Below are 103,992 nucleotides of genomic sequence, written 5' to 3'. Positions count from 1 at the left end.
ATGCCTGCACCGGCTGCGGCGTCCACATGCACGGCCCGGTCGAGCGCGACCACGCTTTCAAGGGGCTGTCCTTCATCCATCCCGAGCGCTTCCAGGAAGACGGCTGGTCGCCGCCGGGCTTCACCGCCTTTGTCTCTTCGATCATCGAGTCCGGTGTCGATCCGAGCCGCATGGACGGCATAAGGTCACAGCTGAAGTCGATCGGGCTCGAACCTTATGATTGCCTCAATCCAGGACTGATGGACTATATCGCCACCTGGACGGCCAAGAGATCCGGCGCGTTGCCGGCCTAGTAGCCGCTCGACTATCATCGATCGAGCCGGGCGACGCCGCCCGGCTCTTTCACATTTGGAACAACGATGCACGCACCTGCTATTCTCGTCGATGCCGACGCTTGCCCGGTGAAGGCCGAGGTCGAAAAAGTCGCCGAGCGGCACGGCATCGTCGTCACCTTCGTCTCCAATGGCGGCTTGCGTCCGTCGCGCGATCCGATGATCCGCAATGTCGTCGTCTCCAAGGGCGCCGATGCCGCCGACGACTGGATCGTCGAAAATGCCCGGTCCAATGACATTGTGGTGACCGCCGATATCCCGCTTGCCGCGCGCGCGGTGGCGCTTGGCGCCCACGTACTTGGTCCGACCGGACGCCCGTTTACGCCCGAAACGATCGGCATGGCGGTGGCAATGCGCGATCTCAAGCAGCATCTGCGCGAGACCGGCGAAAGCAAGGGCTACAATTCGAGCTTCGCGCCGCAGGATCGCTCGCGGTTCCTAGGCGAGCTTGACCGCATCTTGCGGCGAGCGCTGAAATCCGCCTCAGCGGACTGAAGGCCATGGCGACCGGTAGCCCGACCAAGATGCCCATGCGACGCCACACGCCGTTCGCGGTGTCGTCCTGCATTGGCGCGGCAGCCTTTGGCGCGGCGCTGATCTGGCGCGCGCCGCTTGCCTATTGGATCGGCGCCAATGTGTTCTTTGCCGCCTATCTCGTTCTTGTCATCGCCCACATGCCGCGGCTTACCGGCAGCTATCTGCGCAAGAATGCAGGCGACACGGACCTGCCGGTACTGGCCATCTTCGCGGTCACGCTGATTGTCGTCGCTATTGCCATCATTTCGTTGTTTCAATTGATCAACAGAGAGAAGAGCGCGGACACCGTCGAGCTAACGGTGGCGCTGCTGTCTATCCCGCTTGGCTGGTTGACCATCCATGCCATGGCCGCACTTCACTACGCGCATATCTACTGGTTGGATGGCGATGCGATGGATGGCGACACAAAAAAGAAAATTCCAGTCGGCGGCCTCGACTTCCCGGGCGGCAAGCGGCCGGAAGGCTCGGATTTCCTCTATTTCGCCACGGTGATCGGCATGACGGCGCAAACCGCCGACACCAACATCACGACCTCGCAAATGCGCCGTGTCGTGCTTGTGCACTCGATCCTGTCGTTCTTCTTCAACACGGTCATCGTGGCAGCCGCGGTCAACCTCGCCGTCAGCCTCGGCAGTCCGTAATAAATCCGTGATCGGGTGAAACATCGCTTAGGCTGGCGACGTATTGGGAGGAGAAGAGATCTGACGAGGCCGCGACGAACGCGCGGCCGGAGGGAACAACAAATGGAATCGCTTGCCAGAAACCAAGCCGCCGGAGCAGATACCGCCGCGCCGAGTGATGCGACGCTGATCTATCGCCAGTCGCGCTGGACGCGGCTGACGCATTGGCTGTGGGCGATCGCGCTGTTCTTCATGCTGCTTTCCGGCCTGCAGATCTTCAACGCCCGCCCGCAGCTCTATATCGGCAAGGAGTCGGGTTTTGGCTACAACAACACCGTCTTCGCCATTGGCGCCGAGAATACGGCGACTGGCCCGCGCGGCTATACCGAAATCTTCGGCAAGCGCTTCGATACCACTGGTGTGCTCGGCTGGTCGGGTCCGGCCGGCCAGGAGACCTCCCGCGCCTTCCCGTCCTGGGCGACGATCCCTTCCTATTACGATCTCGGCACCGCGCGCGTCGTTCATTTCTTCTTCGCCTGGGTGCTGACCACCACGCTGCTGGTCTGGCTGGTCGCCAGCCTGATCAACGGCCATTTGCGCCGCGATCTTGCCCCGCGCCTCGATGATTTCAGGCGCCTGCCGCGAGACATTGTCGAGCACGCCAAGCTCAGGTTCCATCACACGCGCGACTACAACACGCTGCAGAAGATGGCCTATGGCGGCGTGCTGCTCGTGCTGCTGCCGCTGATGATCATCACCGGCCTTGCCATGTCGCCGAGCATGGATTCGGTGCTGCCGTTCCTGAATGATCTGCTCGGCGGCCGGCAGACGGCGCGCACCATTCATTTCACGGTGATGCTGCTGCTCGTCGCCTTCTTCATTATCCACATCCTGATGATCCTGGCCGCCGGCCCGATCAACGAGCTGCGCTCCATCATCACCGGGTGGTACCGAACCGACCCGCCGGCGTCTGGCGACAAAGCGCCAGAGAGGAGTGCCTGACATGGCGAAATTCGAGATCAGCCCCAAGCTACAGATAAGCCGAAGAAAGTTCCTGACCTCGGCCAGCCTCGGCCTTTCCGGCATCATGCTGTCGGGCTGCGACGCCTTCGACAGCCAGCTGGGCGTCGGCGACAGCCTGCGCAGCTTCCTCGAAAGCGCCAATGGCCTGACCTGGCGGGCGCAGCGACTGCTTGCCGGCGCTGACGCGCTGGCGCCGGAGTTCACCGAGGCCGACATTCGCCAGCTACAGCGGCCGAACGGTGTCACCGCACCGGACGACGATTTCTACAAGGGCCTGCTCGCCAGCGATTTCGCCGACTGGCGGCTGGAGGTTTCAGGCCTGGTCGAAAAACCGCTGTCGCTGAGCCGCGAGCAGCTGATGAACATGCCGAGCCGCACCCAGATCACCCGTCACGACTGCGTCGAAGGCTGGAGCTGCATTGCCAAATGGACAGGCACGCCGCTGTCGCTGGTGCTCGATCAGGCAGTGGTCAAGCCGCAGGCGCGCTACGTCATGTTCCACTGCCTCGATACGATCGACCGCAGCCTTGCCGGCGACATCAAATATTACGGCTCGATCGACCTGGTCGATGCCCGCCATCCGCAGACGATCCTTGCCTATGGCCTCAACGGCAAGCCATTGCCGGTCGAGAACGGCGCGCCGCTGCGCGTCCGCGTCGAGCGCCAGCTCGGCTACAAGATGCCGAAATACCTCTACAAGATCGAACTGGTCGACGGCTTCGCCAATCTCGGCGGCGGCAGAGGCGGCTATTGGGAGGACAATGGCTACGACTGGTACGGCGGCATCTGACCGAAACCTGACCCAAGCTTCATCTAACTGTCGTCGTCGCTGTCGTCGCCGTCGCTGCGCAGGGCCGGATTCAGGTCAGGATTATCGTCAGGGGTGACAAGCTTGCCCAGCCCGTGCGGTCCCTGGTAGTTGCCGTGGGTATCGAAGTTGGGGTTGCCCTGATTGTCGAATTGCGGCGTCGGATCGATCGATTGGTCGTAACGGCGCGGGCGCGGCTTCGGATAGTAATTATCGGAATGATGGCGATGCGAATTGCCGTTGTCGAGAATGGCGCCTACCACGCCGCCGACGATAATGGCTGCGGCGACGTCGCCAGCAGAGGGATTGCGGTCGGGGCCGGCGACTGCGAATTCGGCCGAGCAACCATTGTCGACCCAGATGCCGCCGCCGTCATAGCCCCAGCTTCTACCGTATACGCAACGCGCCTTCGAAAGCCTGGAGGTCAACTGCACGCCGCGGCGCGTATCGACCCCGCAATAGGAATAGCGGTAATCGGCGCTGGAGCAGACCACGCGTTTTGCCCCCGCAGCCTGCGCTGCCGCCGGCAGCAGCGAAAGCTTCGCCGGATTGCCCAGGATGCAAACCAGGAACATCATCGAACCGGTAACCGTCATCCGTGTCGACATCGCAACTCTCCATCAGGGTCCGCTATCGACAGAATGGCACCTCTGTGTAAATCTGACAACCGGACGGGCTCAGCGAGGTTATATTAATGCGCGCTAAGATGATCGCCACAACTATACTTGCCCTTTCTGCCTGGTTGGCTTTGTCGCTGCTGCCGGCCCGGGCGGACGACAGCCTCAAGCGCATCATCGACCAGAAGGCACTGACGATCGGCGTGGCGCTCAACCCGCCATGGATCCTCAAGAAGGCCGACGGGAAGTTGGCCGGCTATGATGTCGACCTGACCAGTGCGCTGGCGTCTGATCTCGGCGTCGACCTGAAGCTGGTCGAGGTGCCCTGGAACGACCTCAAGACAAGACTGCTCAAGGGTGATTTCGACATGATCGCGGCTGGCTACGCCAGCACGCCGGAACGCGCACGCGAGGTGGTGTTCTCCAACCAGACCGGCACCGCCGATATCCGCATGGTTGCGACGATCGCCAGCCTTGGGAAAAGGCCGGGAAAGGCAGTGGCGGCGCCGGGATACAAGATCGCCGTGCTGTCCAATTCCACCGATGAAGCCGCCGCGAAGGAAGCTTTTCCCAAGGCGACCATCCTGTCTTTCGACAATACCTCAGATGTTTTCGCCGCGATCATCGGCGGCGACGCACAGGCGATGGTCGCGACGTCGCCGACGCCGCAGATGGCCGCCAGGCTCTATGACGCGAAGTTGACGATGGTGGGCGGCCCGCTGTTGCGGACGCCGGAAGCGTTTGCGATGCGCCCGGACGATGTCCGCCTCATCCAATACGTCAACAACTGGATCGGCGCGCGTACCGCCGACGGCACCATAGGCGGCGTGCGCCGCTACTGGTTCGGCAGCTTCAAATGGATGTCGCGCTTCGAGACAGCTAAGTCCGAGCCCGCCAAGCAATAGGGTCGCGACCTGTTATGCAACCTTGTCGATCAGCGGCTTCAGCGCTGGATGGATTTCCGGCGAGGCGTGCTTGATCAGCGTCAGCAGCGCGCGCTCGTTCTCCTGCAGCGGCCGGTCGCCTATGTGTTCAGCGAGCCATTTGGCCTCGCCGGCATCGACCGTCTCGGCGCAGCGGGCCAGAGCCTCGGCTGCCTTGTTCTTGGACTCCCACTCGGCTTCGATATCGCCGGGTGAGCGATAGGCTTCCATGATGCCGGACAGGCCGCCCGATACCATGCGGCTGAAGAACCCGCCGATCTCCGGATCGGCCTGCTCGAAGAACGAATCCCGGCGCAGCGCCACGTCGCGCACCGGCGGTTCGTAGCCGGCCGAACACATGACGAAATTGGCGATCGCCTTGACGAACAGATCGTTCCAGGACGGATCGTTGTCGCCCGCCGCTGTCCGCTCGTTGATCTCGAACAGCACCTCGGCCTCGGCGCGGCTGATGGCGATGTTGCCATCGCCGCCATAGGCGTAAAGGATGCGGCGCAACAGCTCGACCTCGGCCTTGGCAATCGACCCAGGGATAAGCCTGCCGCCGGTCGCAAGCGGCCCCTTGCCGTCCACGACCGCATGAGCGACCTGCTCCAGCGCATAGCTGGAAAGCGTGCTCGGCGATGATTTGGCAACTTCCAGCACATGCACCAGCAACTCGAGTTCGGTTCGGCTGTCGACGATGCCGTCGCGCGAAATCGTCCGGATCAGCCAGTCGGCATTGTCCTGCGAAACATAGCCCGCCGGCTTTTCCTGGTGGACGATGAAATCGGTGACGGCCTCGACGAAAAACTCGAGCCATTCCGCGCATTTGTCCCTCGCCGTCGCGTCGAGCGCAAACAACGCCTCGGCCTCGCCGCGCGTTACCACGCCGTCGCCGAACACTTCGCCGCGCAGCATGACCACGTCTTCCGCTGTGATCCGATTTTTCGAGGTCAGCCTGGCCACCGGCGCGCTCATGATCAATTCGCCCATTTTGTTCCCCGCCCGCCGCCGGTAATTGCCGGCCCTTATGCGGTATATCGGCAAGGTCTTGAGAAACCGGCAAGCGGCGTGGTTAGCGAAGGCTTGCCTGTAAAGAAGGCCGCAGAAGACTTGGCGTAAAAATGTCGCCGGCAGGTGACAAGGTGTCGTCCACGGGCTATGGATGACGAGTCGAGGGCTCCTGACCGAGTCCTACCTGTTTGTGGGAGAGAGCAGCGAGAGCTGCCGCCGAAGGGGAAATCGCCCGAAATCTCTCAGGCAAAAGAACCGTAGACGGGAAAGACACTCTGGAAAGTCGGGGCTTGCCCCCGCGCCGAAGGTGTAAGCGCTGCCGACAGAGTTACGGGGCGCGAGTCTCTCAGGCTTCAGACAGAGGGGCACGGACTGGTCGCCATTCGCGGCCGCTTGCGTGCGACTCTGGAGATGACATGACGGGCGACGATACCAAACACCTTCCCCTCGAAGATCTGCACATGGCAGCTGGTGCGCGCTTTGGCGCCTTCGCCGGCTGGTCGATGCCGCTGACCTATCCGGCCGGCGTGATGAAGGAGCACCTGCACAGCCGTGAGCATGCCGGCCTGTTCGACATCTCGCACATGAAGCTGTTCGAAATCAGCGGTACGGGGGCAGCAGCGCTTCTGAACCGCGCCTGCCCGTTCGATGCCGGCGCACTTGAGGTTTCCCAGTCCAAATACACGTTCTTCCTCAATGAGGCGGCCGGCATTCTGGACGATCTGATCGTCACCAGGCTCGGCGCCGAGCGCTTCATGATGGTCGCCAATGCCGGCAACGCCGCCGCCGACGAAAAGCATCTGCGCGCACTGGCCAAAAATTTCGATGCAGAGGGCGATTTCGATGTAAAAGTGGATGCGCTCGACCGCGTCTTCCTGGCCATACAGGGCCCCGAGGCGTGGGCTGCCCTTTCCCGCGCCGGCATCGAGACCGGTTCGCTGGTGTTCATGCACGGCATCGAGCCGCGCGAAAAATGGTTCATGAGCCGGTCCGGCTATACCGGCGAAGACGGCTTCGAGATCGGCCTGCCGGAAGCGGATGCAAGAAACCTCGTCGCCAGGCTGCTCGAGGACGAGCGGGTGATGTGGGTCGGCCTTGCCGCCCGCGACAGCCTGCGGCTCGAAGCCGGACTGTGCCTGCACGGGCTGGACATCACGCCGGAGATCGATCCGGCCAGCGCCGGGCTGATGTGGGCCATCCCCAAGGAGGTTCGCGCCTCTGGCGCCTTCATCGGCGCCGATGCGCTGCGCGCCATCCTGGAGCGTGGTCCGGCGCAAAAACGCGTCGGCCTGAAGCCGGAAGGCCGCCAGCCGGTGCGCGCCGGTGCTGCCCTTTTCGATGCTGACGGCAACCCTGCCGGCCATGTCACCTCAGGCGGCTTCGGCCCCTCGGCCGGTCATCCGGTCGCCATGGGCTACGTCCAGACGCCGCTTGCCAAATCCGGCGCAAAACTGTTCGCCGATGTCCGCGGGACGAAAATCCCGGTCGACATCCACCCCTTGCCCTTCACGCCCCATCGCTACCGCAAAGGATGATTCAATGGCAAAGACCTATTTCACCGAAGATCACGAATGGCTGCGCGTCGAGGGCGGCATCGCCACGGTCGGCATCACCGATTACGCGCAGCAGCAGCTCGGCGATCTCGTCTTCGTCGAACTGCCGGAGCCGGGGAAGAAGCTGGCCAAGGGCGACACCGCCGTGGTGGTCGAATCGGTCAAGGCCGCATCGGACGTCTACGCGCCGGTCGACGGCGAGATCACCGAGGCCAACACCTCGCTGTCATCGGATCCTTCACTCGTCAATTCGGCGGCAACCGGCGACGGCTGGTTGTGGAAGATGAAGCTGGCCAATGAGCGCCAACTCGACGGACTCCTCGATGAAGCCGCTTACAAAGCCCATATTGGTTGATAGCAGGACCAGGAAGATGACCGCAGCACCCTACCCCTTCTCGGCTCGCCATATCGGCCCGGGCCTCCATGACGTCAGAGCCATGCTGGCGGCGATCGGCGTTCCTTCGGTCGAGACCCTGATCAGCCAGGCAGTGCCGAAGTCGATCCGGCTCGACCGGCCGCTGGCCCTGCCCGCGCCCGCAAGCGAAGCGGAAGCGCTGGCCGAGCTCGCGGCGACGATGGCAAAGAACACGGTGCAGAAGAGCTTCATCGGTGCCGGGTATCATGGCGTCCACGTGCCGCCGGTGATCCAGCGCAACCTGTTCGAGAACCCGGCCTGGTATACGGCTTACACGCCTTACCAAGCCGAGATCAGTCAGGGCCGGCTGGAGATGCTGTTCAACTTCCAGACACTGGTGACGGAACTGACCGGCCTGCCGGTGGCATCGGCCTCGCTGCTCGACGAGGCGACGGCGGTGGCCGAAGCGGTTGGCATCGCGCTGCGCCATCATCGCGACAAGCGCACCAAGGTGGCACTGGCCGGCACGCCGCACCCGCAGACGCTGGACGTCGTGCGCACCCGCGCCGAGCCGCTCGGCATCGAGGTCGACGGCGAGGTGATCGACGACAACACCGCCGCCCTGCTGGTCTCCTGGCCCGATACATTCGGCGTCTACGGCGACCACAAGGCAGCGATCGACAGGGCCCGTGCTGCCGGCGCGCTGGTCGTCTTCATCGCCGACCCGCTTGGCCTGACGCTGACCGATGCGCCGGCCAGGCTTGGCGCCGACATCGCCGTCGGCCCGATGCAGCGTTTTGGCGTGCCGATGGGCTTTGGCGGGCCGCACGCCGCCTATTGCGCCGTCTCCGACAGGCTGACGCGGCTGATGCCCGGCCGGCTCGTTGGCCAGTCGACGGATAGCAAGGGCCGTCCTGGTTATCGCCTCGCTTTGCAGACACGCGAACAGCATATCCGCCGCGACAAGGCGACGTCCAACATCTGCACCGCACAGGCGCTGCTCGCCAATATGGCGACGGCCTACGCGATCTGGCATGGCCCTGCCGGGCTGCAGGCGATTGCCGGCCGCGTCCACACGCTGGCCAACCGCCTGGCTGCCGGCCTCAAGGCAGCGGGCGTTTCGGTGGTCGGCGACAGCCATTTCGACACGGTGACCGTGAAAGTGAAGGGCAGAGCCGGCGGGATTGCCGCCGCCGCAGAAAAGACCGGCCGGCTGCTGCGCGTCATCGACGCCGACCATGTCGGCATCAGCTTCGACGAGACCTCCACCGAGGCCGATCTGGAGGCGATCGCAGCACTTTTCGGCGCCAAGGCCGGCGTTGCCGCCGGCAGTTCCATGCCAGGAAAACCGCGCGGCAAGGAGTTTCTCACCCAGCCCGTCTTCCGCGAAAACCACTCGGAAACCGACATGATGCGCTTCCTGCGCCGGCTGGCCGACAAGGACCTGGCGCTCGACCGCGCCATGATCCCGCTCGGCTCCTGCACCATGAAGCTCAACGCCGCCGCCGAAATGATGCCGGTGAGCTGGCCTGATGTCGCCAACCTGCATCCCTTCGCCCCGGCCAACCATTCGACAGGCTATCGCGCCATGATCGACGAGCTGGAAGGCTGGCTGGCCGAGATCACCGGCTTCGACGCGGTGACCCTGCAGCCCAATGCCGGCAGCCAGGGCGAATATGCCGGGCTGCTCGCCATTCGCGGCTATCATCTGTCGCGCGGCGAAGGCCATCGCACCATCTGCCTGATCCCGTCCTCGGCGCATGGCACCAATCCGGCAAGTGCGGCCATGGCTGGCATGAGCGTCGTCGTCGTGCGCTGCACCGAGGACGGCAATATCGACATGGCCGACCTGCAGGCCAAGGCGGCCGAGCATGCGCACAACCTCGCGGCGCTGATGTTCACCTACCCTTCGACGCATGGCGTCTTCGAGGAAGGCGCGCGCGACCTTTGTGCCCTCGTCCACAGCCATGGCGGCCAGGTCTATTTCGACGGCGCCAATCTCAACGCGCTGGTCGGCCTCGCCCGTCCCGGCGATATCGGCGCCGATGTCTGCCACATGAACCTGCACAAGACCTTCTGCATCCCGCATGGCGGCGGCGGCCCCGGTGTCGGCCCGATCGGCGTCAAGGCGCATCTGGAGCCATATCTGCCCGGCCACGTCACCGAAGGCTCGGCCCATGCCGTGGCGGCGGCACCGTTCGGCAGTGCCTCCATCCTGCCGATCACCTGGATGTATATTCGTATGATGGGCGCTTCCGGCCTGAAGCAGGCGACCGAGACGGCGATCATCTCCGCCAACTATGTGGCGACGCGGCTCGGCGAGCATTTCCCCCTGCTTTACAAAGGGCGCAACGGACGCGTTGCGCATGAATGCATCCTCGACACCCGCGCGCTCAAAGACAGCGCCGGCATCAGCGTCGACGATATCGCCAAGCGGCTGATCGACTATGGTTTCCATGCACCGACCATGTCGTTCCCGGTGGCCGGCACACTGATGGTGGAGCCGACCGAGTCCGAGCCCAAGCGCGAGCTGGATCGCTTCTGCGAGGCGATGATCGCCATAGCCGGCGAGGCAGCCAAGGTGGCGAAGGGCGAATGGCCGTTGGCCGACAATCCTCTAGTCAATGCGCCGCACACCGCCGCCGAGGCGTTGGCCGGCCAGTGGACCCATCCCTATTCGCGCCTGGAGGCGGCCTACCCCGCCGGCGATGCCGACACGGCGGCAAAATACTGGCCGCCGGTGTCGCGCATCGACAATGTCGCCGGCGACCGCAACCTTGTCTGCTCCTGCCCGCCGCTGTCGGAATATCTGGGTGCGGCGGAATAGATCATGATCCCGAAAAGTGGAATCCGGTTTTCGGACAAGATCATGGGTCTAACAAGAAGATAGAAACCTCAATCAGGCAGAACGCAAGGCCGGCCCGTCGGCCTTGCTCGCCCGGTCCCGGACGACGACGCGATTTCGCCCGGCGCGCTTTGCCGCATAGAGTGCTGCATCGGCTTCGGCCAGCACATCGTCGAGACCGGTGCCGTTTGTTCCGCCAAAGCCGATGCCGCCGCTGACTGTGCTTCGCAACGGACCGAGCTGGGTGGCCACGACTTCCGTGCCGAAGGCGACGCTGATCTTGCTCGCAATGTCATAGGCCTTCTCTTCCGTCATCCGCGACATGACGAGCACGAATTCCTCGCCGCCCAACCGGAAGGCGTCGACGCCGGTCCGGGCGTATTTCCTGATGATGGCGGCAAAGCGGCACAGAACCTGGTCGCCGACCGGGTGACCAAATACGTCGTTCGTCCTCTTGAAATGGTCGAGGTCGAACATGGCAACGGACATGAACGGACCGAAGACCCGCTCGCCGTAGAGTGCCGTCAACGCCCGCCGATTCATCAGCCCGGTCAATGGATCGGTCATCGTCTCGGCCTTCAATTCGATCTGCGCCTGCAAATGATGCAGGGAGAGCGTCAATGCGCCGAGCCCGGTCATGCAGGCGACGGCCACGACGGAATTCACCCGCTCGGCCCAATTGTCCGGTGCTACACCGAGCACCCATTGGCCCGTGACCAGCAGGACCGCGCCGCAAAGTCCGAACGACAGCGCACAGACGCCGCTCAGGAACGAGACGACCAGCAATATCCGGCGATCGTGACCACCCTCAATCCAGAACATCGCCCCGATGAGCGAGAGCAGCGCCGTTACCGTCGCGTAGGTGACAATAAAGCCGACACCATCAAACCCGAGATACGTCGCGCCCGCGCAAACAGCCATCGCAACCAAGGTCGGCAAGATGGCGCGCCTGTAGTCGCCTGTGCCGAGATATTGCATAGCCGACAGGCAGATGATCAGGAAGCCGAGGCTGAGAAGCACAAGCACGATCTGGCAAAGCCAGGCGCTTGGATCCCTGGTGTAATGCCAGAACAACACGACATGTGCGACCAGCACGAGAATGCCGCAGGCCACCGTCAGCACAAAGCGTGCCTTTGGCGCGGTGAACCAGATCGCAAACATGGTGATGCTAAGGCACGTGCCCGACAGCGCCGCCGCGAGCAGGAGCGAACTGTAATCCAACATGCTTAAGCGACAGCCTCTTGAAGGTTCCACTGCATTCTAGGTCAGCGACAGTTCGCGGATATCGTTTTTCAGCCAACCTTGCGGCGTAACCTTCGGACAAGGTTTACAAAGCGTCGATGCTCCACCCTCGACCCCATTTCCGCCGCTTGGCTGTCGAATGGTTTTGCAGTAAGAGGCCCTATCCTCGAACGTAACAGGAACCTCCGTCGCCTGCCCACAAAAAGCGTGGCAGTATCGGGTGGTGATTCGCAGCATCGGAATCCAGGACCGGCATGGACGACAACAACGATCTTTTCGCCAAATTGGACAAGCAGCCGCAACCGGCTCGCGCCGCCGCGCGCCCGGCCGACCCGCTGGTGCAGGCGGCGAAGCGGCCGGCGCCCCGCGACGCCAGCGAGAGCTACAGTGCCGCCGATATCGAAGTGCTGGAGGGGCTGGAGCCGGTGCGCCGCCGCCCGGGCATGTACATTGGCGGCACCGACGACAAGGCGATGCACCATCTGTTCGCCGAGGTCATCGACAATTCGATGGACGAGGCGGTCGCCGGCCATGCGACCTTCATCGATGTCGAGCTTTCCGCCGACGGATACCTGTCCGTCACAGACAACGGCCGCGGCATTCCGGTCGATCCGCACCCGAAATTCAAGAAGCCGGCGCTCGAACTCATCATGACGACGCTGCATTCAGGCGGCAAGTTCGACAGCAAGGTTTACGAGACGTCCGGCGGCCTGCACGGTGTCGGCGTTTCCGTGGTCAACGCGCTGTCCGACCATCTCGAGGTCGAGGTGGCGCTGGGAAGGAAACTTTATCGGCAAAAGTTCTCGCGCGGCATTCCTGTGACCGGCCTGGAGCAGCTCGGCGAGGTGCACAACCGCCGCGGCACGAAGATCCGCTTCCATCCAGACGAGCAGATTTTCGGCAAGGGCGCTGCTTTCGAGCCGGCGCGGCTCTACCGCATGGCGCGGTCAAAGGCCTATCTGTTCGGCGGTGTCGAAATCCGCTGGACCTGCGATCCGTCGCTGATCAGGGAAAAGGACACGACGCCGGCCAAGGCAGAATTCCATTTTCCGGGCGGCCTCAAGGATTATCTGAAAGCCTCGCTCGGCGACGAATTCCAGGTCACCCGCGAAATGTTCGCCGGCAAGAGCGAGAAGCAGGGCGGTCACGGTTCGCTCGAATGGGCGGTGACCTGGTTCGGCGGCGACGGTTTTATCAATTCCTATTGCAATACCATCCCGACCGCGGAGGGCGGCACGCATGAGGCCGGCTTCCGTAACGTCCTGACGCGCGGCTTGCGCGCTTATGCCGACCTGGTCGGCAACAAGCGCGCCTCGATCGTCACTTCCGAGGATGTGATGATCTCGGCGGCGGGCATGCTGTCGGTGTTCATCCGCGAACCGGAATTCGTCGGCCAGACCAAGGACAGGTTGGCGACGATCGAGGCGATCCGCATCGTCGAAAGCGCTATCCGCGACCCGTTCGACCATTGGCTGGCCGACAATCCGCAGGAAGCTTCGAAACTGCTCGAATGGGTGATCGCGCGCGCCGACGAGCGGGTGCGCCGCCGCCAGGAAAAGGAAGTGTCGCGCAAGAGTGCGGTGCGCAAGCTGCGCCTGCCCGGCAAGCTCGCCGACTGCACGCAGAATGCCGCCGCCGGTGCCGAGCTGTTCATCGTCGAGGGCGATTCGGCCGGCGGTTCGGCAAAGCAGGCGCGCGACCGCGCCAGCCAGGCGGTGCTGCCCCTGCGCGGCAAGATCCTCAACGTCGCCAGCGCCGGCAACGACAAGCTTGCCGCCAACCAGCAGATATCCGACCTCATCCAGGCGCTTGGCTGCGGCACGCGCTCGAGATACCGCGACGAGGACCTGCGTTACGACCGGGTCATCATCATGACAGATGCCGACGTCGACGGCGCCCATATCGCCTCGCTGCTGATCACCTTTTTCTACCAGGAGATGCCAAGCCTGGTCCGCGGCGGCCATCTCTATCTGGCGGTGCCGCCGCTTTATTCGATCCGGCAAGGCGGCAAGGTCGCCTATGCCCGCAACGACGCGCACAAGGACGAACTCCTGCGCACCGAATTCACCGGGCGCGGCAAGGTCGAAATCGGCCGCTTCAAGGGGCTGGGCGAAATGATGGCCGCCCAGCTCAAGGAAACCACCATGGACCCGAAAAAGCGCACGCTGCTGCGGGTCGACGTTATCGATGCCGAGGCGGCGACCAAGGATGCGGTCGACGCATTGATGGGGACCAAGCCCGAGGCCCGTTTCCGGTTCATCCAGGAACGCGCGGAATTCGCCGAGACGGAAGTGCTGGATATCTGAGCTCCCGCCGCTAGCTTGGCCTTCTGAGCTGGAGACGAGCACTTGACCTGGGCGCGGCTGAAGGACGATATCGGCACGCGGATCGCTGGCCTGACGCGGCCGACGCGCTCGGACTGGATCTTTGCCCTGCGCACCGTTTCGGCCGGCCTCATCGCACTCTTGGCCGCCTATGCGCTGAAGCTCGACCACCCGCAATGGGCGATGATGACGGTGTTCATCGTCGCACAGCCGGTCGCCGGCATGGTGCTGGCGAAGGGGTTTTATCGTCTCCTCGGCACGCTTGCCGGCGCGCTGGCTGCGATCGGCATTACCACTGTTTTCGATGCCAACCCGTGGTTGCTGGTTACCGTTCTTGCCGTCTGGATCGGCATCTGCTCGCTGGTCTCGTCGCTGCTCCGCAATCCGGAAGCCTATGGCGCGGCGCTTGCCGGCTACACCGCGATGATCATCGGCCTGCCGGCTTTCGGCCAGCCGCACCTCGTCATCGATCTCGCCGTGGCGCGCTGCGCGGAAATCGTGCTTGGCATCATTTGCGCCGCGCTGAGCAGCCGGCTGATCCTGCCGAAACTGGCCGCCGACGCCATCATCTCAAGACTGAAACGCAGCATTCTCGACCTGGCGGCCTATGCGGACGGCGCTTTTTCCGGCGGCGATGCGGAAAAGCTTGCCGGGCTGCACCGCAAGCTGATCGGCGACGTCCAGACGCTCGGCGAGATGCGCACCTACGCAAGGCTGGAGGGGCCGAGCCTCGCCACCCGCGCCTATCCGGTCCGGCGTACCATCGGCCAGCTTCTGTCGGCCCTGTCAGCGGCGCGTGCGCTGCATGCCCACGCCGCGCCGAAGAATGCAGCCCTCATCCCCGTTCGCGCCGAGTTGCAGGCCGTTGTCGGCGAACTGGTAGCCAAGCCGGGCGCACTGGACGATACGGCGCCCTGGGTGGCGCGGCTCGACGCAATCGCCGGCAAGGCACGGCAGATGCCTGGCATCGCGGCCGGGCAAGACATTGACTGGGCTGGCACTGTCACCCGCCTAACCATTGCCGCCGACTTCGCCGAGGCTATGCAGCAAGTGCTGCGCGGCCTGGATGCACTCCGCTCTCCCCCGTCTCGTGCCAGTCGCGAACGGCGGCAGCCGGCGCTGGTGGTGCACCGCGATTATCGTGCGGCATCGCACAATGCCGTGCGCGCCGCTATCGCCACACTCCTGGTCGCCGGCTTCTGGCTGGCGACGAAATGGTCGGACGCGACGGGCACGGTCATTCTGGTCGCGGTCGTCTCCAGCCTGTTCGCCGCTCGCCCCGATCCGATCCGGTCGGCATGGAACTTCTTCGAGGGCACGTTGCTCGCCCTGCCCTTTGCGTTTCTCATCGGCCAGTTGGCGCTTCCGGCTTTGCCAGGCTTCGGATGGTTCATGGTCTTTGTCGTGCCGATCCTGGTGCCAGCGGCACTGGCCATGGCCAATCCGCGCTACGTCGGCGTGGCAACGGCCTTTGCGATCAATTTCCTCGCCTTCCTCAGCCCACATCAGGTCATGACCTACGATCCGGAGCCGTTCTTCGCCAATTCGGCAGCGGTCCTTGTCGGCATTCTTCTGGCGATCGGCGTCTTCGCCGTCGTGCTGCCCGCCGACCCCTGGGTTACAGTCAACCGCATCCTGCAAACCATGCGCGAAGATCTTGCACGCCTTTGCCTGCACGACCGCCTGCCGCGGCGATCGGCCTTCGAAAGCCTTGCCTACGACCGGATCAACCAGTTGATGCCACTGCTGCAGAACGCCGGCAAGAAAGGCGACGCGGTTCTCGGCGGCGGCATAGCTGCGGTTACCGTCGGCCTCGAAATCCTACGGCTGCGCAACGCGCAGCAAAGTTCCGCGATCCCGCCTGAAACAGCACTTTCCATCGCCAATTTCCTGCGCGGTCTGGCACGCGAGCTGCTGTTCAGGCGGCCCGGCGAGCCGCAGACGGCGACCGTCGCAGTCGCCAGGCAGTATGCAGCAGGCATCGCGGAGCGCAGCGTCGCGGCCGAAATGCTGCAGATCGCCGCTTCGCTGCGCATCATTGCCGCCGCGATCGAGGATTTTCCGGATTTTTTCGCGAAGGACCGGGTTTAGGCAGCAGCGATCGCCAGCGCGTGCCCGCGTGCGTTCTCGCGCAGCGCGTCGAGATGGATCGATTTGACCAGCCCGGCGAGATCGCCTTCTGCGGACTGTCCGCCCAATTCCTTCAGCATCAGCCAGCTGACTTCCTGGACGCCGGCGAGGCGTTTGCCATTGGCGACCTCGCGCCAGACCTTCAGCGCGCGCAGAATGATGGCGTGGGTGGCGGCGGCAAGCCCGGCGCTGCGGAACAGTGCCTGCAACGCTATGTCATGCCCGCCGGCCAGCAGTGCTCTCACCCGTTGTTCGGACTGTTGGCTGAGCGCGACCAGCGCCGAACCAAAGAAGTCGACCTTGCCGTGCGCAATGGTGCGGACGACGAAGCTTGCGGTCAGGTCGCCGCGCAGGCGCAGATGTTCGACAAGTGCGGTATGTTCCTCTGTCCGCGTGCCTTCGATCAGCGTCACCGAAGCCTTGATGCAAGCATCGCGCGTGACGCGCTCGGCCCTGGCGGCGCCCATCAGCGCCAGCACCAGCGGCGACCCCTTGAGCATCTCCCCGAGCTTGACCAGCAGCGTATGCCGGCAATCGGCGGGCAGCCGGGTGTCGGCGATCAGCGCCTCGCGCACCAGAGGCAGATGGCCGTGCCGCTCGGCCATGCGGCGAAAGCTGACGGATGCGATGTCGGCGCCGCTGTTGGCGAGCAGCGTGGCGCAGGCTTCCGGCTCGCCGATCTCGGCGATCGCCGCCGCAACCGACATCGAGACGCGTGGCCGGTCGGCGATCACCTTCTGCGTCGCCTTCTGGCCGCCGGCAACCCGATCGATCAGGTCGGCATCGGTGAGCAGCGGCGAGCGCGCCAGCACCAAGGCTGCGACTTCCGGCTGGTCCGAGGCCAGCGCGCTGACGATCTGCGGCGGCGCATGATGGCTCATGGAAAGCGCGTCGGCGATCGCCGCCCGCACCTTCGACGATACGTCATCGAGCAGCAACGTCAGCGCCGCCTCGGCAGCGCAGCGGTCCTCGAAAGGCAGCTCCGAGTCGACATAGGCGCGAGCCAGCGCGCTTGCCGCCGCAGCACGCTCCGACACCTTCGCCGTATGGATCCATTTCAGGAAATGCGAAACGACCATGTCGCCTGCTTACGCCCCTTGCCAGAACGCTTCTGACCCTGGCGGAGACCGTAGGCACAAATGGTTTACGAACGGTTCACCATGTTCGTTAACTGGCTTGCGAGCCCGGTATGCAACGCCTATCAACCCTTAAGCAGCGGAGGAGATCGACAATGGCCGGACTTTACCTTGAGGAGTTCGTTCTCGGCCATGTGTTCAAGCACACGCTGCGCAAGACCGTGACCGAAAGCGACAATATGCTGTTTTCGGTGATGACGCTGAACCCGCAGCCGCTGCACATCGACTTCGACTTCGCGGCGAAGAGCGAATGGGGCAAGCCGCTGGTCAATTCGCTGTTCACGCTTGGCCTGATGATCGGCATCTCGGTCAATGACATCACCGTCGGCACCACCATCGCCAATCTCGGCATGAAGGAGACAGTGTTTCCGCACCCCGTCTTCCATGGCGACACCATTCGCGTCGAGACCACGGTGGTTTCGGTGCGCGATTCCAGGTCGAAACCGGACCGCGGTATCGTCGAGTTCGAGCACCGCGCCTATAACCAGAACGATGTGCTGGTTGCCAAATGCACGAGGCAAGCCATGATGATGAAAAAGGCATAGCCGATGCGTTCTCTGCTCTTCGTTCCTGGCGATTCGGAAAAGAAGCTGGAGAAGGGCTTTGGCGTAGGAGCCGACGTGGTCATCGTCGACCTCGAGGATTCGATTGCCGCGCAGAACAAGGGGTTGGCGCGCGACACAGCGGCGCGTTTTATCGCCGAGCACAGGCACCGGACCAGCTCCGCGATCTATGTGCGCGTCAACGATCTTTCGACCGGACTGACCGACGACGATCTGGCGGCGCTCGTGCCGGTGAAACCAGACGGCATCATGCTGCCTAAGTCGAACAGCGGACTGGATGTCCAGCATCTCTCGGCCAAGCTCAGGGTGCACGAAGCCGAAGGCGGCCTGCCGGATGGCGCGATAAGGATCCTGCCGATCATCACCGAAACGGCCGCAGGCGTCTTGGCCGCAGCGACCTACGCCCGTGCAAGCGCGCGGCTTGTCGGCGTCACCTGGGGGGCGGAAGATCTGTCGGCGGCGATTGGCGCGCGCGCGACGCGCGACGCGAATGGCCGCTACACGGATGTGTTCCGCCTCGCCCGCACCATGACCATGCTTGCCGCAAGTGCCGCGGAAGTCGCGGCAATCGACACCGTCTTTCCGGATTTTCGCGACATGGCCGGCTTCGAGGCCGAATGCGCCGAGGCCGAGCGCGACGGTTTCACCGGCAAGATGGCGATCCATCCGGCGCAGGTACCGGTCATCAACGCCGCCTTCACGCCTTCGGCGCAAGCGGTGAAAAGCGCCCTGGCGATCGTCGAGGCGTTCGAGGCGGCAGGAAATCCCGGCGTCGTTGGCATGGATGGCAAGATGTACGACCGGCCGCATCTCAAGCTCGCAGAGCGGCTCCTGGCGCGAGCCAAGGCATCGGAGGTTGATCCTTAGGGGGTCTGTTCCGCGCCGAAATTATCCCACCCACGGCCCTGAATAGTCGGCATAGAGCTTTGCCGGATCGGGCCGCGGTCGTTCCGGTGCTGGCCCCTGGTAGGAGCCGATATGGACGAAGCCGACGACCCGCTCATGCGGCGCCAGGCCGAGGATCGCCCTGCCCTCGGGCACGTCGGAATACCAGTTGCTGATCATGTTGGTGCCGTAGCCCAGCGCATTGGCGGCAAGCATCAGGTTCATCGCCGCCATGCCGCCGGACAGGAACATCTCCCATTGCGGGATCTTTGGATTTTCCCTAGGGATAGAAATCACGCCGATGACCAGCGGTGCCCGCGAAAAGCGCGCCAATTCCTGGTTGCGCCGGCCTTCCGGCAGCGGCCCTTCGCGCTGTTCGGCAAGTTCTGCCAGCTTCTTGCCGATCTCGATACGGGCCTCGCCGCGATAAAGGATGAAACGCCAAGGCTCCAGCCGGCCATGGTCCGGCACCCGCGAGGCGGCGGCGATCATCGTCGCGATCTCCGCATCGCCCGGTGCCGGTTCTTTCAAATCCGGGATCGGCGCGGAATTTCGGGTCAGCAGAAGATCGATGATCGGCGACGCCATGGGCGCAAGTCTCCTGGAATTTGAGCTGAAGCGCACCATCGGGACATCGGGCGGCTTGGGCATTGGCGCGGCGCGCCGGACAAAGAGCCCTGTAGCAGAAGCCGACCGGACTCTTAAGCCTTGAAATTGCCACCGCCTTGGGCTTCAACGCAAGGCATGTTTGAGGGGACATTGCGTCTTTTCCTGATATGGCTCGCTGCCGCACTGTTGATGGTGCCGGTTTCGCTTGCCGTCGCCCAGGATGTGGACGGCCTCGGCGAGCTGAAGCTTCCCGGAATTTCGGGCTATGCGCCTCCGAAAAGCGAGACATCGCTGGCATTGGGCAGCAGCGGGGCGATCACGCTGTCGGCGCAATTGACCGACAAGGGCGCCGACATCACGCGCGGCATCGTCTGGCGCGTCTTCAAACCCGAATCGGCCAGCGACGGCAAGCTGCCGATGGTCGCCTCCTCTCATGGCGGCACCGCCATATTCCAGCTCGAGCCGGGTTCGTATCTGGTCCACGCCTCCTACGGGCGGGCCGGCGCCACCAAGCGCATCACCGTCGGCAAGGAAGCCAAGCGCGAGAGCCTCGTGCTCGATGCCGGCGGCCTCAAGCTCGATGCCGTGCTGTCCGGCGGGGTACGCATACCGCCGAAGAAGCTGCGCTTCTCGATCTATGAGAGCCACGCCGCGGCCGATGGCGATCGCGCCCTGATCATACCCGATGTCGAGCCGAACAGCGTCGTGCGGCTCAATGCCGGCACCTACCACGTCGTGTCGACCTATGGCGCGGTGAACGCGGTCATCCGCTCCGACATCCGCGTCGAGGCCGGCAAGCTGACCGAAGCGACCGTCGAGCACCGTGCCGCCGAAATGACCATGAAGCTGGTGCGCGAACCAGGCGGCGAGGCGATCGCCGACACCTCCTGGTCCCTGCTCAACGAATCCGGCGATCCGATCAAGGAAACTGTCGGCGCCTTTGCCTCGATGGTGCTGGCCGAGGGCGACTACACCATCATCGCCAAGAACCGCGACCGCATCTACCAGAAGGATTTTACGGTGGTGGCTGGGCACAACCAGGACATCGAGGTTCTGGCCACCGAGGCTTCGGCCATCGATTCCGAGGAAGGCGCCGACTGAGGCGCGCCCCTCTAAGCTGCCTTGCGCATGCGTCGCGCCAGCGCGTCGCCGACGCGCACGTCGATCGATTTGCCAGATAGGCGCGCGGCGTGACAGGCATATAAAATATAAAAATGGCGGTGGATCGCTCCACCGCCATTCGTTGCTGGTCGGCTGGTTCAGGCCGCGCGGCGCTTGCGGTCGGGTGTCACCGCCTCATCGGCAAGCAGCTTCACGGCGGCTGCGAGGCCGAGCGATTCCTGGTCGCGCGAACCGAGACGACGGATATTGACCGCTTCTTCCTCGGCCTCGCGCTTGCCACAGACGAGGATGACCGGGACCTTGGCCAGCGAATGCTCGCGGACCTTGTAGTTGATCTTCTCGTTGCGCAGATCGGCTTCGGCGATCAGCCCCGCCGCCTTCAGCTGTGCAACGACCTTTTGGGCGTAATCGTCGGCATCGGAAGTGATCGTCGCCACCACCACCTGCAGCGGCGCGAACCAGAGCGGGAAATGGCCGGAATAATTCTCGATCAGGATGCCGAGAAAACGCTCCATCGAGCCGCAGATGGCGCGATGCACCATCACCGGCTGCTTCTTTTCCGAATCCGAGCCGATGTAGAAGGCGCCGAACCGTTCCGGCAGGTTGAAATCAACCTGCGTGGTGCCGCATTGCCAGTCGCGGCCGATGGCGTCCTTCAGCACATATTCGAACTTCGGCCCGTAGAACGTGCCCTCACCCGGATTGACGCCCGTCTTGATCCGGTTGCCCGACCGCGCCGCGATCTTGTCGAGCACGTCCTGCAGCACGCCCTCAGCATGATCCCACATCGCGTCGGTGCCGACCCGTTTTTCGGGGCGGGTCGCCAGCTTGACGGTGATTTCGTCGAAGCCAAAATCGGCATAGGTCGAGAGGATCAGATCGTTGATCTTGATGCACTCGTCGGCGAGCTGTTCCTCGGTGCAGAAGATGTGCGCATCGTCCTGGGTAAAGCCGCGCACGCGCATCAGCCCGTGCAGCGCGCCGGACGGCTCATAGCGATGCACATTGCCGAATTCCGCAAGTTTTACCGGCAGATCGCGGTAGGATTTCAGCCCGTGCTTGAAGATTTGGACGTGACCGGGGCAGTTCATCGGCTTCAGCGCAAACACCCGGTCGTCGTCGGTGTCGTCGCCAGCAACCGTCACCTTGAACATGTTGTCCCGGTACCAGCCCCAGTGGCCTGACGTCTCCCACAGGCTCTTGTCGAGCACCTGCGGCGCGTTGACCTCCTGATAGCCCTGCTCGTCGAGGCGGCGACGCATGTAATTGACCAGGTTCTGGAACATCCTCCAGCCCTTGGCGTGCCAGAACACGACCCCGGGGCCCTCCTCCTGGAAGTGGAACAGGTCCATCTCACGGCCGAGCTTCCTGTGGTCGCGCTTCTCGGCCTCCTCCAGCATCGTCTGATACGCTTCGAGCTGCGCCTGGTCGGCCCAGGCCGTGCCGTAGATGCGGGTCAGCATCGGGTTGTTGCTGTCGCCGCGCCAATAGGCGCCGGCGACCTTCATCAGCTTGAAGGCGCTGCCGATCTGGCCAGTCGAGGCCATATGCGGGCCGCGGCAAAGGTCGAACCAGTCGCCCTGTGCATAGATCTTGAGATCCTGATCCTCGGAGATGGCGTCGATCAGCTCGAGCTTGTAGCGCTCGCCCTTGTCGGCAAAGATCCTTTTCGCCTTCTCACGCGACCACACCTCTTTGGTGAACGGCTTGTTGCGCGCAATGATCTCGCGCATCTTCTTCTCGATCACCGGGAAATCGTCGGGCGTGAACGGCTCGTTGCGGGCAAAATCGTAGTAGAATCCGTTTTCGATCACCGGCCCGATGGTCACCTGCGTTCCCGGCCAAAGTTCCTGCACGGCTTCGGCCAGCACATGGGCTGCATCGTGGCGGATGAGCTCCAGCGCACGCGGGTCCTCGCGGGTGATGATCTCGACTTTGGCCGATCTGCCGATCGGGTCGGAAAGATCGCGCACTGTGCCATCGATGCTGTAGGCAACGGCCTTCTTGGCCAGCGACTTCGAGATCGATTCCGCCAGGCCGGCGCCGGTCATCGCCGCGTCGTAATCGCGAACGGAACCATCGGGAAATGTCAGGGAAACGGAATTCAGCATAAGATTCTCCTATCCAGTCCCGCAAACGAGCGCGGGTGGTGAAATGCATGTCGCCCAAGACTGCTTAGCGGTTTTGGGGCTACGACATGCATCAGTAAGAGCCGGATGCGTCCGGCGGCGAGCGGTCTTTTATGGGCAGTTTTCGGCGCCGTAAAGCCGGATGTAGGTCACCTGAGGAGATTCGGCAGATCTTTCAGGAACATCGCCCGCGTCTTGAGCCCCTTTGGCGTATCGGAACGTTTCGTATCGACTACCAGGCGGGCAAAGACGATCTTGCGAACATCGGTCTGCGCCCAGCCGACAAACCAGCCAAGCGAGCGCTTGTCGGCGCTGTCGCCGAGCCTGGTCGTTCCGGTCTTGCCCTGCACCGTCCAGCCGCCTGCCCGGAAGGTTGGGACAATCGCGCTGGTCATCGCATGGGCCGCGTCCGAGACCGGCAGTTTCCGCGCCAGCAGCTGGCGCAGAAAATCGACCTGCTCGACCGGCGATATCTTGAGCGAAGAATTCACCCAGGAATGGGTGAGGCCGTCATTCTTGCCGGCAGTGCCGGAGACTTCGGTGTTGCCATAGTCCAATCTGGACACATAGCCGGCAAACTGTTTGCTGCCGAGCCGGCGCGTAATCTCGCGTGAGAACCAAAGGACCGAATCCCTTTCCCAGATCGTCGGGTCGACGGTCTTGCGGTCCCGTTTCGGGGCATTGAACTCTGCCTTGTACTCCCAGCTTGGCGTATGCTCGTCGCTCAGGATTCCAGCATCATAGCCGATCAGCGCCAGCGGAACCTTGAATGTCGAGGCGGGGCTGAAGCGCTGATCACAGGTCCCTTGGCGATACAGCGTCTCGCCGCTTGCGGCGTCGACGATCAGCGTGCATTCGACGTCCCCGAGCGGCGCCGATTGCGCACGGATCGGAAAACCCATCAGCCACGCCAGGACGTAGAGAACCACGGCGAAAATGAAGGGACGACGATCTATCCGGCGCATTTGGCAATCTCTCCTGAAGGGTGTCAGGAGCGGCTTAGCGAGGTGTCTTGTCTCGATTTTGTCTCAAATGCGCTATGTCAGCGCAAGCTGCGGTTAACCCTACCAGATCGTAAAAAGCGATCCCTTTGTGCACCGCACAGTTGCGGTCAACTGTCCAGGTCGCCACGTTTTTTCCCGATCCGCCAATACCGCCATGGCATGAACCAGAGGTAGCGATCAGCCAGTGCCTCAGGCACCCGGTCGATGCCGTGCGTGCCGAACGGTCCGCAGCGCAGCACCCGGAAAAACCCCATCCAGCCGCCGGCCCACAGCCCGTGGCGGGCGATCGCTTCGTGCGCGTATTCGGAACAGGTCGGCAGATGCCGGCAGGAATTGCCGACGAAGCCGGACAGCGTCAGCTGGTAGAGTCGGACAAGCGACGTGCCGAAGACGCGGCCCGGCGTCTTGCGCCACGGGCCGGGCCAATTGCGTCCTTGTCGAATCGGTCTGGCGCCGCGCGCTTGCCGATGTTGGCCGACCACCGCAGTCTCCACATCGCGTTTCCCTACGCGATAGATGTGCGCATCGGGCCAGGAACGCAATGCCGTTCCGGCAATCCCGTCATGGCCTGGTACGGCGAACCGGGTAGCGGTCGGGCGTCGGCCTTCGACATACGGCGACGCTGGTCGGCGGCCTCTCCTCGCACCAATCCCTATGCGGTTTCTCGTCGTACCACTGAAACGTCGCGATCCGCACGACATCGCCCAGAATGTTGAGAAACTGGATCATGGCGGCACTCCTTGAGCACCGATTAGAGCGCCGCTGGCCTTGCTCTTCAAACGAGAATAACGTCCACGTCAGATAACTCTGAGTTATGCGAATGAAGCGCAGACACCTCCCCCTGACGGCTCTCAGAAGCTTCGAAGCAGCCGGTCGTCACCTGAGCTTCAGCCGTGCGGCCGAGGAGCTTTATGTTTCGCAGGCGGCGATCAGCCGACAGATCCGCGAGCTCGAAACCTTCCTGCGCCAACCTTTGTTCTTCCGCCATCATCGCCGCGTCGAGTTGACCGACACCGGCCGGCGGCTGCTCGACCAGTTAGTCAGAAGTTTCGAGGGCATCGACAGGCTGCTTTCGGAATTGACGGCGGCCCCGACGCAGTCCGTGGTACGTGTCAGCGTCGAGCCATCGCTTGCATCCGTATGGCTGGTGCCGCGGCTCAACCGGTTTCGCGAGTTGCGACCCGACATCGACGTTTCCCTTGAGGTCGACCCGAGGTTGATAGAGTTTCGCAGCGATCAGCCCGAACTTGCCCTACGTTTCAGTGCGCACGCCAACTCATGGCCACGCAGCGAAGCCGAACAGCTTGCCGCGGTCGTCGATTCCCCAGTCCTGTCGCCGGCACTTCTTGCATCCGGCCCAGCTCTGGAAAAGCCGATCGACCTTGGTCGCTATACATTGCTGCACGAAGAAAACCGTCAGGCTTGGGCGCGCTGGTTCGAAGCGGCGGGCGTGACGGCTGATGCCGTGCCTGCGCGCGGCCCGATGCTGGCCGATGCTTCGCTTTCGAAGCAGGCAGCCTTGCTTGGACATGGTGTCGCGCTGGGCGATCTTTTGCAGATCGGCGAAGAACTTGCGTCCGGCGCGCTGATTACATCGACGTCGCGTCGGGCGCCTATTGGCTAGTGGCCAGAAGGCTGAATTACCTTTCCGAGCCAGCCAGGGCTTTTGCCGACTGGGTCCGGGCGGAATTCGCCGAAAGCCGGCGTTTTCTCGCCAAGGTTTAAGCTGCCTCTTCCGCCCGCTTCTTTTCGATCTGGCCGATCGCGTCGACCACTGCGTCGAAGGTCAGCATGGTCGAGGCGTGGCGCGCCTTATAGTCGCGCACCGGCTCCAGGTATTTCAGGTCGGCGAAGCGGCCTTCGGGCGGCGGGCCATTTTCCGTCAGCATCTTCAGCATCGTCGCGCGCACGCTGCGCAATTCTTCGGCGCTGGCGCCGACGACATGCTGCGCCATGATCGACGACGACGCCTGGCCAAGCGCACAGGCCTTCACGTCATGCGCGAAATCGCTGACGACGCCGTCATCCATCTTCAGATCGACGGTCACCGTCGAGCCGCACAGTTTGGAATGTGCTCGTGCGGTTGCGTCGGGCCGGTCGAGCCGGCCGATCCGTGCGATGTTTCCGGCAAAACCCAGAATTTTCGCATTGTAGACATCGTCGATCATATTTTTCCAATCCGTCGCCGCCCAGCGAACAGTCATTGCCGCTCTGGCGTCTTCCTTTCGCTCGGCACGAACATATATAATGGCGGTAGTCGGGTATCGACAAGGTGACCACAAACCTCGTCATGCCCAAATCTGTTCACGCCACTTACGGGCTGGAAACCGGGCGAGTTTCTAACACCCGAAAGGTCGTGGTCCGTTCAACTCGTTCCTCCTGAGAGAGGAACTACGGGAGACGCCTTTATGGACGCCGTTATCAAGAAACTCATGCCGCAGTCGGCCTATATGGAAAAGCCGGTCACCGACCGGCCAAGCGAGGCCGAAGTCGAAGCCGCGGTGCGCACCTTGCTGCGCTGGACCGGCGACAACCCTGACCGCGAGGGTCTGATCGACACGCCGAAGCGCGTTACTAAGGCGTTCCGCGAAATGTTCAACGGCTACGACATGTGTCCGGCCGAGGAACTCGGCCGCACCTTCGAGGAAGTCGCCGGCTACGATGACCTCGTGATCGTCAAGGACATCACGTTCCACTCGCATTGCGAGCACCACATGGTGCCGATCATCGGCAAGGCGCATGTCGGCTATCTGCCGGACGGCAAGGTCGTCGGCCTGTCCAAGATCGCCCGCGTCGTCGACATCTTCGCCCATCGTCTGCAGACCCAGGAAGCGATGACGGCGCAGATTGCCGGGGTCATCCAGGACGTGCTCAATCCGCGTGGCGTCGCCGTCATGCTCGAGGCCGAGCATATGTGCATGGCCATGCGCGGTATCCGCAAACAGGGCTCCACCACGCTGACCTCGACCTTCACCGGCGTGTTCAAGGATACACCCGAAGAGCAGGTCCGCTTCGTCACCATGGTGCGCGGCGGCGGAACTGATCAGACCCGCCCCACCTTAGTTAAATAAGGACCGGCGAATGTCGGCATTGGAGTTCCCGAAAGCTCCCTCAGACAAGAAGGCGCTTGAGGAAGGCACGGTCCTTTCGCCGCGCTTCGATGCCGGCGGCCTCGTCACCGCCGTCGTCACCGATGCCGAAGACGGCATGCTGCTGATGGTCGCGCACATGAATGCCGAGGCGCTGGCGCTGACGCTCGAGACCGGCATCGCGCACTACTGGTCGCGTTCGCGCAACGCGCTGTGGAAGAAGGGCGAAACCTCGGGCAATGTCCAGCAGGTTGTCGAGATGCTCACGGATTGTGACCAGGACGCGATATGGTTGCGCGTCAAAGTGCTGGGTCACCAAGCAACTTGTCACACCGGCCGACGTTCATGCTTTTATCGGACGGTGGGGCTGAGCGATGGCAAAGGGACGCTTGCCAGCGACGGCAGCAAGCCGCTGTTCGATGCGGAAAAAACGTATCGAAAGCCCAATACACCATCAATATGAACCATTCGCAGCACTTCAGCCACGTATATTCATGATTTCGATACGGCCCGCCTATAGGATGACCGTGGGACAAGGGAGATTGTGATGCTCGACTGGGCGTCATTGCGCAACAGACCTGACGTTCGGGAGGCCAATGGCCTCTCTTCGGCCGCGGGCGCATCCGAAACCAAATCTCCGGGCAAAACAGGGATTTCGCTGGCATTGGGCGGCGGCTGTGCGCGCGGCTGGGCGCATATCGGCGTGCTGCGCGCGCTTGACGAAGCCGGCATCGAAGTGTCGATGATCGCCGGCACCTCGATCGGCGCGCTGGTCGGCGGCTGCTATGTTGCCGGCAAACTCGACGAGTTGGAAGAATTCGCGCGCAGCCTGACCAGGCGGCGCATTTTTGGCCTTCTCGACCTCAATCTACGCGGCAGCGGCCTGTTCGGTGGCATGAAGCTCGATGCGCGGCTGCGCGAGCACATAGCCGGCATCCGCTTTGAGGACCTGCCAAAACCGTTCGTCTGCGTCGCTTCCGAAATCCGTACCGGCCATGAAATCTGGCTGTCGAGCGGCTCGTTGAGTACCGCCATGCGCGCCTCCTACGCGCTGCCCGGCGTGTTCGAGCCGGTCGCCTGCAATGGGCGCGTGCTGGTTGATGGCGCACTGGTCAATCCGGTGCCGGTCTCGGTCTGCCGCGCCTACGAGCAGCCGCTCGTGGTTGCGGTGAACCTTCACTACGATCTGTTCGGCCGCGCCGCTGTGATCAAGCACAATGCCGGCGAGTTGGTCGTCGAGAAAGACGCGCCGAGGGCCGGCCACGCCGATCCCGAACGTCAGTCGCGCGAGACACGGCTAGGCATCACCGGCGTGATGGTCGAAGCCTTCAACATCATCCAGGACCGCATCTCGCGCGCCAGACTGGCCGGCGATCCGCCGGACATATCGCTGCAGCCGAAGCTCAGCCATATTGGCCTGACCGAATTCCACCGCGCCGACGAAGCGATTCGTATCGGCTACCAGGCAACGATGGCGCAGATCGGCGACCTGACCCGGCTGCAGACCGTCCTCGCTTAGGCAGGGCGGCAGCGAGCTCTCAGGCAAGCGCCGCGTCGATGATACGAAACTGCACCGTGCGGTTGCCGTTCCAGTGGTTGCCCGACAGCGAACCGGCGACATGCACCGGCTTACCCCTGTTCTTGAACAGGAATTCGCCAAGAGCCGTGTCGACGGCGCGAAAGGCGATCGCCTGGATGCGGCCGCCGCTTTCCGACTGCAGGTCGGCGCGGATGTGGTTGCTGCCGACCGCCCGCGCATCGACAAGCCGGTGGCGCGGCAGCGCGAACACCGGCGCAACATGCCCGGCGCCGAACGGCCCTGCCCTCTCAAGCGCATCGAGCAGCGCAAGCGTGGCGCCCTCGGCGGCAAGCGCGCCGTCGATCGCCAGGCTCTCCTCGCCTTGCAGGCGGAACACGTCCACCGCCGCGCGCTCTTCGAAGAAAGCCCTGAGTTCGCCGAGCTTCGCCCGCTCGACAGTGATGCCGGCCGCCATTCCGTGGCCGCCGCCCTTGACGATAAGTCCGGCATCGGCAGCCTCGCGCACCAGCCGGCCGAGGTCGAAGCCAGACACTGAACGGCCTGAACCGGTACCGACACCATTGGCGTTGAAGGCGATGGCAAACGCGGGCCGGCGCGCATGGTCCTTGAGCCGCGAGGCAAGCAGGCCGACAATGCCCGGGTGCCAGTCGCTGCTGGCTGTGACCACGATGGCCGGACCATTGCCGCCGGCAAGCTCGGCGTCGGCCTCTGAGCGCGCCGCGGCCAGCATCTCCTGCTCCATCGACTGCCGCTCCTGGTTGAGCCGATCCAGCGTCTCGGCGATGGTGCGGGCTTCGACCGGGTCGTCGGTTGCAAGCAGGCGGCTGCCAAGCGCTGCGTCGCCGATGCGCCCGCCGGCGTTGATGCGCGGACCGATCAGAAAGGCCAGATGGAACGTGCTGATCGGCTCGCCTATGCGCGAGACCCGCGCCAGTGCCGCCAGCCCTTCGTTTCTCTGCTGCCGCGCCACCTGCAGCCCCTTGACCACGAAGGCGCGGTTGATGCCGGTGAGCGGCACCACGTCGCAGACGGTGCCAAGCGCCACCAGGTCGAGCAGGCCAAGCAGGTCCGGCGGTGCGGCATCCGGCAGGCGGCTGCGCAGGATCTTCGCGGTCTGCACCAGGCAAAGGAAGACGACACCGGCCGCACAAAGATGGCCTTGTCCGGAAAGGTCGTCCTCGCGATTGGGGTTGACGACCGCAGCCGCCGCCGGCAACGGCGCGCCGACCTGATGGTGATCGAGCACCACGACGTCGGCGCCGACGGCCTTCGCCGCGTCGATGGAAGCAGCACTATTGGTGCCGCAATCGACGGTGACGATCAGCGTCGCGCCGCGCGAAACGAGTTCGCGCATCGCTTCCGGATTGGGGCCGTAACCCTCGAAGATGCGGTCCGGTATGTAGATCTCCGACGGCACCGAGAAATGTGCGAGAAAGCGCTTGAGCAGCGCCGATGAGGCGGCGCCGTCGACATCGTAGTCGCCAAAGATCGCCACCTTTTCCCTGGCCATCACCGCCTGGGCGATGCGAGAGGCGGCCTTGTCCATGTCGGTCAGCGATGCCGGGTCGGGCAGCAGGTTGCGGATGGTCGGATCCAGAAACCGCTCGGTCTGCTCGGCGGTGACGCCACGCCCGGCCAGCACGCGTGCCACGATGTCAGGCACGCCATACCCTTGCGCGATGGCGAGCGCGGCCATGTCCTGACGCTCGGTCAGCCGGTGTTCCCAGGAAACGCCGGTGGCCGACTGCCTGACATCGAGGAAAAAGCGTCTTTCCCCCGTCACGTGACGCGCCGTCTGCAATTTGTCATTGCGCACAGTATGCAACGGCTAACTGAGTCGAAATCAAAACTTTTCCAGATCCTGGTGCCTGGCCTTGATTTCGCGCACGGTCCGCGATGACGATCGCAGGACGATCGTGTGCGTGGTGATGAAATTGCGGCCGAACTTGACGCCGGCCAGCATATTGCCGTCGGTGACGCCGGTCGCGGCAAACAGCACGTCGCCGCGTGCCATGTCTTGCGTGTGGTAGATCCGTTTAGGGTCGGAGATGCCCATCTTGGCGGCGCGCGCCAGCTTTTCCGGCGTATCGAGGATCAACTTGCCCTGCATCTGGCCACCGGTGCAGCGCAAGGCGGCAGCTGCGAGCACGCCCTCCGGCGCGCCGCCGGTGCCGAGATAAATGTCGATGCCGGTCTCGTCCGGGTCGGTGGTATGGATGACCCCGGCGACATCACCGTCGCCGATCAGCCGGATCGCGGCGCCTGTCGCCCGCACGGCTTCGATCAAGGCGCCATGGCGCGGCCGGTCGAGGATGCAGGCGGTGATCTCCGCCACCGGCACGCCCTTGGCCCTGGCCAGGCTGGCGATGTTTTCGGCCGGCGAGGCATCGATGTCGATGATGCCGTCGGCATAGCCTGGGCCGATCGCGATCTTGTCCATATAGACGTCGGGCGCGAACAGAAGGCTGCCTTTTTCGGCAATGGCGATAACAGCCAATGCATTGGGCAGGTTCTTGGCGCAGATCGTCGTGCCTTCGAGCGGATCGAGCGCGATGTCGACAGCCGGGCCTTTGCCGGTACCGACCTCCTCGCCGATATAGAGCATCGGCGCCTCGTCGCGCTCGCCTTCGCCGATCACCACCGTGCCGTTGATGGCGAGACGGTTAAGCTCCTGCCGCATGGCGTCGACCGCGACCTGGTCGGCCGCCTTCTCGTCGCCGCGCCCGCGCAATCTGGCGGCCGCGACCGCGGCGCGTTCGGTGACGCGCACCAATTCCATGGTCAGTATCCGGTCGAGGCCGGCGACAATGTTCTGGGCCACATTCATCGATGGACAATCCTCGTTGGCACTTTGTTTTTATTATGCATGTCGTTGTCCCAAAACCGCTGCACACTTTTGGGCGACATGCATTAGCCTCCCGCCAGAGACGCGCTTCTTGTGTCAAAGCCCCGTGACAACAGCAAGACCTGCGCTGGACCTTTTTGAAAGCGCAGCAATATCAATCGATTAAACGCAAAATGTGAGACTGCTATCCGGCCCGCTCGATGCGGATGACTTGCGGCTTGTCGGTCAGAAGGCTGTCCCTGGTGATGCCGTCGACGGCCTTGCGCACCGCCGCCTCGGTCGTCTCGTGGGTCACCAGGATGACCGTCTTCTGTGCCTCGGTTTCCGGCCCGGCGGCATGCTGGACGATCGATTCCAGCGAAATGTCGTTGTCGGCCATGCGCTTGGCTATTGCCGCGAAGACGCCGAGGCGGTCGTGCACGGTCAGCCGGATGAAATAGCCGCCGGCATGGCTGCGCATCTGCGCTTTCTTGTAAGGCTTCAATTCCTTCGCCGGCCGGCCGAAGACCGGACCATGCTGGAAGCCAGGCCGGCTCTTGGCGATGTCGGCAATGTCGCCGATCACCGCCGACGCGGTGGCGTTGCCGCCGGCGCCAGGGCCGGAAAGCAGCAATTCGCCGAGGATGTCGGTTTCGATCGCCACTGCATTGGTGACGCCGTGCACCTGCGCGATGACCGAGGCCGTCGGCACCATGGTCGGGTGCACGCGCTGCTCGATGCCGCTTTCGGTGCGTTGGGCGACGCCAAGCAGCTTGATCCGGTAGCCGAGATCGCCGGCCGCGCGGATGTCGGCCTGGCTGATGTTGGAGATGCCTTCCATGTAGATATCGTTGGCGGCGATCTTCGTGCCGAAGGCAAGGCTGGTCAGGATCGACAGCTTGTGCGCGGTGTCGTGGCCCTCGATGTCGAAGGTCGGGTCGGCTTCGGCATAGCCCAGCCGTTGCGCATCCTTCAGGCAGGCATCGAAAGACAGGCCCTCGGCTTCCATGCGCGTCAGAATGTAGTTGCAGGTGCCGTTGAGGATGCCGAAGACGCGGGTCACCGAATTGCCGGCCATCGCCTCGCGCATCGTCTTGATGACCGGAATGCCGCCGGCCACCGCCGCCTCGTAATTGAGCAGCACGCCTTTCCTCTCGGCGATCTCGGCCAATGCCACCCCGTGCTTGGCAAGCAACGCCTTGTTTGCGGTGACGACATGTCGGCCGGCCTCGAGCGCCGCTTTGACAGACGAGCGTGATGGGCCTTCGTCGCCGCCGATCAGCTCGACGAACACGTCGATCTCGGCGGTCTGCGCCATCTTGACGGCGTCGTCGAACCACTGTGCTGTGCCAAGATCAACGCCGCGGTCGCGTTTGGGATCGCGGGCCGAAACCGCTGACACGACGATGTCGCGCCCGCACTGCCGCGTCAGTTCGGCCGCCTTGTCGCGTAGCACGCGGGCCACCGACGCACCGACGGTGCCGAGCCCGGCAATTCCAACACGCAACGCTTCAGCCATGTCCGGCGACGCCCCATTCAGTCGGTTGATGTGTAGAAAATCAGCGATGCGCGGCGAGCGGCACGACGTTATTCGGCTGCTTGGCGCTGGATGCGAGGAAGCGCTTGATATTGCGCGCCGCTTGCCGGATCCGGTGCTCGTTTTCGACCAGCGCGATGCGCACGTGATCGTCGCCATGCTCGCCGAAGCCGACGCCCGGCGCCACCGCGACGTCGGCGTGCTCGATCAGGAGCTTGGAGAATTCAAGCGAGCCCAGGTGCTTGAACGGCTCCGGGATCGGCGCCCAGGCGAACATCGAAGCCGCCGGTGCGGGAATGGTCCAGCCGGCGCGGCTGAAAGCGTCGACCATGACATCGCGGCGTTTGCGGTAGACGTCGCGCACTTCGGCGATGTCGGCGCCGTCGCCGTTGAGTGCATGCGCCGCCGCCACCTGGATTGGCGTGAAGGCGCCGTAGTCGAGATAGGACTTCACTCGCGTCAGCGCCGAGATCAGCCGTTCATTGCCGACCGCAAAACCCATGCGCCAGCCCGGCATCGAAAAGGTCTTCGACATCGAGGTGAACTCGACGGCGACGTCTATGGCGCCCGGCACCTGCAGCACCGAAGGCGGCGGATTGCCGTCGAAATAGATCTCCGAATAGGCAAGATCCGACAGGATGATGATGTCGTTCTTCCTGGCGAAGGCCACCACCTCCTTGTAGAAATCGAGCGAAGCGACCAGTGCCGTCGGGTTGGATGGATAATTGAGGATCAGTGCCAGCGGCTTTGGAATCGAATGGCGGATGCCGCGCTCCAACGCCGGGATGAAGCCGTCGTCCGGCTCGACCTGCAGCGAGCGGATGACGCCGCCCGACATGATGAAACCGAACGCATGGATCGGATAGGTCGGGTTGGGGCACAGGATCACATCGCCGGGGGCGGTGATCGCCTGCGCCATATTGGCAAAGCCCTCCTTCGAGCCGAGCGTCGCCACCACCTGGCTGTCCGGGTCGAGCTTCACACCGAAGCGGCGGGCATAGTAGTTGGCCTGGGCACGACGCAGGCCCGGAATGCCGCGCGACGACGAATAGCGGTGCGTGCGCGGATCGCGTACCACCTCGCAGAGTTTGTCGACGATGGCCTTGGGCGTCGGCAGGTCCGGATTGCCCATGCCAAGGTCGATGATGTCGGCGCCGCGCGAACGGGCGCTGGCCTTCAGCCGGTTGACCTGTTCGAAGACATAGGGCGGAAGCCGGCGGACCTTGTGAAATTCTTCCATGGCAGTTCCAGACAGTGAGGTTGCGGTCGCGCGTATAAGCTTATTTGCAACTAGGGTCGAGAGCGGGGTCGCATTTGCCTTCGATCTGCTTCAGCGCCTCGGCGCCGTGTTTTTTTGCCAGCTGGTCCAGCGCTGCCTGGTCCGCAACCTTGACGCCGCCGCCCTTGGCGGCCTGGCTCTGCTCCTCGGCCTTCAGTTGGGCGAGCTTGGCGTTCTTTTCCTCGTCGGTGAATTGCTCGGCCGCCACCTGCGGCCGGATGTTCAGGTTCGGATAGGAACCGGTGTCCTTCGCGCCGACAAGGCCGGTGGCGGGCGCTGCACCTTCTATGTTGCTGCTCGTGCAACCGGCCATCGCCAACAGGACGAGCGCCATGCGGCAAAAACGACCAGTGCCGGAAAAAACGTTCTTGCCAATATTAATCGTCATATTGTTTTCCTGGCGGCCGGGTTAGAGCACATTGGACCCTGTTCGATATCCCATGGTAATATGTCAACAAAACGCTTCGGGAGGAACCCCACGAACCATGTCCAAAACACCCGATTCGGGCAAAGCGGAAGATGACCAACCTTCGACCGTCGAGCAATATCTGGTGAAGGACCCGGAGCGCTTCGCTCTGAACATGGCCCGCATGATCGAGCAGGCCGGCAAGGCCGCCTCGGCATGGGCCGAGCCGCGGGAAAAGGGCGAGGTGCGCGATCACGTCGCCGAGCCGGTCGTCGACATGGTGAAGACGTTCTCCAAGCTCACCGAGTACTGGCTCTCCGACCCGCAGCGCGCGCTGGAGGCGCAAACGCGGCTGTTTTCCGGCTACATGACCGTCTGGGCCAACGCCGTCCAGCGCATCGGCGCCGGCGCCGAGGACGCCGAGGACGCGGTCAAGCCCGAGCGCGGCGACAAGCGTTTCCAGGACCCGGAATGGGGCCGCAACGCCTTCTTCGATTTCCTCAAACAGGCGTATCTGGTCACCTCGCGCTGGGCGGCCGAACTGGTCGAGCACGCCGACGGCCTGGACGAGCACACCCGCCACAAGGCCGGCTTTTATGTCAAGCAGGTGTCCAATGCCATCTCGCCGTCGAATTTCATCCTGACCAATCCGGAATTGTTTCGCGAGACTGTCGCCTCGAACGGCGAAAACCTGGTGCGCGGCATGAAGATGCTGGCCGAGGACATTGCCGCCGGCAAGGGCGACCTGAAGCTGCGGCAGGCCGATTATTCGCCTTTCGAGATCGGCAAGAATCTCGCCGCCACGCCCGGCAAGGTGGTCGGCCGCAGCGACGTCGCCGAAATCCTGCAATACGATCCGGCGACCGACACCGTGCTCAAGCGGCCGCTGCTGATCTGCCCGCCATGGATCAACAAATACTACATCCTCGACCTCAACCCGCAAAAGTCCTTCATTCGCTGGGCAGTCGAGCAAGGCCACACCGTCTTCGTCATCTCCTGGATCAACCCGGACGAGCGGCACGGCGCCAAGAGCTGGGAGGCCTATATCAGGGAGGGCCTGCAATACGGCCTCGACACGATTGAAAAGGCCACCGGCGAAAGGCAAGTCAACGCCATCGGCTATTGCGTCGGCGGCACGCTTCTGGCGGCGGCCCTGGCGCTGATGGCGCAGGAAGGCGACAACCGCATCAAATCCGCCACCTTCTTCACCACCCAGGTCGATTTCACCTATGCCGGCGATCTAAAAGTGTTCGTCGACGAGGAGCAGGTCGCGGCCGTCGAAAAGGCGATGAACGAGAAAGGCTATCTCGACGGCACCAAGATGGCGACCGCCTTCAACATGCTGCGCTCGGGCGACCTGATCTGGCCCTATGTCGTCAACAACTACATGCGCGGCAAGGATCCCCTGCCTTTCGACCTGCTCTACTGGAATGCCGATTCGACACGCATGGGCGCTGCCAACCATTCCTTCTATTTGCGCAATTGCTATCTCGAGAACAGGCTTTCGCAAGGCATGATGGAACTGGCGGGCCGCACGGTTTCGCTGAAGGACGTTACCATGCCGGTCTACAACCTCGCCTCTAAGGAGGACCATATCGCGCCGGCGCTGTCGGTATTCCTCGGCTCGAAATATTTCGGCGGCGAGGTCGATTACGTCATGGCCGGCTCCGGCCACATCGCCGGGGTCGTCAATCCGCCGGCAGCGCAGAAATATCACTACTGGACCGGCGGCAAGCCGGCCGGCGACTTCGACCAGTGGCTCGCCGGGGCCACCGACCATCCCGGTTCCTGGTGGCCGCACTGGCAACGCTGGATCGAAGCCAGGGACAATACCCGCGTACCGGCCCGCAAACCGGGCGAGCATATGCAAGTTCTAGGCGAAGCCCCCGGCACCTATGTCAAGGTGCGCGTGTAACCATCTGTAATGTGTGGTGAGTTGACGCGCCGCCAAAAGCGGGCGAAATGGTGCCGTCAACCCTGAGCAGCCTTGATTCATCCTCTAGCCGCCAAATTACTTTGAGGCTTGCAGATTTGACACAGGTCTCGTTTCCGGTTCGGGGAACAAGGGTCATTTCGACGAGACGTTTCGACGCCGCGCCAATGACGAACCGGTCGGATATCGAGGGGGAATTTTGTTTTGAGATCAGCAGGATCGCGCCTCGCGAAGGGAGAAAGCCGCGCCATTGTGGCGGCGCTTTTCTCGGTGCTCCTGGCGTCCTGCACCTCGGCCGGCGACCCGACCATGTCGGTCGGCATGCCAGGCTATAATACCTCGGCTACCGAAATCAGCACGGCCGCCGGTGCGCCCCAGGCCAGCACGGCCGCATCATCGTCGCAGATGACGACCGCACAAATGACGATGAATGCCGACGGTGACGCCAACCTTCCCGAGCAGGTGGCCTATGTGCCAGTGGCCAAGCCAGGGGCCAGGCCCGATGCCGGCTTCCCGATCGCCGTTCCCACGGCAGCCGGGACGATCGCGGGACACACGCCGCAGCCGCTGCAACCAAACGCCCAGACGGCCGATCAGGCCGTGGCGCAGAACAGTGCTGATGCATCGAAGCCCGACGCCAAGGCCGCAGCGCCGGCGATGAACAACCCGGTTTATGTGACCGCCGGCGAGATGCCGCAGCCACAGGCCTACGCACCGAAGAAAAACTTCCTGGCCTCGCTGTTCAGCGCCACGCCTGCTTCAGCGGCACCTTCTTCGCCGGCCAACAGCAGATCGGGCGGGCAGCCAACGGTCATGCAGGCCAAGGCGACGCCTGCGGCAAAACCCACCATCACCCTGGCTTCGGCCGATCCGGCTGAAAAGCCGGTGCAGCTGGTGTCGACGGGCGATACCAGCCACTTCACGGCCGATGCGCTGCCCGGCGTGCGCCAGACGGCGCTGTTCGAGATCAAGCGCAAATCCGGCCTCGACGATGAGAGTGACGTCGATCTCAACGAAGACGAAGGTTCGGGTGGCGCCTACCAGGTCGCCTCCGCCGCCGGCCTTGCCCGGCTGGCGCCCAACGGCCTCCTGAAACAGAACGAAAGCGTCGATGTCGCCTGCTTGAAGCCGTCGCTGGTTCGCGTGCTGAAGACGATCGAAGGCCACTACGGCCGCAAGATGACGGTCACCTCCGGCTATCGCGATCCGGCCCGCAACCGCCGCGCCAACGGCGCAAAGAATTCGCTGCACATGTACTGCGCCGCCGCCGATATCCAGGTTCCTGGCGTCTCGAAATGGGAACTGGCGAGCTACATCCGCACCATGCCGGGCCGCGGTGGCGTCGGCACCTACTGCCACACCGAATCCGTTCACGTCGATGTCGGCCCCGAGCGCGACTGGAACTGGCGCTGCCGCAGGCGCGGCTAGGGCGAGGATCTTCCGTCACCGCAAAGGCCCTTCGGCGGCGTTGCATCATGCCGCAAAAACCAGCTTGGCTGTCGGAAAGACGCGGTTTGGAGCCAAAGGAAAAAAGTTGTCGCAGCCGGCGGCAGACGGGTTGCCGGTTTGTCGCGACGCAACTATAAGCGCTCACATCTGAGCGCGCCCATCGTCTAGCGGTCAGGACACCGCCCTTTCACGGCGGTAACAGGGGTTCGATTCCCCTTGGGCGTACCAGCATTTCAACTTGGCATTATGTCTATCGCCAGCGTGATGCTGCGCAAGCTTTGCTGGACCCGCCACTCTGATAGGGATGTCGGCAAGAAGAGGCGAAGACGACTGAGGACTACGTCGAAGGCTGTCTACGCCCGTAGTCCCCTCGCCTCGCCGCCGCGCTTGCGCGGCACCATCATGTCCCTGGCCAGGAGGCCGCTCACCCGGCAAAAGGCCATGAAGGCCCGCCATGCGTCTTCGGTCTCGACGATGTCCACCGTGGCGCCAAAACAGGCATTGAACGCGGCCTGGTAGGTTGGTCCCTTCCGGCGAACCGGCCACGTTTGCAGGAAATCGAGCGCCTGCTCGACACTGTAGATTTCCTCGACCGGCTGGCCGGGCACAGGCGCGATCCGCACCGGCACCTCGAATTGCAGTCTGTCCATTCGATCTCTCCCGAACCGACCCCGCAGCAGCGGCGTTCGTCGCAAAAAGTTGCCGTGGCGGCTAACGCTTGGGCCGACTTCTCGCCTAGAAATGTGTCGTCACTGCGGTAGCCAGATGAACCCGGCGGAAGCATGAGCCGCTGCAGGCAAGGAGAATGCTCCCAGGCATGAATATCGCCGGTCTTCGGCCGTCGCCGGCAGTTCGTCCTTGAACCTTGCGCTTTCCGGTGCCAAATCTGGGGGGATTTCTCTCGCGGGCTCATCCAGGCCTCGCATCCCTGCAAGACGGACAAAAATGGTCACCTATCTCGACGCCGCCACGGCACCGCTCAGAAACACCGGCCAGATCCGTCTTTACGACGAGGAAGGTTTTGTCGGCATGCGCAAGGCTTGCGATCTCACCGCGCGCTGCCTCGACGAACTGGTACCGATTGTGGCGCCCGGCGTCACCACCGAAGCGATTGATCGCTTCGTCTTCGAGTTCGGGATGGACCATGGCGCGCTTCCGGCGACGCTCAACTACCGTGGCTATACGAAATCATCCTGCACCTCGATCAACCACGTCGTCTGTCACGGCATACCCGACAACAAGCCGTTGAAGGATGGCGACATCGTCAATATCGACGTCACCTATATCCTCGACGGCTGGCATGGCGACTCCTCGCGCATGTATCCGGTGGGCACGATCAAGCGTGCCGCGGAGCGGCTGCTCGAAGTCACGTATGAGTGCCTGATGCGCGGCATCGCGGCAATCAAGCCGGGCGCCCGAACCGGCGCCATCGGCGCCGCCATCCAGACCTATGCCGAAGCCGAGCGTTGCTCGGTGGTGCGCGATTTCTGCGGCCACGGGGTTGGCCGGCTGTTTCACGACGCGCCGAATATCCTGCATTACGGCAGCGCCAGCGAAGGCGTCGAGATGCGGCCGGGCATGATCTTCACCGTCGAGCCGATGATCAATCTCGGCCGGCCGCATGTGAAAGTGCTGTCGGACGGCTGGACCGCGGTGACGCGCGACCGTTCGCTGTCGGCGCAGTACGAGCACACGATCGGCGTCACCGAGACCGGCTGCGAGATCTTCACGCTGTCGCCAAAAAACCTCGACCGCCCCGGCCTGCGGGCCTAGTGTCTGGCAGATCGGGCGTTACCTTGCCCGGCAAATGCTGGGTGGGGCAGCCATGAACGGCAACGACGACGAGCGGGCCTTCTTTCCCGAAAGGCCAGTGCGATCGCCCGCGAAGGCGGTGGCCGCCGACAAGCCGCATTATCTCGGCCATCGCGACCGCCTGCGCGAGCGCTTCGCCGCCGGTACCAACACCCTCCCCGACTACGAACTGCTCGAGCTTTTGTTGTTTCGGCTGATCCCGCGCGCCGACACCAAGCCTGTCGCCAAGGCATTGCTGGCACGCTTCGGTACATTGGCCGAGGTCCTCGGTGCGCCCGTCGAGCGCCTGCAGGAGGTGAAGGGCATCGGCCCGGCGGTGGCGCTCGACCTCAAGGTGGTTGCGGCAACGGCGCAGCGCATGGCGCGCGGCGAGATCGCCGGCCGCGAGCTGTTGTCGACCTGGACGCAGGTTCTCGAATACTGCCGGTCGGTGATGGCTTTCGAGGAGCGCGAGCAATTCCGCATCCTGTTCCTCGACAAGAAAAACGCGCTGATCGCCGACGAAGTCCAGCAGGTCGGCACCGTCGACCACACACCGGTCTATCCGCGCGAGGTGGTCAGACGCGCCTTGGAGCTCTCCGCCACGGCGATCATTCTGGCGCATAACCATCCGTCGGGAGACCCGACGCCGTCGCGCGCCGACATCGAGATGACCAAGCTGATCATAGAGACGGCCAAACCGCTTGGCATTGCCGTTCACGACCACATCATCATCGGCAGGAAAGGCCACTCCAGCATGAAGGGCCTGCTGCTGATCTGAGGTTTGGCGTTGTTTTCTGCTTTGTCCGCTGTGCGCCTATGGACCGCAACGTCAAGGCGGTCGGCTCGATAAAACTCTGGCGCCGAGGCTCAGCTGGCCGTGCGCAGGCGCCGCGATCGGACAAAGGTCTTAAGTCCCTCGGAGTCGAACGCGTGGCCGAAGGCATAACCCTGCAATATGTCGCAGCCTAGGCCCTTGAGTAGCCGTGCATGCTGCATCGTCTCAACGCCTTCCGCCACGACCTCGATACCCAGCGACTTGCCGATTTCAATGATCGACGAGACAACCTGCCTTCTCTGCGGAGATTTGACGATTGGGGTGACCAGCTGCCGATCAATCTTCAGCCGGCGCGGCTGCAACTTCAGCAAACTGACCATCGAAGCGTAGCCGGTACCAAAATCGTCTATTTCGACGTCAATCCCCAGCTCTTTTATCTGCTCGATATTCCAGGTGACAAGGTCGTCGTTCTCGTCCAGGAAAATCGACTCAACAAGCTCGAACGAAACTGTTCCTTTCTTGATATTTTGTTCTCGCAGGCTCTTGATGAGCTCCTCGTCTTGAAGGCGCCTGGCCGAGACATTGACCGACACCCGCGGAATGTGAAGTTTTGCAGCGGACCACTCTTCGAAATCCGAAAGCGATTGTTTCAATATGGCTTGGTCGATGATCGAGACGACGTTCAGTTCTTCTGCAATCCTCAGGAAGATGTCGGGCGCCAAAATACCCTTTATTGGATGTTTCCACCTCGCCAGCGCCTCAACCCCAACGATTTCGAGCGTCTTTGCGTCAAATTGGGGCTGGTAGAAGGGGATGAACTCGTTGCGCTCGAGGCCGCCGAGAATTTCGTCGGCAATCCGCTTAGTATCGACGATTTCGCTTTGCATCGCGTCGGTGAAGAATTCGTATCGATTGCGGCCCCGCCCCTTTGCTCGGTAAAGCGCGATATCGGCGTTCACCAGCAGGTGTTTGGCTTCGACATCTTTTGCGTTATCGACAGCGATTCCCACGCTGACACCAAAACGGCATCGATGACCCTGATAGTAGACGGGTTCGCGCATCTGGCTGATGATGCGGTCGGCGAGCAGCGCCAGTTGCTTGGTATCGTCGCGCACCACGCACAGAACGATGAATTCGTCTCCCCCGATACGGGCGACGAATCCCTCGTCGCCGACCTTCGACCTGAGCACGGTTGACGCGTGAACCAACATCGCGTCACCGGCGGCGTGGCCCAGCGTATCGTTGATGTGCTTGAACCGATCCAGATCTATGTGAAGCAGTGCCGCGTGCCCGCCTGAGCGCCTGGCGTTTGCCGCGTAATGTTCCAGTACCTGGTCGAGGTAACGCCGGTTGGGCAAGCCGGTCAGCGAATCATGAAGCGCGATGTGCTCTATGCGCGCTTTGGCCGACTCGAGTTCTGCATTTTTCGACTCGGACAGCTGTTTTGCACGAACCAGATCCTTGTTCAGCAGGACGTCCGCAGTCACGTCCCATTCCGCGCCGATCATTTTTGGGGTGTCGTTTGCGACCCGGTAAAGGATCGCCTTGGACCGGACATGACGGATCTCGCCATCCTGACGCACAATTCGGTACTCCGACAAATATGGTCGTCCGCTGGCCACCGCCCTGTCGAAGTCCGCGTTGGCGCCAGCCAAATCATCTGGGTGGATTGCTCCCGCCCAGTCTGGGTAGCCCCGGTGCTCGCCGGTTGGTTTGCCATATATTTCGTTGACGCGATCATCCCACGTAAGCTCGTTGGTCGCGAGATCGTGTTCCCAAACCCCAATAGCCGAAGCTTCCAGAGCGAGTTCCAAGCGTCGTGACAATCGACGCAATTCCGCATAATTGCGCTGTCTTTCGCCAATCAGGCGGCCTGTGACCAGGAAAGGGAACACAACCAAGGCTCCGGCCGTCGCCATGATCGCGCGCAACAACCATGCGTTGCTTGGCGTCGAAGGCCAGCCGTTTTTGGGAATGGCCGCGAGCTGCCACGAGCCGGAAGGAAGCAAAACGTCAGCCGTCACCGGATCGCTTTTGCTGATCTCCTCATTGCCGTAGAATTGACCACCTCGGTGACCGAGGGCGTCCCTGCCGATCAGCGCTACGTCGATCCCGAGATCGTCGTCAAGCAGGCCGCTCGCTTTGTAAAGGCGCTGCACGTCGACAACGGCGGAAATGATACCCCAGAACCTTTCCGTATTGCCAGCGCTCGGCACGAAGACCGGAAAGCGGCCGATGAAGCCTTGTCCTCCCTGTTTCAGGTCGACGGGACCGGCAAGCACCAGCTTGCGTTCGTCTCGCGCCCTTAGCGCAGCCGCACGCTGCCGCTCGTTCTTGCGGTAGTCCAGACCCATCGCCTGCTCGTTACCCTCCATCGGATACATCAGGGAAACGACCAGATCGGGCGCGCCGGCAATATCGTTCAATTGCGAGTCGGCGCCAAATAGATTGCTCGCGAGCGAGGCGAAGCGTTGCTGTCCCATATAGGGCTCGGTCACGACCGCGGCGACCAGTCCACGCACGAGCTGGAGGTTTCCATTGATATTGCCTTCGAGCTTGGCGCGGATGAGATTGACCTTGGTCAGCACGTCCGCACGGACGGCCTGGTCCGAGACGATTTTGTTCTGGTGCTCCGCGAACGCTGCGCTGACAAGGATGACGACAAACGCGATCGCCGCCGGAATATTTGCCGACGAAAAGACGGCCTCCTTGATGCCGTTGAACCTAGCGCGGAAAAAAGCCAATAGGCGATTCCTCAAGTGCCATTTTCAGGTTCTCGGGGTCGACCCGATGAGGAACATTAGCTTTCAATGTTTAATTTGACCTTCATACTCCTGAGAAATTTCATTTTCCGACGGCTGACGCCGGCTGCGATACCGACAGCGATGCTGAAGGCGGGCTGCACGATGCGGACCAATATGAAACGCCAGCTAGATCAGCCTTGCTCGGAAGATCGAGGCGCACGAGCGCCATTGCACATTTCGACGCTCCGACCCGAGTACTCTGGAGCGTTGACCTTGGACTAGTGCCCCTCAATCGCCTTGGGAGACACAAGGTATGGTATCTTGCCGACGCTGCGCTTCGTCGCGCCAATGGAATAGGCCATCGGTATCTTGGGAGAGTTCTCGGGTAGGCCGTACATATCCTTGCCGGCGCGCACGGCAAATGAAAAGTGCTGCCACGAAACCGTATCATGCTCATTGAGAAAATCGAGCGTCAGACCAGCTGAAATCAGCGCATTCACCACGTCACTGATCGGGTGGATCCATTCATAATAGCGAGGATGCTTCAAGATGCGATCATCGCCGGTGTAGGTCAGTTCCTCGTTCCAGGCGAGCGGCCGAGCTATCGGCGTTCGCCAGTCGTGCTTCAATTCCAGGGCCGCGGCCTTTCGATCGCACTGAAACATCAATGGATGGCCCTCGGCCATGTAGAGGCGGCCGCCGGGTCGCAGAAGATCGGCAACCACCCGCGCCCAACGGAACACGTCGTCCAGCCAGTTTACCGAGCCCCAAGTAACGTAAGCGATGTCAAAGGTCCGGCCGAGCGCTTCCACCGCCTCGAACAGTGGCGCTTCCACGAAGCGCACGTCGGTGCCTGCCTTCGCAGCAAAATCCCGCGCCGCCACGATCGCCGTCGGAGAAAAGTCGAGCCCGGTCACGCTGCCTGCGCCGAGATTCTTCAGGCTGATCGTGTCAAGACCGATGTGACACTGCAGGTGGACGATATCCTTGCCGGCGATATCGCCGAGCTCGCGTGTTTCCAGCTCATAGAGATTGGATCCGCCGGCCAGCACATTCTCGATGTGGTAGCTGCCCGTTGTGTCGGTCGAGTGCAGTTCGGCCCGATCATCCCAATTAAGGCGGTTCGCGCCCAGAAAGCGTTCCAAATTCCCCCCACCCCTGACTGACGCATGGTAAACAAGTCGTTAAAGCACCTTTGCAGCGAAAGTAGCGCGCGTCAATCCGGACCGGGCGGCAGTGCGCCGCCGCTCGCGAAAGCATCAGCCCCGGGAAGGCTTGCTGCTGATCAAAGGCTTCTGGCGCGATCGCCGCGCCCGGCGACAAGACCCCGCAGGCGCTCCCGGACTCCGCCGTCGTGGTCTGTATGTGGATTAGTCGGTTCCTCAGCCCGGCACAGTCACCATCGCGATATTTCTGGAGAGCTCGTTTGTGGGGGCAACTGCGTCTGCCGTGCCGCTCGTGAGTGCTCGGTAGAGTGCCACATAATCGCTGCACATGCGCTCGACCGTGAACCGCTTCTCGAACGTCTGCCGCACTCGTGCGCGATCGAGGCTGTCTATGCGCCGGAGCGCGCCCACGGCTTCCTCCACCGTATCCACGATCCATCCGGACACACCGTCATCGATGATCTCCGGGACGGCGCCACGCCGGAACGCAACCACCGGCGTACCGCAGGCCATTGCTTCGATCGTTACGAGCCCGAAGGGTTCCGGCCAGTCGATCGGAAACAAAAGCGCTATCGCATTGCCCAGAAAATCCGCCTTTTGCCGCTCATCGATCTCGCCAATGAACTCCACGTTCGAATGCCGCAGCACTTGCGGCTCGACCCTTTCCTTCCAGAACGACTGGTCCACCTTGTCGATCTTGGCGGCGATCTTCAGGGGAAACCCGGCCCGCGCTGCTATTTCTATGGCCGCTTCCGGCCCCTTTTCCGGCGAGATGCGACCGAGAAACGCAAGATAGCCAGAGGTGTTCGGGTGGAATGGCAGAAGATCGCGGGGCAGGCCGTGATGCACGGTTCCAACCCAATTGACGGGCGGCATGGGCCGGCGCTGGTCGAAGGAGATCGAGACCAGGGGAACGTCGTCGAACATCGCATAAAGCTGCGCCAGATCGGGCAGGTCGAGCCTGCCGTGAAGCGTGGTAACCGTTCGTCTGGCAAAATCCCGAATTATGGGGAAGTGCAGGACATCGACGTGGAAATGTAAAACGTCGAATTCATCGGCTCGCCGGCGCACCCGTTCAAGCATCATAACATGGTGCGGACCACCGTCCTGGACCCTGGGGTTCAGGCGCAGCGCGACGTCGCAACACCGCACCAGCTCGGCTGAGGTACGAGAATCGGCGCTGGCGAACAGCGTCACCTCGTGGCCCTGTCGGACAAGTTCTTCGGTCAGATACGAAACAATTCGCTCCGTTCCACCGTAGGTTCGGGGCGGCACGGATTCGGTTAGCGGTGCGATCTGGGCTATTTTCATTTAGAAATCTTTTCGGCGGCGACCGCCGTCTTTCAAACAAGCTTCGGCGGCAACCAAGACAAGCGAGAGCTTCCAGTTGCGAAGTATTCTATGCAGAGCATATTTATAGTTGTGCCGTCCGTGCTCCTCCCGTGCAATCAGGTTGCCCTTATTCAACTCCTCTGCATCCAAGAACTGCGATCCATGAGAAATGTTTCACCGGCTCGATAAAAAGACAGAATGAGCTACGCGCCGCCGCCCCGCCGCCCCCTGACAGGCAGCTTTGGATCGCTCGATCACCACCAAGTGATCCAGGCGTGCCGGTGCCGAATGGAACATAAAGCCCGGAATTCAGTTAGATAGCCGGATTTGGCTGGAGTACCGCCAGATGCGGAATTCCAGCCGGGCAGGGCACTACCGTGACACGGAGTGAGCGGCTTCGGGCGCATCTCGCCGAACTCAGGCACCACCTTGCCGAACTCGGGAGCCATAAACGCTCCCTATGGAGGATGCCATGAACCAGTGGACAAACGCCAGGCTCTGTGACGTAGCCAACCTGATCCTTGGGGCAATTCTGTTCTTCTCCCCCTGGATCTTCACCTTTGCGGCAGGCCCGCAGACGCAGAACGCCCTCGGCAGCGGAATCTTGATTGTCGTGCTTTCGGTTGCCGCCCTCGCAGCATTTGCCGTGTGGGAAGAGTGGGTGAACCTGGTCGTCGGACTGTGGGTTCTCGCATCGCCCTGGGTGCTTGGATTCCAGGCGACCACGGCGATGACCGTGCATGTCGTGATCGGCATTCTGGTCGCCGTGCTGGCGGCGATCGAGCTCTGGATGATGTATCAGAACCCGCCGACCCAGTCCGCCGCCTAACAGGCGCAGCCAGCCAGCGCCCTTTTTTGGGCCTGACGGATCTATCGGTCGTCTGCCGGTCTCTCGGCAACAGCCGCCGGAGGCCGGGCAGGCGGCGTTTGTTTGGACGAGAATAGGAAGGATGGCGCATTATGGTCGGTCACAATCCGCGTTCGACGGCCAGGATTGCGGGACATCCTATTCATCCGATGCTCGTGCCATTTCCGATCGCCTGCTTCGCCGGCACCCTGCTGACGGATCTAGCCTATTGGCGAACAGCGGAGATGATGTGGGCTGACTTCTCCGCTTGGCTGGTTACCGTCGGCGTGATCATGGGCTGCCTAGCAGCGATCGCGGGGCTGATCGATTTCCTGGCCAATCCGCTGATAAGGGCACAGCCCCCCGCCTGGCCGCACGTGCTCGGCAATCTTCTGGCGCTGGCGTTATCCATCATCAACATGCTCGTGCACTCCCGCGATGCATGGACCTCCATCGTTCCTACCGGCTTGATCCTCTCGGCGGTTGTCGTGCTCATCCTCATCTTCACTGGTTGGCTGGGCTGGTCCATGGTGTACCGGCATCACGTCGGAGTGGCGGATTGATGCGCATAGCAAGCTCCATCGGTCAGACCAGGCGCATCGCGGTGTCCGTCCTCGTTTGCACTGCGGCGATCACTCTTGCAGCGTGCAGCGGCAACGACCCGGATCCCAGCAGTCAGATAGGGCCGAATCCAAACCTGCCGGAGCCGATCCAATATTTCTTCCCGCCCATGCACCTCGCTTCCGTGGTCGGATGGAAGAACGACGAAAAGCCGACCGTCGCGCAGGGGCTGCAGATCCAGGCTTATGCCCACGGCTTGCAGCATCCGCGGTCGCTTTACGTGCTGCCCAATGGCGACGTCCTGGTGGTCGAGTCCAAGGCGCCGGGTGGCGAACCGATCAAACGGCCCAAGGATTTGGTGATGGGCTGGATCGAATCCTGGGTTACCTCGGGCGGCGACAGCGGCCCAAGCAACCGCATTACGCTGCTGCGCGACACCGATGGCGATGGCAAGCCGGAGCTGACCAGCGTATTCCTCGACCACCTGAGCTCCCCCTTTGGCGTGGCGCTGGTGGGAAGCGATCTCTACGTCGCCAATACCGAATCCATCGTCCGCTATCCCTACAACACCGGTGACACAAAGATCACCGCGCCCGGGACGCCGCTAACCGCCCTGCCCGGCGGCCCGATCGACCACCATTGGACGAAGAGCCTGGTGGCAAGCCCCGACGGCTCGCTGCTCTATGTCGGCATCGGCTCGAACAGCAACGTCGCCGAAAACGGCATCGAGGCGGAGAAGAACTGCGCCGCCATCTGGCAGGTAGACAGGGCCACCGGCCGGTCGCGCATTTTCGCCAGCGGTTTGCGCAATCCAAACGGCCTGAGCTGGGAGCCGCAGACCGGGGCGCTCTGGGCAGTGATCAATGAGCGCGACGAGCTCGGCCCCAATCTCGTGCCGGATTATCTGACCTCGGTAAAGGATGGCGGCTTCTACGGATGGCCATACAGCTATTACGGCCAGCATCTCGATCCCCGCGTCATGCCCCAACGTCCGGACCTGGTCGCAAAAGCGATCGTTCCGGATTATGCACTGAGTTCCCACGTCGCCCCTCTGGGACTGGCCTTCTATACGGCAACCAGCCTTCCCGAGGCATATCGCGGCGGCGCCTTCGTTGGCGAGCATGGCAGCTGGAACCGCACGCGTTTTAATGGTTACAAGGTAGTGTTCGTACCATTCAGCGGCGGCCGTCCGAGCGGCGTCGCTACCGACGTGGTGACTGACTTCCTGGACAAGGACAACAAGGCGCGCGGCCGGCCTGTCGGCCTGGCTGTCGATAAAACCGGGGCCCTGCTCATCGCCGACGACGTCGGCAACACAGTTTGGCGGGTGACATCTGCCGGCCAATAAAGTGGCTCCACTCTCTTCGTCGAGCGTCGAGCAGGTGAACGGACACTGCTCGAAGCAATCGTGCTGACGTTCTTCGTCATGCTGCTGTTCCTGCAGAACCTGCGCGCGACGATCCCCGACGATCGCCGTTCCGGTGACTCTGCCGGGCACATTCGGCGTGCCCGCCCTTGCCGGTTACTCGACGCTGACGATGTTTGCCACGCGCTGCCGCTGATCATCGCCGAACCGAAGGACCGCCAGCGCCGAAATGGTATTTTTGCCCTTCCCACAGCCGGCTCTAGAATTTTCATCGCAAATCAAGTTATGATGCACTTGGTATTTCCCGGGGACGGCTTGCGCCGCTTGGAATACCGGGAGGAACCGGGACATGGCCGTTGCGCTTGTACTCGTTCTGATAGTCGTGGGCTCGGTGTTGTTCCACTTCCTGAGCCCATGGTGGTGGACGCCGATTGCCTCGAACTGGGACTATATCGACAACACCATCATCATAACTTTCTGGATCACCGGTGTCGTCTTCGCCGCCGTGGTTCTTTTCATGGCCTATTGCGTCTTCCGCTTCCGTCATCGGGAAGGCAATCAGGCGGCATATGAACCTGAGAACAGGCGGCTCGAATCCTGGCTGACGGTCGTCACCGCGGTTGGCGTCACCGCTTTGCTCGTTCCAGGCCTGTTCGTCTGGAGCCGGTTCGTTAACGTTCCAAGTGACGCAACCGAGGTCGAAGTCGTCGGCCAGCAGTGGCAATGGAGTTTCCGCCTCCCCGGCAAGGACGGCAAGCTCGGCACATCCGACACTCGCGACGTCAACGCTGAAAATCCACTCGGCGTCATCGCCACCGATGCCAACGGCCAGGACGATGTCGTAGTGGAAGCGGCCGACCTGCACCTCCCGGTAGGCAAACCGGTCAAGATGCTGCTCCGCTCGATCGATGTGCTGCACGATTTCTACGTGCCGGAATTCCGCGCCAAGATGGACATGATCCCGGGCTCGGTCACCTATTTCTGGTTCACTCCGACCAAGACCGGAACCTTCCAGGTCCTGTGTGCCGAACTCTGCGGCCAGGGACATCCGATGATGCATGGCGTGGTCATGGTCGATACTCAGGAAGACTATCTGGCGTGGCTTGGCCAGCAGCAGACTTTTGCGCAGCTGTCCGCCCCCCAGCAGATGGGCTCGGCAGAGTAGGAAACCGGAACGACGGCGCGCCGTCGGGATTGAAATTAGTGTGGCAAGCCCGAACTGTCGGGCTGGCCGAAAAGGGCACGGAGGTGTTCCTATGGTCGATATCACACCTGCAGATGCGGTACCGCCGGCCGAAGTCGCGGAAATGGAACTCTACCATCCGCACAGCTGGTGGACGAAATACGTTTTCTCGCAGGACGCCAAGGTCATCGCCATCCAGTATTCGGCGACGGCGACAGCGATCGGCATGGTCGCGCTGGTGCTATCCTGGCTGATGCGGCTGCAACTCGGCTTCCCCGGCACATTCGACTTCATCACCCCGGAAGCCTACTACCAGTTCATCACCATGCACGGCATGATCATGGTGATCTACCTGCTCACGGCACTCTTCCTGGGCGGCTTCGGCAACTATCTGATCCCGTTGATGGTTGGTGCTCGCGACATGGTCTTTCCCTATGTCAACATGCTGAGCTACTGGATCTATCTGCTTGCCGTGCTGGTCCTGGTGTCGAGCTTCTTTGCGCCCGGCGGACCGACGGGTGCCGGCTGGACGCTCTATCCGCCGCAGGCGATCATGACCGGTACGCCAGGCGGCCAGGACTGGGGCATCATCCTGATGCTTGTCTCGCTGATCCTATTCATCGTCGGCTTTACCATGGGCGGCTTGAACTATGTCGTGACGGTGCTGCAGGGGCGCACGCGCGGCATGACGCTGATGCGCCTTCCGCTTACTGTCTGGGGTATTTTCACCGCCACCATCATGGCGCTGCTCGCCTTCCCGGCGCTGTTCGTCGCCTGCGTGATGATGCTGCTCGACCGGGCGCTCGGCACCAGCTTCTTCATGCCGGCGATCGTCGAGATGGGCGAACAGTTGCAGCACGGCGGCGGCAGCCCGATCCTGTTCCAGCATCTGTTCTGGTTCTTCGGCCATCCGGAGGTCTACATCGTGGCGCTTCCGGCCTTCGGCATCGTATCCGACCTGATCAGCACCCATGCGCGCAAGAACATCTTCGGCTACCGCATGATGGTCTGGGCCATCGTCGGCATCGGCGCGCTGAGCTTCGTGGTCTGGGCGCACCACATGTATGTCAGTGGCATGCATCCCTATTTCGGCTTTTTCTTCGCCACAACGACATTGATCATCGCCGTCCCAACAGCCATCAAGGTCTACAATTGGGTGCTGACGCTGTGGCGCGGCGACATCCACCTCACGATTCCGATGCTTTTTGCCCTGGCCTTCATCGTCACCTTCGTCAATGGCGGGTTGACCGGCTTGTTCCTCGGCAATGTCGTCGTCGACGTTCCGCTGTCGGACACGATGTTCGTCGTCGCCCATTTCCACATGGTCATGGGGGTTGCCCCGATCATCGTAATCTTCGGCGCGATCTATCACTGGTATCCGAAGGTCACCGGCCGGATGCTGAACGAGACACTGGGCCGGTTCCATTTCTGGGTCACCTTCCTCGGCGCCTATCTGATCTTCTTTCCCATGCACTATCTCGGCTTGATGGGCGTGCCGCGGCGGTACAACGAATTGACCGACATGACGATCATGACGGAATCGGCTCACCACCTGAACTCGTTTATCAGCATCATGGCTTTTATAGTCGGTTTTGCTCAGATTGTGTTTCTGTTCAATCTCATCTGGAGCATCCGCCATGGCCGTGAGGCTGGCGGCAATCCGTGGCGGGCAACGACGCTCGAGTGGCAGACGCCCGAAACACCGCCCGCCCACGGCAATTTCGGCAAGGATCTGCCGATCGTCTATCGCTGGGCCTATGACTACAGCGTACCGGGAGCCAAGGAGGACTTCATACCGCAAAACGTTCCGGGCTCCTTCGCGCCCTCCAGGGAGCCGGCATGAGCGTAATCCTGGTCTTCCTGCTCGTGATCGCCGGTATTGCCGGGTGGTGGCTTTCCCATCAGCGGCTAATGACGAAACCGTGGCTCGAGCAAGGTATGATCGGGGATTTTGTCGCTCTGGACCGATCGGCGCTGCCGACCGCAAAGATCGGTCTCGGCGTCTTCCTTGCCGTCGTCGGCTGCCTGTTCGCGCTGTTCACCAGTGCTTACTTCATGCGCATGGCGCTGTCGGATTGGCGGCCGCTGCCCATCCCGCCCCTGCTCTGGCTTAACACCGGCGTACTGGTCTTGAGCAGCATTGCGATACAGTGCGCTTCGTTCGCGGCGCGCAAGGGTCAAGTGGACATGGTCAGGCTTGGCCTCGCCACCGCTGGACTCACGGCGCTCGTCTTCCTGATTGGACAGCTTGTGGCATGGCGGGAACTGAGTGCGGACGGCTATTTTCTGGCATCCAATCCGGCCAACAGCTTCTTCTACCTGCTAACGGGAATGCATGGCCTGCATATACTGGGAGGACTGGTCGGGCTGGGCAGAACGAGCGTCGGCGCCTGGAACGGAGCGCAGCCGCAGCGGCTTCGCCTCAGTGTCGAGCTGTGCGCCATGTACTGGCATTTCCTGTTTTTCGTCTGGCTCGCCATCTTTGCGCTTCTGGCCGGCTGGGCTTCGACTTTAATCGACATTTGCCGAGGGTTGCTGACCTAGGAGGAACGGGCGGATGGCAGAGACGACACTGGCCCACATCGGCCGAACAGAGCCGCGGCCCGCAGGCTGGCAAGGCATCGCCGCCGACTGGTCCTCGGATCAGCGGGCGTTCAAAAACGTGTCCTGGGGCAAGGCCATGATGTGGATCTTCCTGCTCAGCGACACGTTCATCTTCGGCTGCTTCCTGCTCTCCTACATGACCGCGCGTATCTCAACACGCGTGCCGTGGCCCAATCCGAGCGAGGTCTTCGCCCTGCGCATCGGCGGCTCCGACATTCCACTGATCCTTATCGCCATCATGACCTTCGTGCTGATCTCGAGCAGCGGAACGATGGCCATGGCGGTCAATTTCGGCTACCGCCGCGACCGCCGCAAGACGGCAGTGCTGATGCTCTTGACCGCAGCACTCGGCGCGACATTCGTCGGCATGCAGGCCTTCGAATGGACCAAGCTGATCACCGAGGGCGTGCGGCCTTGGGGCAATCCCTGGGGCGCTGCCCAGTTCGGCGCATCCTTTTTCATGATTACCGGCTTCCACGGCACGCACGTGACGATCGGGGTGATCTTCCTGATCATCGTGGCGCGAAAGGTCTGGCGCGGAGACTACGACGTCGGACGGCCCGGCTTCTTCACCAGCCGGAGGGGCCGCTACGAGAACGTCGAAATCATGGGGCTTTACTGGCATTTCGTCGACCTGGTCTGGGTGTTCATTTTCGCATTTTTCTATCTTTGGTGAGAGGCAGGACATGGCTGAAGCAACCGCAAACGGCCTGGGACAGCATGCGCTGGACAGCGCCCATACCCATGATGCGACGACGACCGGGTTTACCCCGGCGGAGGTTCATCAAGAGCACCCGATCAAGCTCTATCTGGTGGTCTGGGCGTGGTTGTTCATCCTCAGCACCTGCTCCTATCTGGTCGACTATTTCGGTCTCCACGGCTATCTCAGATGGTCGCTGATCCTGATCTTCATGATCCTCAAGGCAGGGCTGATCGTCGCCATCTTCATGCACATGGCCTGGGAACGGCTGGCGCTGGCATATGCAATTATCCTGCCGCCGGTGCTGGTGCTGGTGTTCGTGACGATGATGGTCTTCGAAGCGGACTACACGCTTCTCACCCGAATGGCGTTTTTCGGGGCCGGGCCCTGACATGCAATCCGGATCCAGGCCGTCCGGTCCTGGAGCCTTCGCCTTGAAACAATCCACGGCTGGTCCATTTCTGTTGGTATCGGAAACGACAGGCGATGCCGGCGTTTCCACATGCGTCGCGAACACCAGCAAGGGGCGCCCAAGATGACCATCGCAAACAGACTGAAGGACTTCATCGATAGGAAAGGAATTTCCTACGACACCGTCGAGCATCACCGCACGGCGACAAGCAGACAATCTGCCATTGCGGCACATGTGCCTGGCAGCATAATGGCCAAATCGGTGGTCGTTCACCACGACCGTGGCTACGCGCTCGCCGTGGTTCCAAGCACGCACAGGATAGAACTCGCGACATTGCAGGATGTCATGGACAAGCCTCTTGGACTTGCCTCCGAAGACGAGGTGGTCTCGTTGTTCGGCGATTGCGATGTCGGCGCTGTGCCGCCGATCGGCGCTGCCTATGATGTGCCAGTGGTCCTCGATGAAAGCCTCGGCGACGCTCCCGAAGTCTATTTCGAGGGCGGTGACCATAGGACGCTGGTGCATGTGAGCGGCAAGGATTTCCGCGACCTGACAAAGGACGCGCGCCAGGCCCGTTTCAGCCACCCGGCCTATTGAAAGCTCTGCCCCACCCTGCCCGCACCGGCACTTTCACCGGTGCGCGCAGGGCAGGTTTTTTCAGCTCACGGTCTGGTGGCCGGCGTTGATTCCACAACTTTCCGATAGACATGCCAGGTCGCATGACCAAGGATCGGCAGCACGACTGCCAACCCGGCGAACACTGGCAGCGAGCCGACGATCAGGGCGACGGCGACGATAAGGCCCCACACGGCCATCACGATCGGGTTGGCCAGGACAACGCGCACCGAGGTGTGGATGGCTTCGTAGGCGCCGACATCGCGGTCGAGCAACAACGGGAATGCGACGACAGTGGTGCACAACACAACCGCGGCGAACACGAAGCCGATGGCGTGACCCAGGATGATGAGCGTCCAGCCGCGTCCCGTGGCGAATATTTCACTGATGAAGCTGGACAGCGATTGCGGCGGCGCCGGGCCGAACAGGGTCTGGTAGAATATCTGGGCCGTCAAAAGCCAGGCGATAAAGATCGCAAGCAGCATGACGCCGACCGCTGCAATAGCCGGCAGTGCCGGAGAACTCCTGACCTCAAAGGCGTGCCTCCACGAGGCGTCGAGCCCGGCTTCCCGTCGCCGGCTGATCTCATAGAGGCCGATCGCCGCGAACGGACCAATCAGTGCAAAGCCGGATACAAGCGGAAACAGCAATGGCAGCGTGTTGTTACCTGATGTCCAGACAGCAAGCACGACTCCCGCAATCGGATAGATCAGGCAGAGAAAAACGATGTGCGACGGTTTGACCATGAAATCATCGACGCCACGCCTGAGCGCATCAAAAAGATCGGAGACACCGATTTTTCGAATTCTGGTGTGTTCCAGCGTCTCGCTGGCGCCTGCTATCACGTGAAAGCTTGCCATGACCATTCCTCCAGACCAGGTCCGGTAAGGTCGCGTTTTACGGTGCTGCCGTTCTGCATGATTGGCCCACGCAAACCGCGACCTGCACCATGATCAATATACTCTCATGCGGGGGACTTGTCGCGCTTTGTAGGAAGGCCCGGGAGCAGGAGGTCCCGGGTAGCCTGACTAGCTACGGACGCCGTTCTTCGATATGCTCTTCTAGTCGAAGGTGAAGGTCATGGACGGAAGGACAGTTCTCATACTCGGCCTTGGCGTCGTTATTCTGCTGTTGCTGGGATTTTGTGCTCTGCCAACGTGATGTTTTGAGCCGGGGTCAATAGTCGGCTGAAGCGATCACTCGCATTACAATGGTGTCGGCAAGCAACGCCGCAAATATTGCGAAAAGATAGACAATCGAATACGCAAACAGCGCCTTTGCCGGCTTCATCTCCTTGTCGGCGACGAGAACCTTCCAGGCCTGCCAAATGAAACCTGCACCCAACGCGGCTGAAGCAGTGCCGTAGTATCCGCTCGCGAAGCCGAAGCCCCAAGGGAGCACGCCGATTGGCGCCAAGAGCAGCGAATAGGCGAAGATTTGTTTTCTGGTCGAGTGCTGGCCGGCCACATTCGGCATCATCGGGACCCCCGCCGCGGCATAGTCACCGACCTTGAAAAGGGCCAGCGCCCAGAAATGAGGCGGCGTCCAGAGGAAAATGATCAGAAACAGGATGAGACTTTCAATGCCGATTGCGCCGGTTGCAGCAGCCCACCCGATCACCGGAGGAAGGGCGCCTGCCGCGCCACCTATGACGATATTCTGTGGCGTCGAGCGCTTCAGCCACATCGTGTAGATGACGACATAGAAAAAGATGGTGAACGCCAACAACGATGCGGCGAGCCACCCCACCAGTACGCCGAGCGTCATGACCGACAGTGCGGAAAGCACCAGACCGAAGCTGAGAGCTTCGCCAGGCGTGACGCGACCGGACGGAATTGGTCGCTTGGACGTGCGAGACATCAAGACGTCTATGTCTGCGTCGTACCACATATTGAGCGCGCCGGCGGCTCCCGCTCCAACCGCGATTGCGCCGATGGCAATTACGGCAATAACTGGATTCATCACGCCGGGCGCCATCATCAGGCCGACGAAGGCAGTAAACACGGCAAGCGCCATGACGCGTGGTTTCAAAAGCGCAAAGAAATCACCCGCCGTCGCCTCCGAGAGGCGGATGCCGGTATCCTTGAGACGGCTTTCTTCAGTCGACATTCAGACGACCACCGATGGGAATGGCAGCCTAGCCGGCCAATGTCTTTTTTGCAACGAGCCGCCCTCCCCACCGACACTGCCGGCAGATTGCGGCCGAGGCTATGCCTCGACCTGCTTGCTATACCAAGATCCGGCGGAAGAGCCGGTCTATTTGGAGAATTGCTTCAGATAAGCAATGACATTGGCGACGTCCTCGTCCTTCTTGAGGCCGGGGAATGCCATCTTCGTTCCTTTGACCATCGCCTTGGGATCGTGAAGGTAGGTCGTCAGCGTGGCTTCGTCCCATTTAACGCCGGATTTTCCGGCCTCGGTCATAGCCTTGGAATAGCTGAACCCTGGATGCGTCCCGGCCGTTCGGCCGATAACGCCGTTCAAGGACGGACCCACCTTGTTCTGGTCCTTGTCTGCGACGTGGCAGACCTTGCATTTGGCGAAGACCTTCTCACCCGCCGCGGCATCCTGTGCCCGCGAGGGGCCGGCAATGACGGTGGCGACGGACATGATGATAAAAAACACAATGGCACGCATGGCATTTCCTCCCTGATCGCCAATTTGCCCTGGCTGACCTGCACAGGCCGACATTTAGTCCGCTGGCATGCGCTCTTGAATGGCAGAACGGATATCCACTGCCTGGGGTTGCGGCACCTACATACCACAGAACCCGGCCGGCAGGTAGAGTTCGGCCATGCAAAGGTTTACTGCGGACAATCTGCTCAAGGCAATTTGGTGTTGCAGCTGGCGGCGATCCGGCCGATCGCCTCTTCAACTCCGGTGAGGTCAAACTCGGCTTTGCCGCGCCCCGACAGCAGCCCGAACCGCCAGGAAAGCAGCAGCCGGTCCGCGGAAATCAGTCGCCTGATGCCGTCGGCACCGTCGCGGACCAGCATTCTGCTGCGCGGGCCGACCGACCAGCTTTCGTTGAACTTGCCGGATTGGCCGACAGTCACCGACATGGCGATGGTTCGGCTGGCGGAAACGGTGTCGCTCAGCTGCAGCCATTCGCTCCAACGCGGTTCGCCGGCGGTCCGGCACGCGATCGTCAAAACCGGGCTGTAGCTCAATGCGCCGCCGCCGGTGATGAGCTTGTTGGTCGCGTAAAGCGAGGCGGTGACAAGGCCATCGCTGCTCTTGTCGAACCGCCAGTTGTCGAGAACCGTATCAGCCTGGGCAATGCCGCAGACCGACGCAAGCAGGAACGCCGCCGCCACGCTTCCGATACCGAAGAACTGTCTCAACGATGCCTCCAACAACCGCTGCGGTCAGCAACCCAGCGCAGATAATCATCAAAGCTTCATATCGCTACCTCGACCGCCAGATGCGTGAAAACCGTTGCGTCTGCGCCACAACGAAAAAGGCCGCCTCGAGAAGGCGGCCTTTCGGAATTCAGCAGGGACGTTATTCAGCGTCCTTGGCGGCCTTCTTCTTCGGCGCGGCCTTTTTCTTCGGCTCTTCAGCGTCGTCGTCGGCCTTCTTGGTGTCCGCTTTTTTCGCAGCCGCCTTCTTCGCCGGCTTGGCCTTGGTTGTCTCCGTATCCTCGTCGTCGGCCAGCAGCTCTTCCTTGCTGACCTTGACATCGGTGACCGAAATCTGGCCGAGCAGATGGTCGACCACCTTCTCTTCGAACATCGGCGCGCGCAACGTGTTCAGCGCTTCGGGATTGTTGCGATAGAATTCGAAGGCTTCCTGCTGCTGGTTGGCCGGATAGCGACGCACCTGCTCGAACAGGCCGCGCTGCAATTCCTCGTCCGTCACCGTGACGCCGGCCTTCTCGCCGATTTCGGCGAGAACCAGGCCGAGACGCACGCGGCGCTCGGCAAGCCGCATGTATTCTGCACGCGCTTCTTCTTCAGTCGTCTCTTCGTCGGCAAAGGTGCGCCCGGCAGCTTCGAGGTCGCGGTTGACCTGGTTCCAGATGTTGTTGAACTCGGCCTCGACGAGCTTGGACGGCGCCTCGAACGAGTAAGCAGCGTCGAGCTGGTCGAGCAACTGCCGCTTGACTTTCTGGCGCGTTATCGAGCCGAACTGGTTCTCGATCTGACCGCGCACCACCTCGCGCAGGCGCTCCAGCGATTCAAGGCCGAGATTTTTGGCCATCTCGTCGTTGATCTCAAGCGCGCCGGGCTTCGACACTTCCTTGATCGTCACGTCAAAAGTGGCTTCCTTGCCGGCCAGATGCGCCGCCTGGTAGTTTTCCGGGAAGGTAACCGTGACCTGCTTCTCGTCGCCGGCCTTGCTGCCGACCAGCTGGTCCTCGAAGCCGGGGATGAATTCCTTCGAGCCGAGCACCAGCGGCTGATCGGTGCCGGCGCCGCCGCCGAAGGCTTCGCCGTCGATCTTGCCGACATAATCGATGGTCACACGGTCGCCCTCGGCGGCCTTGCCGGTCTTCGGCTCGTAAGTGCGGGCGGATTCAGCGACACGCTTGACCTGCTCGTCGATCTCTTCATCCGGCACGTCGAACACGTGGCGCGTCACCTTGATGTCGGAGAAATCCTTGATCTCGATCGGCGGAATGACCTCATAGTTCAGGCGGAACTCGAAATCGGCACCGCCTGCCAGGATCTTCTCGGCTTCCTTCTCGTCCTCGGTCATGATCACTTCAGGCTGCATGGCAGCCTTTTCGCCGCGCCCGGTGATGATCGAACGGGTCGAATCATTGAGAATCTCGTTGACCACTTCGGCCATGAATGATTTGCCGTAGACCTTGCGCAGATGCTGCACCGGCACCTTGCCGGGGCGGAAGCCATTGATGCGGACCTTGTTCCTGGCATCGGAGAGCCGCGCCATCAGCTTGGCTTCCATGTCACCGGCCGGGACGGTGATCTTGATCTCGCGCTTGAGACCGGAGTTGAGCGTTTCGGTGACCTGCATCATAAAACCTTTGTTTCCACCAATGAGGCCGTCAAACGGCCCCTGCCGTTTACAGCCTGCCGGTATGATCTTGCCGGGAATGGCTTTTGGTGCGGGACTTGGCGATCTGTCCGCTCAACGCGGCACAAATCCTCCAGAAATACGCTCCAAAATGTGAATAAGTCTTTGTTTTTCCTACTTCTTATCACATTCTGCAGAAGCGGATCGTCGCGTCCCGTCACATTCGACACGCCTTTTGTCACAGGCGCGGCCGATTTTCAACCATCTTTGCATTCCGGCCAATGATGCCGATGTGGGCTCTGACATTGACAGAATGATGGCTACATGGGATTGGCCGGGCAATGCGGATGTGGCGGAATTGGTAGACGCCCTGGATTTAGGTTCCAGTGCCGAAAGGCGTGGGGGTTCGAGTCCCTTCATCCGCACCACCCTTCGCTATTCGAGCTTCGGGTGGCAGGCCACTCGAAGCTCCTCCGAAGCCTTGGCGAAGGAGGATCATTGCCAAGGCCGTAGTGCGATCTAGTAAAGCGGCTCCTCGAACAGTGTCTTGTCGCCATCCACCAGCGCTTTGATCTGCGCGGTGCCGTTGGCCGCAATCGCCACCCGGATGCCGAACGGCCGCACCCGCATGTCGTTCTGGATCGCCATCCCCTCGCCTTCCGGCAGATAGAAGCGCTCGATGCCGTAATCCGGCGCGATCGTCGTTGCTCCCTGGCTGATATTCCAGCCCTCGAAGACATGTCCGACGATATCGGCTTCATCGGATGCTGCGGGCACCGGCGCTTGCCCGAACCAAGCCGCGGTCGGCCCCCAATAGCCATCGGCGCCCTGCTTCAGCCTGACCACGATCGACGTTTCCTCGCTGGAAAGCTTGCCGGCCGGAATGTTGCCGATCAGTTTCACCGGTATGCGCGAAATATCGTAGCCGAGCAGAATGTAGTCACCGCGCAAGAGATCGCGCGGATCGATCGGCTCGACCTTGAGCAGGACCTGCTTGCCATCGCGCAGGATCGCCGCGCGTCCGGCGATGATCCAGCTCAGAAAGCCGATCTGGACGAGCGCCAGGACCAGCGCCGAGATGATCAGTCTTTTGCCGGTCATCATGCCGCCGCTCCTGTCATGTTCGAGGCGTTCATGCGCTTTTCTATGCGGATGATAATGAAAGCAAGAACGGCGAGAAGCACCGCCGCCGCAAGGAAGAAGCCTGCGGTGTCGAGCATTGATTGCAGCATCACCACGTAGATGATGGCGAGTTCGAAGGCGAAGCCCGTATAGGCAACCCAGCGCAGTCCCCGGCTCTCGCGGCCGCCCAGCACGATCGCCGCGACGATGCCGGCCAGCGCAACAGCCGAGGCAATGGCGAAGCCGCTATTGTAGCTGCTTTCATCCGCCAGTTCGAATTGGATCATCGCCAGGCCGGTGAGAAAGCCGATCAGCGCGTGCAAGGGCAACCTGCCGCCGAGTTGCAAAACCCTCTCGACCGGCCCGGCAGCAAAGATCGCAGCGGTAAAAAGCAGCACCGATGCGGCAACGAGCGGGATGGCGACTTGCAGCGTGTCGTATTCCATGGCCAACAGCACGAGGTAGAAAAGCACCGACAGGATGATCAGGTGGCGCGCCGCCTGGCTGCGCGTCCAGAACGAAACGGCGAACAGAATTAGCGCCATGACCACGAAGAGATGCGGAAATTCCGTGCGCCGGAAGTAGTCGAACCCTCTCAGGAACAGCCAGGCATCGGCGATGCCGACGGCAGCGACGGTCAGCGGGTTTGAGCGCAGCGCCACCGCCGCCAGCGCCGTGCCGGCGCCCCAGGTGATCAAGGCCGAGGCCTCGTCGCCCGACAAATGATACATCTGGCCGATCAGCGCGATCGATCCGCCGAACGCTGCCGCCGCGACGATCCACAGTGCTTCGCCGATCGCCGCATGGTCGCGCATCTTCAGCACCGCGCCGCCGACATAGCCGGCAAGGATAACGGCAAAAAGTGCCGCGACCCGCACCAGCCGCGGGATGACTTCCCAGTTGGCGGCGATAAAGATCAGGATAGCTGCGCCGAACAGCAGCGCCGCCATCATCGCCAGGATCGAGCCGAAACTCAGCGATTTGCGTTCGTTTGCCTCGACGTCGCGCGTTAGAGCCTCGGCTGTCGGCGCGTCGATCAGGCCAGCCTGCTGCCATCGCGCGATATCCGACCTGACCCGTGACGAATAGCTCGCCATGCCCCTCCCCCTTTGCTTGGTTCTTTTAGCTCGTCCGGCCAAGCGTTTGACCTAACGGCGTTTTCCGATCTGGGCGGAAAACCGGACGCGCGTTAATGCTGCATTGCACAATTTGCATTGCTGCCATGCACCAATAGCGCTTTTAAATCGATATGACCCCACCTATTTTCACGGTGCACACAACGACGGAATGATCCGAAAGAAAGACGAAACGAGACTACCATGAACCTGATCCGCAACTATCGCAACTGGCGCCGCTATAGGGACACCGTGTCCGAGCTGAACCGCCTGAGCACCCGTGAACTGACCGACCTCGGCATCAGCCGCAGCGACATTCACTACGTCGCCCGCAAGGCGGTCTAATCCTTCGGGCCGCAAATGGTCCGAACCAGTTTTGAAAAGAGAACGACAATGAACCTGATCCGCAACTATCGTAACTGGCGCGTCTACCGCGAGACGGTTACCGAGCTGGGTCGCCTGTCGAATCGCCAGCTCAACGATCTCGGCATCGTCCGCGACGAGATCAAGATGGTCGCTCGCAGGGCGATCTAACCACAAGAATTTCGCCAGGGTCGACCTCCTCCCCGACCCTGACGGATACGGTCAGCCTTCACCTCCTCCCGAGGGTTGACCACAAAAACGGCGCCCGCCGGACCTCCTCCCCCGGCGGGCGCTGTTTCAAAAAGGGTTTCGCACCCTTTCAAATGGCGAAAGGAATTTCGTCAAAGCCGACCTCCTCCCCGGCGATGACGAATACGGTCGATCTTCACCTCCTCCCGAGGATCGACCAACAAAACGACACCCGCCGGACCTCCTCCCCCGGCGGGTGTTGTTGTTTTGGGCAATATTCCGCAGCAGCCCACTTGCGGTGCGATCCCTGGCAATTGCAATCCTTGCGCCAAGCGACTATTTCGGCGCTCATGGACAAGAACCCCATTCACGTTATCGGCGGCGGTCTCGCCGGCTCCGAAGCCGCCTGGCAGGCGGCCGAAGCCGGCGTTCCCGTTGTCCTGCATGAAATGCGCCCCGTCCGCGGTACCGACGCGCATAAGACCGACGGGCTGGCCGAGCTCGTCTGTTCCAACTCCTTCCGCTCCGACGATGCGCAAACCAATGCCGTCGGCCTGCTGCACGCCGAAATGCGGCTGGCTGGTTCACTGATCATGAGCGCCGGCGACGCCCATCAGGTGCCGGCCGGCGGTGCGCTGGCCGTCGACCGCGACGGATTTTCCGAAGCGGTCACCAGAAAGCTCGAAGCCCACCCGCTCATCACCATTCGTCGCGAGGAAGTGCCCGGCCTGCCGTCGGCGGAGTGGGACCAGGCGATCGTTGCCACCGGCCCGCTGACGGCGCCTTCGCTCGCCCAATCGATTGCGGAAGCAACCGGCGCCGACGCGCTCGCCTTTTTCGATGCCATCGCGCCGATCGTCCATTTCGACACGATCGACATGGATATCTGCTGGTTCCAGTCGCGCTACGACAAGGTCGGTCCCGGCGGCACCGGCAAGGATTACATCAACTGCCCGATGGACAAGGAGCAGTACCTTGCCTTCGTGCAGGCGCTGGTCGACGGCCAGAAGACCGAATTCAAGCAATGGGAAGGCACGCCCTATTTCGACGGCTGCCTGCCGATCGAGGTGATGGCCGAGCGCGGCGTCGAGACATTGCGCTACGGGCCGATGAAGCCGATGGGACTGACCAATGCGCATAATCCGTCTGTAAAGGCGTATGCCGTCGTCCAGCTCCGCCAGGACAATGCGCTGGGCACGCTCTACAACATGGTCGGCTTCCAGACCAAGCTGAAGCATGCCGAGCAGGTGCGCATATTCCGCACCATTCCCGGGCTGGAACACGCCGAGTTCGCCCGCCTCGGCGGCCTGCACCGCAACACCTATATCAATTCGCCGACGCTGCTCGATGCGTCGCTGCAGTTGAAATCGCGACCCGGCTTGCGTTTTGCCGGCCAGATCACTGGCTGCGAAGGCTATGTCGAGAGTGCCGCCATCGGCCTGCTTGCCGGGCGCTTTGCCGCCGCCGAAAGGCTTGGCCACGCGCCGTCGCTGCCGCCCTTGACCAGCGCTTTCGGCGCGCTGCTCAACCACATCACTGGTGGCCATATTGTCTCCGACGACGAGCCGGGGAAGCGCTCCTTCCAGCCGATGAATGTCAATTTCGGCCTGTTCCCGCCCGTGGACGCGCCAAAGATCGAGGGCAAGCGGCTGCGTGGCAAGGACAAGACGGTCGCCAAGCGGCACGCGGTGACATCGCGCGCGCTCGCCGACTGCCGCGAATGGCTGGGGCTGCCTTTTCGGGCGGAAGCGGCGGAATAACGATCAGGTTGGCTACGCGGCAGCCTCTATGCGGCCGGCCAGCCTCGCGTCGCTCGCCGGAACAAAAGCCAATGCCGGCGCAGGACAGAGAGCCGCACCGCGCTATCAAGCGGTGAGTGGCGGGCGCGCTCCATCTTGTCGAGATAGGCGCCCGAAAGAGCCAGCGGCAGAAAGGCCGGGCGCAATGAAACCGGCAAAACGGACGCCCCCTGCTCGAAAGCGGAAAGATGTTCCCGTGCCAGCGCGATCATCGCGGCAACGGCGCGTTCCGCGCCCGGCCCGCCGTCACCTGTAACGAACTCTTGCGGCGACGATCCCGCCGCCGCCAAAATATCGGCCGGGACAAAGCACTGTCCCCGCTTGCGATGCAGCGGCAGCAGAAGCAGGAGACCGGTCATCGCCTGCGCACAACCTGCCCTGCCGGCAAGTTCGGCAAAGCGTGGTGCTTGGACCGGATCGAGCACGATCGCCGCAAGCTGGATGAGCGCGGCGGCAGTCTCGCCGCAATAGCCTTCGAGGTCGGTGCGCGACGGCATCGGGTCGTCATAGAGATCGAAGATGCGCGCTTCGAGCATATTGTCGAAAGCAGCCTTGGGCAGGCGATGAGTGGAAATAGTCGCCCTTAGCGCGTCCGCCACGGGATGGCCGACCTCAGCCCCATCCTCTTGGCCGGCGATGACATCGCGCCACCATTGCAGCCGGACCTCGCCCGGCAGCGCTTCGCGGATGCGATCGCGTATGCCGGCAATTTCGGCGTTGAAGGCATAGAGCGAAAACAGCGCGTCCCGCTTGTCTTCGGGCGCGTAGAGCGCGGTCAGATAGCGGTCATGATCGGCGGCGCGCACCGTCTCCATGGCGACTTTGGTGTTTTCGGCCACGTCAGTCGACGGCGATGAGTGCTGCGGCCACGGCGCGGTTTTCCGCCAGCAGCACATTGTAGGTCCGCACAGCCGCCCCGGTCGACATCGGATCGGCGGAAATGCCGGCGTCCTTCAGCGCGGCACGCAGCGCGGCCGGCAACGGCCTCAGGTCCTTGCCGCTGCCGACCAGCAGGATCTCGACCTTGGCGGCCTCGTTGAACAGCTTGGTGAAATCCGCTGCCGTCAGCGCCAACGGATCGGCCGGCTCCCAGCCATAGATGCCAGAAGGCAGGCACAGCAGCGAGCCGCGATGCGACATGTCGGCAAAGCGGAAACCGCCATTGCCGTAAGCCTCGATCGGTGCGCGGCCGGGGAAATGCGCCTCGCGGATGACGATGCCCTTGGCCACTTTTGAGGCAAGCCGTCAGGTGGCTATGGCTTTGCCGCCGCCCACCGGCTTTTCCTCGTCCGACGCCGCGGCCTGCGGCCGCAACTTGAACAGGATGAGCAGCGGCGCGGCGATGAATATCGACGAATAGGTGCCGAACACGACGCCGAACAGCATGGCCATGGTGAACGAGCGGATCACCTCGCCGCCGAACAGCACCAGGGCCAGCAGCGCCAGGATCGTTGTCACCGAGGTCAGCGTCGTCCTCGACAGCGTCTCGTTGATGGCGTTGTTCAGCAATTGCGGCAGCGGCATTCGCTTGTATTTTCGCAGATCCTCGCGAACGCGGTCATAGACGACGATCGTATCGTTGAGCGAATAACCGATGATGGTAAGGATCGCCGCCAGCGACGATTGGTTGAATTCGAGGCCGGTGAGGACGAAGAAGCCGATCGTCATGACCACGTCGTGAACGGTCGCAACGATGGCGCCGACCGCGAACTGCCATTCGAAGCGGAACCAGACATAGATCAGGATGCCGAGCAGCGCGACCAGCATGGCAATGGTGCCTTGCTTGGCAAGCTCGCCCGAGACCGTCGGCCCGACCACTTCGACGCGGCGGAAATCATACTGGTCCTGCAGCTCGCCGCGCACCTTGTCGATGACGGTCTGCTCGGCATTCTCGCCGCCCTCCTGGGTACCGACGCGGATCAGAACGTCGTTCGGCTCGCCGAATTGTTGAACCTGCACCTCGCCGATATTGAGTTCCGTTAGCCTGCCGCGGATGTCGGCCAGATCGGCATTGCCGGCCTTGGACTGCACCTCGATCAGCGAGCCGCCCTTGAAATCGATGCCGTAATTGATGTCGATGGTCATGAAGCCGATGACCGACAGCACCGAAAGCACGCTCGAGAGCGTGAACGTCCAGCGGCGGATGCCCATGAACGGAATTTTCGTTCCCGGCGGAATGAAGGTCACCGGCGCGCGTGGCAACTCCTTCGGACGGGCGCGGCGAAGCCAGATCGACACCAGCAGGCGCGTGAAGGTGAAGGCGGTGAAGACCGTGGTCAGGATGCCGATGGCATAGGTGACGGCAAAACCCTTCACCGGCCCGGTGCCGAGGTAGAACAGCACCACGGTGGCAATCAGCGAAGTGACGTTGGAATCGACGATGGTCGCCAGCGCCTTGCTGAAGCCGGTATCGATCGCCTGGATCACCGAGCGGCCGGCACGTCGCTCCTCGCGAATACGCTCATAGATCAGCACGTTCGAATCGACCGCCATGCCGATGGTCAGCACGATACCGGCGATACCCGGCAAGGTCAGCGTCGCGCCAAGCAGCGACAGCAGCCCGACGATCATCGCGACATGCACCGCCAGCGCGATGTTGGCGAGGAAGCCGAGGAAACCGTAGGCGACGAACATGAACGCCACCACTAGGATCGAGCCGATGATGCCGGCGACCTTGCCGGCATGGATGGAGTCCTGGCCGAGGCCAGGCCCCACGGTGCGCTCCTCGATCACGGTGAGCGTCGCCGGCAAGGCGCCGGCGCGCAGCAGCACGGCGAGATCGTTGGCGCTCTCGGCGGTGAAATTCCCCGATATCTGGCCGGAACCGCCAGGAATCGGTTCGTTGATCCGCGGCGCCGAAATCACCTGGTTGTCGAGGATGATGGCAAACAGCTTGCCGACATTCTGCGCTGTCGCCTGGCCGAACCGCTGCGCCCCCTTGGAATCGAAGCGGAACGAAACCACCGGCTCATTGGTCTGCGAGTTGAACGTCGCCTGGGCATCGACGAGGTTTTCACCCGAAACAATGACGCGGTTCTCGATCAGATACGGAACCGGCGGATCGTCCTGCGAATACAGCACCGAGGACCCCGGCGGCGGACGGCCGTTCAGCGCATCCTGCACCGGCATCGATTGGTCGACCATCTGGAAGGTCAGCTTGGCGGTCTGGCCGAGAATTTCCTTCAGCCGTTGCGGGTCCTGCAAACCAGGCACCTGCACAAGGATGCGGTCGTCCCCTTGCCGCTGCACGATCGGCTCGGTCGTTCCCAGTTCGTTGACACGACGGCTGACGACCTCGATCGACTGGGTCAGCGCCGTCGACGTACGGTATTTGATGCCGGCATCGGTGACGGTGAATTTAAGCAGGCCGGCCTCGGAATCATCCAGGGTCATCTCCTGGACGGAGCCGCCGCTGAACAGGCCGGCCGCCACCGGATTGGTCAACGGCTTCAATGCGTTCTTGGCGGCGTCGATCTGTGCGGGATCGGTGATGCGGACCTGCACCGTGCGCCCCGACCCGGCAAGGCCGGTATAGCCGATCTTGGCATCGCGCAGCAGCGTCCTGATTTCGTCGCGCGTCGTCTCCAGCCGATCCTTGATCAGATCGTTCGGATCCATCCTGAGCAGGATGTGCGAGCCGCCCTGCAGGTCGAGGCCGAGCGTCATCTGCCGCTTCGGCACCCAGTCGGGAAGCTTGGCCAGCGTGCTGGCGGAAAAAAGGTTGGGCGCAGCGAGGACCACTGTGGCGGCCACGGCCAGCCAGATCAGGATCATCTTGAAGCGCGAAAAATAAAGCATATGGCGTCGTCCGTCAGGGCGTACTGGCGGATCGTTCCGCCGACAATTCGGTTATTTCTTGGCGTTCTGGTTTGCCACCGGCTCGCCCTTGACGCGTACGTCGGCGATCGTCGAGCGCAGCGCCGTCACCTTGGTGCCGCCGCCAAGGTCGATCTCCAGCTCGTTATCGTCGATCACCTTGGTCACCTTGCCGACCAAGCCGCCGCCGGTGACAACGGTATCGCCGCGACGAACCGCCGCCAGCATCTCGCCGCGCTTCTTTAGCTGCGTGCGCTGCGGCCGGATGATCAGAAAATACATGATCACGAAAATCAGAGCAAACGGCACGATCTGGATAAACATTGCGGACGAGTCCCCGCCGATGCCTTGGGCGTATGCCGGTGTCACGAACATCGAGGTACTCCTGAATTTTAAAAACAGCCGCCTTAACCGTTCTGGGAATTTGACGGCCCCGCCAAATTTGGCCGGAATATAGTCGGTAACGTTGCCAATGCAACTGCGCCGCCGGGCAAATCGGCTGCTTTTCCGGCCTGGTGAGCCGTGTTAGAGGGTGATCCCGAAAAGCGACGCTCGGTTTCCGCAAAAGATCATGCCCGAACAAATGCTTGGGACGAGTTTCGAAACCGCTGAAATCAGGTAGGTTGGCCTGCCGCACCATCCCGAAAGCGAAACAAAAAAGACAAGAGATGACCGACAGCACCATCGATACCCTGAGCCAGAAGCTCGACCGCCTGATCGAGGCGGTCGCTCGCCTCGCCCCGCCGCCGGTGCCGCAAACCAACCTCGGCGAGGCCGATTGCTTCGTCTGGCAGGCCGATCCCGGCTATCTGGAGCCGGTGCTCAAGGTCAACCGCGTCGACATCGGCCTGATCCGCGGGGTCGATCGCGTCCGCGACATATTGGTCGACAACACCGAGCGCTTTGCCTCAGGCTATGCTGCCAACAACGTGCTGTTGTGGGGCGCGCGCGGCATGGGCAAATCGTCGCTGGTCAAGGCGGTGCACGCCGCGGTCAACGCTTCGGCCAACCTCGATCTGCCGCTCAAGCTTATCGAGATCCATCGCGAAGACATCGACACGCTGCCGAAGCTGATGGGCCTGCTGAAGGCAGCACCCTTCCGCTTCATCCTGTTCTGCGACGACCTGTCATTCGACCATGACGACACGTCCTATAAATCGCTGAAGGCAGCGCTTGAAGGCGGCGTCGAGGGCCGCCCGGCCAACGTCATCTTCTACGCCACCTCGAACCGGCGGCATCTGTTGCCGCGCGACATGATCGATAATGAGCGCTCGACGGCGATCAATCCGTCCGAAGCGGTCGAGGAAAAGGTTTCGCTGTCGGACCGTTTCGGCCTGTGGCTTGGCTTCCACAAATGTTCGCAGGACGAATATCTCGATATGATCGACGGCTATGTCCGCCATCACGATCTCGCCATCGATCCCGAGACGCTGCGCGCCGAGGCGCTGGAATGGGCGACGACGCGGGGCAGCCGTTCGGGCCGCGTCGCCTGGCAGTTCACCCAGGATCTGGCAGGCCGGCTCGGCAAGCCGCTCAAGGATTAGCCGCTCAACGACTAACAGCAGAAGAAGCCCGCACCTTGCGGAGCGGACTTCCTCGGCGGGCTGAAGGTCAGGTGGCCCGCAAATCGCTTTCGTCATCTATTCGAGATAGGTCGAAGGATCGACCGGCGCCGAGTTCTTGCGCACTTCGAAATGCAGTTTCGGCGAGTCGGTGGTGCCGCTCATGCCGGACAGGGCGATTTCCTGGCCGCGCTTGACCTTCTGGCCGCGCTGCACCTCGATCGAGCTGGTGTGGCCGTAGACGGTGACCAGGCCGTTTTCGTGACGCACCAGCACTGTGTTGCCGAATTCCTTGAGGCCGTCACCGGCATAGATGACGACGCCGTTTTCAGCTGCCTTGACCGGCGTCCCCTCGGGCACGGCAATGTCGACGCCGTCCTTGCCGCCGCCGAAGCTTGAGATCACGCGGCCGCGCACCGGCCAGCGCATCTTGCCGATGCCCGTTGCGTCCGGCGCCACCGCGTCGTCGTCCTCGGCCTGCTGGATGACTTTCGCGTCCTTCTTTGGCGGCGTGTAGGAGGCGAGCGTCTGCGTCGGCGTGGCCTTGGCAGGCGGCTGGGTGGTGGCCGTCGTCACCGGATCGACCTTTGCCGGCTTCGCACCGGCGACAACAGCGGTTCCGCCTGCCGGCACTTTCAGGGTCTGGCCGATCTTGAGCAGTCCATCCTGCATGCCGTTCGCCTGCTTCAACGCGACGACGCCGACGCCGGTCTTTCTGGCGATGGCCGACAGCGTATCGCCTTGCTGAACCGTGTAGGTGCCGCCGGCACCGGCTGGCTTGGCCGTCGCCGAAGCCACTTTGGGCGCGGCCTTTCCATCCTTCGGCTGGCTCGCGGCAGCCGAGGCGTCCACCTGCGCGGCAGACTTGCCTTCCCTGAGCTTCGGTTGCTGCGGCAGCACGGCCACCTTCTCCGGCGCGTCGGCCGGCTGGTCGTGCCTGGTGCCGTTCGCGGGCTTGGCGTCGGCGACTTTCGGCGTGGCGCCGTTGCTCGAATACGCATAGGCCGGGATGACGAGCTTCTGGCCGGTCTTCAGCCCCTTGGTCGCGCTCAGCCCGTTGACTTTCATGATGGCATCGGCCGGCACGCCGTAGCGCCGAGACAGGCCGGAAATGGTCTCGCCGTCCTTGACGACGATCTCGGTTGCATGCGGTGCGCCGGCGGCCGTCGCCATGCGCGGCGCGTCGGGCTCGGCGTTCTTGAACGGCCTTGCCGCCGGAGCGACGGTGCCGGTTGCCGTCCTGTCGACACGAGGAGCGGCAGGCGCCATCGCCGGCGCGGCAGCGGTACGCACCGGGCGGGCGGCGGGTGCCAGGGCGGGAGCCGGCGGTGGCAACTGCTGCGCCGTAACCGGTTCGAGGCTTGAGCGGCTGACCGACTGGGTGTGGCTGCCGTCGACCGGCGCGGCCGCAACATCGCCCGGATAGGGCTGGGCAGCATCCTGCTTGTCGATGATGGCGCGCTGGTTGTTAGTCGAGGCGGTGAACACGTCATCGACGCTGTTGAACCGCGCCACCTGGGAACTACACCCCGTCGCAGCGCCTGCGATCATGAGGACGGCGCAGCCACGCGCCAGATTGCGTCCGTTTGCCTTCAAAACACTGAATTGCATCGCACTAACCCGCACAGACCCGGTACAACTGAGTGTGATTAAAGCGCGTTAATGTTACCGGTCGGTTAAACCTGTAGAATCAGACGCAAATTTTCTTAAAATATTCGAGGATCGAGCGCCGGGTGTGTCGAGATTCAGGTCAGGCGGAGCCGAAAATGGTGGGTTCCGAGAACCGGAGCGGAGCGTACTTTTGGGTACGTGAGCACCGGCCTACGCCGGCCATAGCCTTAACTGCCGCGACCTCTTATGAATGCTTCGGCCGGCGAAGGCCGGAAGCGGAGGAAGCCGCCATTTTGCAGGCCGGCCTCACCTGAATATCGACACAGTCTAGATGACCGCGGCGACACCGTGCAGGATCGGCTGCAGGCGCACCAGGCCGATATCCTCGCGTTCGAAGCGGCTGCCGACCTTGGTCAGCTTGGCCAGCATCTGCTCGCCTTCGTCGGGTCCGATCGGCGCGATGACGATGCCGCCGCTCGACAATTGGTCGAGGAGAAAGCGCGGCAGGCTGTCGAAGGCCGCCCAGGCGACGATGCGGTCGAACGGCGCTTCGTTGGCCAGCCCGTTGGAACCGTCCGCCTGGCGCACGATGACATTGCCGATGGCGAGTGCCTCGAGGCGCTGCCGGGCCTGTTCGGCCAGCGTCTTGTAACGGTCGATGGTGACGATCCGCGCGGCAAGCCGCGACATCACCGCCGCCGTGTAGCCGGACCCGGTGCCGATCTCGAGCACCCGGTTGCCCGGCTCGATGGCAAGTGCCGCGATCACCGCCGCCTGCAGGTCGGCGCCTTCGATGGCCTCGCCGCATTCGATCGGCAGCATACGGTCCGACCAGGCTATCGAGTGGAAATGCGGAGACAGAAAGCCGCGCCGCGGCGTCGCCTCGAAGGCGGCGATCAGCGCCTTCGGCACCGTCCCCCTGCCGCGCAGGCGAAGCAGGAAGGCAGCGAAACCTTCGCGCTCGTCGACCGTTGCAGCGTGGTTCAAGTTCATGCGAGCGCCTTGGCCAGTTGATCGCGGATTTCATGCGCGGTGAGATCGAGCTGCAGCGGCGTCACCGACACCAGCCGATTGCGCAAGGCATGGAGGTCGGTGCCTTGCTTGCCCTCGACTGGCTCGCGGCCGAAGCGGAGCCAGTAGTAAGGCAGGCCGCGCCCGTCGCGCCGCTCGTCGACCCACAGGCTGTGGACCAGCTTCCCCTGCGAAGTGACTACAGTTCCGGCGATCTCTTCCGGCGCACAGTTCGGAAAATTGACGTTGAGCAGCACGCCGTCCGGCAACGGCATGGCGACGAGCTTTTCAAGCAGGGCCGGCGCCAGCGCTTCGGTGGTCTCGTAGGGAACGACGCGGTCCTCGCCGACATAGGAATAGGCCTGGCTGATGGCGATCGATCGCACGCCGAGCAGCGCGCCTTCCATGGCGCCGGCGACCGTGCCCGAATAGGTGAGGTCGTCGGCGATGTTGGCGCCGGAATTGACGCCGGACAGGATCAGGTCAGGCGCTTCGGGCAGGATCTTCTTCACGCCCATGATGACGCAATCGGTCGGCGTTCCGCGCACCGCAAAGTGCTTTTCGCCGATTTTCCTGAGCCGCAGCGGCTCCGAGATCGACAGCGAATGCGCATAGCCGGACTGATCCTGTTCCGGTGCCACCACCCAGACGTCGTCCGACAGCGTGCGCGCGATGCGTTCGAGCGACGCAAGGCCCTCGGCATGGATGCCGTCGTCGTTGGTCAGAAGGATGCGCATGAGACCGCCTTTGCAGAATTGGATTGACGGCAGCGCTCTACGATACCCCCCTCTGTCCTGCCCTCTTTTCCACCGCTTGGCATCTCCCCCTCAAGGGGGGAGATCGGCAATTCCGTAGCCGCCGCCTTCCTTGCTACGCCAACAGTTGGCGAAAGCTGTGATGACGGCGCAATCTCCCCCCTTGAGGGGGAGATGTCCGGCAGGACAGAGGGGGGCGCGAAGGAACGCGGGGCCGACAAGCTTGTCACTTCGATGATTCGATCTTTTCCAGACCGCCCATGTAAGGCCGAAGCGCTTCAGGAATGGTTACGCTGCCGTCCTCGTTCTGATAATTTTCGATGACGGCAATGAGCGCGCGGCCGACGGCGGTGCCCGAACCGTTCAGCGTGTGGACGAAGCGGTTGCCCTTGCCGTCCTTGTCCTTGTAGCGGGCGTCCATGCGCCGCGCCTGGAAATCGCCGCATACCGAGCACGACGATATCTCGCGATAGGCATTCTGGCCGGGCAGCCAGACCTCGATGTCATAGGTCTTGCGCGCGCCAAAGCCCATGTCGCCGGTGCACAGCGTCATGGTGCGGAACGGCAGGCCGAGCCGCTTCAGCACCTCCTCGGCGCATTCGGTCATGCGCTCATGCTCGGCAACCGAAGTCTCCTGGTCGGTGATCGACACCAGCTCGACCTTGTAGAACTGGTGCTGGCGCAGCATGCCGCGCGTGTCGCGCCCGGCCGAGCCCGCCTCGGAGCGGAAGCACGGCGTCAGCGCCGTATAGCGCAGCGGCAGTTTTTCGTGCGGCATGATCTCGTCGCGAACGAGATTGGTGAGCGGCACTTCGGCGGTTGGGATTAGGCCAAGCCTGCCGTCCCCGTGCCGAACGAAGAATAAATCCTCTTCGAATTTCGGCAGTTGCCCGGTCCCGAAAAGCACCTCGTCGCGCACCATCAACGGCGGCTGGATCTCTATATAGCCGTGCTCGGTGGTGTGCAGATCCAGCATGAACTGGCCGAGCGCGCGTTCCATCCGCGCCAGGCCGCTTTTGAGCACGGTGAAGCGCGAGCCGGAAAGCCGTGCTGCCCGCTCGAAATCCATCATGCCGAGCACTTCGCCGATCTCGAAATGCTCCTTCACCCAGTTCGGCCGCGTCGGCACCTCGCCGACGACACGCTTGACGACGTTGTCGTGCTCGTCCTTGCCGACCGGCGCGTCGTCGAACGGCACGTTTGGCAGCACTGCCAGCGCATCGTTCAGCGCCTTGTCGAGCTCGCGCTCGCGCGCCTCGCCATTCTGGATGAAGGCCTTAATCTCGCCGACCTCGGCCTTCAGCCTTTCGGCAAGAGCTGCATCGCCCGAGCGCATGGCATTGCCGATCTCCTTCGATGCGGCGTTGCGGCGTTCCTGCCTGGTCTGCAGCTCGGTCAGATGCTCGCGCCGCGCCTCATCCGCGCCGATCAGGTCGTCGACCGTGGACTGCGCATCCTCAGCCGACCACGAGCGCTTCTGGAGCGCCTCGACAAGGGCCTTCGGGTTGTCGCGAATCCATTTGATGTCAAGCATGGTCTGTTCGTCCTCGGCACGGCGGTTTCGGGGCAAGGAAATGCCCAAAACAAAGACCAGAGGGCGTAAACCGCATCGATACAAGACGTCAAGGCAGAGTTCCTTCGCGCCGACCTCAGGTAGGCAGCACGCGCAACGTTCGATCGAAAGAACCCTGGAAACAAAAACCCGCCTCGAGAGGCGGGTTTTTGGAGCCAATTGGCACCATACCTAAATTAGTAGCATAGCTGCCGGCACAAAGCAAGAACAAAGTTGCTATGGCCGGCAAAAAAATGCTGCCCGCTTCAACCGAACCTATGTCGAAGACGCGTCCGCCGGCTTTTCGGCCACCTCTTCGGTGGCGTCCTGCTTTTCGCGGGCCACACGGTCGCGCTCCTTGCTGCGTTCGATCAGCCGGGCCGACCAGATCGAGACCTCGTAGAGCAGGATCGTCGGAATGGCGAGGCCGATCTGGCTCATCGGGTCGGGCGGCGTCAGCACCGCCGCCACGACGAAGGCGATGACGATCGCCCATTTGCGCTTCTCGGCCAGGGCCGTGGACGACAGCATGCCGACCCGCGTCATCAGGCTTGTCACCACCGGCAGCTGGAACACCAGGCCGAAGGAGAAGATCAGCGTCATGATCAGGCTGAGATATTCGGACACTTTCGGCAGCAGCGAAATCTGCACCTGGTCGTTGGTGCCGGTCTGCTGCATGGCGAGGAAGAACCACATCACCATCGGCGTGAAGAAGAAATAGACCAGCGACGCGCCCATCAGGAACAGGATCGGCGAGGCGATCAGGAACGGCAGGAAGGCATTGCGCTCGTTCTTGTAGAGGCCGGGCGCGATGAATTTGTAGATCTGCGTGGCGATCAGCGGAAAGGCGATGACCATGCCGCCAAACATGGCGAGCTTGACCTGGGTAAAGAAGAATTCCTGCGGTGCCGTATAGATCAGCTCGACCTTGTGCGGGTCGAGCCCGGCCCATTGCGTAGCCCATCTGAACGGAATGACCAGCAGGTTGAACAGCTTCTTGGCGAAGAAGAAGCACACAAGAAAAGCGACGAAGAAACCGCCGATCGACCACATCAGCCGCCGGCGCAACTCGATCAGATGCTCCATCAGCGGAGCCGACGATTTCTCGATTTCGTCCTTTTCCTTATCCGAAGTGCTCACTTTGCGGCTCCCGCCGTTTTCCTGGCGGCCGGCTTCTTCGTTGCTGCCGATTGAGCTTTCGGCTCAGCTTTCGTGGCGGCCTTTGGCGCAGCGGTCTTTGCCGGCTTGGCCGGCACGGCAGCCGCTGCTTTCGCAGACGCCGGCTTCTTCTTTGCCGCCGATGCTTTTTGCGGCACGGCCGCTGCAGTCGTTTGCGCCTGCACTGCCGGTGCCACGACGGACTCGTCCGTCATCGCCGGAAAGATCGGCGTGGCCGGCGTCGGCTCCGGCGGACTGACGCCCGGCATCGTCGTTGCGCCGTTCTTCAGCGGCTCGGCTGCCTGTTCTGTCGAAGTGGCGGGATCGACGACCGGCTTGGGTTTCATCACGGCATCGACGCCGGAACGGACGTCAGCGGCCGCCTGCTCGAATGGATTGAGCTGTTTCCTGATCTCGGCCGCCGGATTGAGGCTTCTCAGCGAATCGACCGACTTCTTGACGTCGTCGAGCTCGGCTTCCTTCAGTGCGTCGTTGAACTGCCGCTGGAAATCGGAGGCCATGGCGCGCAGCTTCGCCGTTGTGCGGCCGAAGGTGCGCAGCATGTTGGGCAAATCCTTGGGCCCGACGACCACGATCATGACGATCGCGATCACCAGCATCTCGGTCCAGCCGACTTCGAACATGGCTATACGTTCCGACTAAAGTGTTGGGGCTCAGCCTTTGCTGGCCTTTTCCTTCGGTACCGAAACGGTTTCGTCGGAACGGTGTTCGACGGTACGCTTGTCCTCAGCAGTGTCGTCGTCGGCCATGCCCTTCTTGAAGCTCTTGATGCCCTTGGCCATGTCGCCCATCAACTCAGGGATCTTGCCGCGGCCGAAGACCAGCAGCACGATCACCAGAACGATCATCCAGTGCCAAATCGAAAATGAACCCATAGCAAATCTCTCTCGAACGGTTTCCCAGACGCTGATCTATGCGCTTTCGGGTTCGGATTCAAACAGAACTGCGACAGAGTTCATGAATGAGTGGCAGATGTCACGCACTTTCGGCACAGCAGCCCGCTACCAATCGGCGCAGTTCCGCCCTGCCTATGGCTTTAAGATGGCGCTCGGGTCAATCTTCCGTGACGCGCGGGGTCAAAAGGCCGAGTTCCTCGAGGTCGATGTCGGTCAGCGGATCCTCGTCGTCGGTGAGCGCATCGGGGTCGGCCGGCGGCAGCGGCACCGAGAAATTCGACGGCATGCGGCCGGACAGCAGCCCCGCACCCTTCAATTCCTCCATGCCGGGGAGATCGCGTATCTCCTCCAGTGCGAAATGGTCGAGGAAAATGTCGGTCGTGCCATAAGTGACGGGACGGCCGGGCGTGCGACGCCGGCCGCGCATCCGCACCCATTCGGTCTCCATCAGCGTGTCGAGCGTCCCCTTTGACGTCTCGACGCCACGGATGTCCTCGATCTCGGCGCGCGTTACCGGCTGGTGGTAGGCGATGATCGCCAGCACTTCGAGGGCAGCGCGGGACAGTTTGCGCTGCTGCACCGTGTCACGGCTCATCAGGAAGGCGACGTCGCCGGCGGTGCGAAACGCCCAGGCATCGCCGACGCGCACCAGATTGACGCCGCGCCGCGCATAGATCTGCTGCAGTTCGGCCATTGCCGCGGCAATGTTGATGCCGTCGGGCAGTCGCGAAGTGAGCTGTTTTTCGCTGACCGGCTCGGCGCTGGCGAATACGATCGCCTCGGCCATCCGTACGGCCTCCGCCATATGCAGCCGCTCGCCAGGATTCCGCGACAAATTCTGCCCCTGATCTTGTGCCGGGTTCTCGGCGACCGCGCCTTGCTCGGCGTCGTCGTCGACCTTGAACGGAATGACCGAAGCGTTGGCGCGTTCGCTCATGGTGTTACCTCGACTATCTTGATGACCTGGGCGCGGCCGCGCAGATAAAGCGGCGCGAACACCTGGTCCTGCCGCATTTCCATCTTGCCTTCGCGCACCAGTTCCAGCGTCGCCGCAAACGAGCTGGCAATCGCGGTGCGCCGCTCTTCCGGGCCGGCCAGATATTCGACCAGGAAACTGTCGAGCGCCGTCCAGTCGCGCAGCGACCCGATCAGCCTGGTCAGCACGTCGCGCGCATCCTTGAGCGACCACACGCCGCGCCTGGCGATCGTCACATTGGTTATTGCCTGCTTCTGGCGCTGCTGGGCATAGGCGGTCAACAGGTCGTAGAGCGAGGCCGAATAAGCATTGCGCTTCTCGACGATGACCATTTCCGGCATGCCGCGTGCAAACACGTCGCGTCCGAGCCGGTTGCGGTTGACCAGCCGTGCCGCCGCGTCGCGCATCGCCTCCAGCCGCTTCAGCCGGAACTGCAGCACCGCCGCCAGTTCCTCGCCGCTTTCGCCTTCGTCGCCGGGCTGCTTGGGGATCAGGAGCTTCGACTTGAGGAAGGCCAGCCATGCCGCCATCACCAGGTAGTCGGCGGCAAGCTCCAGCCTCAGCGCCCTCACCTTCTCGACGAACGCCAGATACTGTTCGGCCAGCGCCAGGATCGAGATGCGCGACAGGTCGACCTTCTGATTGCGGGCAAGATGCAGCAGAAGATCGAGCGGACCTTCGAAACCGGCCACATCGACGACCAACGCCGGATCGCCGGTCAGCCGGGAATCGTCGTTCTCGGCCCACAAGCGGTCCATCGGTGCGGCCTTGCCGGCCTTCAGGTCCAATGTTTCCGCCACTTCGCTTCCTTTGATGCTAGGCCACCGCGTCGAAATAACTGGCAAATTCGGCCCGAATCTCGGTCTCGTCCGCCACGTCACGGTTCCTGATATAGGTCAGCGCCCGCTCCGCGCGCTCCAACGACTTGCCTTCCAGCCCGGTCGTGCGCGATCCAATGCCGGCCATCTCCTCGAACACGCCGTTGCAGTGAAGGACCAGATCGCAGCCCGCCGCAAGGATAGCGGCCGCCTTTGACGGGAAATCCCCAGAAAGTGCCTTCATCGAGGTGTCGTCGCTCATCAACAGGCCGTCGAAGCCGATTTCGTCGCGGATGATCTTTTCGATGACCTTGCCGGATGTGGTGGCCGGGTTCTTCGGGTCGATCGCGCTATAGACGACATGCGCCGTCATCGCCATCGGCAAATGGTTGAGCTCCCTGAACGGGGCAAAATCATGCCGCTGCAGGTCGCCGATCGAGGCGTCGACGGTCGGCAGTTCGAAATGCGTGTCGGCGAAGGCCCTTCCATGACCGGGAATATGCTTCATCACCGGCAGCACGCCGCCCGCCATCAGGCCTTCCGCCGCGGCGCGACCTAATTCGATGACGGCGCGCGGCTCCTTGCCATAGGCGCGCGCGCCGATGACGTCGCTGGCGCCCTCGATCGGCACGTCGAGCACCGGCAGGCAATCCGCCGTGATGCCGTAGCGCAGCAGGTCGAAGGCATGCAGCCGCGCCATCAGCCATGCGGCACGGGTGCCGGCGTCATGGTCGTCGCGCCACAAGGCGCCGAGTGCACCGGCAGCCGGATAGTTCGGCGCCAGCGGCGGCCGTAGGCGCTGCACCCGGCCGCCCTCCTGGTCGATGAACACCGGCGCATCCGCACGCCCGACGCAGTCGCGCATCGCGGCGACCAGATCGCGGATCTGCTCGGTCTCGCCGATATTGCGCGCAAACAGGATGAAGCCCCACGGGCATTCGTTGCGATAGAAACGGATCTCGTCGCGGGTCAGTGATTTCCCGGCGCAGCCGAGGATCATGGATTTTGATTCGGTCATGCGGAACAGTTTAGAGCTTCGCGCCGACAAAGGGAATCGCCCGCAATTGCCTTCAGTGGTTTCCGTTCACGCAAAAAAGCCGGCGCGGACGCCGGCTTTTCGAGAGGTTTTGGTGCCTAGTGGGACACGAAGCAATTGCCGCCGGCAGCCTTGTAGCTGGTGCACAGTTTGATAGCCTCGTTGCGAGACTGCGCCGGAACGCGGACGCGGTAGAAGGTGCCCTTGCCGGCGATCTCGGCCTTGACGATGTTGGCGGTGCGGCCGGAAAGCACGCTGCCGTAGCGGCGCTGCAGATCCTGGTAAGTCGCCTGGGCGCTTTCGACTGTCGGCTGCGAAGCGATCTGTATCGACCACGAACCAGCCCCGGCCGCGGCCGGATCGATGGAAGCGACCTGATCGGGCTTGACCTCGCCGACCACGTCGACCGGCTGGTCGGACGGGCGCTGCGGCGCCACCGGAACCGTGGCCGGGGTGCTGGCGGACTGCTTGCTGGCTGACGCCTGGGCCTTGGCTTCAGCCTTTGTGTCGGGCTTGGGCGCCGGCTGCAGCTTGGAGGTTTCGGCCTGATCGCCGCTCGCCTGATCGCCACTCGGCTGGTCGCCAATCTTCGGATCGCTTGTTATTTGGTCGATCAGGGGCACGGTGCCGGTCTGCGCCGCGGCGTCGGCCTGGGCGGCCGGAGCCACGTGCTGCGGCGCCGGATCGGCCGGCTCGGCAGCAGCCATCTGCGGGGCGGCAGGCGCCGGATCCTCGCGCGCCACCAGCGAGCCGTCAGGTTTCACGACCATGGTCCGTACCTTGCGCGGCGCAACGGCGACGATCTCGGGGCTTGCACCCTTCTCGGCCTCCTGCAGAACCTGCGCGATGCGATCCTCGGACTTGGGCGCCGGTGCGGCGGCGGTTTCGGTAGCGCCAGCCGCACTGGCGCCAAGCGCGCTGGAGTCAGGCGCGTTAGTGCCGGGCGCATTGGTGCCAGACCCGTCGGTGTCGGACGCCACGGCGCCGGGCGCGTCGATATCGTCTGCGGCATCGGGGTCATTGGGCGAAAGATCGACGACGCGGCTCTCCGGTTCGTTGGCCTTCAGGTCCACGGGCTCTTCGGTGTTGGTGACCAGCTTCTGCTGAACCGGCTCGGCGGGCTTGGCGCCCTTGACCACAGCGTCATAGACCTTGTTGTCCTGGTTCGGCACCACGGTGCCGCCTGGATTTTCCGGCTTGATCTTGATCGGCCTGTTGTCGGCCTTGACGATAACCGGCGCATCGCCGCCGCTCTTGCCGCCGAGGGTCAACGCAAAGGCGCCAAGGCCTCCGGCGATCGCCACGGCGCCGACCACCGCTCCTATCAGCAGCCCGCGCCTGCGCGGCTGCCTTTCGGCTCCGCGTTCGGCAAGGCCCGGAACCGACATCTCCTCGTCCAGTTCGGGATCGTAGTCGAGCTCATCGAAGGTGAAATCGTCGGCTTGCGAAACCGGCTGGCCGCCAGGCGATGGGCCCAGATCGAAACCGTCCGCTGCATCGGCATAGGAAGCGGCCGCCGCGCTGACGGGGGCTTCCGCAGGCTTGGCGCCATAGGCGCGCGTCTCGCTACGATCTTGCTTGTAGCCAGACGCGAAGCCGGCATCGTATTCATCGTCATAGCCAGCACTGCGCACCGGGGCAGGCGCTATATCCGTTGCATTCATTTCGGTGAGAAGGCTGGCAAAATCGGCATCGAGATCGTCGTAGGCGGGCGCCACCGGCTCGTCATCGTCGAAGTTGAGCTCCGGAATGTCGAGATCGTCCGCCAGCGCCACGACGCGCTCGGGCACGTCGACCGTCTCGACATCGGGCATCTCGTCATAGGCGGAAGGCTGTTGATGCGAGGTTGGTGCAGCTTCCACGTAGGCGGGCCGATCTTCATAGGATGACCTATCTTCACGGGATGCCTGGCCTTCATAGGACGGCCTCTCTTCGACCGGTGCGGCCCGATAGGACGGCGTTGCAGCCGGCTGCGGCGGTGGTGCCGGACGCGCCGAAGCCACCGGCTGGCTTGCAAAGGCAGGCTGAGGCTGTGCGACCGGCGTCACGCGGCTCCACGAGCGGGCCGGCTCGGGCGGCGTGGCGCGTGTCGTCAGCCAGTTCAGCGCATCGAGCGGGTCTTCTTCGGCAGCAGCTGCCGCACTCTTGTCGGCCGAGTCATGATCCAGGCCGATGTTCCTGGCGAAGTCGGCATCGAGCGCATCGCTGTCTAGATCATCCGCAGGTCCGGCAGCGGCTTCAACACCGAAATTCTCGCCTTCAAGCTCATCGAGGAGGACACTGCCAAGATCGGCGTCATCGGCGGCACTGGACTGCGGCGGCTCAGCGGGCTCGTGCTCGTCGAGTTCCCAATCCAGCTCGTCGACAGCATGCACCGGTTCGTTGGCGACGTCTTTGACCGCCGCCATTGGCTGTTCAGCAGCCACTGCTGGCTTCTGAATTACCGGCGCAATGGGCTGCTGAACAGCCATCACGGGCTTCTGGGCAGGCTGCTGGGCAGTCTGCGGGCTTGTCTGAGGTTCGTTGACCGCTTGTGCCGGCCGTGTGCTCATCGCACCGAGCAGCGCGTTCAGTTCGTCTTCCAGGCTGCGTTCCTCAGCCACTGGGGCCGTCGGGACGACAGCGGCCGGCGCCACTGGTTCGGCCGCACCTTGCGCCACGGGCTCTTCGGCTTCCTCGGCAGGCGCATCGTCGAAGCTCAGATCGAAATCGTCGTCGAACGCCGCTTCAGCGGCCGTGCCGGAAAGCCGGGCGGCCTCTGGCTCTTCAATCGACCGCTCTTCGATAAACTCTGGTTCTTCGATTTCGGCAGGCTCGTTCGGGCGAACGTCGAAGTCCATGTCGACATCGGCCATGGCATCATCGAAATGGCCGGCAAGATCCTCATCGGCCGCCTCAACCGGCGATGCCGGGACGGCGACGTTTTCCGCCGGCTCATGCTCGTCGAACATCAGCTCGTCTTCGAGCGAGTTTGCAACGGCATCGTCGAACTCGTCATCGAACGCGGCCGCTTGCGCGGCGGTTTCAACGGCGACGGTCTGCTCCATCGGCTCATGCTCTTCGAGCATCAGCTCGTCTTCGAGCGAACTTGCCACGGCGCTGTCGAACTCATCGTCGAAGGCGGGCTCGTCGACCGGCTCGATCGCCTCGGCTGCGGCCCTGGGTTCATCCTCGCCGGTCACCGCGATCTTGGCCGTCACACCGTCGTCGTGCCGAAAATCCTGGTCGAGCGAGGCGGCAAGTTCGTCGTCACTCGAAAGGTCGTCCTCGAACGGCGACACGTCTTCGAGCGAGCCGGCGACGGCGTTATCGAACTCGTCGTCGAGTTCCGGCTCGACGGCGGGAGCGAACGCCCTTTCGGGGCCGGAGGCAATTTCGTCGGCAACAGGAGCGGCCGCAACAGGAGCAGCGTCATCCGCCGCACTGTCGTCGAACGCGAAATTCTGTTCGAACGAGGCAGCAAGCGCGTCCTCCATTTCGTCGGCGGCGGCCGGTTCGGGTGTCGGCTCGCGAAGCTTGGCAGGGGAAGCATTGTCGTTGGCGTCGGCGCCGAATTCGCCCATCAACTCCTTCTCGAGATCGATCTCGAAATCGCCCTCGTCCACCGACGGTTCGGCGGCAGCGGTTTTCGGCTGGGCCGGCGTTTGCGGTTTGACCGGCTGGCGCGGGTCGAACCCCATGATCCTGGTCAGTTCCGCGAACGGATCATCGTTGGCGATGTCGTTGTGGTCGGCTGCTCTCAGCTGGGTTCTGTCTGCCATTATTGTTCCCGAACTCGCACTCATTCGGACGCCATGGACGTCGCGTAGGGTTGGCCCTTACCAGCGCAATGTGGGCAAAAGGTGACAGGTTTTTTACTCAAACCTAACGCATTTCGGTGGGCGCATTGGCTCCGATCAGCGTCAGGCCGGACGTCAAAACATCCGAAACAGCCTGCACCAGCCCTAGTCTGGCATGCGTCAATTGTCGGTCGTTAACCTTAACAAAACGTAAGTCGGGATTATCGGTGCCCCGGTTCCAGTGTCCGTGGAAGCTGGAAGCGAGTTCGTAGAGGTAAAATGCCAGCCGGTGGGGCTCGAGCGCGAGCGCCGCGGCTTCGATCAGCCGAGGATATTCGGCGAGCTTCCTGATCAGGCCGATCTCCCCCTCATCGGTCAGCAAAGCCACTTCGGCGGCCAGCTGGTTGCGGTCGAACATGGCCTCGCCCAATTGCTCGCTCGCCTGCCGGAATACCGAATGGCAGCGCGCCGAAGCATACTGCACGTAGAACACCGGATTGTCCTTCGACTGCTCGGTCACCTTGGCGAAGTCGAAGTCGAGCGGCGCGTCGTTCTTGCGGTAGAGCATCATGAAGCGGATCGGGTCGCGGCCGACCTCCTCCACCACTTCGCGCAAGGTCACGAACTCGCCCGACCGCTTCGACATACGCACCGGCTCGCCGGCGCGAAACAGCCTCACCAGCTGGCAAAGCAGCACGGTAAGCTTGACCTCGTCGCCGGCAATCGCCCGGGCAAGCGCTTCCAGCCGCTTCACGTAGCCGCCATGATCGGCGCCAAGCACATAGATCAGATCGACGAAGCCGCGATCGACCTTGTCCTTGAGGTAAGCGACATCGGCGGCGAAATAGGTGAAGGTGCCGTCCGACTTGACCAGCGCCCGGTCCATGTCGTCTCCGACTGCCGTCGAGCGGAACAGCGTCTGCTCGCGGTCCTCCCAGTCGTCCGGCTTCTCGCCCTTGGGCGGCGGCAGCTTGCCCTTATAGATGTGGCCCTTCAGCGTCAGGTCGCTGATCGCCGAGCGTATCTTGCGGGCGTTGTTCGCATGCAGCGTCCGCTCGGAGAAGAAGACGTCGTGATGCACGTTGAGCAGCGCCAGATCCTCACGGATCATCGCCATCATCGCATCGATCGTCCTGTCCTTGACGATGGCAAGCGCCTCTTCGTCCGGCATCTGCAGCAGGGAGCGGCCGAATTCGCTGGCCAGCGCCTGACCAACGGGGATCAGATAATCGCCTGGATAAAGCCCGGGCGGAATGTCGCCGATCTCGTCGCCGAGCGCTTCGCGGTAGCGCAGCATGACTGAGCGTCCGAGCACGTCGATCTGCGAACCGGCATCGTTGATGACGTATTCCTTGGTCACGTCATAACCGGCGAAGGCCATCAGATTGGCCAGCGCGTCGCCGACCACGGCACCCCGGCAATGGCCGACATGCATCGGCCCGGTCGGGTTGGCCGAGACATATTCGACATTGGTTTTCTTGCCGCCGCCGACAGTCGAGCGGCCGTAATTGCGGCCTTCGCCGAGCAGCGCCGTCAGATGCGCCTGCCAGAAGCCGTCCTTGAGCCTGAGATTGACGAAGCCCGGGCCGGCGATCTCGGCGGCCGCGATATCCTCGTCGGCGCGCAGCGCCTCGGCCAGCCTTTCGGCCAGCGCACGCGGGCTCTGGCCGGTCGGCTTGGCCAACACCATGGCAGCGTTGGTCGCGAGGTCGCCATGGCTGGCATCGCGCGGCGGCTCGACGGCGATGCGCGACAGGTCCGGCGACGCGCCATCCTTGTCTTTCAAATCAAGCGCTTCGACGGCCTTTATGATTCGCGCGTTGAAATCGGCGAAGATGTTCATTGCTATGGCTCTGACGGTTTTGCATGGATCCGGCGCGTTGGCCGGCAAAATCGCGCCCGCCCTAGCTCAAATCCGGCGTATGGTCAAACAAACGCCTGTGTTCCTTGAGCGCATAAGTGTCCGTCATGCCGGCCAGGAAATCGGCAACACTGCGCGCCTTGACGCGGTCCTCTGCCCGGTCGAGCCCTTCGCGCCAGCCATCCGGCATGGCGCGCGGATCGGCGAAATAGACGTCGAACAGGTCCCTGACGATCTGGTCGGCATCGGCGCGCACCCGCATGACCTCCGCATGCCGGTAGAGGTGCTTGTAGAGAAAGGCCTTCAGCTCCTTTTCCGATACGGCCGTCTCGGCGGAGAAGCTCACCATCGTCTCGCCGGCCGCCCTTACCGCTTCGGCGCTGTCGGGCTGGATGCGCGCCAGATTGGCCGTCGTCGAGACGATCACGTCCTCGACCATGATGGTGATCTGCCGGCGCATCAGCTCGTGGCCGGTGCGTACGTCATCGAGCGCCGGATAGCGCTGACGCACGCCCTTGAGGATCGACCCCGGCAGCGAGACGCCCTCCAGCATATCGAGCGTCAACAGCCCTGCCCTCAAGCCGTCATCGATGTCGTGGGTGTTGTAGGCAATGTCGTCGGCAATCGCCGCGCACTGCGCCTCGATACCGGCGAAGCGGTCGAGCTCGAGGTCGTGCAGTTCGGAATAGTCGCGGATCGCCTGCGGCACCGGCCCCTTCAGCCCTTTGCCCTTGGCATCGGTCAGCGGGCCATTGTGCTTGACCAGCCCCTCCAGCGTTTCCCAGGTGAGGTTCAGTCCATCGAACTCGGCATAGCGCCGCTCCAGCCGCGTCACCACACGCAGCGACTGCGCATTGTGGTCGAAGCCGCCCCAGGCGGCCATCTTCTCGTTCAGCGCGTCCTCGCCGGTATGGCCGAAGGGCGTGTGGCCGAAGTCGTGCACCAGGGCGACCGCCTCGGCCAGGTCCTCGTCGCCGCGCAGCGCCCGCGCCAGAGCGCGTGCGATTTGCGCTACCTCGATCGAATGCGTCAGCCTCGTGCGGTAATGGTCGCCTTCGTGCGCGACGAACACTTGCGTCTTGTGCTTGAGCCGGCGGAACGCCGTCGAATGGATGATGCGGTCGCGGTCGCGCTGGAACGGCGTACGCGTCGGGCTTTCCACCTCGTCGAACAGCCGCCCGCGCGACTTCGCCGGGTCGCTGGCATAGGCCGCGCGCGGCCGATAGCCGAATCCAATGTCGCCCAACTCGTTGGTCATAGCGTATGCCGCAGTTGACTTGCCCCGTCGCGCTTCATACCTATCATACGAAACCGAAAGCAAGGTGACGCCCATGGGCGCTGATGCCAAGACCGCCATGAAAGTCGAGATGACCGACGCCGCCGCCAGGCGAATCGCCAAGATTGTGGCGAGCGAAGCCGGTAAGACGGCGCTGCGCGTTTCGGTCGAGGGCGGCGGCTGTTCCGGCTTCTCCTACAAATTCGACCTGGTCGACAGGCGCAATGACGACGACGTCGCCATCGAAAAGGACGGCGCCACCGTGCTGATCGACGACCTGTCGCTGGTCTATATGGGCGGCTCGGTGATCGATTTCGTTGACGATCTGATGGGCCAGTCGTTCCAGATCAGAAACCCCAATGCGGTCGCCTCCTGCGGCTGCGGCACCAGCTTCTCGATCTAGAAATGCCCGACATCGGCGCGGTCCGTCAGGTCGCGCTTTCCGCCGGGCGCGACCTCGATGCGACGCTGGCGTTCTGGCGCGAAGTGCTCGGCATGAACCTGCATGCGCGTTTCGATCCGCCGGGCATCGCCTTTATCATGGCCGGTGACGTGCGCCTGCTTTTCACCGACGGCCTGCCCGCCGGCACCGTCTATCTCGACATATCGGGCCTCGACGAGTTCCACGCTTCGGCAAGGGCCGCCGGTGTTCCCTTCACCGCGCCGCCGGCGCTCGTCCATCGCGACACCGAAGGCCTGTTCGGCCAGGCGGGGGAAAGCGAATGGATGGCCTTCCTAAAGGACCCGGCAGGCAATACGATCGGCCTTGTCGAACGTCATCCACCGGATAGCTAGTCTCCGGATCACCAGCCTATCGAGGCCGCCATGAAAATCGTCACCTGGAACATCAACGGCGTTCGCGCCCGCATCGGCAATTTGACCCATTGGCTGACGGAAAGCGCGCCCGACATCGCCTGCCTGCAGGAGATCAAGACGGTCGACGAGCAGTTTCCCCGCGCCGAGATCGAGGCGCTCGGCTACAATGTCGAGACTTACGGCCAAAAAGGCTTCAACGGCGTCGCCATCCTGTCGAAGCTGCGTTTCGACGAGGTCAATCGCGGCTTGCCGGGCGACGATGCCGACGAACAGGCGCGTTTTATCGAGGGCGTGTTCTCGACCGACAAGGGCGCCTTGCGCGTTGCCTCGATCTATCTGCCGAACGGCAACCCGATCGACGACGAGAAGAAGTTCTCCTACAAGCTTTCCTGGATGGCGCGACTTGAGCGCTGGGCCGAGGAGCGGCTTGCACTGGAAGAGCCGCTGGTTCTGGCCGGCGACTACAATGTCATTCCCGAGCCGATCGACGCGAAATATCCGGAAAACTGGCTAAGCGACGCGCTGTTCCAGCCCGCGACGCGGCAGGCGTTCCGGCGGCTGAAGAATCTCGGCTTCACCGAAGCCGTGCGTGCCGTCACCGACGCCCCGGACATTTTTACGTTCTGGGACTATCAGGCCGGCGCCTGGCAGAAGAACAACGGCATCCGCATCGACCACCTGCTTCTGTCGCCCGAAGCCGCCAACTGGTTTTCCTCGGCTTCGATCGAAAAACAGGTGCGCGCCTGGGAAAAACCCTCCGACCACGTGCCGGTGGCGATCGATCTGGCGCTGCAGCCGGCCTGACCGGAGCTGCTGTCCGGCGGCACATTGATAAGTTGACCTCTTATCGCCACAAATCGCGCGCTTGATGAGAAATCATCATGGTGGCTGGGGTTCCCATGACTACTCGATTTGCACTCTGCCCGATCGGCTGCGCGCTTGCGATGGCGGTGGCGACGCCGGCTTTTGCCGATGCAGAGTGCCTGGCTAACGGCAAATCATTCCAGATCGGCCGGGTCGCCTGCCTGACGCTTGCCGGCCAAAGCTACCTCGCCCGTTGCGAGATGGTGCTCAACAACACGTCCTGGACAAAGCAGCGGGATGGCTGCCCGGAGAACACGCTGGCCCCACATCTGCAGGGCACGCCGATCTCAACACCGGCGCCCAGCGGCATGCCGGCGGAACCGACCGAGAATTGATTTCAAAACGGAATTTCTGCCGGCCTACTGGTCGCCGCCACCCTTGGTGAGGATGTCGTCGGCCAGCGAGATCGCGGTGCGGCGATCGGCTTCGCCGGCGGCTGCAAACGCTTCTTCCTGCATGCCGCGGATCCATGGCTGGTCGGCAGGTGAGGCCCGTTCGAGCGCCGCGGTCATCATCGCCAGCCCCCGCACGATCTTGCCGCTTTGGAAAAGCAGGTTGCCGAGCGTCGCCTGCGCGCCCGCATGGCCCTTTTCGGCCGCCAGCTGGAACCAGCGTCCGGCCTGCTTGACGCTGGCCTTGACGCCGCCCTCACCCTTGAGGAACATCTGGCCCATCTCGAACTGGGCGTTCGGATTGCGGTAGTTGGCGGCGGCACGCATGTAATATTCCTGGGCTGCCACTTCGTTCTCCTCGACGGGGCTGCCGGGAATGCCCTTCCTCAGATAGTCGCCAAGCGCCACCAGCGCGTCCGAAACATAGCTTTCCTCGGGCGAACCGGGCTCGACATCCTGGTCGACGATCTCGCTGAAGAACTTGAACGCCGCGTAGTCGTCTCGCGCCACGCCATCGCCTTCGGCATACATGCGCGCAAGCTTCCAGGTGGCGCCGATCTGGCCGTTCTCCGCGGCATATTTATACGCTTCCGCAGCCTGCTCCTTATGGCCGTTCTTGTAGGCGGAAAAGCCGAACTGGAACACCGCCCAAGGGCTCGACTGCGGCTTCACGCCGGTCTTGTCGTCGAACACCTTGTCGTCGAAGGCCATGGCCTGGCCGACGGCGCCCAAGGTCGCGCCAAACGTGGCGAGCGCAACCAGTGCCGAAAGGACAGACGACCTCAACAACTCAGATGTCCGCATAGCAGTGTGTTTCTTTGGCACCGCCGGGATGGGTGACCGCGCCGTCGCGGGCAGATCCGACCGTCTGTGCGTATTTCCAGATCGCGCCCGACTGATAGTCGGTCGTGCGCGCCTTCCATGCCTTTGCCCTCGCAGCCAGTTCGGCTTTGGACAATGCAACCTCGATCGTGCCGTTCACCGCATCGATCGAGATCAAGTCGCCATCCCTAAGCAGCCCGATCGGGCCGCCGACAGCCGCTTCCGGCCCGACATGGCCGATGCAGAAACCGCGCGTCGCGCCCGAAAAACGCCCGTCGGTGATGAGCGCCACCTTGCCGCCCATGCCCTGGCCGTAGAGAGCCGCCGTCGTCGACAGCATTTCGCGCATGCCCGGGCCGCCGCGCGGACCCTCGTAACGGATGACGAGAACCTCGCCTTCGCTATAGTTGCGATGCGTAACAGCCTCGAAACATTCCTCTTCCGAATCGAAGCAGCGTGCCGGACCCGAGAATTTGAGCTCCGCCATACCAGCGACCTTCACGATCGCGCCTTCGGGGGCAAGGTTACCCTTCAAGCCCACGACCCCGCCGGTCTGGGTAATCGGCCTGTTGGCGGGACGGACCACATCCTGGCTGTCATTCCAGGAAACATGTTCCATATTTTCGGCCAAAGTGCGGCCGGTCACCGTCAGGCAATCGCGATGAAGATAGCCATGGTCGAGCAGCGTCTTCATCAAGAGCGGAATGCCGCCAGCCTCGAACATGTCCTTGGCGACGTATTTGCCGCCCGGCTTGAGGTCGGCGATGTAGGGTGTTTTCTCGAATATCTTGGCCACGTCGAAAAGATCGAACTTTATCCCGGCCTCGTGCGCGATCGCCGGCAGATGCAGCGCCGCGTTGGTCGAGCCGCCGGTGGCTGAGACCACGGTCGCGGCATTTTCCAACGCTTCTATAGTAACGATGTCGCGCGGGCGGATGTTCCTTGCGATCAGCTCCATGATCTTTTCGCCGGAAGCGAAATTGAAGCGGTCGCGCATCTCGTAGGGTGCCGGCGCGCCGCAGGAATAGGGCAGCGCCAGGCCGATCGCCTCAGCGACGGTGGCCATGGTATTGGCGGTGAACTGGGCGCCGCAGGAGCCGGCCGACGGACAGGCGGCTTGCTCGATCTCGAGCAGCTCGGCGTCGCCGATCGTGCCGACCGAATGCTGGCCGACCGCCTCGAACACGTCCTGCACGGTGATCTGCCGGCCACGGTAGCTGCCGGGCAGTATCGAGCCGCCATAGATGAAGATCGACGGTACGTTGAGGCGCACCATGGCCATCATCATGCCGGGCAGCGACTTGTCGCAACCGGCCAATCCAACCAGCGCATCGTAGCAATGGCCGCGCATGGTGAGCTCGACCGAGTCGGCGATGACCTCGCGCGACACCAGCGACGACTTCATGCCCTGATGACCCATGGCGATGCCGTCGGTGACGGTGATGGTGCAGAATTCGCGTGGCGTGCCGTTGGCGGCCGCCACGCCCTTCTTGACCACTTGCGCCTGGCGCATCAGCGAGATGTTGCAGGGCGCGGCCTCGTTCCAGCAGCTGGCGACACCGACCAGAGGCTGCGCGATCTCGGCCGCCGACAGCCCCATAGCATAAAGGTAGGAGCGATGCGGCGCCCGCTCGGGACCAACGGTCACGTGGCGGCTCGGCAGCTTGGCCTTGGAGATCGCTCTGGCGTCCATACTCGTCCTTGCCGCGGGCGGTGCGGCCTGCCTCTTCGCCTAGCCTTTTGGCGCATGTCCCGAGACAGGTTCGAGGTGCGCCGGGTTTATGGCGGGAAATAGGCAATGTTCCCGGGCGGCCGGGCGACGCGAGGGTTGTTCAGAAACTGTTGCCAAAACGTCACAATTACAGAAGCGAACATCATGGGGACAATTGTTGCGCCGGCCGAATGCCGGACGCCACGCATCCAACCAACGGCCGGGCAGTGCCCGGCCGTTTTGTCGTTTAAAATTTAATAGTTAGAACTTGATCTTGACGGAAGCCGAACCAGCGAGAAGCAGGTCGTTGCCGTAGGTATAGGTAACGGCATTTGCCACGTCGCCGACACCGCTGAAAGTCGATGACCCGCTCGTCAGCACACCGATCGAGCCGCCGAGCCTGACCTCGATCTGGTCGTTCGGCGAATAGGAGACGCCGCTGGCAACGGCCCAGGTATCCGACTGATAGCCGGAGGTCGTCGAGGTGCCGCGATCCCAGGTCAGCGAAACCACGCCCGACAATTGATCGGTGAACTTGTGCCCGATACCGCCCGTGACCGTCCAGCCGTCGCGATACAGCAGGTCGAATGAAACGGGCGAGGGCAAACCGGTTACCGGACTGCGCACGCCATTGATGGCAATGACGCCAAGCTTGCTCCACTCCTGCCAGCGGATGGAACCAAAGGCCAGCCAGCCAGGAGCTATGCCGCTCTGCAGCTTGAATTCCAGAGCCTGAGGTATCTCAGCTGACGCCGAGACTGGGTACACGCCGGTAGAGCCGGGAATCAGATCCGCCGGAAAGGCGCCCCTGAAGCCGGTAGTGTCGACGGTTCCCGACAGCCCGTCATATTTGTAGCTTGAAGAGTACATCAGGCTGGCGCGCAGGGCGATCTCGGGGATCTCATAGGCGGCGCCCGCACGCCAACCCCATGCCTCGTCGGATAGCTTGAATACGCCGAGGCCGGTATTGCCGAAGGCGAGCAGTGTCTGGCGGGACAGAAACGCGTCGACCTGCTGGTAGGAGACACCGCCGATGAATCGTATGGCGCCCTTGCCGACGTTCACCTTGTAGGAGCAGGTGAGACCGAAATCGTCTGTGTCGACGGCGTATTTGACCGCTGTCGGCGAATAGGCGTTGTTCATGCCGAAATTCGCGTCCGCACCATACGGTCTCGTATAGGTGGCAAGACAGTCTACGGGCTCAAAGATGTTGGCCTTGATGCCGACATGCGGCACCGCATAATCGCCACCAACGTCCACCGCCGATGTCGACAAACCCGAGCCATCGAGACGCTGCACATTCTTGAGTTTGCGCTGTGGCGAAACATAGGTGACGCCTGCGTCGAACGAATATGGCGCCGCGTCGAACAGCTGGTCGATGTTGACGCCGCCCCGGTCAAAGCCCCCGGCTTGCACCGTCCCAGCCAAAGCCAGCGAAAAAGCCCCCGCGCCCAGCAGCACTTTCAGACGCGAATAACACATGAATCTCCTCCCCGAAATATCCTTGCATCAAGCTAGAACCAATTCAGGTTAACGGCGCAACAACGAATTCGCCGTGCGTACATGTACACCTTGGCTGAACGCATTTCCGACAAGGTGTCGGCCTTCTTACCGAGGCGGGAAAATGGCCGCCACAATACAGATCGACGAGAAAACTCGGGAAAAACCCCTAAATCACTACAAAACAGGGCATTTTGCGTGCCCAGTCAGCCATTGTTACATTACGGCAACAATGGGGCAAAAACATTCAGTTTGCCTCAAGATTTACGCTGCGGAATGCCCGTTTTCGTGGCAGGCGGCCTGTCTGGAAGGCAGATTCGTGACCGGCGAATCTATTGCGGCCAACAGGCCCAATTTGTTTGATCAGCCGGCCCAATCTGTTCGATCAACCGGCCCAATCTGTTCGATCAACCGGCATCGCGCACCCGCGCCAATGCCACCGAAAGCTTCTCTTGCGCCTCGCGATATTCGGCGAGTTTTTCACGCTCGGCCTCCACCACCTCTTCCGGCGCGTTGGCGACGAATTTCTCGTTGGACAGCTTCTTGTAGAGCCGCGCTATTTCCTCGGTCACCTTCGCAAGCTCCTTGTGCAGGCGCGCTGCCTCGGCGGCAAGGTCGATCAGGCTGCCGAGCGGCAGGCAGATCGTCGCCTCGTTGACCACGATCTGGGCGGATCCCCTCGGTGGCGCCTCGGCGAGCGAGATGTCGCCGACCCGCGCCAGACGCTTGATAGCCGAGCCCTGACGCTCGAGCCTTTCGTGTGTCGCGTCGTTGGCGCCGATCACCACGAGCGGTGCGATAGCCGCCGGCGGCACGTTCATCTCCGAACGCACCGAGCGGATGCCGGAGACAAGGTCGACCAGCCAGTTGATGTCGGCGGCGGCCGCCTCGTCCTCGAAGTCGGGCGACGGCCATGCCGCATGACAAAGCAGCGATTGCCGTTGCCTGCCCTCGCCGGCGGTTTCGGCCCACAGTTCCTCGGTCATGAACGGCATCATCGGATGCAGCAGCTTGTAGATCTCGTCGAGTACGAAGGCGACGCATGCCCTGCTCTCGGCCTTGGCGGCCTCGTCGGTGCCCATGAACACCGGCTTCAGCAGTTCCAGGTACCAGTCGCAGAACTGGTTCCAGACGAACCGGTAGGCGGCACCCGCCGCCTCGTTGAAGCGGTATGAGGTGATACCGTCCGTTATGTCCCGCGCGGCTCGCGTCAGCTCCGTCAAGATCCAGCGGTTGACCGCCAGCTTGGCGTCCTGCAGCCAGAAATCGTCGTCGCGCGCCACTTCGTTCATCTCGGCGAAGCGCGTCGCGTTCCACAGCTTGGTGCCGAAATTGCGATAACCGGCAATGCGGGCCGGATCGAGCTTAACGTCGCGCCCTTGCGCTGCCATCACAGTCAAGGTGAAGCGCAGCGCATCGGCGCCGTATTCGTCGATGAGCTCGAGCGGATCGATGACGTTGCCTTTCGACTTCGACATCTTCTGCCCGTTCTTGTCGCGAACCAGAGCATGGACATAGACGGTATGAAACGGCTCCTGATCCATGAAATGCAGGCCCATCATCATCATGCGGGCGACCCAGAAGAAGATGATGTCGAAACCGGTCACCAGCACGTCGGTCGGGTAATAGGTCTTCAGCTCCCGCGTCTGGTCCGGCCAGCCAAGCGTCGAGAACGGCCACAGCGCCGACGAGAACCATGTGTCGAGCACGTCCTCGTCGCGGGTCAGGATCTCGCCAGGCTGGAAATTCTCAAGCTTGTCCTCGACCCAGGCCTTCCACGGCCCTTCCAGCGCCAGATAATATTCGATGGCGGCACCGAGCGCCTCTTCCTCGGTCTTTTCGACAAAGACATGCCCGTCCGGCCCGTACCAGGCAGGGATCTGGTGACCCCACCAGAGCTGGCGCGAAATGCACCAGGGCTGGATGTTTTCCATCCAGTCGAAATAGGTCTTTTCCCAGTTTTTGGGCACGAAATTGGTACGGCTCTCGCGAACCGAGGCGATCGCCGGCTTGGCCAGTTCCGCCGCATTGACATACCACTGGTCGGTCAGAAACGGCTCGATCGGCACGCCGCCGCGGTCGCCATGCGGCACGGCGTGGCGATGCGGCTCGACCTTCTCGAGAAAGCCGCCCGCCTGCATCAGCTCGACGATCTTCTTGCGCGCATCGAAACGGTCGAGGCCGTCGAGGCTGTCCCAGACGGCCTGGCGCTCCGGCGTCACGTCCAGTCCGGCGAGAAAGTCCTCATTGTCCTTGAGGCTCACCGCCGCATTGACGGTAAGGATGTTGACCGCCGGCAGCCGGTGGCGCTTGCCGACCTCGAAATCGTTGAAGTCATGCGCCGGCGTGATCTTGACCGCACCACTGCCTTTTTCGGGATCGGAATACTCGTCCGCCACCACCGGGATCCTGCGGCCGACGATCGGCAGGATGAGGTTCTTGCCGACAAGATGCCGGAAACGTTCGTCGTCGGGGTGGACGGCGACAGCCGTATCACCCAGCATCGTCTCCGGGCGGGTCGTCGCAACGGTGATGAAGGTCTTCGGATTTTCCGGATCGAAGGTCATGCCTTCGACTGGATAGCGGAAGTGCCAGAGGTTGCCGTTGACTTCCTGCTGCTCGACCTCGAGATCCGAGATGGCGGTCAACAGCTTTGGGTCCCAGTTCACAAGGCGCTTGTCCTTGTAGATCAGCCCTTCCTTGTAGAGCGTCACGAACACTTCGAGCACGGCCTTGGACAGGCCCTCGTCCATGGTGAAGCGCTCCCGGCTCCAGTCGGCCGAGGCCCCGAGCCGCTTCAGCTGGTTGAGGATGGCGCCGCCGGATTCTGCCTTCCATTCCCACACCTTGTCGATGAACTCATCGCGCGTCAGGTCGCGGCGGTGGATCTGATTTTGCATCAGCTGGCGCTCGACCACCATCTGCGTGGCGATGCCGGCATGGTCCATCCCCGGCTGCCACAGCACGTTCTTGCCGCGCATGCGCTCGAAGCGCACCAGAATGTCCTGCAGCGTGTTGTTGAGCGCATGACCCATATGCAGCGAGCCGGTGACATTCGGCGGCGGGATGACGATGGTGAAGGCTTCAGCCCCCTCCTCGGCCCCGGCACCGGCCCGAAAGGCGTCGGCCTCTTCCCAGATCCTGGCAATCTTCGGCTCGACGGCTTTGGCGTCGTAGGTCTTTTCGAGCATGGGAAAACGGTCCGCGCTGTCCGGAATTTGTGGTCCGGTGTAAATCGGAAGGTTGTTGCCAAGTCAACCGCAAGGGCATGGCCGATAGATAGCGCCGTGATGGTTCGGTGCAACTCGCGGAACTGAATGTTGCACGGCAATCGCTTCAGGTTTGCGCTGCCCCTCATTGCCCTGCCGGGCATTTCTCCCCGTATAGTGACGGGGAGAAAGACGCCTGTACTGAAGCTCTCGCCAATCACGAACGTTGCGGAAAAGGCGCCTAAATTGCGGTCAACCCCTTCTCCCCGTCACTATACAGGAGGAGGTGCCGGCAGGCGGATGAGGGGCAGCGCCGACTTCGACAATTCGCCGGTCGAGCGCCGCCCATTGGCGGCTCTCCGAATTGCTACTGCGCGCCGCGCGCGACGCGCTCGATTTCCTCGCGCACCAGCCGCTCGACCAGCGTCGGAAGGTTGTTGTCCAGCCAGTCCTGCAGCATGGGCCGCAGCATCTCCTCGGCCATCTCGTCGAAAGTCTTCTTGCTGCGGCTGGCAAACGCGTCGGAAAGCTCGCCGAAGGCGGCGGCAACCTGCCGGCCCGTATGCTCCGAAAGGATTGCCGGACGTGCGGGCGGCGCCTCGCTGGCCGCCGGACGCGCCAATCCGATTTTCGACGATTCCGGGCCGATTTTCGAAGATTCCGGGCCGCTTTCCGAAAGCTCCGGCCCAATTTCCGAAGGCTCCGGCACAGGTCCAGCAGTCGCCTCGTTCTCGAAAACCTCGGCTTTCGGCTCGGCGTCCGGCGTCCGGAGTGGCTCGGCGCGCTCCGGCTTGGCCATCGCGTCGCCGACCGCGGCGATCTCGCGCCGCCAATCGGCGATGATGGTGTCGGTCGTCTCGGCAGCCTTGGCTGTCGCAGGCCGATCCGGCTTTGCGGGCGGTTCGGGAGCGGCGTTCACCTCAGCCAGCGTCACCGCTGCTTGTATCGGGCCGGGACGCAGCGGCGTTTCCTGGCGCTCAATGACCGGCGCGGCCGCTGGCTGCACCTCGGCGCGCGTGGCCGGCTTGGCGATCTCCAGTCCGCCGCGCAGTTCGGAGCGGAACGCATCCCCCTCCGCTGCTGCCGGCGCCGGTTGCAGATCCTGGCGCAGCTCGTCCGCGTCGCCCGGCTGCTTGCGGCCGGTATCGCTGTCCTCGATGATCCTTCTGATGGAAGCCAGTATTTCTTCCATGGAAGGTTCGCGCTGTACGCTGCTTGCCGTCGCCATCGTCACATCCGCCGCCCTTGTGACTCGTTCTCAGATTTCCTGTCCGGCAATGCCGGATTCGAATCATGGCAACAGCGTAACCGACGGAACGGCTTGCGAGAATCCCCAATCTGGCGACATCTCGGATTTCAACAGATTAGGGTCGGGAGTTGAAAGCCCGCGCGTCGTTCGAGCGCGGGCTGAAAACACGGCTTGGCGATCAGCGGCCGTCCGGCGTGCGCAGGCCGATCCACTTGTCCTTGACGGCGTTGTAATGCTCTTCGGGCCTGTACTTCGTCACGTTGAGCGCAAGGCGGTCTGCCGACAAATGGCCAACCGCCGAGAGGATGGCATAGCTCGCCACCACCACGTCACGTTCGGCGCTGACAAGATTGATCTTGGCGGTGATGAGGGTCGCCTGCGCGTTGAGCACGTCGAGCGTGGTGCGCTGGCCGACATTGCGCTCTTCGATGACGCCGTTCAGGGCAAGCTGCGCGGCGGCGACCACCTGCCGGTTGGCCGTGACGCTTTGCTGCGCGGCGGTGTATTGCGACCATGCCGAGGTCACCGCCTGGCGCACGGTGTCGCGGCTGACATCGACCTCGATACGGGCCTGGCTAAGTGATTCCTTTGATTGGCGAACCAATGCCGAGGTCCGGCCGCCGGAATAGATCGGTATCGTCAATGTCGCGCCGATGTTCGCCGAATTGGTTACGCCATCCTGTGTCGAGGAGAGCGAGCCGGGCGCGGTGCCGCGATAGGCGCTCGAAACACCCGCCGACGCCGATAGTTGCGGCAGCAACGCGCCCTCTGCCGACTTCACCGAAAACCCCGCCGCGTCGACCAGATGCGCGGTGGCGAGGATGGCCGGATGCTCGGCCGATGCGATCGCGATCGCCGCATCGAGGCTCGACGGCAACAGCTTCGACACCGGCGAAGCCGGCCTGAGCCTGCCCGGCTCGTCGCCGACGATCTGGCGATAGGTCGCAGCGCTTGCCAGCGCCGTCGCGCGGGCGGCGCTCAACTGCGCCACCGCGGAGGCACGCTGGGCGTCGGCTTGCGCGACGTCGGTGCGCGTACCTTCGCCGACCTCGAAGCGCGAACGCGCCGCACGCGCCTGCTCGGTCAGGAATTGCAGATTCTGTTCGGTCAGCACGGCGACCTGGCGGTCGCGGATAACGTCCATGTAGGCGCTTGCCGCGTTGAAAAGAGTGTTTTCTTCGGCGTTGCGCAGGCTTTCGAACGAAGCGCGGACCCGCGATTCGGCGGCCGCCACATTGTTCCTGGTCTGAAAACCGTCAAACAGCGTCTGGTCGATCTCGACGCCGAAGTTGCCGGTGGTCAACGAGATGTTTCGGTGCAACCGGTTGCTGTGGCTGGCGGTATAATCGATGCTCGCGGAACCGGTGATGGTCGGGCGCCAGCCCGACTTGGCGATGGCGACGCCCTCGTCGGTGACGCGAACGCCGGCGCGTGAAGAATTGAGCGAGGAATTGTTTTGGTAGGCCTTTGAAAGGGCCCCGAGAATGGTTTCGGCCGAGGCGGCCATTGGAGACAGCGCTGTCGCCGAAACGAGGACAGCGGTAAAAAGCAACTTGCGTACAGACGGCACGTTATATTCCCTCATTCGTTTTGCACGGGAACTGCGCCACGCTGGCTTCTCCTTCTGATCAGCCGGCGCCGCGTTTTTTATCGTTCCCCCGCTGAAAGCCCCCAGAAACGCCCGGTTATGCAGATCAGCAACGATTGTTCAAACGCAAGCGATCATGACAGCGCCTTCGCTGCAAGGCAAAATCACTCAGAATTCGAAGGCGGGAATGCGTTCGAATCCCGGTAGTGGCTTAATTGCCGCATTAAATGCGCGTCTTCCCGTTACAACCCCTCCAGTCTTAAAAAAAAGCCGGGCTACGCCCGAATTGCCCTGCCCCTCCACGGCGACGAGTCGGCCGCCTTCGGCAAGCTGGTCGAACAGCGCCGCCGACACCTCCCCGACGCTGCCGCCGATCAGGATCACGTCGTAAGGTGCCTTGGCGGCATGGCCTTGCGGCAGCGGCCCGTGGACCACGGTGACATTGCCGCAACCCAGCGCCGCAAGCGTCGAAGTGGCGGTCTCGGCCAGCGCCGGATCGCTTTCCAGCGCCACCACGGACCTTGCCAGCCGCGACAGGATCGCCGCCGCATAGCCGGTGCCGCAGCCGACATCGAGTGCCGAATCGCTTGGGCCGATATCGGCCAGTTGCATCAGCTTGGCCAATGGCGACGGCTCCATCAGATAGCGCGGGCCATCGGCCGTATCGGCGATGCGGATGTCCTCGTCGATATAGGCAAGGTCACGCTGGCCGGCGCCGACAAAGGCCTCGCGCGGCACGACAAGCATCGCCTCGAGCAGCGGTGCGCTGGTCACGTCGGTGGTGCGGATCTGGCCGTCGACCATCTTCACCCGGCGTTCGGCAAAATCAGCGCTCATGTTCCAACCATCCGCTTGCCGCGCAAAGGCCGCGGCTGTTTCGACCGGAACTGAAGCCCCCTGGCGCTGACGCGCGGGAGCTCGGGCATTGGAGGCCTCGCCCGGAATCGAACCGGGGTGCAAGGATTTGCAGTCCTCTGCGTAACCACTCCGCCACGAGGCCTCATTGCTCCCGGCGTTCCACCCGGCTCCAATAGGTTGCGGCGAAAATGCCGTCAAGCGGCCACCATGCATTCCCAACGGTTCCTCGACATTCCATGCCCTGCCTTATCAACGCAATGCCCATATTAGCAATAACATATTAGCTTATCGTTAAGCATGATTCTGGGCGACGGGAACCCGAAACCGGCGGCCACGTTGGGCAAAGAGGAGGCTCCGCCATGCGTCGAGCAGGTACGAAGGACGGCACGTCGCGCGGATTGTCGCAGTCTGCAGAGCTTGTGCGCTATGCCATCGACCGCCTCAGCATAGAAGGCGCAAACAGCCTGCCGCCGCGCGACCGGGCGCGGCTGGCATCGGCTACCGCCGTTCTCAAGGAGCTTTGCGAACGTCTGGAGAGCTGCTTCGACCAACCTCGGTAAACGTATGGGCGGACGACGCCGCTCGCCGACATATGGCAGGCTGGCGGCCGTCAGCGGGGCAATCTCAGTCAGGCCGGCGCCGTCGCTCCCACCAGACGACGAAGCGGCGCCGATGACGACGCACCAGGGCAAATTCGTAGGAGAGCACCAGCAGTCCGATCGGTACCATCCAGAAACCCAGGATCGGCAGGAAGCCGAGAATGCCGCCGATGATCAGCACAACGCCGATCGCAATCCTGAGGCCGCGCGAGCGCGGCATGGTGAACTGGCGGCCGAAGACCGAGATTTTCCGGGCCGGTGGCTGTTCGTCGCTCATTGCCGTCATGTGAAATGTCGATCCGTTTGCATCAGTAGCACCATCAGCCGGAGAAAGCCGCAACGGCCTTTTCTGTTCCGTGACAGGCGAGAGACAGCTCATATGAGGGCGCTCGCCGGCCATTGCCAGCAAGCCCTGCGCCAAAAAGCACCGAAAAAATGCGAAATGCTTCTTTGCAAAGCCGAAACGGGTTTGCTATAGGCTGCCCCACTCACATGAGAGCCTCTGTTCCCCGGTAGCTCAGTGGTAGAGCAACCGGCTGTTAACCGGTTGGTCGCTGGTTCGAATCCGGCCCGGGGAGCCACTTAATCCAGAAAAGTCTTGAAACCCAAGGATTGCAACGGTTTCCGCTTCCCCAGAGATACACCGCGAGATACGCTGCGGGGTACCTTGAGCATGAAGATTGACGTGAAACGTGGCAAGGCAGGTTGGCGCTACAGGCGCAAAATCCCCGAGGAGCTTCGGGCAATTTTGGGCAAACGGGAACATCTCGTCCCGCTTGGCGCCATCGAACAGGAAGCCCTGAAAAATTATCCGAAGGTTCATGCCGAATCGCGAGAAGCCGTCACGCAGATCACCTTTCCGCACAAACCATCCATGCAGGGGCCGAAGTGCCGTTGCTGCAGGAACAAGGCAGCAACAGACGCGGCAGGCTCTGAACCACAGGCTACAGACCCGCCCCCTGCACTTGAGCCATGCCCTCGTTTCCTGTGTCCATTAGGGTCCGGAGTGTCCGGCCGGTGATTTGCGGTTCATCGAGGGGTAAATGCATCGCGGGCCCTAGCATCGCGCCAAACGCATGCCGCTCGCCTGAAAAGCTCCGACTGACGGCACCACGAATGACCGCTCCTTGGGCGCCAAAAATAGGCGCTCCGCTCATTTTGCCAGGAATTTTTGCGTTGAAATCGAAGCAGGGTCCCGGGGTGGATACGTCTTTCTGCAAATGGTTCTCCGGAAATACTCGCATCACTTCACCTACAGAGACGAATAGGTCCATTTCGAACTCTTTGATGACCATTCCGCCCTTACCGTAGTCCAAGGGAATGTCGTTCATTTCCGCATAGCCCAGCGAGTACGCTGCTTCGCCCGGTATGAATGGGTTCAACGACAAACTCAGGGGTTGATGCGCAGCGCCGTGGGGCATCTCTGCGATTTTGCAGATCGCAATGTCTGTCGAGTACTCAAACCTATCCTTCTCATAGACGAGGGGACTTTCCTTCCAGTGGCCCCATAGCCAGTATTTCTGAAAGGAAAAGTACCTAAATCCGCGCGTCCCGTAGGCAGGGCTATAGGGGACGATGACACCGAAATTTAGCGTCTCTGCGAAGACCATCTGGTTCGCCTGGCGCGTCGCACCGTAGCCGCTGTCGAAAGGATCCATGAGAATGTGGGCTGCGGTCATGACGTAGCCAGAGCAACTAATAACGGAACCGGTCCCGATACACCGAATAAAATCGTCGCCCTCCCTCCAGGCAACGACAGGAACGATACTCTGCTTCATGAGAAAGTCTGCCGGACCTAAAGAAGCCAGAGCTTCATGTATGTTCCGGCTCGGGGTGGAGGTCAGAAGTTCAATGTCGCCCCCAAATGTGAAATAGTCAGAATCGAAACCCGGCTTAGGCGTCAATTCGAGACCTCTAAGATCAGTGACGCCCCACTGTCCATCTGATCGGCGAGACCACAATGATTTCAGTATTGAAATAGGTGGTGTAATCACCACTTTCTCGCCCCCTATTTTGCTACCGCTTGCATAGGCTCGGTTGTAAATCCGATTTCGGCCATTCACTTTGTCTCTCGGCAAAAGCCGAAGCCCCGGGAGAACCGCCAATTCCTTTTCTTAGAACGGATACAGCACTGGCGTCAGCCCCGACGAATGACCGTCATAAGGGTGGATGTACGATTCCGAGATCTTCCAGTTCGGCTTAGATGCCACTTGAAAGAAGTAGCCAAACTCTGAACGCCAACGAAATGCTTCCATCTTTCCAAATTGGGCGATCAGCATGACGGCGCAGGCAACGACAGCATCGATAGCGTGAGACAGGGTCCCCTCTTCAAAACTTCCTTCGCGATCATGCTTCACTGCGTTGTATGCCCGATACCAAGGTAGTGACTCCGTCGGGCGCGCGCTGTCCCAACCCTCAAAGGGTCTCACCTCCTTCATCCATGGGTAGTATGGAAGCAAAATTCCAAACTCACCCAGCCGCATTGCACTTTGAAGGGCGACATAATTTAGCGTGGTGAATTTGCCCGACAGTCCATTTGCCTCAAGCACACCGCGCCAGTGCATCTCCACCTCTGTGCAGGCAAGAATGAGAAGGTTTCTTACCTCGTGCCCGTAAACTTTGAAGTTCGATGGCGAGGGGTGAACCGTTTGGCAAATCTCAGTTAGCTTGTGCGTGAGCGAAACTAGCTGCCCGCGCATGATCGCAAGCTGGGACTCTACCGTCTTCGACCCCGGACAATGATAAACCGGATTTGGGACCCCAACGTGCTGGTCAACCACTCTGGCCATGCGGGGATAGTACTCACCCGGTCTGAGGTGCGTACGTTCAAAGGAGAAGGGCGCCGACTGTGGAATAAGCCGCGCCAATTTTGCTCCGACAGCGTCGAAGAGGTCTTCCCCCGAAGGAAGCGCGACGTGCGCGGACTCGTTATTGAGCGGTTTTGAGACGCCGACTAGTGTCGCGACTGTTCCATCGAAATGCCATATCCCTTGGCCCTTTCCGTCTTTATCAGTGCATCCGAAATACCCGCTTGATTGCGCCATGGTCCCCCGCGAAACTCTATTGAGGGCAATCTACATTACATCCCCGATTCTGGCTCCCCTGAAGTTCTCCTCAGGGTGTAGCCGAGGGGGCACAGGGACACAGGAGATCCGCCTGTTTATTAGTCCAGACCGTAACCAATGCCCCCTGACAGCTATCTACCGGTAGAGTCTCGGGTACTTGGCCTTCTCAGTCTGGCAATCATCCCTACGCCGCACCGCTTTGTTCAAAGCGGCCTCATAGGCGCGGATGGCCCTCTTGAACTTAGGTCGATTGGGTGTCAGGTGTTTATCCAGACCGTCGTACAAAAGGACTGTAACGGCTATAATGGCCTTCCCATCTTCGGTTGGCCTCAGCGCCCGGCATCTTTGCCTAACACCGATGACGTTACCTGCCATCGTAGCGGCCAAGTTCAACTTGGCGTCGGGCATCCGAGCCAGGAAGTTAATGTTTTGCTGCTCTCCCTGTCCGGCTGAAGCCGCCGAAGATATGACGCAGACTGCCGCGCCGAGTGTAATCAAAATGCGGTTCAAAAATTGCCCCCTCAATGTTTCGCGATCTCGACCCAAGCATCGCCCGTTCCTGCAATGCGAGGTTGAAATAATTCAATTCGAAAAGCAATTGACGTTATGCGACATTGCGCGAGGATCACCGCACCCCGGGAGCAGCGAGCATCTTAGCTACCTCGGCAGCAGCCAGGAACGCCTTCCGTGCCTCCTCAGGTTCCATCTTCGTTGGCGATCACGGCGATGCAGACGCGCACCGCTCGGTTCCATTTGGGGCCACGCTTGGTCCACTTCATCATCTCCTGGCCGGCTGCCTCGACGTTGTTCACGTTCCGGGTCATACCGGCGCGCTCAGTTCTCACAGGGACCGGAGGGGAGAACCAATGGGTTGCCATGTGTTATTCGCGAAGATCGAACCCAACAAATAGGCCAAAGGCTGGGGCAACATTGACAATAAGCTCCACCAGCTCGCAGTCAGTTTCCTTCAGATATGGCCCGTCTCGGCGCACCGCTGCGATAGTGTCTTTTACGGAGCCTCGTATGAACGTTTGCACGCAGTGTCGACCCGACAAGGTGACGGCCAAACACCTTGTTCACGAGCTAATCCTACAAGTCCCTCGCGGCCAGATCATCCTCCCACCTCAGCGAGAACCCAAGTGGCAATTTTATTGGTCACTCCACGGAAAAATCAATGTTCGAATCGTACTGAATAAAGGACTGAATCTTTGGGAGAAATTTCTCCTCCTCCTACGGGGAGAGATACATCTTGGCTTCCTTAGCGGCAGCCTCAAAGGCCTTTCGTACCACCTGAGGGTCAATCGGATCGCCCTCCAGATCTGACAGGCAGAGGGTCACCGCCTTGTGCCAGCGAGGTCCTCTCCGGGTCCACGTCTTGAGCTGCTCAAGGGCTGCCCTCGCATTGTTGCAGCCATGCCTGACGCCGGTTTCAGTCTTCACGAACACCGGAGGGACGAACCAATGGGTTGCCATGATACCTCCTACTCAGGGGAGAGATACACGTTGGCCTCCTTGGCAGCCGCCACAAAGGCTTCACGGACCTCTTGGGGGGAGGCTTTGCCCTCGAACGCATCGACGCAGGATTGGACCGCCTTGGTCCACTTCGGGCCGTTTGTGTCCCACCCCATGAGTTCCTCGGCGGCTCCCTCGACGTGGCTGACCCCATTGCGAATGCCCGGACGTTTCGTCTTCACGT

General features: G+C 62.2%; 94 protein-coding genes, 4 tRNA genes, 3 pseudogenes and 1 riboswitch. Of the genes and pseudogenes, 44 read left to right on the top strand and 57 right to left on the bottom strand.

Annotation, left to right across the window (positions count from 1 at the left end; translation table 11 throughout):
* The 5 genes and pseudogenes from NKJ20_RS19395 to NKJ20_RS19375 form a co-directional block, all read left to right on the top strand.
* Positions 1-293, top strand: a pseudogene (locus tag NKJ20_RS19395) (S-(hydroxymethyl)glutathione synthase); the annotation flags it as partial.
* 66 nt (positions 294-359) lie between these two features.
* Positions 360-827, top strand: a complete 468-nt coding sequence (locus NKJ20_RS19390; RefSeq protein ID WP_352746108.1) for a YaiI/YqxD family protein — start codon at positions 360-362, stop codon at positions 825-827.
* Between the two features lie 5 nt (positions 828-832).
* Positions 833-1,510: a DUF1345 domain-containing protein gene (locus NKJ20_RS19385; protein ID WP_352746106.1), complete on the top strand. Its 678-nt coding sequence runs from the start codon at positions 833-835 to the stop codon at positions 1,508-1,510.
* 102 nt (positions 1,511-1,612) lie between these two features.
* Complete coding sequence (locus NKJ20_RS19380; RefSeq protein ID WP_352746104.1) at positions 1,613-2,491, top strand: cytochrome b/b6 domain-containing protein; 879 nt, start codon at positions 1,613-1,615, stop codon at positions 2,489-2,491.
* Between the two features lies 1 nt (position 2,492).
* Entirely contained in the window at positions 2,493-3,302 is an 810-nt protein-coding gene (locus NKJ20_RS19375; RefSeq protein WP_352746101.1) for a molybdopterin-binding protein, read from the top strand.
* 23 nt (positions 3,303-3,325) lie between these two features.
* On the opposite strand, the gene NKJ20_RS19370 is transcribed toward NKJ20_RS19375, so the two are convergent.
* Positions 3,326-3,928 (bottom strand): DUF3011 domain-containing protein, encoded by a 603-nt coding sequence (locus NKJ20_RS19370; RefSeq protein WP_352451338.1) that lies wholly within the window; start codon positions 3,926-3,928, stop codon positions 3,326-3,328.
* 98 nt (positions 3,929-4,026) lie between these two features.
* On the opposite strand from NKJ20_RS19370, the gene NKJ20_RS19365 reads away from it, so the two are divergent.
* Complete coding sequence (locus tag NKJ20_RS19365; protein WP_352744585.1) at positions 4,027-4,842, top strand: transporter substrate-binding domain-containing protein; 816 nt, start codon at positions 4,027-4,029, stop codon at positions 4,840-4,842.
* Positions 4,843-4,854: 12 nt separating this feature from the next.
* Here the strand turns inward: NKJ20_RS19365 and NKJ20_RS19360 are convergent, their stop codons facing one another.
* Positions 4,855-5,853 (bottom strand): hypothetical protein, encoded by a 999-nt coding sequence (locus tag NKJ20_RS19360; RefSeq protein WP_352746098.1) that lies wholly within the window; start codon positions 5,851-5,853, stop codon positions 4,855-4,857.
* 202 nt (positions 5,854-6,055) lie between these two features.
* A riboswitch (glycine riboswitch) is annotated at positions 6,056-6,142 on the top strand.
* A gap of 148 nt (positions 6,143-6,290) precedes the next feature.
* On the opposite strand from NKJ20_RS19360, the gene gcvT reads away from it, so the two are divergent.
* Genes gcvT through gcvP form a run of 3 tightly spaced genes read left to right on the top strand, consistent with a single transcriptional unit; the run spans position 6,291 to position 10,609 of the window.
* The gene (gene gcvT, locus NKJ20_RS19355) at positions 6,291-7,409 is read left to right on the top strand and encodes a glycine cleavage system aminomethyltransferase GcvT (protein WP_352473893.1); all 1,119 of its coding nucleotides are present in this window, start codon (positions 6,291-6,293) and stop codon (positions 7,407-7,409) included.
* A 4-nt stretch (positions 7,410-7,413) separates the two neighbouring features.
* Entirely contained in the window at positions 7,414-7,782 is a 369-nt protein-coding gene (gcvH, locus tag NKJ20_RS19350; RefSeq protein WP_352451343.1) for a glycine cleavage system protein GcvH, read from the top strand.
* Positions 7,783-7,798: 16 nt separating this feature from the next.
* A complete protein-coding gene (gene gcvP / locus NKJ20_RS19345) occupies positions 7,799-10,609 on the top strand; it encodes an aminomethyl-transferring glycine dehydrogenase (protein WP_352746094.1) in 2,811 nt (936 codons plus the stop codon).
* Positions 10,610-10,681: 72 nt separating this feature from the next.
* On the opposite strand, the gene NKJ20_RS19340 is transcribed toward gcvP, so the two are convergent.
* A complete protein-coding gene (locus NKJ20_RS19340; RefSeq protein ID WP_352451345.1) occupies positions 10,682-11,851 on the bottom strand; it encodes a GGDEF domain-containing protein in 1,170 nt (389 codons plus the stop codon).
* Positions 11,852-12,123: 272 nt separating this feature from the next.
* Here NKJ20_RS19340 and parE point away from each other — a divergent pair, with 272 nt between their 5' ends.
* Positions 12,124-14,175, top strand: coding sequence for a DNA topoisomerase IV subunit B (gene parE / locus NKJ20_RS19335; RefSeq protein WP_352746091.1), 2,052 nt, complete (start codon positions 12,124-12,126; stop codon positions 14,173-14,175).
* A 42-nt stretch (positions 14,176-14,217) separates the two neighbouring features.
* Positions 14,218-16,284: an FUSC family protein gene (locus NKJ20_RS19330; protein WP_352746089.1), complete on the top strand. Its 2,067-nt coding sequence runs from the start codon at positions 14,218-14,220 to the stop codon at positions 16,282-16,284.
* On the opposite strand, the gene NKJ20_RS19325 is transcribed toward NKJ20_RS19330, so the two are convergent.
* Positions 16,281-17,402: a DUF2336 domain-containing protein gene (locus tag NKJ20_RS19325; protein ID WP_352451348.1), complete on the bottom strand. Its 1,122-nt coding sequence runs from the start codon at positions 17,400-17,402 to the stop codon at positions 16,281-16,283. The two genes, NKJ20_RS19330 and NKJ20_RS19325, sit on opposite strands and share 4 nt — an antisense overlap.
* 110 nt (positions 17,403-17,512) lie before the next feature.
* On the opposite strand from NKJ20_RS19325, the gene NKJ20_RS19320 reads away from it, so the two are divergent.
* Both NKJ20_RS19320 and NKJ20_RS19315 read left to right on the top strand, forming a co-directional pair.
* On the top strand, positions 17,513-18,004 hold the full coding sequence (locus NKJ20_RS19320) for a MaoC family dehydratase (protein WP_502894930.1): 492 nt from the start codon (positions 17,513-17,515) through the stop codon (positions 18,002-18,004).
* A 3-nt stretch (positions 18,005-18,007) separates the two neighbouring features.
* Positions 18,008-18,889: an HpcH/HpaI aldolase/citrate lyase family protein gene (locus NKJ20_RS19315; protein WP_352746087.1), complete on the top strand. Its 882-nt coding sequence runs from the start codon at positions 18,008-18,010 to the stop codon at positions 18,887-18,889.
* Between the two features lie 21 nt (positions 18,890-18,910).
* Here NKJ20_RS19315 and NKJ20_RS19310 read toward each other — a convergent pair whose 3' ends face one another.
* Positions 18,911-19,495: a nitroreductase family protein gene (locus tag NKJ20_RS19310; protein WP_352568828.1), complete on the bottom strand. Its 585-nt coding sequence runs from the start codon at positions 19,493-19,495 to the stop codon at positions 18,911-18,913.
* Positions 19,496-19,651: 156 nt separating this feature from the next.
* On the opposite strand from NKJ20_RS19310, the gene NKJ20_RS19305 reads away from it, so the two are divergent.
* Entirely contained in the window at positions 19,652-20,617 is a 966-nt protein-coding gene (locus tag NKJ20_RS19305) for an RgsD C-terminal domain-containing protein (RefSeq protein WP_352704586.1), read from the top strand.
* Between the two features lie 158 nt (positions 20,618-20,775).
* Here the strand turns inward: NKJ20_RS19305 and thrS are convergent, their stop codons facing one another.
* The 4 genes from thrS to NKJ20_RS19285 all read right to left on the bottom strand — a co-directional run bounded on the left by thrS (position 20,776) and on the right by NKJ20_RS19285 (position 24,500).
* Positions 20,776-22,749, bottom strand: a complete 1,974-nt coding sequence (gene thrS / locus NKJ20_RS19300; protein WP_352746084.1) for a threonine--tRNA ligase — start codon at positions 22,747-22,749, stop codon at positions 20,776-20,778.
* Between the two features lie 167 nt (positions 22,750-22,916).
* Entirely contained in the window at positions 22,917-23,732 is an 816-nt protein-coding gene (gene blaOXA, locus NKJ20_RS19295) for a class D beta-lactamase (RefSeq protein WP_352746081.1), read from the bottom strand.
* Positions 23,733-23,878: 146 nt separating this feature from the next.
* Complete coding sequence (gene yidD, locus NKJ20_RS19290; RefSeq protein WP_352746079.1) at positions 23,879-24,253, bottom strand: membrane protein insertion efficiency factor YidD; 375 nt, start codon at positions 24,251-24,253, stop codon at positions 23,879-23,881.
* A gap of 79 nt (positions 24,254-24,332) precedes the next feature.
* Entirely contained in the window at positions 24,333-24,500 is a 168-nt protein-coding gene (locus NKJ20_RS19285; RefSeq protein ID WP_352620516.1) for a hypothetical protein, read from the bottom strand.
* 91 nt (positions 24,501-24,591) lie between these two features.
* Between NKJ20_RS19285 and NKJ20_RS19280 the strand changes: the two are divergent.
* Positions 24,592-25,496 (top strand): annotated as a pseudogene (locus tag NKJ20_RS19280) (LysR substrate-binding domain-containing protein).
* On the opposite strand, the gene NKJ20_RS19275 reads toward NKJ20_RS19280, so the two are convergent.
* The gene (locus NKJ20_RS19275; protein ID WP_352746076.1) at positions 25,493-25,939 is read right to left on the bottom strand and encodes an iron-sulfur cluster assembly scaffold protein; all 447 of its coding nucleotides are present in this window, start codon (positions 25,937-25,939) and stop codon (positions 25,493-25,495) included. The pseudogene NKJ20_RS19280 and the gene NKJ20_RS19275 sit on opposite strands and share 4 nt — an antisense overlap.
* A 240-nt stretch (positions 25,940-26,179) precedes the next feature.
* Here NKJ20_RS19275 and folE point away from each other — a divergent pair, with 240 nt between their 5' ends.
* The 3 genes from folE to NKJ20_RS19260 all read left to right on the top strand — a co-directional run bounded on the left by folE (position 26,180) and on the right by NKJ20_RS19260 (position 28,379).
* The gene (gene folE, locus NKJ20_RS19270; protein WP_023678880.1) at positions 26,180-26,842 is read left to right on the top strand and encodes a GTP cyclohydrolase I FolE; all 663 of its coding nucleotides are present in this window, start codon (positions 26,180-26,182) and stop codon (positions 26,840-26,842) included.
* Positions 26,843-26,852: 10 nt separating this feature from the next.
* Positions 26,853-27,323, top strand: a complete 471-nt coding sequence (hisI, locus tag NKJ20_RS19265) for a phosphoribosyl-AMP cyclohydrolase (protein ID WP_352746074.1) — start codon at positions 26,853-26,855, stop codon at positions 27,321-27,323.
* Positions 27,324-27,407: 84 nt separating this feature from the next.
* Entirely contained in the window at positions 27,408-28,379 is a 972-nt protein-coding gene (locus tag NKJ20_RS19260; RefSeq protein ID WP_352704306.1) for a patatin family protein, read from the top strand.
* A 19-nt stretch (positions 28,380-28,398) separates the two neighbouring features.
* Here NKJ20_RS19260 and recJ read toward each other — a convergent pair whose 3' ends face one another.
* From recJ to NKJ20_RS19235, 5 genes are all read right to left on the bottom strand, one after another.
* A complete protein-coding gene (recJ, locus tag NKJ20_RS19255) occupies positions 28,399-30,183 on the bottom strand; it encodes a single-stranded-DNA-specific exonuclease RecJ (RefSeq protein WP_352746071.1) in 1,785 nt (594 codons plus the stop codon).
* A gap of 60 nt (positions 30,184-30,243) precedes the next feature.
* The gene (gene glpX, locus NKJ20_RS19250; protein WP_352692350.1) at positions 30,244-31,227 is read right to left on the bottom strand and encodes a class II fructose-bisphosphatase; all 984 of its coding nucleotides are present in this window, start codon (positions 31,225-31,227) and stop codon (positions 30,244-30,246) included.
* Between the two features lie 202 nt (positions 31,228-31,429).
* Positions 31,430-32,743, bottom strand: coding sequence for a homoserine dehydrogenase (locus NKJ20_RS19245; protein ID WP_352454459.1), 1,314 nt, complete (start codon positions 32,741-32,743; stop codon positions 31,430-31,432).
* A 40-nt stretch (positions 32,744-32,783) separates the two neighbouring features.
* Entirely contained in the window at positions 32,784-34,001 is a 1,218-nt protein-coding gene (locus tag NKJ20_RS19240; protein ID WP_023678886.1) for an LL-diaminopimelate aminotransferase, read from the bottom strand.
* Positions 34,002-34,041: 40 nt separating this feature from the next.
* Positions 34,042-34,428 (bottom strand): hypothetical protein, encoded by a 387-nt coding sequence (locus NKJ20_RS19235; protein ID WP_023678887.1) that lies wholly within the window; start codon positions 34,426-34,428, stop codon positions 34,042-34,044.
* A gap of 97 nt (positions 34,429-34,525) precedes the next feature.
* Between NKJ20_RS19235 and phaC the strand changes: the two genes are divergently transcribed.
* From phaC to NKJ20_RS19220, 3 genes are all read left to right on the top strand, one after another.
* Positions 34,526-36,361 (top strand): class I poly(R)-hydroxyalkanoic acid synthase, encoded by a 1,836-nt coding sequence (gene phaC, locus NKJ20_RS19230; protein WP_352746069.1) that lies wholly within the window; start codon positions 34,526-34,528, stop codon positions 36,359-36,361.
* 327 nt (positions 36,362-36,688) lie between these two features.
* Positions 36,689-37,807 carry a YcbK family protein gene (locus NKJ20_RS19225; protein WP_352746115.1) on the top strand — a complete coding sequence of 373 codons (1,119 nt, stop codon included), beginning with the start codon at positions 36,689-36,691 and terminating at the stop codon, positions 37,805-37,807.
* 174 nt (positions 37,808-37,981) lie between these two features.
* Positions 37,982-38,056 (top strand) — tRNA-Glu (locus NKJ20_RS19220).
* A gap of 125 nt (positions 38,057-38,181) precedes the next feature.
* Here NKJ20_RS19220 and NKJ20_RS19215 read toward each other — a convergent pair.
* Positions 38,182-38,478 carry a DUF982 domain-containing protein gene (locus NKJ20_RS19215; protein ID WP_023678889.1) on the bottom strand — a complete coding sequence of 99 codons (297 nt, stop codon included), beginning with the start codon at positions 38,476-38,478 and terminating at the stop codon, positions 38,182-38,184.
* Positions 38,479-38,773: 295 nt separating this feature from the next.
* Here NKJ20_RS19215 and map point away from each other — a divergent pair, with 295 nt between their 5' ends.
* Positions 38,774-39,601, top strand: coding sequence for a type I methionyl aminopeptidase (gene map, locus NKJ20_RS19210; protein ID WP_352451363.1), 828 nt, complete (start codon positions 38,774-38,776; stop codon positions 39,599-39,601).
* A gap of 52 nt (positions 39,602-39,653) precedes the next feature.
* Positions 39,654-40,400: a RadC family protein gene (gene radC, locus NKJ20_RS19205; protein WP_352746067.1), complete on the top strand. Its 747-nt coding sequence runs from the start codon at positions 39,654-39,656 to the stop codon at positions 40,398-40,400.
* An 89-nt stretch (positions 40,401-40,489) separates the two neighbouring features.
* On the opposite strand, the gene NKJ20_RS19200 is transcribed toward radC, so the two are convergent.
* From NKJ20_RS19200 to NKJ20_RS19190, 3 genes are all read right to left on the bottom strand, one after another.
* Complete coding sequence (locus NKJ20_RS19200) at positions 40,490-43,069, bottom strand: bifunctional diguanylate cyclase/phosphodiesterase (RefSeq protein WP_352744828.1); 2,580 nt, start codon at positions 43,067-43,069, stop codon at positions 40,490-40,492.
* A gap of 350 nt (positions 43,070-43,419) precedes the next feature.
* Positions 43,420-44,286: a class I SAM-dependent methyltransferase gene (locus NKJ20_RS19195; RefSeq protein WP_023678894.1), complete on the bottom strand. Its 867-nt coding sequence runs from the start codon at positions 44,284-44,286 to the stop codon at positions 43,420-43,422.
* A gap of 237 nt (positions 44,287-44,523) precedes the next feature.
* Positions 44,524-45,618 carry a glycosyltransferase family 4 protein gene (locus NKJ20_RS19190; protein WP_352746065.1) on the bottom strand — a complete coding sequence of 365 codons (1,095 nt, stop codon included), beginning with the start codon at positions 45,616-45,618 and terminating at the stop codon, positions 44,524-44,526.
* Positions 45,619-46,111: 493 nt separating this feature from the next.
* On the opposite strand from NKJ20_RS19190, the gene NKJ20_RS19185 reads away from it, so the two are divergent.
* The 10 genes and pseudogenes from NKJ20_RS19185 to NKJ20_RS19140 all read left to right on the top strand — a co-directional run bounded on the left by NKJ20_RS19185 (position 46,112) and on the right by NKJ20_RS19140 (position 53,909).
* Positions 46,112-46,468 carry an SPW repeat protein gene (locus tag NKJ20_RS19185; protein ID WP_352451366.1) on the top strand — a complete coding sequence of 119 codons (357 nt, stop codon included), beginning with the start codon at positions 46,112-46,114 and terminating at the stop codon, positions 46,466-46,468.
* 131 nt (positions 46,469-46,599) lie between these two features.
* Positions 46,600-47,049, top strand: coding sequence for a DUF2231 domain-containing protein (locus tag NKJ20_RS19180; RefSeq protein ID WP_352451367.1), 450 nt, complete (start codon positions 46,600-46,602; stop codon positions 47,047-47,049).
* Positions 47,049-48,395, top strand: coding sequence for a PQQ-dependent sugar dehydrogenase (locus tag NKJ20_RS19175; RefSeq protein ID WP_352746063.1), 1,347 nt, complete (start codon positions 47,049-47,051; stop codon positions 48,393-48,395). Before NKJ20_RS19180 ends, NKJ20_RS19175 begins: the two co-directional genes overlap by 1 nt.
* A gap of 42 nt (positions 48,396-48,437) precedes the next feature.
* Positions 48,438-48,594: pseudogene (locus NKJ20_RS19170) on the top strand (efflux RND transporter permease subunit); the annotation flags it as partial.
* Positions 48,595-48,762: 168 nt separating this feature from the next.
* A complete protein-coding gene (coxB, locus tag NKJ20_RS19165) occupies positions 48,763-49,578 on the top strand; it encodes a cytochrome c oxidase subunit II (RefSeq protein ID WP_254818347.1) in 816 nt (271 codons plus the stop codon).
* A 91-nt stretch (positions 49,579-49,669) separates the two neighbouring features.
* Positions 49,670-51,439 carry a cytochrome c oxidase subunit I gene (gene ctaD, locus NKJ20_RS19160; RefSeq protein WP_023678901.1) on the top strand — a complete coding sequence of 590 codons (1,770 nt, stop codon included), beginning with the start codon at positions 49,670-49,672 and terminating at the stop codon, positions 51,437-51,439.
* On the top strand, positions 51,436-52,140 hold the full coding sequence (locus tag NKJ20_RS19155; RefSeq protein ID WP_352746060.1) for a cytochrome c oxidase subunit 3: 705 nt from the start codon (positions 51,436-51,438) through the stop codon (positions 52,138-52,140). The genes ctaD and NKJ20_RS19155 overlap by 4 nt, the downstream gene beginning before the upstream one ends.
* Positions 52,141-52,153: 13 nt before the next feature.
* Positions 52,154-52,876 (top strand): heme-copper oxidase subunit III family protein, encoded by a 723-nt coding sequence (locus tag NKJ20_RS19150; protein WP_023678903.1) that lies wholly within the window; start codon positions 52,154-52,156, stop codon positions 52,874-52,876.
* A 10-nt stretch (positions 52,877-52,886) separates the two neighbouring features.
* Entirely contained in the window at positions 52,887-53,291 is a 405-nt protein-coding gene (locus tag NKJ20_RS19145) for a cytochrome C oxidase subunit IV family protein (protein WP_352451370.1), read from the top strand.
* Between the two features lie 144 nt (positions 53,292-53,435).
* Positions 53,436-53,909 carry an aminoacyl-tRNA deacylase gene (locus NKJ20_RS19140; protein WP_023678905.1) on the top strand — a complete coding sequence of 158 codons (474 nt, stop codon included), beginning with the start codon at positions 53,436-53,438 and terminating at the stop codon, positions 53,907-53,909.
* 65 nt (positions 53,910-53,974) lie between these two features.
* On the opposite strand, the gene NKJ20_RS19135 is transcribed toward NKJ20_RS19140, so the two are convergent.
* From NKJ20_RS19135 to tig, 5 genes are all read right to left on the bottom strand, one after another.
* Positions 53,975-54,787, bottom strand: coding sequence for a DUF2189 domain-containing protein (locus tag NKJ20_RS19135; protein WP_352746058.1), 813 nt, complete (start codon positions 54,785-54,787; stop codon positions 53,975-53,977).
* A gap of 316 nt (positions 54,788-55,103) precedes the next feature.
* Entirely contained in the window at positions 55,104-56,036 is a 933-nt protein-coding gene (locus NKJ20_RS19130) for a heme o synthase (protein WP_352451372.1), read from the bottom strand.
* Positions 56,037-56,183: 147 nt separating this feature from the next.
* Positions 56,184-56,537 carry a c-type cytochrome gene (locus tag NKJ20_RS19125; RefSeq protein WP_502894937.1) on the bottom strand — a complete coding sequence of 118 codons (354 nt, stop codon included), beginning with the start codon at positions 56,535-56,537 and terminating at the stop codon, positions 56,184-56,186.
* 212 nt (positions 56,538-56,749) lie between these two features.
* On the bottom strand, positions 56,750-57,271 hold the full coding sequence (locus tag NKJ20_RS19120) for a hypothetical protein (RefSeq protein ID WP_352746054.1): 522 nt from the start codon (positions 57,269-57,271) through the stop codon (positions 56,750-56,752).
* Between the two features lie 160 nt (positions 57,272-57,431).
* Positions 57,432-58,907, bottom strand: a complete 1,476-nt coding sequence (gene tig / locus NKJ20_RS19115; protein ID WP_352746113.1) for a trigger factor — start codon at positions 58,905-58,907, stop codon at positions 57,432-57,434.
* Between the two features lie 343 nt (positions 58,908-59,250).
* Between tig and NKJ20_RS19110 the strand changes: the two genes are divergently transcribed.
* Positions 59,251-59,335, top strand: a tRNA-Leu gene (locus NKJ20_RS19110).
* Positions 59,336-59,426: 91 nt separating this feature from the next.
* Here NKJ20_RS19110 and NKJ20_RS19105 read toward each other — a convergent pair.
* The gene (locus NKJ20_RS19105) at positions 59,427-60,011 is read right to left on the bottom strand and encodes a GDYXXLXY domain-containing protein (RefSeq protein ID WP_352744632.1); all 585 of its coding nucleotides are present in this window, start codon (positions 60,009-60,011) and stop codon (positions 59,427-59,429) included.
* Positions 60,008-61,126 carry a DUF2157 domain-containing protein gene (locus NKJ20_RS19100; protein ID WP_352744634.1) on the bottom strand — a complete coding sequence of 373 codons (1,119 nt, stop codon included), beginning with the start codon at positions 61,124-61,126 and terminating at the stop codon, positions 60,008-60,010. Before NKJ20_RS19100 ends, NKJ20_RS19105 begins: the two co-directional genes overlap by 4 nt.
* A 222-nt stretch (positions 61,127-61,348) precedes the next feature.
* On the opposite strand from NKJ20_RS19100, the gene NKJ20_RS19095 reads away from it, so the two are divergent.
* From NKJ20_RS19095 to trmFO, 3 genes are all read left to right on the top strand, one after another.
* A complete protein-coding gene (locus tag NKJ20_RS19095; RefSeq protein ID WP_023678913.1) occupies positions 61,349-61,489 on the top strand; it encodes a DUF1127 domain-containing protein in 141 nt (46 codons plus the stop codon).
* 48 nt (positions 61,490-61,537) lie between these two features.
* The gene (locus NKJ20_RS19090) at positions 61,538-61,678 is read left to right on the top strand and encodes a DUF1127 domain-containing protein (protein ID WP_023678914.1); all 141 of its coding nucleotides are present in this window, start codon (positions 61,538-61,540) and stop codon (positions 61,676-61,678) included.
* A gap of 368 nt (positions 61,679-62,046) precedes the next feature.
* Positions 62,047-63,456 (top strand): methylenetetrahydrofolate--tRNA-(uracil(54)-C(5))-methyltransferase (FADH(2)-oxidizing) TrmFO, encoded by a 1,410-nt coding sequence (gene trmFO, locus NKJ20_RS19085; RefSeq protein ID WP_352746050.1) that lies wholly within the window; start codon positions 62,047-62,049, stop codon positions 63,454-63,456.
* Positions 63,457-63,482: 26 nt separating this feature from the next.
* Here trmFO and NKJ20_RS19080 read toward each other — a convergent pair whose 3' ends face one another.
* The 4 genes from NKJ20_RS19080 to yajC are packed head-to-tail and all read right to left on the bottom strand — an operon-like array spanning position 63,483 to position 67,686.
* Positions 63,483-64,310: a phytoene/squalene synthase family protein gene (locus NKJ20_RS19080; RefSeq protein ID WP_502894939.1), complete on the bottom strand. Its 828-nt coding sequence runs from the start codon at positions 64,308-64,310 to the stop codon at positions 63,483-63,485.
* Between the two features lie 25 nt (positions 64,311-64,335).
* Positions 64,336-64,725 (bottom strand): Mth938-like domain-containing protein, encoded by a 390-nt coding sequence (locus tag NKJ20_RS19075; protein WP_352746044.1) that lies wholly within the window; start codon positions 64,723-64,725, stop codon positions 64,336-64,338.
* A gap of 15 nt (positions 64,726-64,740) precedes the next feature.
* Positions 64,741-67,293 carry a protein translocase subunit SecDF gene (secDF, locus tag NKJ20_RS19070; RefSeq protein ID WP_352746041.1) on the bottom strand — a complete coding sequence of 851 codons (2,553 nt, stop codon included), beginning with the start codon at positions 67,291-67,293 and terminating at the stop codon, positions 64,741-64,743.
* A 51-nt stretch (positions 67,294-67,344) separates the two neighbouring features.
* The gene (yajC, locus tag NKJ20_RS19065) at positions 67,345-67,686 is read right to left on the bottom strand and encodes a preprotein translocase subunit YajC (protein ID WP_352451381.1); all 342 of its coding nucleotides are present in this window, start codon (positions 67,684-67,686) and stop codon (positions 67,345-67,347) included.
* 293 nt (positions 67,687-67,979) lie between these two features.
* Here yajC and NKJ20_RS19060 point away from each other — a divergent pair, with 293 nt between their 5' ends.
* Positions 67,980-68,855, top strand: a complete 876-nt coding sequence (locus NKJ20_RS19060) for an ATP-binding protein (protein WP_352746039.1) — start codon at positions 67,980-67,982, stop codon at positions 68,853-68,855.
* 96 nt (positions 68,856-68,951) lie between these two features.
* On the opposite strand, the gene NKJ20_RS19055 is transcribed toward NKJ20_RS19060, so the two are convergent.
* From NKJ20_RS19055 to NKJ20_RS18995, 13 genes are all read right to left on the bottom strand, one after another.
* Positions 68,952-70,484: a peptidoglycan DD-metalloendopeptidase family protein gene (locus NKJ20_RS19055; RefSeq protein ID WP_352539744.1), complete on the bottom strand. Its 1,533-nt coding sequence runs from the start codon at positions 70,482-70,484 to the stop codon at positions 68,952-68,954.
* A gap of 327 nt (positions 70,485-70,811) precedes the next feature.
* The gene (locus NKJ20_RS19050) at positions 70,812-71,477 is read right to left on the bottom strand and encodes a protein-L-isoaspartate(D-aspartate) O-methyltransferase (protein WP_352746036.1); all 666 of its coding nucleotides are present in this window, start codon (positions 71,475-71,477) and stop codon (positions 70,812-70,814) included.
* Positions 71,474-72,232: a 5'/3'-nucleotidase SurE gene (surE, locus tag NKJ20_RS19045; RefSeq protein WP_352746033.1), complete on the bottom strand. Its 759-nt coding sequence runs from the start codon at positions 72,230-72,232 to the stop codon at positions 71,474-71,476. The genes NKJ20_RS19050 and surE overlap by 4 nt, the downstream gene beginning before the upstream one ends.
* Positions 72,233-72,476: 244 nt before the next feature.
* Positions 72,477-73,784, bottom strand: a complete 1,308-nt coding sequence (gene serS, locus NKJ20_RS19040; protein ID WP_352746031.1) for a serine--tRNA ligase — start codon at positions 73,782-73,784, stop codon at positions 72,477-72,479.
* 294 nt (positions 73,785-74,078) lie between these two features.
* Complete coding sequence (gene tatC / locus NKJ20_RS19035; protein ID WP_352746028.1) at positions 74,079-74,942, bottom strand: twin-arginine translocase subunit TatC; 864 nt, start codon at positions 74,940-74,942, stop codon at positions 74,079-74,081.
* Positions 74,939-75,604: a Sec-independent protein translocase protein TatB gene (gene tatB / locus NKJ20_RS19030; protein ID WP_352451387.1), complete on the bottom strand. Its 666-nt coding sequence runs from the start codon at positions 75,602-75,604 to the stop codon at positions 74,939-74,941. Before tatB ends, tatC begins: the two co-directional genes overlap by 4 nt.
* A gap of 30 nt (positions 75,605-75,634) precedes the next feature.
* Positions 75,635-75,856 (bottom strand): twin-arginine translocase TatA/TatE family subunit, encoded by a 222-nt coding sequence (locus tag NKJ20_RS19025; RefSeq protein ID WP_352451388.1) that lies wholly within the window; start codon positions 75,854-75,856, stop codon positions 75,635-75,637.
* 178 nt (positions 75,857-76,034) lie between these two features.
* Positions 76,035-76,814: an SMC-Scp complex subunit ScpB gene (gene scpB, locus NKJ20_RS19020; RefSeq protein WP_352746026.1), complete on the bottom strand. Its 780-nt coding sequence runs from the start codon at positions 76,812-76,814 to the stop codon at positions 76,035-76,037.
* The gene (locus tag NKJ20_RS19015) at positions 76,811-77,611 is read right to left on the bottom strand and encodes a segregation and condensation protein A (protein ID WP_352746110.1); all 801 of its coding nucleotides are present in this window, start codon (positions 77,609-77,611) and stop codon (positions 76,811-76,813) included. The genes scpB and NKJ20_RS19015 overlap by 4 nt, the downstream gene beginning before the upstream one ends.
* Before the next feature lie 58 nt (positions 77,612-77,669).
* Positions 77,670-78,689, bottom strand: coding sequence for a beta-N-acetylhexosaminidase (gene nagZ, locus NKJ20_RS19010; RefSeq protein WP_352746025.1), 1,020 nt, complete (start codon positions 78,687-78,689; stop codon positions 77,670-77,672).
* A gap of 116 nt (positions 78,690-78,805) precedes the next feature.
* A complete protein-coding gene (locus NKJ20_RS19005; RefSeq protein ID WP_352746024.1) occupies positions 78,806-82,468 on the bottom strand; it encodes an SPOR domain-containing protein in 3,663 nt (1,220 codons plus the stop codon).
* A 103-nt stretch (positions 82,469-82,571) separates the two neighbouring features.
* On the bottom strand, positions 82,572-84,329 hold the full coding sequence (argS, locus tag NKJ20_RS19000; protein ID WP_352746023.1) for an arginine--tRNA ligase: 1,758 nt from the start codon (positions 84,327-84,329) through the stop codon (positions 82,572-82,574).
* 61 nt (positions 84,330-84,390) lie between these two features.
* Positions 84,391-85,605: a deoxyguanosinetriphosphate triphosphohydrolase gene (locus tag NKJ20_RS18995; RefSeq protein WP_352539736.1), complete on the bottom strand. Its 1,215-nt coding sequence runs from the start codon at positions 85,603-85,605 to the stop codon at positions 84,391-84,393.
* A gap of 73 nt (positions 85,606-85,678) precedes the next feature.
* Between NKJ20_RS18995 and erpA the strand changes: the two genes are divergently transcribed.
* From erpA to NKJ20_RS18975, 4 genes are all read left to right on the top strand, one after another.
* Positions 85,679-86,026 (top strand): iron-sulfur cluster insertion protein ErpA, encoded by a 348-nt coding sequence (gene erpA / locus NKJ20_RS18990; RefSeq protein ID WP_254818314.1) that lies wholly within the window; start codon positions 85,679-85,681, stop codon positions 86,024-86,026.
* A 2-nt stretch (positions 86,027-86,028) separates the two neighbouring features.
* Positions 86,029-86,418, top strand: a complete 390-nt coding sequence (locus NKJ20_RS18985) for a VOC family protein (protein WP_352451394.1) — start codon at positions 86,029-86,031, stop codon at positions 86,416-86,418.
* 30 nt (positions 86,419-86,448) lie between these two features.
* Positions 86,449-87,243: an exodeoxyribonuclease III gene (gene xth, locus NKJ20_RS18980; RefSeq protein ID WP_023678937.1), complete on the top strand. Its 795-nt coding sequence runs from the start codon at positions 86,449-86,451 to the stop codon at positions 87,241-87,243.
* Between the two features lie 77 nt (positions 87,244-87,320).
* Positions 87,321-87,638, top strand: coding sequence for a hypothetical protein (locus NKJ20_RS18975; protein WP_352454507.1), 318 nt, complete (start codon positions 87,321-87,323; stop codon positions 87,636-87,638).
* Positions 87,639-87,662: 24 nt separating this feature from the next.
* Here NKJ20_RS18975 and NKJ20_RS18970 read toward each other — a convergent pair whose 3' ends face one another.
* From NKJ20_RS18970 to NKJ20_RS18935, 8 genes are all read right to left on the bottom strand, one after another.
* Complete coding sequence (locus NKJ20_RS18970) at positions 87,663-88,499, bottom strand: tetratricopeptide repeat protein (protein ID WP_023678939.1); 837 nt, start codon at positions 88,497-88,499, stop codon at positions 87,663-87,665.
* On the bottom strand, positions 88,486-90,210 hold the full coding sequence (ilvD, locus tag NKJ20_RS18965) for a dihydroxy-acid dehydratase (RefSeq protein ID WP_352746020.1): 1,725 nt from the start codon (positions 90,208-90,210) through the stop codon (positions 88,486-88,488). The genes NKJ20_RS18970 and ilvD overlap by 14 nt, the downstream gene beginning before the upstream one ends.
* A gap of 279 nt (positions 90,211-90,489) precedes the next feature.
* Positions 90,490-91,710, bottom strand: coding sequence for an OmpP1/FadL family transporter (locus NKJ20_RS18960; RefSeq protein ID WP_352744678.1), 1,221 nt, complete (start codon positions 91,708-91,710; stop codon positions 90,490-90,492).
* A 425-nt stretch (positions 91,711-92,135) separates the two neighbouring features.
* Positions 92,136-94,919, bottom strand: coding sequence for a valine--tRNA ligase (locus NKJ20_RS18955; RefSeq protein ID WP_352746018.1), 2,784 nt, complete (start codon positions 94,917-94,919; stop codon positions 92,136-92,138).
* 385 nt (positions 94,920-95,304) lie between these two features.
* A complete protein-coding gene (locus NKJ20_RS18950) occupies positions 95,305-96,165 on the bottom strand; it encodes a DUF2497 domain-containing protein (RefSeq protein ID WP_352451399.1) in 861 nt (286 codons plus the stop codon).
* Positions 96,166-96,364: 199 nt separating this feature from the next.
* Positions 96,365-97,756: a TolC family outer membrane protein gene (locus NKJ20_RS18945; RefSeq protein ID WP_352746014.1), complete on the bottom strand. Its 1,392-nt coding sequence runs from the start codon at positions 97,754-97,756 to the stop codon at positions 96,365-96,367.
* Positions 97,757-97,942: 186 nt separating this feature from the next.
* Positions 97,943-98,611, bottom strand: a complete 669-nt coding sequence (locus tag NKJ20_RS18940; protein WP_352451401.1) for a protein-L-isoaspartate O-methyltransferase family protein — start codon at positions 98,609-98,611, stop codon at positions 97,943-97,945.
* Between the two features lie 89 nt (positions 98,612-98,700).
* Positions 98,701-98,774, bottom strand: a tRNA-Cys gene (locus tag NKJ20_RS18935).
* A gap of 217 nt (positions 98,775-98,991) precedes the next feature.
* Here NKJ20_RS18935 and NKJ20_RS18930 point away from each other — a divergent pair.
* Complete coding sequence (locus tag NKJ20_RS18930) at positions 98,992-99,192, top strand: hypothetical protein (protein WP_352746011.1); 201 nt, start codon at positions 98,992-98,994, stop codon at positions 99,190-99,192.
* A 64-nt stretch (positions 99,193-99,256) separates the two neighbouring features.
* On the opposite strand, the gene NKJ20_RS18925 is transcribed toward NKJ20_RS18930, so the two are convergent.
* A complete protein-coding gene (locus NKJ20_RS18925) occupies positions 99,257-99,517 on the bottom strand; it encodes a hypothetical protein (RefSeq protein WP_023676401.1) in 261 nt (86 codons plus the stop codon).
* A gap of 220 nt (positions 99,518-99,737) precedes the next feature.
* Between NKJ20_RS18925 and NKJ20_RS18920 the strand changes: the two genes are divergently transcribed.
* Positions 99,738-99,812: transfer RNA gene (locus NKJ20_RS18920), tRNA-Asn, on the top strand.
* Between the two features lie 363 nt (positions 99,813-100,175).
* Here the strand turns inward: NKJ20_RS18920 and NKJ20_RS18915 are convergent.
* The 5 genes from NKJ20_RS18915 to NKJ20_RS18895 all read right to left on the bottom strand — a co-directional run.
* Positions 100,176-101,009, bottom strand: a complete 834-nt coding sequence (locus NKJ20_RS18915) for a trypsin-like peptidase domain-containing protein (RefSeq protein ID WP_352746008.1) — start codon at positions 101,007-101,009, stop codon at positions 100,176-100,178.
* Positions 101,010-101,345: 336 nt separating this feature from the next.
* A complete protein-coding gene (locus tag NKJ20_RS18910; protein ID WP_352746006.1) occupies positions 101,346-102,275 on the bottom strand; it encodes a hypothetical protein in 930 nt (309 codons plus the stop codon).
* Positions 102,276-102,991: 716 nt separating this feature from the next.
* Entirely contained in the window at positions 102,992-103,120 is a 129-nt protein-coding gene (locus NKJ20_RS18905) for a hypothetical protein (protein ID WP_352746004.1), read from the bottom strand.
* Positions 103,121-103,526: 406 nt separating this feature from the next.
* Positions 103,527-103,769 (bottom strand): DUF982 domain-containing protein, encoded by a 243-nt coding sequence (locus tag NKJ20_RS18900; protein WP_352746001.1) that lies wholly within the window; start codon positions 103,767-103,769, stop codon positions 103,527-103,529.
* Positions 103,770-103,777: 8 nt separating this feature from the next.
* Positions 103,778-103,992 (bottom strand): DUF982 domain-containing protein (locus NKJ20_RS18895; RefSeq protein ID WP_502902817.1); only part of this gene is annotated, 215 nt, incomplete at its 5' end.

It is taken from the genome of Mesorhizobium sp. M0185 (assembly GCF_040322175.1).
Classification (GTDB): Bacteria; Pseudomonadota; Alphaproteobacteria; order Rhizobiales; family Rhizobiaceae; genus Mesorhizobium.
This window is presented reverse-complemented; position numbering and strand designations above follow the sequence as displayed.

Coding starts and splice junctions, on each gene's coding strand:
- NKJ20_RS19390 (WP_352746108.1), top strand. CDS start 360: ATGCACGCACCTGCTATTCTCGTCGATGCCGACGCTTGCCCGGTGAAG.
- NKJ20_RS19385 (WP_352746106.1), top strand. CDS start 833: ATGGCGACCGGTAGCCCGACCAAGATGCCCATGCGACGCCACACGCCG.
- NKJ20_RS19380 (WP_352746104.1), top strand. CDS start 1,613: ATGGAATCGCTTGCCAGAAACCAAGCCGCCGGAGCAGATACCGCCGCG.
- NKJ20_RS19375 (WP_352746101.1), top strand. CDS start 2,493: ATGGCGAAATTCGAGATCAGCCCCAAGCTACAGATAAGCCGAAGAAAG.
- NKJ20_RS19370 (WP_352451338.1), bottom strand. CDS start 3,928: ATGTCGACACGGATGACGGTTACCGGTTCGATGATGTTCCTGGTTTGC.
- NKJ20_RS19365 (WP_352744585.1), top strand. CDS start 4,027: ATGATCGCCACAACTATACTTGCCCTTTCTGCCTGGTTGGCTTTGTCG.
- NKJ20_RS19360 (WP_352746098.1), bottom strand. CDS start 5,853: ATGGGCGAATTGATCATGAGCGCGCCGGTGGCCAGGCTGACCTCGAAA.
- gcvT (WP_352473893.1), top strand. CDS start 6,291: ATGACGGGCGACGATACCAAACACCTTCCCCTCGAAGATCTGCACATG.
- gcvH (WP_352451343.1), top strand. CDS start 7,414: ATGGCAAAGACCTATTTCACCGAAGATCACGAATGGCTGCGCGTCGAG.
- gcvP (WP_352746094.1), top strand. CDS start 7,799: ATGACCGCAGCACCCTACCCCTTCTCGGCTCGCCATATCGGCCCGGGC.
- NKJ20_RS19340 (WP_352451345.1), bottom strand. CDS start 11,851: ATGTTGGATTACAGTTCGCTCCTGCTCGCGGCGGCGCTGTCGGGCACG.
- parE (WP_352746091.1), top strand. CDS start 12,124: ATGGACGACAACAACGATCTTTTCGCCAAATTGGACAAGCAGCCGCAA.
- NKJ20_RS19325 (WP_352451348.1), bottom strand. CDS start 17,402: ATGGTCGTTTCGCATTTCCTGAAATGGATCCATACGGCGAAGGTGTCG.
- NKJ20_RS19320 (WP_502894930.1), top strand. CDS start 17,513: ATGCAACGCCTATCAACCCTTAAGCAGCGGAGGAGATCGACAATGGCC.
- NKJ20_RS19315 (WP_352746087.1), top strand. CDS start 18,008: ATGCGTTCTCTGCTCTTCGTTCCTGGCGATTCGGAAAAGAAGCTGGAG.
- NKJ20_RS19310 (WP_352568828.1), bottom strand. CDS start 19,495: ATGGCGTCGCCGATCATCGATCTTCTGCTGACCCGAAATTCCGCGCCG.
- NKJ20_RS19305 (WP_352704586.1), top strand. CDS start 19,652: ATGTTTGAGGGGACATTGCGTCTTTTCCTGATATGGCTCGCTGCCGCA.
- thrS (WP_352746084.1), bottom strand. CDS start 22,749: ATGCTGAATTCCGTTTCCCTGACATTTCCCGATGGTTCCGTTCGCGAT.
- blaOXA (WP_352746081.1), bottom strand. CDS start 23,732: ATGCGCCGGATAGATCGTCGTCCCTTCATTTTCGCCGTGGTTCTCTAC.
- NKJ20_RS19285 (WP_352620516.1), bottom strand. CDS start 24,500: ATGATCCAGTTTCTCAACATTCTGGGCGATGTCGTGCGGATCGCGACG.
- NKJ20_RS19275 (WP_352746076.1), bottom strand. CDS start 25,939: ATGATCGACGATGTCTACAATGCGAAAATTCTGGGTTTTGCCGGAAAC.
- folE (WP_023678880.1), top strand. CDS start 26,180: ATGGACGCCGTTATCAAGAAACTCATGCCGCAGTCGGCCTATATGGAA.
- hisI (WP_352746074.1), top strand. CDS start 26,853: ATGTCGGCATTGGAGTTCCCGAAAGCTCCCTCAGACAAGAAGGCGCTT.
- NKJ20_RS19260 (WP_352704306.1), top strand. CDS start 27,408: ATGCTCGACTGGGCGTCATTGCGCAACAGACCTGACGTTCGGGAGGCC.
- glpX (WP_352692350.1), bottom strand. CDS start 31,227: ATGAATGTGGCCCAGAACATTGTCGCCGGCCTCGACCGGATACTGACC.
- NKJ20_RS19245 (WP_352454459.1), bottom strand. CDS start 32,743: ATGGCTGAAGCGTTGCGTGTTGGAATTGCCGGGCTCGGCACCGTCGGT.
- NKJ20_RS19240 (WP_023678886.1), bottom strand. CDS start 34,001: ATGGAAGAATTTCACAAGGTCCGCCGGCTTCCGCCCTATGTCTTCGAA.
- NKJ20_RS19235 (WP_023678887.1), bottom strand. CDS start 34,428: ATGACGATTAATATTGGCAAGAACGTTTTTTCCGGCACTGGTCGTTTT.
- phaC (WP_352746069.1), top strand. CDS start 34,526: ATGTCCAAAACACCCGATTCGGGCAAAGCGGAAGATGACCAACCTTCG.
- NKJ20_RS19225 (WP_352746115.1), top strand. CDS start 36,689: ATGTCGGTCGGCATGCCAGGCTATAATACCTCGGCTACCGAAATCAGC.
- NKJ20_RS19215 (WP_023678889.1), bottom strand. CDS start 38,478: ATGGACAGACTGCAATTCGAGGTGCCGGTGCGGATCGCGCCTGTGCCC.
- map (WP_352451363.1), top strand. CDS start 38,774: ATGGTCACCTATCTCGACGCCGCCACGGCACCGCTCAGAAACACCGGC.
- radC (WP_352746067.1), top strand. CDS start 39,654: ATGAACGGCAACGACGACGAGCGGGCCTTCTTTCCCGAAAGGCCAGTG.
- NKJ20_RS19190 (WP_352746065.1), bottom strand. CDS start 45,618: ATGAAAATAGCCCAGATCGCACCGCTAACCGAATCCGTGCCGCCCCGA.
- NKJ20_RS19185 (WP_352451366.1), top strand. CDS start 46,112: ATGAACCAGTGGACAAACGCCAGGCTCTGTGACGTAGCCAACCTGATC.
- NKJ20_RS19180 (WP_352451367.1), top strand. CDS start 46,600: ATGGTCGGTCACAATCCGCGTTCGACGGCCAGGATTGCGGGACATCCT.
- NKJ20_RS19175 (WP_352746063.1), top strand. CDS start 47,049: ATGCGCATAGCAAGCTCCATCGGTCAGACCAGGCGCATCGCGGTGTCC.
- coxB (WP_254818347.1), top strand. CDS start 48,763: ATGGCCGTTGCGCTTGTACTCGTTCTGATAGTCGTGGGCTCGGTGTTG.
- ctaD (WP_023678901.1), top strand. CDS start 49,670: ATGGTCGATATCACACCTGCAGATGCGGTACCGCCGGCCGAAGTCGCG.
- NKJ20_RS19155 (WP_352746060.1), top strand. CDS start 51,436: ATGAGCGTAATCCTGGTCTTCCTGCTCGTGATCGCCGGTATTGCCGGG.
- NKJ20_RS19150 (WP_023678903.1), top strand. CDS start 52,154: ATGGCAGAGACGACACTGGCCCACATCGGCCGAACAGAGCCGCGGCCC.
- NKJ20_RS19145 (WP_352451370.1), top strand. CDS start 52,887: ATGGCTGAAGCAACCGCAAACGGCCTGGGACAGCATGCGCTGGACAGC.
- NKJ20_RS19140 (WP_023678905.1), top strand. CDS start 53,436: ATGACCATCGCAAACAGACTGAAGGACTTCATCGATAGGAAAGGAATT.
- NKJ20_RS19135 (WP_352746058.1), bottom strand. CDS start 54,787: ATGGCAAGCTTTCACGTGATAGCAGGCGCCAGCGAGACGCTGGAACAC.
- NKJ20_RS19130 (WP_352451372.1), bottom strand. CDS start 56,036: ATGTCGACTGAAGAAAGCCGTCTCAAGGATACCGGCATCCGCCTCTCG.
- NKJ20_RS19125 (WP_502894937.1), bottom strand. CDS start 56,537: ATGTCCGTCGCCACCGTCATTGCCGGCCCCTCGCGGGCACAGGATGCC.
- tig (WP_352746113.1), bottom strand. CDS start 58,907: ATGCAGGTCACCGAAACGCTCAACTCCGGTCTCAAGCGCGAGATCAAG.
- NKJ20_RS19105 (WP_352744632.1), bottom strand. CDS start 60,011: ATGATGACCGGCAAAAGACTGATCATCTCGGCGCTGGTCCTGGCGCTC.
- NKJ20_RS19100 (WP_352744634.1), bottom strand. CDS start 61,126: ATGGCGAGCTATTCGTCACGGGTCAGGTCGGATATCGCGCGATGGCAG.
- NKJ20_RS19095 (WP_023678913.1), top strand. CDS start 61,349: ATGAACCTGATCCGCAACTATCGCAACTGGCGCCGCTATAGGGACACC.
- NKJ20_RS19090 (WP_023678914.1), top strand. CDS start 61,538: ATGAACCTGATCCGCAACTATCGTAACTGGCGCGTCTACCGCGAGACG.
- trmFO (WP_352746050.1), top strand. CDS start 62,047: ATGGACAAGAACCCCATTCACGTTATCGGCGGCGGTCTCGCCGGCTCC.
- NKJ20_RS19080 (WP_502894939.1), bottom strand. CDS start 64,310: ATGGAGACGGTGCGCGCCGCCGATCATGACCGCTATCTGACCGCGCTC.
- secDF (WP_352746041.1), bottom strand. CDS start 67,293: ATGCTTTATTTTTCGCGCTTCAAGATGATCCTGATCTGGCTGGCCGTG.
- yajC (WP_352451381.1), bottom strand. CDS start 67,686: ATGTTCGTGACACCGGCATACGCCCAAGGCATCGGCGGGGACTCGTCC.
- NKJ20_RS19060 (WP_352746039.1), top strand. CDS start 67,980: ATGACCGACAGCACCATCGATACCCTGAGCCAGAAGCTCGACCGCCTG.
- NKJ20_RS19055 (WP_352539744.1), bottom strand. CDS start 70,484: ATGCAATTCAGTGTTTTGAAGGCAAACGGACGCAATCTGGCGCGTGGC.
- NKJ20_RS19050 (WP_352746036.1), bottom strand. CDS start 71,477: ATGAACTTGAACCACGCTGCAACGGTCGACGAGCGCGAAGGTTTCGCT.
- surE (WP_352746033.1), bottom strand. CDS start 72,232: ATGCGCATCCTTCTGACCAACGACGACGGCATCCATGCCGAGGGCCTT.
- serS (WP_352746031.1), bottom strand. CDS start 73,784: ATGCTTGACATCAAATGGATTCGCGACAACCCGAAGGCCCTTGTCGAG.
- tatB (WP_352451387.1), bottom strand. CDS start 75,604: ATGTTCGAAGTCGGCTGGACCGAGATGCTGGTGATCGCGATCGTCATG.
- NKJ20_RS19025 (WP_352451388.1), bottom strand. CDS start 75,856: ATGGGTTCATTTTCGATTTGGCACTGGATGATCGTTCTGGTGATCGTG.
- scpB (WP_352746026.1), bottom strand. CDS start 76,814: ATGAGCGAACGCGCCAACGCTTCGGTCATTCCGTTCAAGGTCGACGAC.
- NKJ20_RS19015 (WP_352746110.1), bottom strand. CDS start 77,611: ATGGACCGCTTGTGGGCCGAGAACGACGATTCCCGGCTGACCGGCGAT.
- nagZ (WP_352746025.1), bottom strand. CDS start 78,689: ATGACCGAATCAAAATCCATGATCCTCGGCTGCGCCGGGAAATCACTG.
- NKJ20_RS19005 (WP_352746024.1), bottom strand. CDS start 82,468: ATGGCAGACAGAACCCAGCTGAGAGCAGCCGACCACAACGACATCGCC.
- argS (WP_352746023.1), bottom strand. CDS start 84,329: ATGAACATCTTCGCCGATTTCAACGCGCGAATCATAAAGGCCGTCGAA.
- NKJ20_RS18995 (WP_352539736.1), bottom strand. CDS start 85,605: ATGACCAACGAGTTGGGCGACATTGGATTCGGCTATCGGCCGCGCGCG.
- erpA (WP_254818314.1), top strand. CDS start 85,679: ATGGGCGCTGATGCCAAGACCGCCATGAAAGTCGAGATGACCGACGCC.
- NKJ20_RS18985 (WP_352451394.1), top strand. CDS start 86,029: ATGCCCGACATCGGCGCGGTCCGTCAGGTCGCGCTTTCCGCCGGGCGC.
- xth (WP_023678937.1), top strand. CDS start 86,449: ATGAAAATCGTCACCTGGAACATCAACGGCGTTCGCGCCCGCATCGGC.
- NKJ20_RS18975 (WP_352454507.1), top strand. CDS start 87,321: ATGGTGGCTGGGGTTCCCATGACTACTCGATTTGCACTCTGCCCGATC.
- NKJ20_RS18970 (WP_023678939.1), bottom strand. CDS start 88,499: ATGCGGACATCTGAGTTGTTGAGGTCGTCTGTCCTTTCGGCACTGGTT.
- ilvD (WP_352746020.1), bottom strand. CDS start 90,210: ATGGACGCCAGAGCGATCTCCAAGGCCAAGCTGCCGAGCCGCCACGTG.
- NKJ20_RS18960 (WP_352744678.1), bottom strand. CDS start 91,710: ATGTGTTATTCGCGTCTGAAAGTGCTGCTGGGCGCGGGGGCTTTTTCG.
- NKJ20_RS18955 (WP_352746018.1), bottom strand. CDS start 94,919: ATGCTCGAAAAGACCTACGACGCCAAAGCCGTCGAGCCGAAGATTGCC.
- NKJ20_RS18950 (WP_352451399.1), bottom strand. CDS start 96,165: ATGGCGACGGCAAGCAGCGTACAGCGCGAACCTTCCATGGAAGAAATA.
- NKJ20_RS18940 (WP_352451401.1), bottom strand. CDS start 98,611: ATGAGCGCTGATTTTGCCGAACGCCGGGTGAAGATGGTCGACGGCCAG.
- NKJ20_RS18930 (WP_352746011.1), top strand. CDS start 98,992: ATGCGTCGAGCAGGTACGAAGGACGGCACGTCGCGCGGATTGTCGCAG.
- NKJ20_RS18925 (WP_023676401.1), bottom strand. CDS start 99,517: ATGACGGCAATGAGCGACGAACAGCCACCGGCCCGGAAAATCTCGGTC.
- NKJ20_RS18915 (WP_352746008.1), bottom strand. CDS start 101,009: ATGAAGCAGAGTATCGTTCCTGTCGTTGCCTGGAGGGAGGGCGACGAT.
- NKJ20_RS18910 (WP_352746006.1), bottom strand. CDS start 102,275: ATGGCGCAATCAAGCGGGTATTTCGGATGCACTGATAAAGACGGAAAG.
- NKJ20_RS18905 (WP_352746004.1), bottom strand. CDS start 103,120: ATGACCCGGAACGTGAACAACGTCGAGGCAGCCGGCCAGGAGATGATG.
- NKJ20_RS18900 (WP_352746001.1), bottom strand. CDS start 103,769: ATGGCAACCCATTGGTTCGTCCCTCCGGTGTTCGTGAAGACTGAAACC.